Source organism: Streptomyces sp. R818 (assembly GCF_056172735.1).
The window spans coordinates 904334-1019676 of record NZ_JAOCNE010000006.1; the positions used below are offsets into that span (position 1 = coordinate 904334).

Here is a 115343-nt window from a genome sequence, read left to right on the forward strand (position 1 = left end):
GCCAACACGGACCGTCCTCCTGAGGTAGCGTCAGGTTTTATGTCGCGTTCGTCCCGTTTCTCCGTCGTTGTCCCCGCCTATCGCGTCCAGGGCTACCTCCGTGAGTGCCTGGACTCCGTCCTCGGCCAGTCCCACACCGACTGGCAGCTGATCGTCGTCGACGACGCCTCGCCGGACGCCTCCGGCGCGATCGCCGCCGAGTACGCGGCGCGCGACCCGCGCGTGCGGGCCCTCGCGCTGCCCGCCCGGGAGGGGGTCGGCGCCGCCCGAACGGCGGGCCTGCGCGAGGCCACCGGCGACTACCTCCTCTTCCTCGACGCCGACGACACCCTGCTGCCCGGCGCCCTCGCCGCCCTCGACGCGGCGCTCACCGAGGCGGGCGACCCCGACGTCCTGCTCCACGACCACGACCGCACCGACTGGTGGGACAGCGTGCGCGCCAGCGGCGACGACCTCGACCCGGACGCGGACCCCCTCGCCGTCACCCCCGCCGCCTGGAACCGCGCCGTGCGCCGCGACTTCTGGGACGGGCGCGGCCTCGCCTTCGCCCCCGAGGGCCCGTACGAGGATGTGGTCCCGGCGTATCGCGCCGTCCTGGAGGCGGCCACCCTGGCGACACTGGCGCGCCCGTGCGTGCGCTGGCGCCGCCGCCGCGCGGGCGGCCTCGCGGGCAGCCCGGGGCGGCGGCACTTCGCGATCGTCGACCGCTACGAGGAGCTCCTCACCGGAGCCGCCGACACGGGCCGCGTCTTCCCGTACGCCGTCGCCCACGTCCTGCGCGTCCTCGACGACGCCACCCGCACCACCCCCGACGACCGGCCCGAACTGTTCCGCCGCGCCGCCGGCCTGCACCGCGCCCACCGGCCCGCCGGACACGTCCCGGCCGACGCGCGCGAACAGGCCCTCGCCACCGGGTCCTGGCCCGCCTACCTGAAGCAGGAGAAGGCCAGGGGGCGGAAGAAATCGCTGAGTTCCTCGCTCAAGCGGCACAAGAAGAAGCTCCGCACCCGCGTCATGAAGGCCGCCTACCGCACCGACCTGCGCACCGCCCGCCTCGACCCCCAGCTCGCCGTCTACGGCGCGTACTGGAACCGGGGCGTCAGCTGCAACCCGGCCGCCGTCCACGCCGCCGCGCGCCGGATCGCCCCGCACGTCAAAGGCGTCTTCGTCGTCTCGTCGCGGCACGAGGAACGCGTCCCGAAGGGCGTTCCGTACGTCATCGAGGGCTCGCGCCGGTACTGGCAGGCCATGGCCACCGCGAAGTACCTCGTCAACAACTCCTCGTTCCCCGGCGGCTTCACCAAGCGCCCCGGCCAGGTCTACCTCCAGACCCACCACGGGACGCCGCTGAAGAAGATGGGGCTCGACCAGCGCCGCTACCCGGCGGGCACGCACGGCATCAGCTTCGCCAAGGTCCTCGCCCACACCGACCAGTGGGACTACAGCCTCTCCGCCAACCCGCACTCCACCCAGGTGTGGGAGCGGGTCTACCCGTCGTCGGCGTACGCGCCCCTCGAACTCGGCTACCCGCGCAACGACGTCTTCTTCACCACCAGCGACGAGGAAGTACGGGCGCTGCGCCGCGCGTTGGGCATCGCCGACGGGCAGCGGGCCGTCCTCTACGCCCCCACCCACCGCGACTACCAGAAGGGCTTCCTGCCCCGCCTCGACCTGGCCCGGTTCGCCGACGCGCTCGGCGACGGTCACGTCGTCCTCGTCCGCGCCCACTACTTCTACGGCGCCGAGGCGGGGCTGGTCGACGCCCATCCCCGCCTCGTCGACGTCACCGGCCACCCCCGCGTCGAGGACCTGTGCCTGGCCGCCGACGCCCTGGTCACCGACTACTCGTCCGTGATGTTCGACTACGCCTGCCTCGACCGGCCCCTCGTCGTCTACGCCCCCGACTGGCAGGCCTACCGGCTGGCCCGCGGCACCTACTTCGACCTCCTGTCCGGGGAGCCCGGCGACACCCCGGGCGCCGTCGCCACCACCGAGGACGAACTCGTCGCCCTCTTCCGGGACGGCGGCTTCGACACCGCCGCGACGACCCGGCTGCGCGCCGCGTTCCGAGAGCGGTTCTGCGCGTACGACGACGGGGGCGCCGCCGACCGCGTCGCACGGAAGCTGTTCCTCGCCGGGTGAGGGGCGCGGCCGTCACCCGGGCGGTCCAGTGCTCGTGACCCGTGCGGGCGCGCCGGTGTTGGTCCCTGGATGAAAATCCTGAACCGCCCCTCCGCGCCGCCCGGACCGGCCGTCCCCGGCGCCCGCCGCCCCGCTCTGCCGCCCGGCACCCGGCCCCGTACGTGGGCGGCGTGGGCCGTCCCCCTCGCCGTGCTCGGCGGTACCGCGCTCGTCGCGGTCCGCGCCGCCGCGCTCGGGCAGTGGATCGTCGACGACGCCGCCGTCACCTTCGCCTACGCCCGCAGCGTCGGCGAGGGGCTCGGCCCGGTGCAGCAGGCGGGCGCCGCGCCGGTCGAGGGGTACTCGAACCCGGCGTGGCTGGCTTTGCTACTGGTGGGACGGGGGCTCGGCCTGTTCGACCACGGCGCCTGGTTCGGGGTGAGCGACCTCGCGCTGTTCCCGAAGGCGCTGGCCCTGCTCTGCGTCGCGGGCACACTGGCGTGCGTCGGGGGAGCGGCGCGGGTCGCGCTGCCCGCGCGGGCGTGGCTCGTCGTGCTCGGCACGGGCGGGCTGCTCGCCGCGAACGAGTCGTACGTGGTCTGGTGCTTCTCCGGCCTGGAGAACTCCCTGTACGGGCTGCTCGCGGCGGCCCTGGCGCTGCTGCTCGTACGGGCCGTCGTCGCGCGGGGCGGCCCCGCGTCCGGCGTCGCCTGCGGCGCGGGGGCCGTCGCCCTCCTCGCCGCGCTGACCCGCCCCGACGGGGCCGTGCTCGCCGCCGCCTACCCGCTGACCGTGCTGCTGCTGCGGCGCCGGGGCGCCCTGCGGGCGGCGCTGCTGAGTGTCGCGGTGTTCGGTGCCGGGTACGGCGCGTTCCTGCTGTGGCGGCACGCGGTGTTCGGCCGGTGGGTGCCGAACACGGCGGTGGCGAAGTCGCAGGCGCCGCCGTCGCTCGCGGAGCTGTCGAAGGCCGGGGACCTGCTCTCGTACGCGGGCTGGTCCATGACGCTGCTTTGCGCGGCCTGCGCGGGGCTCGTCCTCGGGCGGCGCGGTCCGGCCCGCCGGGTCGTCGCCGTCCTGGCCGTCCCGCTCGCCCTTACCCTCCTCGCGTACGGGGCGCTCGCGCGCGACTGGATGCCGCTGCACCGCTTCGCCACCCCCGTGTGGGTGCTCGGCTCGGCCGCCGCCGCGCTCGCCGTCACCGCCGTGGCGCACGGAGCGCGGCCCCGCACCCGCGCCCTGCTCTGCTGCGCCGTCGCGGGCGCGCTCGCGCTCTCCCTCGCCGGGCAGGCCGCGCGCGGCGCCGGGTTCCGGCGCGAGCCGACACTCTCCCTGTGCTGGGTCGCCGACCGCTACGGCCGCACGTTCGATGCCTACGCGGGCCGGCTCGCCCTGCGCCCCGGCGCCACGGCCGCCCTGCCGGACCTCGGCGGCACGCTGCTCACCAGCCGCCTGCGCGTCCTCGACCTGGCGGGCCTGACCGACCGGGCGATCGCCGACGCGTACGCGGCCCACGACAAGGCGGCGCTGACCCGGCACGTCCTGGACGAGGTCCGCCCCGCGCTGATCCACACCCACGGGCCCTGGACACCCAGGACGGGGCTGACGCGGGCCCGGCTCACGGCGGCGGGTTACGCGCCGCTGTACCGGGAGGGCAACGGCGGCGACTACGTCCTGGTCTCCGCTGTCCCGGCGGGCGCGAAGCGTGTCGCGGAGGTCCGTGCGTGGGCGGGCCCGCGCCTTGACCGGATGAACCGCGAGAAGCACGAGCGGCACGGCCACCTGGGCGACTGCGGGGCCAGACTGGTCCCGCCCGGCTCCACGGGCCGGCGTGCGACCACCGGCCGCCGGTCCGCCCCGCCCTCAGCGATCAGCCGACCCGCCCCGGCACCGGCCACCGGCCGCCGGTCCGCCCCGCCTGCGTCGACCAGTCGGCCCGCCCCGGCACCGGCACCGGCCACCGGCCGCCGGTCCGCCCCGCCTGCGTCGACCAGTCGGCCCGCCCCGGCACCGGCACCGGCCACCGGTCGTCACCCCGCGCCGGATGCCCTCCCGGCCCCGTCCCCGCCCACTCCTGATCCCACCCCCGGGCCCGGCCCCGGCCCCTCCCACGCCCACCCCATCCCCCTCGCCACCCCGCGCCCCGCCGCCCCCGTCGTGCCCGTCCTCGTCCGAGGAGCCCGTTCATGACCACCGCGCTGCTCCCCGCCCAGCCCTCCGCCTCGCCGAAGCGGCAGCGTCCCGCGCCGGACGGGCGGCTCGACTCGCTCACGGGGCTGCGGTTCCTCGCCGCGTTCGCCGTGTTCGCGCACCACTTCACCGGGGCGGGTCCGGGCGGCGGTGTCGCGCAGGCGCCCGCGCTGTTCCCGTACACGACGATGGGCGTCAACGGCGTCGGGTTCTTCTTCGTCCTGTCCGGTTTCCTGCTCGCCTGGGGACACCGGTCGGGGACCAGGGCCAGGGACTTCTACTCCCGGCGCGCGGGCCGCATCCTGCCGCTGCACCTGGCCGCGACCGTGCCGTGCCTCTGGGTGTTCCACGTGTGGGGCGGCGTCCCGTTCGACCTGCCGAGCTTCGTGGCGTCACTGGTGCTCCTGCAGACCTGGTTCCCCGGCGTCGTCCCGATGTTCCCGGGCAACGGCGTCTCCTGGACGCTCAGCGTCGAGGCGTTCTTCTACCTCCTGTTCCCCTTCGTCGTCCGGGGCGCCTACCGGCTCCGCACCCGCACCCTGCTCGCCCTCGCCGGGTCCGGCCTCGTCGCGATGTGGGCCGTCAACTGGTGGGCCGCGCTGCACCTTTCGCCGTCCCGGTGCGAGTGGCTGATGCGGCTGCCCGTGACCCGGCTCCCCGAGTTCGCGCTCGGCCTCGCGCTCGCCCTCGCCGTGGGCCGGGGCCTGCGGATCCCGCTGCGGCCCGGCGTCCTCGCCGCGCTCTTCGCCGTGTACACCGCCGGGTACGTGCACCGCGGCGCCTGGTGCCCCGCGTCCGTCGCCGCCCAACTGCAGTGGACCGTACGGCCGGTGGTCGCCCTGTTCTCGGTCCTCGTCATCGTCGCCTACGTGCAGCGCGAGCGCGCCGGGCGGCGCTCCTGGCTCCGCACCCCCGTCATGGTGCGGCTCGGCGCCTGGTCGTACGCCTTCTACCTGCTGCACCAGACCGTCAACCGGCTGATCCTCGACCACTGGGGCCGCACCCCGCCCACCAACCTGTCGGTGTTCACGCTGCTCGGCGTCGCGGGCGTCGTCACCGCCCTGTCCTGGGCGGCGTACACCTGCGTCGAGGAGCCCGCCCGGCGATGGTGGGCGCGGCGCCAAACCGCGCGGGGTGACCGGCCCTTGACCTAGCGTGACTTTTGCGGTGATATGCGCGTATTGTCCCGGGCCATGGCATGGAAGAAAGCTGTCAACGACGCCCTCCGGACGCTGACCGGATACCAGTTGACCCGGCCGCGGCTCCCCGCCCCGCGCGCCGAGGCCCCCAGGCCCCCGCGGCCCGCGCCGCTCGCACCCCGGGGACCGAAGGAGCTGAACCTGCCCGTCGACTACGACGACGAGGCCAAGGAGACGATCCGCGCCGTCAAGCCGTGGACCATGACGTCCCCGGAGCGGCTCAACGCGTTCATCCTCGCCACCCGCCACGTCGTGCGGCACGACATCCCCGGCGCCGTCGTCGAGTGCGGCGTGTGGCGCGGCGGCTCGATGCAGGCCTGCGCGAAGACACTGCTCGGCAGCGGCGTCACCGACCGCGACCTGTACCTCTTCGACACCTTCGAGGGCATGACCCCGCCCACCGACGAGGACCTGCGCCGCGACGGCACCCCCGCCGCCGACCTCCTCGCCCGGCACGACAAGTCCAAGGCGATCTGGGCGTACGCCACCCTTGACGACGTCAAGTCCGGCTTCGAAACGGTGCCTTACCCCGCCGAGCGCGTCCACTACGTCCAGGGCAAGGTCGAGGAGACCGTGCCCGGCGAGGCGCCCGAGAGCATCGCGATCCTGCGCCTGGACACCGACTGGTACGCCTCCACCAAGCACGAACTCGACCACCTCTACGACCGGTTGGTCCCGGGCGGCGTCCTCCTCATCGACGACTACGGCTACTGGCAGGGCAGCCGCCAGGCCGTCGACGAGTTCCTGGAGCGCACCGGCGAGCGCCTGCTCCTGCTGCGCATGGACGAGGGGCGCATCGCGGTCAAGCCGTGACCGCCGCCGCGACCACCCGTATGGCCCAGGCCGGGTGACCGGGAACGGCGGCACCGGTTGTCAGACGAGCAGGCCCCCCGCCGCCGCCGGAAGGAACGTGCGCAGCGCATGACACCCCGTCTCACCGTCGTCGTCCCCGTCCACAACGTCGAGGACTACCTCGGCGCCTGCCTGGAGTCGCTGTCGGCACAGACCATGCCGGACCTGGAGGTCGTCCTCGTCGACGACGGCTCCACGGACGGCAGCGGCGGGATCGCGCGCGCCCACGCCGCCCGGGACCCCCGCTTCCGCCTGGTCGAGCAGGCCAACGCGGGCCTCGGCGCCGCCCGCAACACCGGCGTCCGCCACGCCCGCGGCACCCACCTCGCCTTCGTCGACAGCGACGACGTGATCCCGCCCGGCGCGTACGAGCTGATGCTCGCCACCCTGGACGGGACCGGCTCCGACTTCGTCACCGGCAACGTGCACCGGCTGCGCGCCGACGGCACCACCGAGCAGTCGCCCATGTTCCGCAAGGCGATGGCGGCCACGCGCGAAGCCACCCACGTCACCCGCGACTGGGACCTGCTCGCCGACCGCATCGCCTGCAACAAGGTCTTCCGGCGCGCCTTCTGGGACGAGCACGCCCTCGCCTTCCCCGAGGGCGTCCTGTTCGAGGACATCCCCGTCGTGCTGCCCGCCCACTTCCTGGCCCGCTCCGTCGACGTCCTTCGGGACACCGTCTACCTCTGGCGCGACCGCGAGGGATCGATCTCCAACCGGCGCGCCCTGCCCCGCGCCGTCCACGACCGCACCGCCTCCGTCACCCACGTCAGCCGGTTCCTGGCCGGACGCCCCGAGTGGCAGGAGGGCAAGCGGCGCTACGACGCCTCCGTGCTCGCCGGTGACCTGTGGATGTTCATGGAGGCGCTCCCGGACGGCGACACCGCCTACCACCAGGCGTTCCTCGACCGCGCGAACGCCTTCGCCGCCTCCGTCGACCCGGGCGTCCTCGACGAACTCCCGCTCGGCCTGCGCGTGCGCTGGCAGCTCATCCGCGAGCGCCGCCTGCCGGAACTCCTCACGTTCATGGCGTACGAGAAGGCGCACTCGGGGGCTTTCCGCACGCGCCGCACCCTGTTCGGGCGCCGTGCCGAGGTCCCTGATGCGACCCCGCCGCTGCCCCGCAAGACCGTCGGCCTGACCCGCGCCGAACTGCCCCTCGAAGCGCGCGTCACGCACGCCGCCTGGGGCGACGACGGCAGACTCCGGCTCAAGGGCTACGCCTACGTCCGCAACCTGCCCGCCGGGCGCCTCACCGCCCGGATCCGCCTCGCCTGGCTGCGCGCGGGCAGGCGCCGGGCCGTGCCGCTGCGGCTGCGCACCGTCCGCTCCCGCGAGGCGACGCTCTCCTCACGGCAGGGCCTGCACGACTACGACCGGGCCGGGTTCGAGACGGTCGTCGACCCGGCGAAGCTGGTCACAGGCCGCACGAGCACCACCTGGAACCTGGAGCTTGCCGCGTACGCGGGCGGCCTCCTGCCGCGCAGCGGCCCGGTCCGGATGAGCGGCGCCTGCCCGCTGCCCGTCCGCCACCTCGACGACTTCCTGCGCATCGCCCCGACCCTGCGCGGCGGACGCCTCCGGCTGCGCGTCGAGCGGCTGCCCGCACGCCTCGTCGCCCACGAGAGCGACGGGCGGCGGGTGCGCGTCAAGGGCGAGCTGGCGCCGGGGCGGCAGGACGCGCCGCTCGCCGTCCGCGTCGAGAACTGGCGCACGAAGGAGGCCCACGACCTGCCCGTCACCGTCGACGGCCGCACCTTCACCGCCGAGGTGCCGCTCGCCCTCTTCGGCGGCGCGGACGGCCCCGCTGACCCGTGGGGCGTCGGCCTGGTCCGCGCCGGTGGGGGCGGTGCGGAGGGCGCGGCGGGCGAGGACTGGATCTCGCTGCCCGTCCGGCCCGACATCGCCCCCGGCCGCTACGGGCTCGGCCGGGGCCGCGAGCTGATGGTCCTCGCCAACCCGTCCGGCAACACCGAACTGCGCGACCAGACCGTACGCCCCGTCGTCGACACCCTTCGCTGGGAGGAGGACGGCCGGCTGCTCCTCGCGGGCAGCCACCCCGACGCCGTACGGCGCGAACTGGTGCTCGTGCACAGCGGGCACGACGAGGAGAACACCGCCCCGCTCACCCTCGCCGACGGCCGCTTCGAGGCGAGCCTGTACCCGCACGCCCTGCCGGGCCCGGCGGGGACGCTGCCGCTCGCCGAGGGCAACTGGTACCTCTTCCTGCGCACGAGCGGCGACAGCGACCCGGAGCGCCACGCCCCCGTTCTCGTCGCCCCCGCCCGCCATCCGCACCTGCCGCTCACCCGCGTCCTCGGCGGCCGGGAGTTCACCGTCCAGCGCCGCCACCACGACCAGCTCCTGCTCACCTCCGGCACGGCCGTGGCCGAACAGGACCGGGGGCGGGGCGCCCAGGCGGCCCTGCGCGCCGCCTACGCGCGACAGCGGGAGCTGCCCCGCCGCGACGCCGTCCTCTACGTCAGCTTCGACGGCCGCCAGCACTCCGACTCCCCGCGCGCCGTCTTCGGCGAACTCCAGGCGCGCGGCGTCGAGTGGGAGCACCTGTGGGCCGTCCGCGACCAGCAGGTGGAGCTGCCGCCGGGCGCCACCCCCGTCGCCCTGTGGAGCGCCGCCTGGCACGAGGCGCTGGCCCGCAGCCGCTACGTCGTCACCAACACCCACCTGCCCGACTGGTTCCGGCGCGCCGAGGGCCAGTACGTCGTCCAGACCTGGCACGGCACCCCCCTCAAGCGGATCGGCCGCGACCTGCGCGGCACCGCCTCCGCCGACCAGCGCTACATCGACACCCTGCCCGCCCGCGCCGCCCAGTGGTCGCTGCTCGTCTCCCCGAACAGCTTCTCCACCCCGCTGCTGCGCGGCGCGTTCGGCTACGACGGGCCCGTGCTCGCCTCGGGCTACCCGCGCAACGACGTGCTGCACGCCCCCGACCGCGCCAAGCTCGCCACCGCCGTCCGGGAGCGCCTGCGCATCCCCGACGGCAAGCGCGTCATCCTCTACGCCCCCACCTGGCGCGAGAACCAGCCCCGCCGATCCCTCGGCCGCTACGGGCTCGACCTCCGCCTCGACCTGGCCGCCGCCGAGGCCGCGCTCGGCGACGACCACGTCCTCCTGGTCCGCCGCCACTACCTCGTCGGCGGCGCCGTCCCCGCCTCCGACTTCGTCCGCGACGTCTCCCGCCACCCGGACGCCGCCGACCTCCTCCTCATCGCCGACGTCCTCGTCACCGACTACTCCTCGATGATGTTCGACTTCGCCCAGACCGGCCGCCCCATGCTCTTCCACACCTACGACCTCGACCACTACCGGGACTCCCTGCGCGGCTTCTACTTCGACTTCACCGCCCAGGCCCCCGGCCCGCTCCTGCGCACCAGCGACGAGGTCATCGCCGCGCTCCTCGACCCCGACGCGGCGGTCGCCGGGCACCGGGACGCCTACGCCCGGTTCCGCGAGGCGTTCTGCGACCTCGACGACGGCACGGCGGCGGCCCAGGTCGCCGACGCGATGCTGGCCCACGGCGCGGACGGGGCCGGCAAGTGAGCGCGCCCGACATCAGCGTCCTGATCGACTGCCCCGCCGACACCGACCCCGCGCTGCTGCACGCCACGGTCCGCTCGGTCCGGGCCCAGACCCACCGCCGTACGGAGGCCGTCGTCGCCGGCGGGGACGCGCCCCGGGGCACGTACGTCCTGCCGCTGGCCGCCGGTGAACTCCTGGAGCGCGACGCCTGCCGCAACCTCTACGCGGCGGCCCACCGCACCGGCGCCGACCTCGTCGCGGGCCGCTGGACCCGGCTCAGCGCCGGAAAGGAGACGGCCCCCGCCTGGCAGAACGAGGTGTACGCCCGCTCGCGGGTCCTGGAGACGGTGACCGAGGCGCCCGAGCTGCTGATCCACCCGGCGCTGACGGCCGGGTACTGCGTACGCCGCGATCTCTACGAGTGCGGGTCCGGGTCGAGGCGGGCGCCCGAGTGCGCGCCGGAGCCCGGGCCCGGCGCCGAGCCCGGGCCCGGCTCCGGCTCCGGCTCCGGCTCCGGCTCCGGCTCCGGCTCCGGCTCCGGCTCCGGCTCCGGCTCCGGCTCCGGGTCCGGCTCTGGCTCCGGCTCCGAGTCCGGGTCCGGGTCCGGCTCTGGCTCTGGCTCCGGGTCCGGGTCCGGGTCCGGCTCCGGGGCCGGCTCCGGCTCCGGCTCCGGCTCTGAGCCTGGGTCCGGCTTCGCGCCGGATTCCGCATCCGCGTCCCAGGACTGGCGCTCCGGGCTCGATCTCGCCTTCTCTGCGCGCCGCATCGCCCTGATCCCCCAGCTCGTCACCTCCCGCCGCGCCGCCCCCGACCCGCTGCGCGACCTCCCGTCCGCCGTCGCCGACCACCGGCACGCCCTCGCCCTGATCACCGAGCCCGGGGTACGGGCCCGGCGGGCGCGCGCCTTCGTCGCCGAGCACGTCCTGCCGTACGCCCGCGCGTTCCTCGGGCTCGACGCGGTGCGCCGGGAGGAAGCGGCAGCCACCGCCGCCCGGGTCCTGGAAGGCCTGCTCGACACCGCCGCGCTCCGCGACCTCCCGGCCCTGGAGCGCGTCGCCGCCCGGCTGCTCGTCGACGGGGACGCGGACGGCGTGCACCGCGCCGCGTACGCGCTCCAGCACCCCGGCACCGTCGTCTCCGCCCTGGTCCGCGCCGACGACGGCGGCGTGCGGTGGAGCGCCGAGCACAGCGGCGCCGCGTACGACGTCACCGACCTCGGCCACCAGCACCGGGACTGGGGCGACCGCAGACTCCTCAACCGCGTCACCCGATGCGTCGCCCAGGGCGGGCGGCTCCTCGTCGAGGGCGAGATCGTCGTGCCGTTCGGCCTGTGCGACGCCGACAGCGTCCTCACCGCCACCCTCGACATCGGGGTGCGCGGGGCCGCGCGGAAGACGGTGACGGTGCCCGTCGACGCCGTACGCCTCCGCGACGACACCACGGTCAAGTGGCGCGCCGCCGTCCCCCTCACCCGGCTGCTGCGCCCGCGCGGCATCGGCGACCGCGTGTGGGACCCGCGCCTGCGCCTCGGCGTCGACGGCACGCTCCTGCCGCCGCTCGACCTGTTCGCGGCGCCGGACACCGTCCCGGGGCCGCACGCCGCGCTCCCGGCCCGGCCCCGCCTAACCAGGATCACCGCCGACACCTGGCAGCCGTACGTCAGCACCAAGCACCACCTCGCCGTCTGCCTGCTGCCGCGCCGCGCCCCCGCCCGCAAGGCCAACGCCCTCGCCCGCTACCTCACCCGCTTCCGCCCGGCGCGCGCCGTCCGGCAGTTCTCGCGCGGGCTCGGCAAGCGGTACGCGGCCCTGCACACGCAGCGCGTCAAGATCCGCGTCTACCACCGTTACCTGTGCCGCCTGCCCGTCAGCCGGGGCACCGTCGTCTTCGAGAGCCACATGGGCACGTGCTACGGCGACAGCCCCCGCGCCCTGCACGAGGAGCTGCGAGGGCAGGGCTTTCGCGCCGTGTGGTCCTACGCGACGTCCCGCGACGGGTTCCCGGCCGACGCCAGGCTCGTCCGCCGCTGGTCCTGGCGGTATCTGTGGGCGCTGGCCCGCGCCGAGTTCTGGGTCGACAACCAGGGTTTCCCGCACGCCCTCACCAAGCCGAGGGAGACCACGTACCTCCAGACCTGGCACGGCTCGGCGTACAAGCGGATGGGCCACGACGAGATCCGGCACCGGACGAGGAACGCGCCGGAACGCGCCCGGCTCGACCGCGCCGTCGCCCGGTTCGACCACTTCCTGGTCCGCTCCGAGCACGACGTCGACACCCTCGCCCGCGCCTACCGCATCCCCGAGGAGCGCCTCCTGCGCGTCGGCTACCCGCGCAACGACCGGCTCGTGGCCGCGAGGGAGCGCGACGAGCGCGAGGGGCGGCTCCCGCGCCCCGCCCCGGCCGCCGCGCTCGGCATCCCCGACCACCGCACGGTCGTCCTGTACGCCCCCACCTTCCGGGGCGACCCGAAGACCCGGACCGTGCGGCTGCCGCTCGACGTCCGCCGCTTCGCCGAGGAGTTCGGCGACACGCACGTCCTGCTCGTCCGCGCCCACTACCTGGAGGCCGCCGCCCTGCCGCCCACCCCGGCCGGAACGGTCATCGACGTCTCCGCCCACCACGACGTGAGCGAACTGCTGTGCCTGGCCGACGTGTTGATCACCGACTACTCGTCGATCATGTTCGACTACGCCCTCCTCGACCGGCCGATCCTGCATTTCGCCCCCGACCTCGACGCGTACGCCGCCGAGCGCGGCAGCTACTTCGACCTGCGCGAGCGCGCCGGCGGCCCGGTCGTCGAGACCCAGGACGAGCTGCACCGCACCCTCGCCGGGATCAAGAAGACCGACCGCGCGTGGGAGGAGCGGCGGCGGGCGTTCGCCGCCGAGTTCGGGACGTACGACGACGGGGGCGCGGCGCGCGCGGTCGTCGAGGCCCTCTTCACGCGGAAGGCAGGCTCATGAGCGAGGCCCGGGACCTGTTCCTCGTCACCAACTCCGCCGACGAGCTGGGCGGCGTCACCGCCTGGACCCATCAGATGGCCCGCCTGTTCACGGGCGCGGGGCATCGCGTGCACGTCGTCGGGGTGTACGAGTCCGACCTGAAGATGGCGGTGCCGGACGCGCCCGACTACCCCGTGACCAGCCTCTATCCGCAGCATCCGCCGACCCCGCGGCCGCTCGGCGGTGCCCGGCGGCTCAGCGTGCCCGCACGGCGCCGCGAGGCCCGGCGGCTCGCGGCCCGCGACGACGCCCTCGCCACGCTCGGCTCGGTCCTGGGACCGGCCCGGCCCGGCTCCGTCGTGGTCGTCACCCAGGTGTGGGCGATGGAGTGGCTGCGCGAGATCGACACCTCCGGCCTCACGGTCGTCGGCATGAGCCATGAGTCGTACGCGTACTCGCGCGCCTGCCACCGCTACCACTGGATCAAGCGGCACTACCCGCACGTCGACCGCTGGCTCGCGCTCACCCAGGAGGACGCCGACCTCTGGACCGCCGAGGGCCTGAACAACGTCGACTTCATGCCCAACGCCCTCGCCCACCTGCCCGCCGTGCCCTCGCCCCGTACGGAGAACGTCGTCTGCTCGATCGGCCGGCTCGCCGACCAGAAGGGCGTCGACATGCTCCTCGACACCTGGGCGAAGGTCGCGCCGCTCCGCCCGGAGTGGGAGCTGCACGTGTACGGGGCGGGCGGGGACGAGGCCGCGCTGCGTGCGCAGAGCACCGCGTTGGGGCTCGACCGGTCCGTGCGGTGGCGCGGGCGGACCGACGACGTGCCCGGCGCCCTCGCCGCCTCCTCCGTCTTCGTGCAGTCCTCGCGCGGCGAAGGGTTCCCGCTCGCGCTCATGGAGGCGATGGCCAGCGCCGTGCCGTGCGCCGCGTTCGACTGCGCGCCGGGCGTCCGCGAGATCGTCCGCGACGGTGAGGACGGCCTCCTCGCCCCCGTCGGCGACCTCGACGCGCTCGCCGACCGGCTCCTCCGCCTCACCGGCAACCCCCGGATGCGGGACACGATGGGGGAGCGGGCCCGGGTCAATGTGCGGCGGTTCTCGGAGGAGCGGGTGCTTGAGCGGTGGGAGGAGCTGTTCCGCTTGCTTGAGCGTTGAGAGCGGGGGTGGGCGCCGGGGGCCGCTTTGTGGGCGGCGCCCGGCACCCTGCCGGTCATTTCACCGCGCCCGCCATCACGCCGGACACGAACTGCCGCTGGAACGCGAAGAACACGGCCAACGGGATGACCATCGAGATGAACGCGCCCGGGCCGAGCACGTCCACGTTGTTGCCGAACTGCCGTACCTGTGTCTGCAGCGCGACCGTGATCGGCTGGCTGTCGGTGTCGGTGAAGATCAGCGCCACCAGCATGTCGTTCCACACCCACAGGAACTGGAAGATGCCGAGCGAGGCGATCGCCGGACCGCCGAGCGGCATCACGACGCGGACGAACAGGCGCAGCTCACCGGCGCCGTCCAAGCGCGCCGCCTCTAGGAGCTCCCGGGGGATCTCCGCGAAGAAGTTCCGCAGCAGGAACACCGCGAACGGCAGCCCGAAGCCGACATGGAAGAGGATCACGCCGAACAGCGAGCCGAAGATCCCGATCTCGCCGAAGAGCTTCGCGATCGGTACGAGCGCCAGTTGCACCGGCACCACGAGCAGCCCGACCACGATCAGGAACCACCAGTCCCGGCCCGGGAACTCCATCCACGCGAACGCGTACCCGGCCAGCGAACCGATGACGATCACGAGCAGCGTCGCGGGCACCGTGATCAGCGCCGTGTTGACCAGCGACTTCGTGACGTCCGCGTTCTCGAGCAGGCTGCTGTAGCTGTCGAACGTCAGCTGCGACGGCTTGCTGAACACCTCCCACCAGCCGCTCGCCGCCATGTCCTCGGGGCTGCGCAGCGAGGAGAGCAGCAGCCCCACGGTCGGCACCAGCCACAGCGCGCCGACCAGGATCAGGACGAACTGAAGGACTCCGCTGCCGACCTTGTCGACGACGCGGCCCGCGAACGAGCGCGGCTTGTGGACTGTCTCGTCGACGGTCGTCATCGTCGTGCCTCCCGTCGAAGCCGCCTCATGTTGAACCACATCACCGGGATCACGAGCAGCAGGAGCAGCACCGCGATCGCGCTCGCCAGCCCCTCGTTGCCCTCGCTGAACGCCGACCGGTACAGCTGGAGCGCCAGGACGTTGGCGTCGTCCTGCGAGGAGCCCGGCGCGATGATGAAGATCAGGTCGAAGATCTTGAGGACGTTGATCATCAGCGTCACCAGGACGACGGCCAGGACCGGCGCGAGCAGCGGCACCGTGACCCGGCGGAACACCTGCCACTCGGTGGCCCCGTCGACCCGCGCCGCCTCCAGGAGTTCCCTGGGGATGCTGGCGAGCCCGGCGCCGATCAGCACCATCGCGAACCCGGCCCACATCCATACGTACGACACCATGATCGATGTCGTCACGATGTTCAGGTAGAGGTCGGATCCGCCCAGGTGGATCGTGAAGAACTTCTTGTCGCCGAGCCAGTCGACGCCGTTGTACGCCTCCGCGAAGTTCGACGGCGGCAGGCGCAGCTTCGCGCCGTCCGCCTCGGCGGGGAGCGTGAACGTCCCGTCCGCCGCGGCCGTCGTCGACGCCACGACCTTGCCGCCCTTGACCGCCTCGATCTTCATGCCCGGATAGCCGAGCTCGGACGCGTCGATGCCGTTGACGCCGCCCGCGCCCTTGCCGAGCGTGAAGTCCTGCCAGACCGTGCCGGTGATCTCGTCCGACGCGCCGCCGGCCGGTGCCTTCGCCGGTTTCGCGTCCTTCGGCATCTGGTCGGCCGCCACGCCGACCAGCGCAAGCTTCACCGGCTGCCCGGCCCTGACCGGCTCCTTGGTGAGGTACGGGCCGCCGCTCTTGCCCGCCAGTTCCCCGTTCGGCCGCGGATGCGCCTTCGGGAACGCCGACGAGTCGACGAACGTGTCGTGGATGCCGACCCAGACCGCGTTCACCGCGCCCTTCTCCGGGTCCTGGTCGTACACCAGCCGGAAGATGATGCCCGCGGCCAGCATCGAGATCGCCATCGGCATGAAGACGACCAGCTTGAACGCGGTGCCCCAGCGGATCCGCTCCGTCAGCACGGCGAAGATCAGACCCAGCGCCGTGGCGACCGTCGGGGCGAGCACCACCCAGAAGATGTTGTTGTTGATCGCCGCCTTGGTGTCGGCGCGGGTGAACAGCGTCTCGTAGTTGTCGAAGCCGATGAACGAGCCGCCCTGCGCGTCGAAGAAGCTGCGCACGATCGAGTACCCGATCGGGTACACGACCAGCGCGCCCAGCAGGATCAGCGCGGGCAGCAGGAACAGGAACGCGACGGTCCGGCGGGTGCCGGTGACGCTTTTGAACCGCGAGGGGTTCTTGGGTGGTGCGCTCTTGTGCGGGGCGGGGCCGGACGACGGCTCCGCCAAGTCGCCTCTCTGTCCTGGCGACTTGGCGGTCTCGTCCGGGCCGCCGCCGTCGGCGGCCGAGGTCATCGCGGCGTCAGTCCTTGTACGCCTTGGCCGCTTCGGCCTCGAGCGTCGCCTGCGTCCCCGCGATGTCCTTCGGATTCACCAGGAAGTCCTGCAGCGCCTTCCACTCGCCCTTGCCGGGCGTGCCGCCGAACGCCTGCGGTGTCTGGTCCGACATGTCGAAGCGGAAGTCGTCGCCCGCGTCGATCAGCGCCTTGGCGATCGTGCGCTGCACCGCGTTCGGGTACGCCGACAGGTCCACGCTCTTGTTGGGGGAGAGGTAACCGCCCAGCTTCGCCTGGATCGTCGCCGCCTCCGGGGACGCCAGCCAGGTCACCAGCGCCTGCGACGCCTTCGAGTCCTTCAGCAGCACCGCCGCGTCGCCGCCGCTGACCACCGGGGCGTCCGCGCCCACCGCCGGGAACGGGAACACCTTCGCGTCCGTCCCGATCTCCGCCTTCGACTGCTCGATGTTGACCTGTGCGAAGTCGCCCTCGTAGACCATGCCCGCCTTCGGGGAGTCACCGCCCGTGAACGTCTGCTCCACCGACTTCGTGAACTCCGTCTGCACGGCGCCCTTGTTGCCGCCCGCGATGAAGTCGCTCTTGCCCCACAGCTGCGCCAGCGTCGTCAGCGCCTGCTTCACCGACGGGTCCGTCCACTTGATCTCGTGCTTCGCCAGCTGGTCGTACTTCTCCGGGCCCGCCTGCGACAGGTAGATGTTCTCGAACCAGTCCGTCAGCGGCCAGCCGTCGGCTCCGCCGATCGAGACCGGGGTCACGCCCGAGTCGTAGATCGTCTGGGCCGTCGCCAGGAACTCCTTCCAGGTCTTCGGCTCCTTCGCCGCCGCGTTCTCGAAGACGGCCGTGTTGTACCAGACCAGGGACTTGTTCGCGGCCTTGTAGTAGGCGGCGTACTGGGTTCCGTTCACCTTCCCGAGGTCCTGCCAGCCCTTGCTGTAGTTCTTGCTGAGCTGGGCCTGGGCCTCCTTGCCGAGCGGCTTGGCCCACTTCTTCTCCACCGCCTGCTTGATCGCGCCCGGCTGCGGCAGCATCGCCACGTCCGGCGGGGCGCCGCCCGCCACCTTCGAACCCAGGAAGTTGATGATCGGGTCCTGCGCCGGGACGAAGGTGACCTTCGCGCCCGTGCGCTTCTCGAACTCCGCGAGCACCTGCTTGAAGTTCTTCTGCTCGTCGCCGGTCCAGACCGCGGCGATCTCCAGCGACTCGCCCTTCAGCTGCGGGAGTTGGACCCCGGAGGCGGGGGACTTGCTCTCGCCCCCGTCGGCCTTGCCGTCCTTGTCGTCGTCACCGCACGAGGTGAGGCCGAGGGCCAGTGACCCCACGGCCACGGCCACGAGGGCTCGGCGGAATATGGGTGTACGAAGAGTGCTGCGCATCGCTGCCCCGTTCTCGTCCTGAACGCTGAAAACGCTGAACCTGAGCGGTGTCCCGTGCGCACTGGTCTACGCCCGACCAGGGACGACCGGCAAGGGTGCCTGTGCGGTCAGGGGGGTGATCGTGACGGGGTCGTGATGCGTCAACGCCATTGTCGGGGGCAGGAGTTGGGGGTGGGCACCCGGCCGGTATCTGGTCTTCGGGCGATTGCGAGGTGGACCGGGGCGGTGCTCGGCAGAGCGGTGGGGCGGGGCCGTGCGTTCCGTCGAGCGGCGGGGCGGGGCTGTGGATGGGTGCGTGTTCCGTCGAGCGGCGGGGCGGGGCTGTGGATGGGTGCGTGTTCCGTCGAGCGGCGGGGCGGGGCCGTGCAGGAGTGCGCGTTCCATCGAGCGGTGGGGTCGAGCCGTGTAGGGGGGCGCGTTCCGTCGAGCGGTGGGGCGGGGCCGTGCAGGAGTGCGCGTTCCGTCGAGTGGTGGGGCGGGGCCGTGCAGGAGTGCGCGTTCCCTCGAGCAGTGGGGCGGGGCCGCGCCGGGGTGCCTCCTCGGCCGGATAGGTCTCATCCCCCTCGGTCCGCCATAGGCGAGTCACCCGGCCCTGCATTGACCCGGAGTCCTGCGGGGGCACCCCGACACGTCCCCTCCGGCCGACACGCGAGTGCACCCCGGCGGGCCATCCCCCTTTCCCCACCCAGGGCGCCATGCGCCGCCCCGCCTAGGGCAACCGGCCGCTCCCGCAGTTCCCCGCCCCGGGCGCACCGCGCCCCGCCTAGGGCAACCGGCCGCTCCCCACACCTTCCCACCCAGGGCGCCATGCGCCCGCCTTGGATAACTGGCCGCTCCCCGCACTTTCCCGCCCCGGGCGGAGCCGCCCCGCCTTGGGCAACCGGCCGCTCCCCGCACCTTCCCACCCAGGGCGCCATGCGCCCGCCTTGGGCAATCTGCCGCCTGGGGCGGCAGGGTGGGCAAGGCGGCACCCCAGCGCCGGGGGACCGGGTGAAGGGGCCTCCGTAAGAGCCCGCCCAAGTCGGCGGCAGCCCAGCGTCGGGGGCTACAGGAGTGAGGGGACCTCTTGGGCTGAGACTGAGCGGGCCGCTCGTTCCAGCGCGGAGGCCAGCAGGGCCAAATCCGTCGGGCCGTTGCCCAGCTCCCGTACAGGGCGCCGGTCCGGCGGATCACCCATCCGGGCCCAGTCCAGGGCAACGACGGTCGGCCGCTGAGTAGCCGTGCGGGGGATACGGCCGGTGACCCGGCCCGCCTGCAGCCCGGTGTCCCGCCCGTCGGACCCGAGCAGACGGCCCCGCCCCGGCACGGGATCCTCCGGCCCGGACCCGACCGGGTCGAGAACGACCCGGGGCCGAGCCGCCCCCCACACAGGCCCCGCCCCCACCCCGAACCCGGCCACCAGATGAACCCCGAGCCGCTCCCCGTCCCGCGCAACCGCCTCCAGGGCCCGTACGACAGACCCCGCGGCAGGCCGCCCCGGCGACCCCAACGGCGGCGCCAGCAACGCGTCCAGGTCGTCGACGATCACCACGAGCCGCGGCAACGGAACCATCACCACCGCCTCCGCTTTGTCCCGCGCCCCACCTGGCCGCAGCCGGATCGTCGAACTCGGCGCCGCCTCAAGATCCCCCGCCCCGCCGGAGGCGGCCGGCGCGACCCGCTGGGCCACCATCCGCCCGGCGACGGCCCGCTGCGTGTGCCACTCCGTGAAGTGCGTACGCCCTATGAGTTCGGCCCGCCGCTTCAGCTCCGTAGACAGGGACTGAGCGAATTCGCGCATGCGGACCGGGTCGTTCGCGGCCAAGTGCGTGGTGACGTGCGGCAGGTCCGTACAGACCCGCAGGCCCTCGACCCGTTCCCCGGCGGTACCGCCCGTACCGCCACCCTGCCCGTCCACCAGGACGATCCCGAGCCGGTCGGGCCGCTCCGCCGCAGCGAGCGACGCGGCCACCGAGCGCAGCAGCTCCGTACGGCCACTGCCCGCGGGCCCCTCGATCAGGAGATGCGGGCCGTCGGCCGCCAGGTCCACGGCGACGGGCCCGCGCGGCCCCGCCCCGAGCACCGCCCACACCCGGCCCCCGAGCGACCCCGCGTCATCGGCCGCCGCCGCCCAGCGCGCCATCAACGACGCGGGAGTCGCCCGAGCGAGCCCCAGCTCGTCGAGGAGCCGCGCCGACGGCGGCAACGGCGCGGACACCCGCGCCTGCCGCGCCCCGGCCCCGCCGGACGTGTCCGTGCGCAACGGCGCGAGCGCCCGCGCGAACCGCTCGGCCCACGGCAGCGACACCGCGTCGACCGCCGCGACCGTCCCGTGGCCGACGAGCTGCCCCTGCGCCGCCCGGTGCAGCCGCAGCGCCGTCGCCACGTCCCCGCTGAGCAGCGCCACCGCCCCGCACGCCCGGAACGCCGGACTCTGCGCGCACGCCGCCTCGTACGAGTCGTCGACAGGTGAGGCGGGGGACGTGGCCGGTGCCTCCGCCAGGCACAGGACGTGGATTCCCGCCGGGGAGCCTTCCGCGGCCAGGCGGGCCGCGGCCTCGCGCAGCGTCGCCGAACCCGGGTCGCCGTCGATGATCACGACGGTCGGCACCACGGCCGCCTCGTCCCCGGCCGACGACTCCTCCCGGCCGGGGCGCAGCCCGGCCGCATGGTCCTCCAGGCGCCGCAGCAGCTCACCCGTGCGCGCCGCCGCCTGCTCCCGGTCGTAGGCGAGCAGCAGCCGGCAGTCCTGCCCGTGCGCCGGGCGTACGTGCGGCAGCCAGCCGAGCCAGGACCACTCCGCGACGCGCTCCGCCTCGCTCCGCGCGCGGTCCGTGGCGATCAGGACGATCTCCAGGCGGTCCGGCGCGTGCAGCGCGGCGAGCTGGGCGAGGACGCAGCGGGCCAGCCCCGCGAGGCGCGCCCGCGGCCCGGCCAGGCCCAGCGCGCCCGCCTCGGCCAGCCCCACGGTCACCGGGACCGCGGGCAGCAGCCCACCGCCGCCGGGGCCCGTCCTGTCCACCGTGCCGAGCCGCACCGCCAGCTCCTCCGGGTGTCCGGGCCCGCGCTCCCACAGCCGGGGTCCGGGGCCCAGCGCGGTGAGCAGCAGGGCGGCGGCGTCCGGCCACGTCTCGGTGGCCGAGGGAGGCGCGGGCAGCGGCGCCGGGTCCGGTCCGTCCTCGTACGGCTCGGGCGTGTGGGGTGTGCGCAGGGTGTACGGCTGGTGGATCTCGTGCTGCTGGTCCTGGTCCTGGCCGTCCCGCCCGCGCCGCAGCAGCCGGCCGAGACCGCCCCGGCGGCGCTGCGTGCGGGGCAGTGCCGTGCCGCGCGGCGGAGTGGAGAGCGGGGCCTGCTCCAGGTCGGGGGCGCCGCCCTGGCCGGGGACGACGGGCCGGGCGCCGGGGGCCGGGCTCTCGCCCGCGGCGCCCCAGGAGGCGTCCCCGTAGGCGTGCCGGGTCTCCTCGGGCGGGGTGGTGGCGGTCGCCGGGCTGTGGGCGTCGGGCGGCGCGCCGGTTCCGGTGCCGCACGCGACCCGTACGTGGCCCTCCCCGTCCGGCGCCGTGGGCACCGCCGCCGGGCGGGCCGCGTCGCCCGTCGTCACGACCCGCAGCGCCGATTCGCCGAGGCGGAGGAGCGCGCCGGGGGACAGGCGGACGGGGCGTTCGTCCAGCGGGCGGCCGTCGAGCGTCGTGCCGTTCGTCGAGTCCAGGTCGACGACCGTGATCCGGCCGTCCGCCGCCAGCGTCACCGCGCAGTGCAGGCGGGAGACGTCCGGGTCGTCCAGCGGTACGTCCGCGTCGGCGGAGCGGCCGATGCGGACCTGGCCGCCGTGGAGGAGATGGACCCCGCCCGCGTCGGGCCCGGCCACCACGTGCAGCTGCGCCGCGCCGTCGGCCGGGTCGGGGCCCGGGTCGGTGGGCGCGCCGAGGGAGAGCACCGCGCCGTCGGTCAGCGGCGGCTCGCCGAGCAGGCAGCGCTGCGCGTCGAGCCGCTCGGCGCCCGCGTACAGGACGGAGGACGGCGCGTCCCCGCCCGCCACGGCGGCGGCGAGGCCGGAGGCGACGGCGGCGAGCGCGGTGCCGCCGGGCGCGGTGACGAGCACGTCCACCGCGGCGCCCTCGCGCGTGGCCGAGTCGGGGCGCGTGCCCAGGGGGTCTACGACGGTAAGGCGGATCTGCATCGCCGTCTGCGGTCCCTTCTGCGCGGGCGCCCGCGACGGGTCGGCCCGCGGTTCCCCCGACCGCGCTTCCCCCTCGCCACGGGCACATCAGCCAGTGCTGCAGGCATCCTCGCACCTGCCACTGACAACACGCCCGCCGCCCACCTGTAAGTGATCTTGATTGGTCGGCTCTGCCCGCAAAAGTGCCTGCTGCGGGCCGCCTCGGTGCCGGTTGAGATCACTCACGTCGCCCTCCGGCAACCAAGGGCCGGGTACAGGCGTCTTCACGTCGAACACAGGTTTGTCGCGGGTCTGTTCTCACCAGGACCCCAGAAGCCGCCACTAGAGTGGGTCCGGCACCCGGGACCGGGGCAGATCACGCAAGTACCGATGCAGGGAGCGCATGACGTGCGGCCGGTAGGCAGCAAGTACCTGCTCGAGGAGCCGCTCGGACGCGGCGCCACGGGCACCGTCTGGCGAGCCCGCCAGCGCGAGACCGCGGGCGCCGAGGCGGCCGTCGCCGGGCAGCCCGGCGAGACCGTCGCCATCAAGGTCCTCAAGGAGGAGCTGGCCAACGACGCGGACGTGGTGATGCGCTTCCTGCGCGAGCGCTCCGTCCTGCTCCGCCTCACCCACCCCAACATCGTGCGCACCCGCGACCTGGTCGTCGAGGGCGAGCTGCTCGCCCTCGTGATGGACCTCATCGACGGTCCCGACCTGCACCGCTACCTGCGCGAGAACGGCCCGTTCTCGCCGGTCGCCGCCGCGCTGCTCACCGCCCAGATCGCCGACGCGCTCGCCGCCAGCCACGCCGACGGCGTCGTGCACCGGGACCTGAAACCGGCCAACGTGCTGCTGAAGCAGGATGACGGCGGCATGCACCCCATGCTCACCGACTTCGGCATCGCGCGCCTCGCCGACTCCCCGGGCCTCACCCGCACCCACGAGTTCGTCGGCACGCCCGCGTACGTGGCCCCGGAGTCCGCCGAGGGCCGCCCGCAGACCAGCGCCGTCGACATCTACGGCGCCGGCATCCTGCTGTACGAGCTGGTCACCGGGCGCCCGCCGTTCTCCGGCGGCTCCGCGCTCGAAGTCCTGCACCAGCACCTCAGCGCCGAGCCGCGCCGCCCCTCGACCGTTCCCGACCCGCTCTGGACGGTCATCGAGCGCTGCCTGCGCAAGGACCCGGACGACCGGCCGAGCGCGGAGAACCTCGCGCGTGCGCTGCGCACCGTCGCCGAGGGCATCGGCGTGCACGCGAGCAGCGCGCAGATCGCCGCCGCCGAGGGCGTGGGCGCCCTTCTGACGCCCGACCCGGACCCGGCGCAGGTCCCCGGCGTCCCGGGCGCCGCCGACCCGACCCAGGTGCTGCCGAGCAACGCGGCGACGTACGACCCGAACGCCGCGACCAGCGTCATGCAGCAGCAGGGCAATCAGGCCAATCAGGCCAACCAGTATTCCGACGCCGATCCGACGTCCGTGCTGCCCCACCGGGGCGCCGCCGACCCGACCGCCGTCATGCCGCCCGTCCCGCCGCACCAGCCGGGGCAGCAGCCGCCGGGCGGCGACCCCGACGACCCGCACCCCTGGCAGAACCAGATGCGCGCGGCCCGCGACCGCAACGAGCAGACGCAGGTCCAGTACCTCGACCCGAACGAGGACCCCCTGCGCCGCCGCCCGCAGCGCCAGGTCGCCCGCCCCGAGCAGCAGCCCAGGCCGCAGCAGTACGCCCCGCAGCAGCCGCGCGGAAACCGGCAGCGCCCGCCGCAGCAGCAGCCCGAGCAGTACGCCCCGCAGCGTCAGCAGCCGCGCCCGCAGCCGCAGCAGTACGCGCCGCCCGCGCCGCCGCCCCGCCAGGCACCGCCCGCGCGCGAGCCGCGGGAACCGCGCGAGCCGCGCCGCCGCAGCGCCAACCCGATGAAGATCCCCGGCCTCGGCTGCCTCAAGGGCTGCCTGTTCATGGTCGTCATCCTGTTCGTGGTGTCCTGGCTGGTCTGGGAGTTCACCCCGCTGCAGGACTGGATCGGCACCGGCAAGGGGTACTGGGCCCAGCTCTCCGACTGGTTCTCGACGGTCACCGACTGGATCGGCAATCTGAGCAACTAGCCGGCCCGGTCGGCCGACCGTGACAGGTGATGTTGGAGATTTGTCGACACCCAGCGGGTGATTTCGCCTCCTGATGCGTTGGTTGGCGTCCGAGCCGCGTAGCTTGGGCGCCAACACGCGTCTGTAGGAGCAGCCTTGGCACGGAAGATCGGCAGCCGGTACACCGCCCACCAGATCCTGGGGCGCGGCAGTGCGGGCACGGTGTGGCTGGGCGAGGGACCGGACGGTCCCGTCGCCATCAAAATGCTGCGCGAGGACCTCGCCTCCGACCAGGAGCTGGTCGGCCGCTTCGTCCAGGAGCGCACCGCCTTGCTGAGCCTCGACCACCCGCGCGTGGTCGGCGTCCACGACCTCGTCGTCGACGGCAACGACCTGGCGCTCGTCATGGACCTGGTCCGCGGCACCGACCTGCGCACCCGCCTGGACCGCGAGAAGCGCCTGGCGCCCGAGGCCGCCGTCGCCATCGCCGCGGACATCGCCGACGCGCTGGCCGCCGCGCACGCCGCCGGCATCGTCCACCGCGACGTGAAGCCGGAGAACGTCCTCCTCGACATGGAGGGCCCCCTCGGCCCCGGCGGCGCCCACCCCGCCCTCCTCACCGACTTCGGCATCGCCAAGCTGATCGACACCCCGCGCCGCACCCGCGCCACGAAGATCATCGGCACCCCGGACTACCTGGCGCCCGAGATCATCGAGGGCCTCCCGCCACGCGCCGCCGTCGACATCTACGCCCTCGCGACCGTCCTGTACGAGCTGCTCGCCGGGTTCACCCCGTTCGGCGGCGGCCACCCCGGCGCCATCCTGCGCCGCCACGTCACCGAGACGGTCGTCCCGCTCCCCGGCATCCCCGACGAGCTCTGGCAGCTCCTCATCCAGTGCCTGGCCAAGGCCCCGGCCTCCCGCCTGCGCGCCTCCGAGCTGGGCGCCCGCCTGCGCGAGCTGGCCCCGATGCTGGCGGGCATGGCCCCGCTCGACGTCCACGACCCCGACGACCCCGAAGACACCGGCGCGCCCGGCGAGGGTGACGGGACCGGCGCCGAGCAGGATGCCGAGCAGGCCCGCTCCGCCGCCCCGGAGTCCGCCGCGGGCACCGCCTCGCCCCGCCGCGGCGCGGTCTCCCTGGTCCCCGGCGCCGCCTCCGCCGACTCCAACCGCGACACCCACACCTCCATGCGCGTCCCCGCCCCGGACGAGCTGGCGGGGGGCGCTCGCGGCACCGCCCGCGCGCCGCGCGCCACCGGCGCCCGCCGCCCCGGCTCCGCCCGCAACCGGCACCCCGCGCGGCGCCGCCGCATCACCCTGGGCGTCGTCGGCCTCGTCGCGGCGGCGGCCATCGGCGGCGGTGTCTGGGCGGTCACCTCCTCCGGCTCCGACGAGACCCCGCCGACCGACAGCAACAACTCCGCCCCGGAGATCCCGTAGGGCGAGCCCTGGGGCCCGGCCCGCCGGACCACCGGGAACAGATCACTTGCACCAGCCGTTAGGCTGGTCTTGTGGCAGTCGTCGATGTTTCCGAAGAGCTGAAGTCCCTCTCCTCGACCATGGAGTCGATCGAGGCCGTCCTGGACCTCGACAAGATGAGGGCAGATATCGCCGTGCTCGAGGAGCAGGCGGCCGCGCCGTCCCTGTGGGACGACCCGGAGGCGGCGCAGAAGATCACGAGCAAGCTGAGCCACCTCCAGGCGGAGGTCCGCAAGGCCGAGGCGCTGCGCGGCCGGATCGACGACCTCTCCGTCCTCTTCGAGATGGCCGAGGAGGAGGACGATCCGGACACCCGCGCGGAGGCCGAGTCCGAGCTGGCCTCGGTCAAGAAGGCGCTGGACGAGATGGAGGTCCGTACGCTCCTCTCCGGCGAGTACGACGCCCGTGAGGCGCTGGTCAACATCCGCGCCGAGGCCGGCGGCGTCGACGCCGCGGACTTCGCCGAGCAGCTCCAGCGCATGTACCTGCGGTGGGCCGAGCGCCACGGCTACAAGACCGAGATCTACGAGACGTCGTACGCGGAAGAGGCCGGCATCAAGTCGACCACCTTCGCCGTGCAGGCGCCCTACGCCTACGGCACCCTCTCCGTCGAGCAGGGCACGCACCGCCTGGTGCGCATCTCCCCGTTCGACAACCAGGGGCGCCGCCAGACCTCGTTCGCCGGTGTCGAGGTGCTCCCCGTCGTCGAGCAGACCGACCACGTCGAGATCGACGAGTCGGACCTGCGCGTCGACGTCTACCGCTCGTCGGGACCCGGTGGCCAGGGCGTCAACACGACCGACTCCGCGGTCCGCCTGACCCACCTCCCCACCGGCATCGTCGTCTCCTGCCAGAACGAGCGCTCGCAGATCCAGAACAAGGCCACGGCCATGAACGTCCTCCAGGCCAAGCTCCTCGAGCGCCAGCGCCAGGAGGAGCGGGCCAAGATGGACGCCCTCAAGGACGGCGGCAGCTCCTGGGGCAACCAGATGCGCTCCTACGTCCTGCACCCGTACCAGATGGTCAAGGACCTGCGCACCGAGTTCGAGGTCGGCAACCCGCAGTCCGTGCTCGACGGTGAGATCGACGGCTTCATCGAGGCCGGAATTCGCTGGCGCAAGCAGCAGGAGAAGTGACCCGCGCGTAGCGCTCCGCGATTTGTCGACAAGGTAACTGCCGCTTGCTGAGCGGCAGTTGCTTTGTTTTCGGGGGGCCTTTCCCCAACTGTGAAGGTCCTTCGGCGTTTTACGTCACAGTCACATGACCGTACGGCGGTCAAGTCGCCCTATTTCGGGTCATCGCGTACGCAACGACCTTGACGTTGATCTGAAAACTGGGAAGGCTGGCGCGCGGCATGCGTATCAGTGGGACGCGTGTGAACGGGGGCCGGGTCGAAATCGATGCCTGCTGCACCCCGGTTGAACGTGGTCCCGGGCGCTGCTCCAATGACAATTGGCTACTGGGGGTAGCAGACATATGACCAAGAAGACGCGGATCCGCGTAGCGCGGATAGCGGCCGGAGCGGTGATCGCCGCCGGTGCGTCGCTGACCGCAGCGGGTGCCGCCTCCGCCCTTGAGCTTGATGTTCCCGGCCTGGCGCACATCGACACGAACGACGGGCTGAACGTCGGCCTCGGCGGCTCCACCGAGGGTGGCACCGAGGGCGGTACTGAAGGTGGCACCGAGGGCACCACCGAGGGTGCCGCTCAGGGCACTTCGACCGGTGTGACCCAGGGCACCAGCACGGGCACGTCGGCCGGTACTTCCACGGGCACCTCGACTGGTACCTCCACGGGCACCTCGACCGGTACCTCCACGGGCACCTCGACCGGTACGTCCACGGGCACCTCCGAGGGCACCAGCACCGGCACCTCGACGGGTACGTCCACGGGCACCTCCGAGGGCACCTCGACGGGCACGTCGACCGGCACCTCCACGGGTACCTCGACCGGCACCTCCGAGGGCACCTCGAGCGGTAACGGCAACGGTGGCAACAACGGTGGCGGCGGCAACAACGGCGGCGGCAACGGCGGCGGCGGGAACAACGGCGGCGGCAACGGCGGCGGTGGCAACAACGGCGGCGGCAACAACGGCGGCGGCGGCAACGGTGGCGGGTCCGTCACCGGTGGCGGTTCCGGTACCGGCGGCAGCGGCACCGGTGGTGTCGGGCCCGACGGGAACAACAACCCCGTCGAGCAGGGCCAGGGCAAGGACGGCCTGCAGGAGACCGGTACGGCGCCCGCGCAGCAGACCGGCGCTCAGGGCAAGAACGACGGCGAGCTGGCCGAGACCGGTGCCGACGGCACCACCGTCCTGCTCATCGGCGCCGCGACGATGATCGCGGGCGGTGTGGGCTTCCGGTTCCTGCCGCGCCTCGCCGGCAACCGCGGCGCCGCCGCGTAACACCGGTGCGCGACAGCGGTGCGTGACACCTCTGCGTGACAACTGAACAACGCGGCGCACACGCCAGTGCGCGCGGAAGGGCCCGGAGCCACAGCTCCGGGCCCTTCTCACATGCCGAGCGAGCTAGACGGTCTGGTGCGCGAGCAGTGCCATCGCCGCGATGAGTACGGCGACCAGCGCGATCAGCGCCATCGGGTTCAGCCCGGCGAACGGGCTCTGCTGAAGGCGCTCGCGGTTGGCCCGGCACACCGGGCAGCGGCCCTCGCTCACGGGCGCCGCGCAGTTCGCGCACACCAAGCGGTCATAGGTCATGCGCCTGTCCTCCTCCCGCGCGGCGGAGCCGGCTGCGACGTCTGCCAGGTTCCCACTGGTTCTCTCCGCTCAACGCTCCGGGAAACGCAACCGTTCCCACCCCTCCACTGTGCCAGTTTCCCGCGGATTCGGCGCGGCCCCCTCCGATGACCCTGGTGAGGGCGCTCCGTCGACCGCCCTGACCAGGCGCGGGACGGACAAAAACGGCACCCTCCGTGACCGCGCACCGGGACAAACCGCACAAGCAGGGACGGCGCCTGCGCTGCGTGTGCCGGTTCGCGTATGGTCACGCACACCGAGGGGGTGCCCCGCAGGCCCCGCACCGCACCCCCGCCCCCGACGCAACCCGACGCTCCGAGGCGCTCCGTGATCCGATTCGACAACGTCTCCAAGGTCTATCCGAAGCAGACCCGGCCCGCCCTCAGGGATGTCTCCCTCGAGGTCGAGCGCGGGGAGTTCGTCTTCCTGGTCGGCTCGTCCGGCTCCGGCAAGTCGACGTTCCTGCGGCTCATCCTGCGCGAGGAGCGGTGCAGCCACGGCCAGGTGCACGTGCTCGGCAAGGACCTCGCCCGCGTCTCCAACTGGAAGGTCCCGCAGATCCGCCGTCAGCTCGGCACGGTCTTCCAGGACTTCCGGCTGCTGCCCAACAAGACCGTCGGGGAGAACGTGGCGTTCGCCCAGGAGGTCATCGGCAAGGGTCGCGGCGAGATCCGCAAGGCCGTGCCGCAGGTGCTCGACCTCGTCGGCCTCGGCGGCAAGGAGGAGCGGATGCCGGGCGAGTTGTCCGGTGGTGAGCAGCAACGCGTCGCCATCGCGCGGGCGTTCGTGAACCGGCCCAAGCTCCTCATCGCGGACGAGCCCACCGGCAACCTGGACCCGCAGACGTCGGTCGGCATCATGAAGCTGCTCGACCGCATCAACCGCACGGGCACCACCGTCGTGATGGCCACCCACGACCAGAACATCGTGGACCAGATGCGCAAGCGCGTCATCGAGCTGGAGAAGGGCCGCCTCGTCCGCGACCAGGCGCGCGGCGTCTACGGCTACCAGCACTGAGAAGTCAAGAAGTACCGAGAGAGAAGCTGCGAAAGGCTCAGTAAGCGCTATGCGTGCCCAATTCGTCCTGTCGGAGATCGGTGTCGGTCTCCGCCGCAATCTCACGATGACCTTCGCCGTCATCATCTCGGTGGCCCTCTCGCTCGCCCTGTTCGGCGGCTCGTTGCTCATGAGCGACCAGGTCAACCAGATGAAGGGTTTCTGGTACGACAAGGTCAACGTCTCGATCTTCCTGTGCAACAAGGGAGACGCCGAGTCCGACCCGAACTGCGCCAAGGGCCCGGTCACCGCCGAGCAGAAGAAGCAGATCCAGGACGACCTCGCCAAGATGGACGTCGTCCAGAAGGTCACGTACGAGTCCCAGGACGAGGCGTACAAGCACTACAAGGAGCAGTTCGGCGACTCCCCGCTGGCCAGTTCGCTCACCCCGGACCAGCTGCAGGAGTCGTACCGGATCAAGCTCAAGGACCCGGAGAAGTACGAGGTCATCGCGACCGCGTTCAACGGCCGGGCCGGTGTGCAGTCCGTGCAGGACCAGAAGGGCGTCCTCGACAACCTCTTCCGGCTGCTCGGCTACCTCAACGTGGCGGCCGGGGCCGTCATGCTCGTGATGCTCGTCGTGGCGCTGCTGCTGATCGTGAACACCGTGCGGGTGTCCGCGTTCTCCCGGCGCCGCGAGACCGGCATCATGCGGCTCGTCGGCGCGTCCGGCTTCTACATCCAGGCGCCGTTCATCATGGAGGCGGCGGTCGCCGGGCTCATCGGCGGCGGCATCGCCTGCGTCTTCCTGGCGGCCGGCCAGTACTTCGTGATCGACAACGGCGTCGCGCTCTCCGACAAGCTGCAGCTCATCAACTTCATCGGCTGGGACGCGGTGCTGACCAAGCTGCCGCTCATCCTCGCCGTGAGCGTGCTGATGCCCGCGCTGGCCGCGTTCGTCGCGTTGCGCAAGTACCTGAAGGTGTGACGAGAGTCCCCCGTGCCACGGGGCGCCGGGCGGGTCAACCTCCCGTACGGCGCCCCACGTTGTCCTAGACTCACCGACATGTCAGGCCGCCGGGATCTGTTCCACGCGCTCTCCGCGCACCCTGGGCCCCGCCGTATCGGCCGCGGGGCCGCCCTGACATTCGTCTTCGCGAGCGTGCTCGCCGCGGGCGCCGCGACCGGTTCCTGGCCCGACGACGCACAGGATTCCGCCACCGAGCCGGGCCGTTCGGTCGCCGCCGCGCCGCAGCGGCACATCGACGACCATGCGGCCCCGGCGGCTTCGACCGACCCCACCGAAGCCGCCGCCGAGGCCGTCGAGGACGGCAAGTCCCCGACGCTCGCCGCCGAGGAGGCCGTCAGCCGCAGCGGCGACCGCTGGGGCGCCGTCTACTCGCAGGGCGAGTTCGAGGAGTTCGAGCAGGCCCTGGACGGCGAGTACACCGGCGTCGGCCTGCGGGCCCGCCGCGCCGCCGACGGCGACGTCCAGATCACCAAGGTCCGCGCCGGCTCGCCCGCGCAGCTCGCCGGGGTCCGCGAGGGCGACCGCATCTCCGCCGTCGACGGCAAGCCCGTCACCGGGCGCCCCGTCACCGAGGTCCTCCGCCTGCTGCGCGGCGAGCACGCGGGCACGCCCGTCCGCGTCGGGCTGCGGCGCGGCACGCGCGCGTGGAGCGAGACGCTGCACCGCGCCAACCTGACCACCGACAACGTCACGACGACCCGCCTCCCCTCCGGCGCCGAACTGATCAAGGTCAGCGCCTTCACCAAGGGCACCGGCGCCCAGGTGCGCCGGGCGGTGCGCGAGGCGCCCGCGCGCGCGGGCGTCGTCCTGGACCTCCAGGGCAACTCCGGCGGCCTGGTCACCGAGGCCGTCAGCGCGGCCTCCGCGTTCCTGGACGGCGGGCTCGTGGCCACGTACGACGTACGGGGCGAGCAGCGCGCCCTGCACGCCGAGCGCGGCGGGGACACCACCAGACCGGTGGTCGTGCTCGTCGACAGCGGGACGATGAGCGCGGCCGAACTGCTCACCGGCGCCCTCCAGGACCGCGGCCGCGCGGTCGTCGTGGGCACCAGGACCTTCGGCAAGGGCTCCGTGCAGATGCCGAGCCGGCTGCCCGGCGGCTCCGTCGCGGAGCTGACCGTCGGCCACTACCGCACCCCCGGCGGCCGGAGCGTCGACGGCCACGGCATCACGCCCGACCTGGAGGCCGAGAACGGCGCCCGGCAGCGGGCCGAGACAGTATTGAGTGGCCTCGGCACCCCCTCGTAGTGCGAAAATGGCCAGCACTATGGCCAAGTCAATGTTCGTACCGAAGGAGTCCCAGCCCAAGCAGGGCAAGGGGGACGCGTCCGGCAAGAAGGACGGCAAGCGCAAGATCGTCGCGCAGAACAAGAAGGCGCGCCACGACTACGCCATCATCGACACCTACGAGGCCGGCCTCGTGCTGACCGGCACGGAGGTCAAGTCGCTGCGCCAGGGACGGGCCTCCCTGGTCGACGGCTTCGTGCAGATCGACGGCGGTGAGGCGTGGCTGCACAACGCCCACATCCCGGAGTACAGCCAGGGCACGTGGACCAACCACTCCGTGCGCCGCAAGCGCAAGCTGCTCCTGCACCGCGAGGAGATCGACAAGCTGGAGTCGAAGTCGCAGGAGACCGGGCACACGATCGTGCCGCTGGTCCTCTACTTCAAGGACGGCCGCGCCAAGGCCGAGATCGCGCTCGCCCGGGGCAAGCGCGAGTACGACAAGCGCCAGACGCTGCGCGAGCAGCAGGACCGGCGGGAGTCGGACCGCGCCATCGCGGCGGCGAAGCGGCGCCAGCGGGCGCAGCAGGGCTGAGGCGGCGCCGGGGAATAAGCTGGCACGCCCGCCCGTTGGTCACGTACGATGGGACTGCTCCTCACGGCAGGGGCACCGGACCGCGAGGTCCACGGGCCGTAAGGTCCATTTGAAAAAACAACATGGGGATGATCGGTTTCGACAGCGGCTGTCGAAGCAGGGGAAGCGAGCCGAGGAAGCGGCAATGATCTCGTAAACCATATGTCGCAACCAATAATCGCCAATTCCAAGAGCGATTCCCAGTCCTTCGCCCTCGCTGCCTAATAAGCAGTGAGTGAAGGACCCTAAATGGGTGTCAGCCCGGGGATGTTCCCGACCCGGACCCTGGCATAATCTAGGGGACTAAACCATCGAGCCCGGTCACGGGGTTCGATGGGAAACCAAACAGTGACTGGGCCCGTCGGAGACTTGTTCGCGTGATCTCCGGGGCCGAGAAAATCGCAGCGAACTGCGCTCGGAGAAGCCCTGCTGCTGCACCGTTGGACGCGGGTTCGATTCCCGCCATCTCCACCACCCCATGCGCTGAGGCCCGGCTGTTCACACAGCCGGGCCTTTGTCGTTGTGTGGCCCGGCCCCATGTCCGGGAACCGGAGGCGGTCCTACTTTCGCTTGCCATGACACACACCAGAGCCGCAACCGTTCTCCTGGCCGTCCTCGCCTTCTTCCTCCCGGCGGTTCCCCAGGCCTCCGCCGCCGCGTCCGGCGTCCAGGAAGTCACCGGGTTCGGGTCCAACCCCGGGGCGCTCAAGATGTTCCGTTACGTTCCCGAGGGGCTGCCGGGTGGGCGGCCCGTGGTGGTCGTTCTGCATGGCTGTACGCAGAACGCCGCCGGGTACGGGGCCGGCAGCGGGTGGACCGAGCTGGCCGAGCGGTGGGGGTTCTCCGTCGTGCTGCCGCAGCAGACCTCGGGCAACAACCTCCAGTCCTGCTTCAACTGGTTCCAGGCCGGGGACATCGCGCGCGGGCAGGGCGAGGCCGCCTCGGTCGCGCAGATGGTCGACAGGCAGGTCGCCGACGCGGGCGCGGACCCGTCCCGGGTGTACGTGACCGGGCTCAGCGCCGGGGGCGCCATGACGGCCGTGATGATGGCCGCCTACCCGGAGAAGTTCGCGGCCGGGGGCGTCGTCGCCGGGCTGCCCTACGGGTGCGCGCAGGCCGCCGGATCCCCGTACGTCTGCATGTATGTCGGGGCCACGCAGAGCGCCGGGCAGTGGGGTGACCGGGTGCGGGCCGCGCGGCCCGGGTACGCGGGGCCCTGGCCCCGTCTCACCGTGTTCCAGGGCAGCGCCGACTACACCGTGAAGCCCGTGAACATGGCCGATCTGGCCAAGCAGTGGACCAATGTGCGCGGCGCCGATCAGGTCGCCGATGCGAGCGACAGCGTCGCCGGGTATCCGCACCAGGTCTTCCGTGACGCCTCCGGGGCCACCGCCGTCGAGACGTACAGCATCACCGGCATGGGGCACGGGCAGCCCGTCGACCCGGGGAGCGGGGCCGCGCAGTGCGGAACCGCCGGGGCGTACATCCTCGACGTGAACCTGTGCGCCGCCCAGGTGCTCGGGCACTCCTGGGGCCTCGGCTGATCGCTGGGGCCTGGCCGGTCCGCGGGTCTTGGCGGCCCGTCGGGTCTCCGGGATGCTCCTGTGGCATGAGCAGAGCTGACAGCGAACCTCGTACGGCGTACCGAAGCAAGGCGTACCGGAGCAAGGCGTACCGGAGAGGGGTCTGGCCCGTCGTCCTCGGTGTGGCCGCCGCCACCCTGTCGTGGGGCGGCGGGAGCGCCGGGGCCGACGCCGACCCCAGCGGGCTGCCCGAGGCCATCGACACCATCCTGGGCGATCCGCGCATGGAGGGCGGCGCGGCCAGTGTCGTGGTGGCCGACGCCGCCACCGGCGAGACCCTGTACCAGCACAACCCGACCGGGCGGCTGATGCCCGCGTCCAACACCAAGCTCGCCACGTCGGCCGCGGCGATGGGGCTCCTGGGCCCCGGCTACCGGTTCACGACCGATGTCCTCGCCGCCGGGCGCGTGCGCGGCGGGGTGCTCCACGGCGACCTGTACCTGCGCGGGACCGGCGACCCGACCACGCTCGCCGCCGACTACGACAAGCTGGCCGCCGACGTCGCCGCCGCCGGGGTGCGGCGGGTCGACGGGCGGCTGGTCGCCGACGACACCCGGTTCGACGACCGCCGCCAGGGCGACACCTGGGGCGCCGACGACGAGTCCTCGTACTACGCCGCCCAGATCTCGGCGCTCAGCGTCGCGCCCGACACCGACTACGACACCGGGACCGTCATCGTCGAGGTCGAGCCGGGAAGCAAGGCCGGGGACAGGCCGCGCGTGCGCGTCACGCCCAGGACGGACTACGTGCGCTTCGACGTGCGGGCGCGCACCGTGGCCGCCGGGGGAGCGGACAGCATCGCCGTCGAGCGGCAGCACGGCACCAACACGATCACCGTCAGCGGGACCGTGCCGGCCGGCGGCGACACCACCAAGGAGTGGGTCACCGTGTGGGAGCCGACGGGGTACGCCGCCGCCGTCTTCCGCGACGCGCTCGCCGCCCACGGGGTGAAGGTCGGAGGCGCCACCGAGCCGGGCCGCGCCACCCCGCCCGGTGCGAAGGTGCTCGCCACGCACGACTCGATGGCGCTGAAGGACCTGCTCGTCCCGTTCATGAAGCTCTCCAACAACATGCACGCCGAGTCGCTCACCAAGGCCATGGGGTACGAGGCGACGGGCCGCCCCGGCAACTGGGGCGACGGGATCGCCGCCATCGCCTCCTACCTGAAGGCCGCCGGGGTCGACGCGGGCAAGATCCGGCAGGTCGACGGTTCGGGCCTGTCGCGCAAGGACAACTTCGCCGCCCGGCAGATCGCCGACCTGCTGCTCTCCGTACGGGACGAGCCCTGGTACGCCGACTGGTACACGTCGCTGCCCGTCGCCTGCGACCCGGACCGGTTCGTCGGCGGGACGCTGCGGACGCGGATGTGTGACACCCCGGCCGCGCTCAACGCCCGCGGCAAGACCGGCTCGTTGACCGGGGCGAGCGCGCTGTCCGGCTACGTGAAGGACGCCGACGGGCGCGAGCTCGTCTACAGCGTCGTCCAGAACAACTACCTCGCCGCCTCGGTGAAGCCGCTGGAGGACGCGATCGTGGTGACCCTCGCCGAATCGACCGCGCGGAAGGCGGCGGCGGGTGTCGCGCCGAAGGCGGGGAAGGCCGTGCCGGACGCGGACGCGGGCGGGCTGGAGTGCTCGTGGCGCAAGCCCGTCACCTGCTGACGCCCCGCACATCCCGCGCGCGTACGTATCCGTAGAGCGCGAGCAGCAGCGCCGTCACCGCCGCCACGACCGGAACGGTGTACGCCGTGGTGGGGCCCCAGTGCTCCACCACGGCGCCGCCCGTCGCGGAACCGCACGCGATGCCGCCGAGCAGGCCGGTCACGGCGAGGGTCATGCCCTCGTTCAACTGGGCCGCTGGTGTGCGTTGTTGGACGAGGGTCATGCCGGTCACCATCGTCGGCGCCGTCGCCATGCCCGCGATCAGGAGCGCGCCGCCGAGCGCGAGGAGCGAGCCGGTGACGGCCGCCGCGAGCAGCGGCAGCGTCATGAGGGCGGCCATCGCGGCGACGCACACCGGGTGCCGCCGGTCGGCCGGGCCCGCCGGTTTCCGCGCCCCGTAGACGAGGCCCGCCGCGCACGACCCCGCCGCCTGGAGCGCCAGGATGCCGCCCGCCCACGTCTTGTGCCCCTGCGCGTCCGCGAAGGCGACCGTGACGACTTCGAGGGAGCCGAAGATCGCGCCCGTCGCGAGGAAGGCGATGAGGAGCGGCGGCATGCCACGCGCGCGTAGGGGCGTCTTCGTCGCCTCTGTACGGGCGTGGGGCGGGGGTTCCGTGGCGCGTTGCGCGGCGAAGATCAGCACGCCGGTCACCATGAGCACGACGCTGACCAGCGTGCCCGCCTCCGGGAACAAGGTGCCGCACAGGAAGGCGGCCACGACCGGGCCGAGCATGTAGCACAGCTCGTCGGCCGCCTGCTCGAAGGAGTTCGCGGTGTGCAGCGCGTCCGCGTCGCCCTTGAGGAGGTGCGCCCAGCGGGCCCGGGACATGCCGCCCGTGTTGGGCGTGGCCGCCGATGCCAGGTAGGCGGCGAACAGGGTCCAGTCCGCCGCCCCGAGGTGCACGCACAGGAGCAGGGCGAGCGAACCGCACGCGGAGATCACCGTCGCGGGGACGGCGACGCGGGCCTGCCCGTACCGGTCGACGAGGCGCGCGGTCCAGGGGCCGACGACCGCGTTGGCGACCAGGCCCGTCGCGGTGACGGCACCGGCGAGCGCGTACGAGCCGCGCGTCCCGGAGATCATGATGACCGCGCTGATGCTGAACATGCCCTGCGGGAAGCGGGCGATGAGGTTGCCGAGCGTGAAGGCGCGGGCGCCGGGGACGGCGAAGAGGCGGGCGTAGGTCATCTTCCGGGCGGCCGGGGCGGCGGCCACTGGGGCGGACGTGGTTGTCTCTGGCATGCCAAGAGCGTCGCCGCAGGTCGTGTGCCCGGTCCAACACCTACTCCGCACCGATTGACGCACCTGTGTTGTAAGTCGGTGATGTAAGTCGGTGTGGTGAGTCGATGTTGTGAGTCGGTGTGGTGAGTCGTTGTAGGTTCCCCGGATGGCCGCCACCATCGAGCCGCGCCTCCTGCGCGCCTTCCTCGCCGTCGCCGACGAACTGCACTTCACGCGCGCCGCCGCCCGGCTCTACGTGGCCCAGCAGGCGCTCAGCCGGGACATCCGGCGGCTCGAACGGGAGCTGGGCGCCGAGCTGTTCGGGCGCACCACGCGGCAGGTCACGCTCACCGCCGAGGGCGCCCGGCTGCTGCCGTACGCGCGGCGCGTGATGGAGGCGCAGGACGAGCTGCTCGCCGCGTTCACGGGCCCCGCGTCCGAGGGACGGCCGCTGCTCGTGGACGTCAACAGCCCCGGGCTCGTGCACGAGCTGGTCCTCGCGCGGGCCCGCGCACTCGCCCCCGGGCACGAGCTGATGGCGCGCTACGAGAGCGGCCTGACGTACGCCGCCGCCGAACTCCTCGCGGGGCGTATCGACGTCTCCTTCGGCCGGTTCGCGGGGCTCGACCCGGCGGTGCGGGAGCGTCTCGCCCAGCAGCCCCTGCGGTACGAGCCGATGGCGGTCCTGCTGCCCGAGGAGCACCCCCTCGCCGGGCTCGACGCCGTACCGCTCGACCGGCTCGCCGGGGAGACGATCTACGCGGGCGCCGGCAATCCGCGGACACCCGAGTGGACCGATCTCGCCCGGCGGCTGTTCGACGGGCGCGGCATCAGGGTCGCGCCGCCCGCGCCGCTCGCCGTCGGCGAGGAGGAGTTCCGGCGGATCATGGCGAAGTACGGCCATCCGGTCCTGGCCGGGATCGGCTTTCCGCCCATGCCCGGATCGGTGCTCCGGCCCCTCGTGGACCCCGTCCCGCTGTCGCCCGTGTCGCTCGTGTGGCGAAAAGGCCAGAAGCACCCCGGGATCGACGCGCTGCGGGCCGCCGCGACCGCGCTCGCCGAGGAGGAGGGGTGGCTCGACCGGCCCGAGGGCGCCTGGATACCGGCCGAGGACGCGCTCGTCATGCAGGGGCGCGGGTGAGCCTCACGGCCCTCACGGCCCGCATGGCCCTCACGGCCCTCACGGCCCGCATGGCCCGCACGGCCCTCATGGTCCTCATGGTCCTCACGGCCCGCATGGCCCTCACGGCCCGCCCCCGGCCGGGGTGAGCCTCACCGCCCGCCGCCGGCCCGGGTGAGAGCAACGTTCCCCGCCGGTCATCGCGCGCCACAGGCCGGAAATCACGGCTTCCTACCGTCAGGAGCGGCAGGCAGGAACCGTGACCCTGGAGGCGTGAGATGGCAGGCCGGAACGGGACCCGTGAGTGGGTCGAGCGGTGGGATCCCGAGGACGAGGCGTTCTGGGCGGAGACGGGCGCCAAGGTGGCCCGGCGCAACCTCGTCTTCTCCGTCCTCTCCGAACACATCGGGTTCTCGATCTGGTCCCTGTGGTCGGTCATGGTCCTGTTCATGGGGCCCGAGTACGGGATCGACCCCGCGGGCAAGTTCTTCCTCGTCTCCATGGCCACGCTGGTCGGCGCCTTCGCGCGCGTGCCCTACACGTTCGCCGTGGCCGTCTTCGGCGGGCGGACCTGGACGGTCATCTCGGCGACCATGCTGCTCGTGCCGGCCGCCCTCGCGTTCGCCGTCATGGAGCCGGGGACGTCGTACAGCACGTTCCTGCTGTGCGCGGCGCTCACCGGTGTCGGCGGCGGCAACTTCGCCTCCTCCATGACGAACATCAACAGCTTCTTCCCGATGAGGAAGAAGGGGTGGGCGCTCGGTCTGAACGCGGGCGGCGGCAACATCGGCGTCCCCGTCATCCAGCTCGTCGCGCTCGCCGTCATCGGCGCGGGCGGCGGCCCGCGCGTCCTGCTCGGCGTCTACCTGCCGCTGATCGTCGTCTCGGCGGTCTGCGCGGCGCTGTACATGGACAACCTGGCGTCGGTGAAGAACGACACCGGGGCCGCGCGCGACGCGGCCAAGGACCCGCACACCTGGATCATGGCGTTCCTCTACGTCGGCACGTTCGGCTCGTTCATCGGCTACTCGTTCGCCTTCGGCCTCGTCCTGCAGACCCAGTTCGGCCGTACGCCGCTCCAGGCGGCCGGGGTCACCTTCATCGGGCCGCTGCTCGGCTCACTGATCAGGCCGGTCGGCGGGCGGCTCGCGGACAGGTTCGGCGGGGCCCGCATCACGCTGGGGAACTTCGTGGCGATGGGCGCCGCGACCGCCGTCGTCATCCTCGCCTCGGTACGCGAGTCCCTGGCCCTGTTCACCGTCGCGTTCATCGTCGTCTTCGTGCTGAGCGGGCTCGGCAACGGGTCCACGTACAAGATGATCCCCGGCATCTTCCACGCCAAGGCGCTCGGCCTCGGCCTCACCGGCGAGGAGGCCGCCGCGTACGGGCGTCGCCTCTCCGGCGCCTCCATGGGGCTGATCGGCGCGGTCGGGGCGCTCGGCGGGCTCGGCATCAACCTCGCGTTCCGCCAGTCCTTCCAGACGGCGGGCACCGGCACCGGCGCCTTCGTCTCCTTCCTCGTCTTCTACGCGGTGTGCTTCGCGGTGACCTGGGCCGTATACCTTCGAAGCTCGGCGGCGCGTTCCGCGTCCGCGCCGAACCCCGAGGCGAAGCCGCAGCTCAGCTACGCCGAGGTGTGAGCGCCGGGCACGTAACACGTACGCAATCACGCTGATCCGGGCCTGTCACGCCGAGTTGACAGGCTCGGACGTCGGCGCGACCGCACCGAGCACCACAGCACCGACACGACCGTCGAGCGGGACGAGAACCAGCATGGACGACGCACAGCAGGCCCCCGGGGCGGAACAGGCGCACGGCCCGCTCGCCGGGTTCACCGTGGGCGTGACCGCCGCACGCCGCGCCGACGAACTCGGCGCGCTCCTCCAGCGCCGCGGCGCCACCGTGCTGCACGCGCCCGCGCTGCGCATCGTGCCGCTCGCCGACGACAGCGAACTCCTCTCCGCGACCAAGGAGCTCCTCGACAACGCTCCCGACATCGTCGTCGCGACCACCGCGATCGGCTTCCGCGGCTGGGTCGAGGCCGCCGACGGCTGGGGCCTCGGGGAAGCCCTGCTCGCCCGCCTGCGCGGCGTGGAGGTCCTCGCGCGCGGCCCGAAGGTGAAGGGCGCGATCCGCGCGGCGGGCCTCACCGAGGAGTGGTCGCCGTCGTCGGAGTCGATGGCGGAGGTGCTCGAACGGCTCCTGGCCGAAGGCGTCCAGGACCGGCGCGTCGCCGTCCAGCTGCACGGCGAGCCGCTGCCCGGTTTCGTGGAGGCGCTGCGCGAGGCCGGCGCCGAGGTGGTGGGCGTGCCGGTGTACCGGTGGATGCCGCCGGAGGACATCGGCCCCCTCGACCGCCTCCTGGACGCGACGCTGACCCGGGGCGTCGACGCGCTGACCTTCACCTCGGCCCCGGCGGCGGTCTCCTTCCTCAACCGGGCCGAGGAGCGCGGCCGCCTCCCCGACCTCCTCGCGGCCCTCGGGCACGACGTGGTCCCGGCCTGCGTCGGCCCGGTCACGGCGCTGCCACTGCAGGACCGCGGGGTGCCCACGGTGCAGCCCGAGCGCTTCCGGCTCGGGCCGCTGGTGCAGCTGCTCTGCACCGAGCTGCCCGCACGCGCGCGTACGCTGCCGGTCGCCGGGCACCGCCTGGAGATCCGCGGCCACGCCGTCATGGTCGACGGCGGACTGCGTCCGGTGCCGCCCGCCGGCATGGCGCTCCTGCGGTGCCTCGCGCGGCGGCCCGGCTGGGTGGTGTCCCGCGCGGAACTGCTGCGCGCGCTGCCCGGCGCGGGCAGCGACGAGCACGCGGTGGAGACGGCGATGACCCGCCTCAGGTCGTCCCTCGGAACGCCGAAGCTGATCCAGACGGTGGTGAAGCGCGGGTACCGACTCGCGCTCGACCCGGCGTCGGCGGACGCGAAGTACGCGGACGAGTAGCGGCCCGGCCACGCGCGCAGCGGCCCGGCCGCCCACTTCGACCGGCCCGACCCGGGTCTTTCGCACGTACCGTACGTACATGCTGATCACCGACACCGTCGACCTGCGCCCCGCCGCCCCCGGTGACGCGCAGGCCCTCGCCGACGCCTACCTGCGCAACCGGGAGCACCTGAGCGCGACCGAGCCGCCGCGTGAACCCGAGTTCTACACGGCGGCAGGGCAGGCCGAGCGGCTCGCGCAGCCGAACAGTGCGTCCTGGCTGCTGTTCGACGGTGAGCGCGTCGTCGGCCGCCTCATGCTGACCGGCATCGTGCGCGGCCCGCTGTGCAGCGCCAGCCTGGGCTACTGGATCGACGCCGCGTACACGGGCCGCGGCCTGACCCCGGCCGCCGTCGAGGAGGTCTGCCGCGCCGCCCGCGACGAACTCGGCCTGCACCGCGTCGAGGCGGGCACGCTCCTCGACAACCAGGCGTCGCAGCGCGTCCTCGCCAAGTGCGGCTTCGTGGAGTACGGCAGGGCCCCGGCGTACCTGTACATCGCGGGGGAGTGGCGCGACCACATCCTCTTCCAGCGGCTGCTGCACGAGGGGCCGCCCGCGCACCTCCGCAAGTAGACCGCCGTTACCGGGGGTTCCGGCGGGGCGGCGCGGCGGGCACTGTAGAGGGCATGGCAGCAGTACCCACAGGGCCCTCCCTCCCCCCTCTCCCTGAGTTGCGGTTCGACTCCGGACGCCTCTGCCTGGACCTGGTCGCCACCGCACACCCCGACGAACGCCTCACCTCCACCGACCGTCTGCGCGCCTGGCTCGTCGGCGCGGGGCTCGTGCCCGATCCCGCCGCGCTCGCCGCGTGCACCCCGGCCTGCCTCGCCGCCTTCCGTGAACTACGCCTCCACATAGGCCAGTTGGTTCGCGGCGAGCTGGCGGGGCGCCCCGCCTCCGCCGCCCTCGAACGCGTCAACCTGCTCGCCCGCGCCGCCCCGCCCGCGCCCCGCGCCGTCCGCACCGCCGACGGCGCGCTCGTCCGCGCGCTGCACGAGGCGCCCGGCTGCCCGGCGCTGCTCGCGGCCGTCGCCAGGGACGTCGTCGAGCTGCTCACCGACCCCGCCGTCCGCGGCTGCCTGCGCCAGTGCGAGGGCGACAGCTGCCCGATCATCTACCTCGACACCTCCCGGGGCCGCAGACGCCGCTGGTGCTCCAGCGAGGTGTGCGGCAACCGGGAGCGCGTGGCCCGGCACCGCCGCAGGGCGGCCCTCGCGCGCGCCTGACACCGGAAAATCCCGAACTGCCGTTGAACAGCGGCACGTTCGTCTACGTATCCCTCCCCGAACCCAGCCGAAAAAAGACGGCCGGATCGTCGAACCGGGGACACCGGAGGTAGGCGTGCGCAAGGATTCCGCCGTGGCCGATGAACGCCCTCCCCGGGCCCGACATCGTGCGCCCCGGCCGCCGGAGCCGGACGAGGAGCTGATGCGCGCGCTCTACGCCGAGCACGCGCGGCCCCTCCTCGCCTATGTGCTGCGGCTGGTCGCGGGGGACCGGCAGCGCGCCGAGGATGTCGTGCAGGAGACGCTCATCCGCGCCTGGAAGAACGCCGGTCAGCTCAACCGTGCGACCGGCTCGGTACGCCCCTGGCTGGTGACGGTCGCGCGACGCATCGTCATCGACGGCCACCGCAGCCGGCAGGCCCGGCCGCAGGAGGTCGACGCGTCACCGCTGGAGGTCATCCCCGCGGAGGACGAGATCGACAAGGCGCTGTGGCTGATGACACTCTCCGACGCCCTGGAGGACCTGACCCCCGCGCACCGCGAAGTGCTCGTGGAGACGTACTTCAAGGGGCGTACGGTCAATGAGGCGGCCGAGACGCTCGGCATCCCCAGCGGCACGGTGCGCTCCCGCGTGTTCTACGCGCTGCGCTCGATGAAGCTGGCGCTTGAGGAGCGGGGGGTGACGGCATGACGTCGGCGTACGGGGGGAACGGTCCGGCCGGGCACGGTCCGGCGGGCGACGTGCACGAGGCGGTCGGCGCCTACGTCCTGGGCGTGCTCGACGACGCCGAGGCGAGCGCCTTCGAGGCCCATCTGGCGGGGTGCGAGGTGTGCGCCGCGCGCCTGGAGGAGTTCGCGGGGATGGAGCCGATGCTCGCCGCCCTCGCCGATCTGCCGCCCCGGCGCGACGCGCCCGCCGTCCGGCACATCGGGGAGTCGCTGGCCGCCGCGCCCAGCCACCGGCTCGCGGAGTCGCTGGCCGGCGAGGTCGCGCGCAGGCGCGGGCGCAGGCGGCGCCGCTCCCTGTACCTGGTGGCGGCCGCGGCGGCGCTGATCATCGGCGGCCCGCTCACCGTCATGGCGGTCTCCGACGGCGGCGGTTCCGGGGTCCTCGCGGAGCCGCACCCGACGAGCCCCGCCGAGGACGCCTTCTTCCACCACATGGACGAGAAGGTGTCGGCGACCGACGCGGCGACGAAGGTCAGCGCGACCGTCGGCATGGAGGACAAGGCGTGGGGGACCCACACCGTCCTCCAGCTGAAGAACGTCAAAGGCCCGCTGAAGTGCAGCCTCGTCGCGGTCGGCAAGAACGGCTCGCGCGAGACGGTCACCACCTGGTCCGTCCCGAAGTGGGGCTACGGCATCAAGGACAGCCCGCACGAGGACGCGACGTACCCGCTGTACGTGCACGGCGGAGCCGCCTTCGACCGGGACCAGATCGACCGCTTCGAGGTCGAGACGCTCGACGGTGAACGACTGGTGGAGGTACACGCGTGACCCCGATGCCGGGCGAACCGCCCCGGACGTAGCCGCCCGGCCCCCTTTCGCGTACCTTTGACGGCTGCCCAGCACGTCAGAAGGGGGCCCGGTGGCCGCTCAGGCTCAGCAGGATCCAGCCGTGGATCCGGCGGTGGAATCGGATACGGACTCCGTTCGTGACCGCGAGATCGGCGTCGAACAGCAGCATCTCGACGCCGTCTACCGCCGACTGGAAGAGAAGATCCACGAGGCGGAGTTCCTGATGGACGACGCCGCCAAGCGCGGCCAGGTCGGCACGCCGGGGGCGCTCGCCGAGCGGGACGCCCAGGTCTTCCGCGCCGGCATCCACCTCAGCCGGCTCAACAACGAGTTCGAGGACTTCCTCTTCGGCCGTATCGACCTGCTCCCGGGCAAGGACGGCAAGAAGGGCCCGGACGGCGCGTACACGGCGGTCGAACCGGCCGAGGGCGCGGTCCGCCCGGACAGCACGGCCGACATCGCCGAGACGCTGCACATCGGCCGCATCGGTGTCCTGGACGCGGACTACTCGCCGCTCGTCATCGACTGGCGGGCGCCCGCCGCCGCCCCGTTCTACCGCTCCACGCCGGTCGACCCGGGCCGCGTCGTGCGCCGCCGCGTCATCCGCTCCAAGGGCCGCAGGGTGCTCGGCGTCGAGGACGACCTCATGCGCCCCGAGCTGACCGCGTTCCTGGACGGCGAGCGGCTCCCCGCCATCGGCGACGGCGCCCTGATGGCCGCGCTCGGCCAGGCCCGCTCCCACTCGATGCGCGACATCGTCGCCTCCATCCAGGCCGAGCAGGACCAGGTGATCCGCGCACCCGCCGCGTCGGTCACGTACGTCGAGGGCGGTCCCGGCACCGGCAAGACGGCGGTGGCGCTGCACCGCGCCGCCTACCTCCTCTACCAGGACCGCCGCCGGTACGCGGGCGGCATCCTCATCGTCTCGCCCACGCCTCTCCTGGTCGCCTACACCGAGGGCGTCCTGCCCTCCCTCGGCGAGGAGGGCCAGGTCGCGATCCGCGCGGTCGGCTCCCTGGTCGACGGCGCCGAGGCCGGCGAGTACGACTCCCCGGCCGTCGCCCGCGTCAAGGGCTCCTCGCGGATGCTGAAGGTGCTGCGCAAGGCGGCGCGCGGCGCCCTGGAGTCGGGCCGCCCGGCCCCCACGGAACAGCTCGCCTTCGGCGAGGAGGACGACGAGGCCCCGGCCGCGACGGGCACCCCCACCCGCCTGCGCGTCGTCGCCTTCGGCCGCCGCCTGGAGCTGGAGGCCGACCAGCTGAACCGGATCCGCCAGGCCGCCCTCAGCGGCACGGCCCCCGTCAACCACCTGCGCCCGCGCGCCCGCAAGCTCCTCCTGGACGCCCTGTGGGAGCAGTCCGGCGCGGGCAGCCGCCACACGGACCCCGAACTCGCCGCCGAGCTGCGCTCCTCCTTCGACGACGACATCACGGGCGAGGACGACTTCGTACGGTTCCTGAACGCCTGGTGGCCGGAGCTGACGCCCCGCGCCGTCCTCACCGCCATGTCCGACGAGCGGCGCCTGGGCCGGTGGGCGCGGCGCGTCCTGAACCCGGGCGAGATCCGCAAGGTCGCCAAGTCCCTGCGGCGCGACGCCCTCTCCGTGCACGACGTCGCGCTCCTGGACGAGCTGAACGCCATTCTCGGCACCCCGTCGCGCCCGAAGAAGAAGCGCGAGTACGACCCGCTCGACCAGCTCACCGGGCTTGAGGAGCTGATGCCGCAGCGCGAGGAGTCCCAGCGCGAGCGCGCCGAGCGCCTGGCCCAGGAACGTACCGAGTACGCCCACGTCATCGTCGACGAGGCGCAGGACCTCACGCCGATGCAGTGGCGCATGGTCGGCCGCCGTGGCCGTCACGCCACCTGGACCGTGGTCGGCGACCCGGCGCAGTCCTCCTGGTCCGACCCGGACGAGGCGGCAGCCGCCCGCGACGAGGCGCTCGGCAGCCGCCCGCGCCGCCGCTTCACCCTCACCGTGAACTACCGCAACCCCTCCGAGATCGCTGAGCTTGCGGCGAAGGTCCTGGCGCTCGCGATGCCGGGCTCCCCGTCCCCGTCGGCGGTCCGCTCCACCGGCGTCGAACCGCGCTTCGCGGTCGTACGGGACCGGCTCGGCAGCGCCGTCCGGGAGGAGGCGGCGCGGCTGCTCGACCGGGTCGACGGCACGGTCGGCGTCGTCGTCGCGATGAACCGCCGGGCGGAGGCGGCCCGTTGGCTGGACGGGCTCGGCGAGCGGGTGGTCGCGCTCGGCTCCCTGGAGGCCAAGGGCCTGGAGTACGACGCCACGGTCGTGGTCTCCCCGGCCGAGATCGCGGACGAGTCCCCGGCGGGTCTGCGCGTCCTGTACGTGGCGCTGACCCGCGCCACGCAGCAGCTCACCGTGGTCTCGGCCGACCGCGACGAACCCGACGCGGACGGGGTGCCGGATCTGCTGCGCGACTGACCCTCCGCCCGACCTTGGACGGACTCTTGCGACGGACTCTTGTGTCGGGAGCAGCCGGTGTTACCGTTGAAGTGGCACCGGCTCGATCCAAGCCCCCGGGCCCAACCATCGTCCCTTTGAGGGACCACTTGCCGCGAGGCGAGCATGGCGGGTCGGTGTCATGAACGGAGAGCGAGAGGCCCACGTCACTCAGTGACGTGGGCCTCTCGTCGTTTCGCGGGGAGACCGGGCGCCCCTTCCTCTCGGGCGCAACTTCTCGTATGGTGGAAACTCATTTCCGAAAACACGGTGAACGTAAGGTTCACAATCCGATGCGGCTACCACGTACTCGGCGGTAGGTGCGACCATCGGACGGCAACAGCTACACGGTGAAAGCAGAGGAAGTCGGCCATGGCAACGGCGCCCAGCGTCTCCTACTCGATGACGGTCCGGTTGGAGGTGCCCGCGAGCGGTACGGCTGTCTCGCAGCTCACCACCGCCGTGGAGTCCTCCGGCGGCTCGGTGACCGGCCTCGACGTCACCGCCTCCGGCCACGAGAAGCTCCGGATCGACGTCACGATCGCGGCCAGCTCCACGTCCCACGCGGACGAGATCGTCACGGAGCTGCGCAAGATCGAGGGCGTGACGCTCGGGAAGGTCTCCGACCGTACGTTCCTGATGCACCTCGGTGGCAAGATCGAGATGCAGTCCAAGCACCCCATCCGCAACCGTGACGACCTCTCCATGGTCTACACGCCGGGTGTGGCCCGCGTCTGCATGGCGATCGCCGAGAACCCCGAGGACGCCCGGCGCCTGACCATCAAGCGCAACACCGTTGCGGTGGTGACGGACGGCTCCGCCGTGCTCGGCCTCGGCAACATCGGCCCGATGGCCGCCATGCCGGTCATGGAGGGCAAGGCCGCCCTCTTCAAGCGCTTCGCCGACATCGACGCCTGGCCGATCTGCCTGGACACCCAGGACACCGACGCCATCGTCGAGATCGTCAAGGCGATCGCCCCCGGCTTCGCGGGCATCAACCTGGAGGACATCTCCGCGCCCCGCTGCTTCGAGATCGAGGCCCGCCTGCGCGAGGCCCTCGACATCCCCGTTTTCCACGACGACCAGCACGGCACCGCCATCGTCGTCCTCGCGGCCCTCACCAACGCCCTGCGCGTTGCCAACAAGGGCATGGGCGACATCCGCGTCGTCATGTCGGGCGCGGGCGCGGCCGGCACCGCCATCCTCAAGCTGCTGCTCGCGGCGGGCGTGAAGAACGCGGTCGTCGCCGACATCCACGGCGTCGTGCACGCCGACCGCGAGGACCTCAAGGACGCCGACAAGGACTCGCCGCTGCGCTGGATCGCCGACAACACCAACCCCGAGGGCCTCACCGGCACCCTCAAGGAGGCCGTGGTCGGCGCCGACGTCTTCATCGGCGTCTCCGCCCCGAACGTCCTGGACGGCGACGACGTCTCCGCCATGGCCGAGGGCGCCATCGTGTTCGCGCTCGCGAACCCGGACCCCGAGGTCGACCCGGCGGTCGCCCGCCAGACGGCCGCCGTCGTGGCCACCGGCCGCTCGGACTTCCCCAACCAGATCAACAACGTCCTGGTCTTCCCCGGCGTCTTCCGCGGCCTGCTCGACGCCCAGTCGCGCACGGTCAACACGGAGATGATGCTGGCCGCCGCGACGGCCCTGGCCGACGTGGTGAGCGAGGACGAGCTCAACCCGAACTACATCATCCCGTCCGTCTTCAACGACAAGGTCGCGGGCGCCGTCGCCGGTGCCGTGCGCGACGCCGCGAAGGCCGCCGGGACGGTTGTGACGGGCACCACGACCGCCTGAGACCCGGCGCGTCGCGGATCACGGGCCTCGCCGGGCCCTCTAGGGTGGCCGGGAAGCAGGCCCCGACCCGCCCCCGGCCCCTGGGTGGTAAGGCTTTCCAGGTGATGCCCACAGTGCCGGATTGGCTTTACCGCCGCTGGTGGGGGCAGGATGCTTCCCCAAGGACGTGGTCCAGGGGGCGCCCCCAGCGGGCGCGAGGGTCCTGCGATACGGACCCCGGGTCCCGGGCCTGACCGAGACCCTGGCAGCATCGGCTTCGCTGTTGCCCCACATACGGCTCCGGCCGTATGGCACGCCTCAACGGCAAGAAGAACACGGGAGTACAAACATGAACCGCAGTGAGCTGGTGGCCGCGCTGGCCGACCGCGCCGAGGTGACCCGCAAGGACGCCGACGCCGTGCTGGCCGCGTTCGCCGAGACCGTCGGCGAGATCGTTGCCAAGGGCGACGAGAAGGTCACCATCCCCGGCTTCCTGACCTTCGAGCGCACCCACCGTGCCGCTCGCACCGCTCGTAACCCGCAGACCGGCGACCCGATCAACATCCCGGCCGGTTACAGCGTGAAGGTCTCCGCGGGCTCGAAGCTCAAGGAAGCCGCCAAGGGTAAGTAGCCTTCGGCGATTTTGCGGCGGGCGGTCACCCGGGATTCCCGGGTGGCCGCCCGCCGGGCTTTTCCGGGGGAGCGTCTGCCGGGTCGGCGTGTCGTTGCCGGGTGCGACCCGGTGGGGCTTCTCGCGCAGTTCCCCGCGCCCCTGAAGGCATGCGCTGGCGCGCAGCCTTCCCCTGGGGCGAGCGGAGCTCGCCGTCCAGGGGCGCGGGGAACTGCGCGACCAGCCACGACGTGCCCGCGGACGGCCGCGAACGCCCTGGGGCAGTCTCCGGGCCGCCGCGGACGGCCGCGAACGCCCTGGGGCAGCCTCCGGGCCGCCGCAGACGGCCAGGAACGCCCTGGGGCGCCTCTCGGCCGCCGGAACGGCGATGGGGCCCACCCGGATCATCCGGGTGGGCCCCATCGCCGTAGAGCCAGGGAACGCGGCGGTTAGCCGAGCGCCTTGCCCGGCAGCTCGACCTTGGCGCCGAGCTCGATGAGCTTGTCCATGAAGTTCTCGTAGCCACGGTTGATCAGATCGATCCCGTGCACCCGGGACGTGCCCTGGGCGGCGAGCGCCGCGATCAGGTACGAGAAGCCACCGCGCAGGTCGGGGATGACCAGGTCGGCACCCTCCAGCTTGGTCGGTCCCGAGACGACCGCCGAGTGCAGGAAGTTGCGCTGGCCGAAGCGGCAGTCGGACCCGCCCAGGCACTCGCGGTAGAGCTGGATGTGCGCGCCCATCTGGTTCAGCGCCGAGGTGAACCCGAGCCGGGACTCGTACACCGTCTCGTGGACGATCGACAGGCCGGTGGCCTGCGTGAGCGCCACGACGAGCGGCTGCTGCCAGTCGGTCTGGAAGCCGGGGTGGACGTCCGTCTCCAGGGCGATGGACTTCAGCTGGCCGCCCGGGTGCCAGAAGCGGATGCCCTCGTCGTCGATCTCGAAGGCGCCGCCGACCTTGCGGTAGGTGTTGAGGAAGGTCATCATCGACCGCTGCTGGGCGCCGCGGACGTAGATGTTGCCGTGCGTGGCGAGCGCGGCGGAGGCCCAGGACGCCGCCTCCAGGCGGTCGGAGAGCGCGCGGTGCGTGTAGCCGCCGAGCTTGTCCACACCGGTGATGCGGATGGTGCGGTCGGTGTCCATCGCGATGATCGCGCCCATTTTCTGCAGGACGCAGATCAGGTCCTCGATCTCCGGCTCGACGGCCGCGTTCGAGAGCTCCGTCACACCCTCGGCGAGCACGGCCGTGAGCAGCACCTGCTCGGTGGCGCCGACCGACGGGTAGGGGAGGCGGATCTTCGTGCCGCGCAGCCGCTGCGGGGCCTCCAGGTACTGGCCGTCGGCGCGCTTCTCGATCGTCGCGCCGAACTGGCGGAGCACCTCGAAGTGGAAGTCGATCGGCCGGCCGCCGATGTCGCAGCCGCCGAGGCCGGGGATGAAGGCGTGGCCGAGGCGGTGCAGGAGCGGGCCGCAGAGCAGGATCGGGATACGGGAGGAACCCGCGTGCGCGTCGATGTCCGCGACGTTCGCCGACTCCACGTGCGAGGGGTCCATCACCAGCTCGCCCGGCTCCTCACCGGGGCGGACCGTCACGCCGTGCAGCTGCAGCAGACCGCGTACGACCCGGACGTCACGGATGTCGGGGACATTGCGCAGCCGGCTCGGAGCGCTGCCGAGCAGCGCGGCCACCATGGCCTTGGGCACCAGGTTCTTGGCGCCGCGGACCCGGATCTCGCCCTCCAGCGGGGTTCCGCCGTGGACAAGCAGTACGTCGTCAATGCCGGTGACGGTCATGTATCTCGCGTTCCGAAGAGGGTGGGCAGGGGGCCAAGGGACAAGGGTAAGGGCCGCTTGCCCCTGTTCCGTATGCCCGCGGACGCGCTGGACCGTCATGAGTTCGCTACAACACGAACCGTTACTAATAGGGCGCAAAGGGTGACCGGCCCGCCCGCTCGCGCCCTCCGCGGTCGCGTCCGCGCTGAGCTGCCGGTCTGTCGTTCTCGCGCTTGTCTCCCCCCGCGCCGGGAAAGTGCGGGATCATGTCTGGCATGACCGAGGTGTCCTCGCTCACAGGGCGGTTGCTCGTGGCCACTCCCGCCCTCGCGGACCCGAATTTCGACCGTGCGGTGGTGCTGCTCCTCGACCACGACAAGGAGGGCTCGGTCGGCGTCGTCCTCAACCGGCCCACCCCCGTGGACGTCGGCGACATCCTGGAGGGCTGGGGCGACCTGGCCGGCGAGCCCGGCGTCGTCTTCCAGGGCGGGCCCGTCTCCCTCGACTCGGCGCTCGGCGTCGCCGTCATCCCCGGCGAGGACGGCCCGCTCGGCTGGCGCCGGGTGCACGGCGCGATCGGCCTCGTCGACCTGGAGGCGCCGCCCGAACTGCTCGCGGCGGCGCTCGGCTCGCTGCGGATCTTCGCCGGTTACGCGGGCTGGGGGCCGGGCCAGCTGCAGAGCGAGCTGTCGGACGGGGCCTGGTACGTCGTCGAGTCGGAGCCCGGTGACGTGTCGGCGACGCGGCCCGAGGGGCTGTGGCGCGCGGTCCTGCGCCGCCAGCGCAGCGAGCTGGCGATGGTGGCGACCTATCCGGACGATCCCTCGCTCAACTGACCGGGTCCGGGACCGTCCCCGGCGGCCCTTCGTCCTGCGCGCGGCCTTCAGTACCCTTGGCTGCTATGAGCACTCTTGAGCCCGAGCGCGGGACAGGTACGGGGACCCTCGTAGAGCCGACGCCGCAGACGTCGCACGGCGACGGCGATCACGAGCGCTTCGCCCACTATGTCCAGAAGGACAAGATCATGGCGAGCGCCCTCGACGGCACTCCTGTCGTCGCGCTCTGCGGCAAGGTGTGGGTACCGGGCCGCGACCCGAAGAAGTACCCCGTGTGTCCCATGTGCAAGGAGATCTACGAGTCCATGGGCGCGGGCGGCGACAAGGACGGCGGCAAGGACGGCGGTAAGTAGCCCGCTCTCTGATCCTTGCCCTCAGGCCCCTGGTGTGCGGTGACGCACACCAGGGGCCTTTGTGTCTTCCCTCACGTAAACCATTGCGCTCACTGGTCCAGTCCTTCTAGCCTCCTCCCTGTTGTGCACAGCGAAACAACCATTGCGTATGTTGCAACGACAGCTCGGAGGCGTTCCGTTGAAGCTCCCCGTGAAGTTCCCGCTCAGAAGTGCCGTGCCAGTGACGGCACTTGGCGCACTCGTCCTGGCCGCCGCCACCGCCTGCGCGCCCGGCACCTCCGACAACAGCGGCTCCGCCGAGGACGACAAGAGCGGCACGCTGCGCGTCTGGCTCTTCCAGGAGGTCAACAACGGGCCCAAGCAGAAGTCCGTCGACGCCGCCGTCGACGCCTTCGAGCAGGCCCATGACGGGGCGAAGGTCAAGGTCGAGTACATCCCCGTCGACACCCGCGCCGAGAAGATCAAGGCCGCCTTCAACGACCCGAAGAGCGCGCCCGACGTCATCGAGTACGGCAACACCGACACCGCCGGGTACGTGAAGGACGGCGGACTCGCCGACGTGAGCGCCGAGTTCGGCTCCTGGTCCGAGGCGAAGGACACCGACCCGACCGCCAAGGAGTCCGTGACGGTCGGCGGAAAGGTCTACGGCGCCCCGTACTTCGTCGGCGTCCGCGCCCTCTACTACCGCACCGACGTCTTCAAGGACCTCGGCATATCCGTCCCCAAGACCCAGGACGAGCTCGCCGCCACCGCGAAGAAGATCCACAAGCAGCGGCCCGAGCTGTACGGGCTCGCCGTCGGCGGCGCCTACACCTACGGCGCGATGCCCTTCATCTGGGCCAACGGCGGCGACCTCGCCGAGAAGAAGGGCGACTCCTACACCAGCGCCCTGGACTCGCCCGCCGCCCAGAAGGGCATCAAGGCGTACACCTCGCTGTTCGGCGACGCCAACTGTCCGGCCGCCAAGTGCGCGGGCATGGGCGGCAACGACACCGTCACCGCCTTCGCCTCCGGCAAGGCCGCCATGGCCATCGGTGGCGACTTCAGCCACCAGGCGATGGAGGACGGCAAGGTCAAGGGCAAGTACGCGGTCGTGCCGCTGCCCGGCACCAAGGCCGGGGAGATCGCGCCCGCGTTCGCCGGCGGCAACAACATCGGCGTCCTCAAGAGCACCTCGCACCGCACGCTCGCCGTCGACCTCATGAAGCGCCTCGCCGGGAAGGACGCCCAGCGCGCCCTCTTCGACGGCATGGGCTTCCTGCCGACCTTCACCGACGTCCGCGACGAGGTCGCCGAGAAGGAGCCGTTCGTCGCGCCCTTCGTCAAGACGCTGGGCGCGGGCACGAAGTTCGTCCCCGCCTCGCCCGCCTGGGCGAAGATCGACGCCTCGCTCGTCCTGCCGACCATGTTCCAGGAGGTCGTCAGCGGCCGTAAGGATGTGGAGGCCGCCTCCGGCGACGCCGCGAAGAAGATGGACGAGGCGTTCGGGGCCGCCGGGTGAACTCCGTCCGGCTGCGGGGCGGATCCCCGGGCGAGTCCCCGGATGGGGCCGAGGGCGGGTCCTCGGGCGGGACCAAGGCCGGGGCCTGTGGTGGGACCAAGGGCGGGACCAAGGCCGGGAGCAAGGCCGGGATCCCGGGCCAACCCAAGGCCGGGGCCCGTGGTGGGGTCCGGGGCCGGATCGGAGCCGGGACTACGGGCGGGACCCGGGGCGGGCGCCCCGGCGGCATCCGGGGCGGGGGATGGACCCCCTGGCTCTACCTCGCCCCCGCCCTCGTCCTCCTGGGCGGCCTCCTCGTCTACCCGATCTACCAGCTCGGCCTGATCTCCTTCCTGGAGTACACCCAGGCCCAGGTCAGCGGCGGCGAACCGGCCACCTTCCAGGGCCTCGGCAACTACCAGCGCCTGTTCTCCGACAGCCAGTTCTGGCAGGTCCTGCTCGCCACCGTGCTCTTCGCGGCGGCCTGCGTCGTCTCGACCCTGCTCGTCGGCTGCGCGCTCGCCGTCCTGCTGACCCGGGTCCGGGCCGTGCCCCGCCTCGCCCTGATGCTGGCCGCACTCGGCGCCTGGGCCACCCCGGCGATCACCGGCTCCACCGTGTGGGTGTTCCTCTTCGACCCGGATTTCGGCCCCGTCAACAAGGTGCTCGGACTCGGCGACCACTCATGGACGTACGGCAGGTACAGCGCCTTCGCGCTCGTCCTGCTCGAAGTGGTGTGGTGCAGCTTCCCGTTCGTCATGGTCACGGTGTACGCGGGCATCCGCGCGATCCCGGCCGAGGTCCTGGAGGCGGCGTCGCTCGACGGCGCCTCGCAGTGGCGGACCTGGGCGTCCGTCACGGCGCCGATGCTCCGCCCGATCCTCGTCGTCGTCACCATCCAGTCGATCATCTGGGACTTCAAGGTCTTCACGCAGATCTACGTCATGACGAACGGCGGCGGCATCGCGGGCCAGAATCTCGTCCTGAACGTCTACGCCTACCAGAAGGCGTTCTCCGGCAGCGAGTACAGCCTCGGCTCCGCGATCGGCGTCGTGATGCTCGTCATCCTGCTCGCCGTCACGCTCGTCTATCTCAGGATCATGCGCAGAGAAGGGCGGGAATTGTGAGCCTTTCCGGTGTCAGGGCCGTACGCGCCCTGCGCGTCCCCCGGTTCTGCAGGCCCTGGCGGCTCGCCGCCGAGGTCTCCGCGCTCCTCATCGCGGTCGCCGTCGCTTTCCCGCTCTATTGGATGGTGCTCAGCGCCTTCAAACCGGCGGGCGAGATCGAATCGACGGAACCGCGCCCCTGGACGCTCTCGCCCTCGCTCGATTCCTTCCAGCGCGTCTTCCAACAGGAGGAATTCGGGCGGTATTTCGTCAACAGCCTCATCGTCGCGGGCACGGTCGTCATCGTCTCCGCCCTCGTCGCATTCCTCGCAGCGACCGCGGTGACCCGCTTCCATTTCAGGTTCCGTACGACGCTGCTCATCATGTTCCTCGTCGCACAGATGGTGCCGGTCGAGGCCCTGACCATTCCTCTCTTCTTCCTGATGCGGGACTTCGGGCAGCTCAACACGCTCGGCTCGCTGATCCTGCCGCACCTCGCGTTCTCCCTGCCGTTCGCGATCTGGATGCTGCGCGGCTTCGTCAAGGCGGTGCCGGAAGCCCTTGAGGAAGCGGCGTATCTGGACGGCGCGAGCCGCTCCCGCTTCCTGTGGCAGATCCTCTTCCCGCTCGTCTTCCCCGGCCTCGTGGCGACGAGCGTCTTCTCCTTCATCTCCACCTGGAACGACTTCCTCTTCGCGAAGTCCTTCATCATCAGCGACACGTCCCAGTCGACGCTGCCGATGGCCCTGCTCGTCTTCTTCAAACCCGACGAGAACGACTGGGGCGGAATCATGGCAGCCTCGACCGTGATGACCATTCCGGTACTGGTTTTCTTCGTACTCGTACAGCGGCGCCTGGTGTCCGGGCTCGGCGGCGCGGTCAAGGACTGAGAGGTCTGCACTCCATGGATCTGTTGGATCTGATTCCGGCACCCCGGCACGTCTCCTCGGGCGGTGACGGCTCCTACGTCCTCGACAGCGGTACGGGCATCAGCGCGGGGGAGGGCACCGAGTCCACCGCGCGCTGGCTGCGCTCCGCCCTAGGCGCCGTCACCGAACTCGCCCTGCCCCCGCAGGACGAGAGCGCCGCCGCCATACGCCTGTCGATCGACCCGGCCCTGGCCGCGGAGAGCTACCGGCTGCGCGTCACGGCAACCGGCGTCGACCTCGCGGGCGGCGCCCCGGCCGGCGTCTTCTGGGGCGCCCAGACGCTGCGTCAGCTCCTCGGCCCGGACGCCTTCCGGCGCGCACCGCTCACCGCCGGGCGGCAGTGGGCCGTCCCGTACGTCACCGTCGAGGACAGCCCGCGCTTCGGCTGGCGCGGCGCCATGCTCGACGTCGCCCGGCACTTCATTCCCAAGGACGGCGTCCTGCGCTTCATCGACCTGCTCGCCGCGCACAAGCTGAACGTCTTCCACTTCCACCTCAGCGACGACCAGGGCTGGCGCGTGGAGATCAAGCGGTACCCGAAGCTGACGCAGGACGCCTCCTGGCGCACGCGCACCAAGTGGGGCCACCGCGCCTCCGAACTCTGGGACGACAAGCCCCACGGCGGCTTCTACACCCAGGACGACATCCGCGAGATCGTCGCCTACGCGCACGCCCGCCATATCGCGGTCGTCCCCGAGATCGACCTGCCGGGCCACTCGCAGGCCGCCATCCACGCGTATCCGGAACTCGGCAACACCGACGTCATCGACACGTCCTCCCTCCCCGTCTGGGACACCTGGGGCATCAACCCGAACGTACTCGCCCCCACTGACACCACCCTCCGCTTCTACGAAGGCGTCTTCGAGGAGGTGCTCGACCTCTTCCCGTCGACCTTCATCCATGTGGGCGGCGACGAGTGCCCCAAGGACCAGTGGAAGCAGTCCCCGACGGCCCAGGCCCGCATCAAGGAGCTCGGCCTCAAGGACGAGGACGAGCTGCAGTCCTGGTTCATCCGCCACTTCGACACCTGGCTGAGCGAGCGCGGCCGGCGCCTCATCGGCTGGGACGAGATCCTGGAGGGCGGCCTGGCCCCCGGCGCCGCCGTCTCCTCCTGGCGCGGCTACCGCGGCGGCATCACCGCCGCCAAGGCGGGCCACGACGTCGTCATGTGCCCCGAGCAGCAGGTCTACCTCGACCACCGGCAGGCACCCGGCGACGACGAGCCGGTCCCCATCGGCTTCGTGCGCACCCTGGAGGACGTCTACCGCTTCGAGCCGGTTCCGCCGCAGTTGACGCAGGACGAGGCGCGCCACGTCCTCGGCACCCAGGCCAACCTGTGGACCGAGGTGATGGAGAACCGGCAGCGCGTCGACTACCAGGCGTTCCCGCGCCTCTCCGCGTTCTGCGAGGTGGCGTGGAGCGAGCTGCCCGCGCCCGCCGAGCGCGACTACGCCGGCTTCGAGCGCCGGATGAGCGCACACTTCCGGCGACTTGACGCGCTCGGCGTCGACTACCGGCCGCCGGGCGGCCCGTTGCCGTGGCAGCGTCGCCCCGGGGTGCTCGGACGCCCGATCGAGGGGGCGCCGCCGAACGTGTGAGGCGGGTGCGTGGTGGCGGGCCCGGTGCTTCGCGGGGTCCCGCCACCGGGCCCTTGTCGCCCGGCGCGCAGCCCAAAGGTCACCGAAGAGTGTCAATCCGCGCCCACCGGGGATCACTCCACATAACGGTCATCTCCCAGGTGGAAGGGGCGAATGCCTCCTACCGGACCCCAACTCCGGGCCCCCGCGAAGATGTGCCAGAGTTGCCACGTCCGGCCTGTCAGCACGTACCGTACGGCGGAACAGGCGTAACGGCGGGAACGGCGGTCACGCGAGCGGCGTCAGCCCACGTGAGCACCACCGTGGCCGCCGGGCGCGCGGCCGGGCATCGGGAAGGGGCAGCCGGTTTTGACCACGCACGCACCGCAGGCGACACAGGCCGCGGTACTTCCGACCTCGCTCGACGAGGCGGTCGCCGCGCTCGCGGCCATGCCCGCCGCCGTGCCCGTCGCCGGTGGCACCGACCTCATGGCCCAGGTCAACGCGGGTCAACTCCGCCCCGCCGCCCTCGTCGGACTGAACCGGATCAGCGAGATCCGCGGCTGGCAGTACCAGGACGGCCACGCCCTCCTCGGCGCGGGCCTCACCCACGCCCGTATCGGCCGCCCCGACTTCGCCGCCCTCATCCCCGCCCTCGCCGCCTCCGCGCGCGCGGCGGGCCCGCCGCAGATCCGCAACGCGGGCACCCTCGGCGGCAACATCGCCTCCGCCGCGCCGACCAACGACTCGCTGCCCGTACTCGCCGCCCTCGAAGCCACGTTGATCATCGCCGGGCCGCAGGGCGCCCGGCGCGAAGTGCCCGTCTCCCACCTGCTCGCGGGGATGGAGATGCTGCGCCCCGGCGAGCTGATCGGCTTCGTCCGCGTGCCGCTGCTGCACGCCCCGCAGGTCTTCCTCAAGGCGACCGGACGCACCGGACCCGGGCGCGCCACCGCCTCCGTCGCCCTCGTCCTCGACCCCGCCCGGCGCGGGGTGCGCTGCGCCGTCGGAGCCATCGCGCCGATGCCGCTGCGCCCCCTGGAGGCCGAGCAGTGGGTGGCCTCGCTCATCGACTGGGACGGCGACCGCGGGGCGCTCGTGCCCGAGGCCGTGCAGGCGTTCGGCGAGTACGTCGCCGCGGCCTGCATCCCCGACCAGCCCCCGGCCCCGGACGGCACCCAGGAGGCGCTGCCGCCCGCCGTGATCCATCTGCGGCGCACCGTCGCCGCGCTGGCCCGACGTGCACTTGGGAGGGCGCTGTCGTGACGAACGAGTACCACGGACCCGATCCGGACCCCGCACCGGACGCGGACGGCTGGCAGCCGCTGCCCCAGGGCGACTACGACTCCGACGCCACGGCCTTCGTCCAACTGCCCCCCGACGGCTTCCCGGACGCGCCGCTCGCCGCGCCCGGCCACGGTTACGTGCCCCCGCAGATAACGGTGAGCCCGGCCACGGGCGCGGCGGCGACCGATCCGGCGGCCACGGGCGTGTGGGTGCTCCCGCCGGAACTGACCGGGGTCGCGGCGGCGCCGTACGGGGCCGAACCCGAGCCCCGGCCCGAGCCCGATCCCGAGCCGTACGGGTTTCCGCAGGGCGGTGACACGGGGCAGTGGTCGATCCCCGTCGCCGACGGTGAACTGCCGGACGAGTCCGGCGAGTACACGACCTCCGCGCTGGCCTCCCACTGGGGCGACCGCACGCCTCCCGCGACGCTGCCGGGGGGTGCGCCGGCGCCCTGGGCCTCGGAGCCTTGGGCGCAGGCGGGTGCGCCGGTCGCGCCGGGTGTGCCGGTTGGGCCGGTCGCGCCGGTCGCCGAGGAGGTTGTGGCGGGGCCGGGGCGTGAGTTCGAGGCGCGGCCTGAGCCGGGGGCCGAGCCGGTGGGTCGGGTCGAGGCGGCGGTGACCGGAGAGGTCGCTCAGGGCGGGCCCGAGGGTGAGTACGAGGGGGCCCAGGGCGGGCCCGAGGCCGAGTACGAGAAGCCCCGGGGCGGGCCCGAGGTCGAGTACGAGGGGCTCCAGGGCGAGGCTGAGGCGATGGCTGGGGCCGGGCCCCTGGCCAGGGGCGAGACGGAGGCTGGGTCCGAGCCTCTGACTGGGGTCGAGACGGGGGCCGCCGAGTCCGGGCCTCTGACCGGGATCGAGGCCGAGGCCGGGGCCGAGCCCCGGACCGGCGTCGAGACGATGGCGGCGGCCGAGACGGGCGCCGGGACCGAGACGGTTGCCAGGACCGAGATGGCGGCCGGGGACGAGGTCGCGGCGGAGGAGGTCGCGAGGGAGGCCCCCGGCGAACCCGACCCGGACCCCGCGTCGGACGCCGCTCCGGACGCCGCTTCGCGCCCCGACCCGGAACCCGACCCGGCTCCCACCCCGGTGCCGCTCCACGACAACCACCCCATGACCAGCTACGTCCTCCGGGTCAACGGCACCGACCGCCCCGTCACGGACGCCTGGATCGGCGAATCGCTGCTCTACGTGCTGCGCGAACGCCTCGGCCTGGCGGGCGCCAAGGACGGCTGCTCGCAGGGCGAGTGCGGTGCGTGCAACGTGCAGGTGGACGGCCGCCTCGTAGCCTCCTGCCTGGTCCCCGCCGCGACGACCGCCGGCAGCGAGGTCCGTACGGTCGAGGGCCTCGCCGAGGACGGCCGGGGCTCGGACGTGCAGCGCGCGCTCGCCGCGTGCGGCGCCGTCCAGTGCGGCTTCTGCGTGCCCGGCATGGCGATGACGGTCCACGACCTCCTCGAGGGCAACCCGAACCCCACCGACCTCGAGGCCCGCCAGGCGCTCTGCGGAAACCTGTGCCGCTGCTCGGGGTACCGCGGGGTGCTCGACGCGGTGCGCCAGGTCGCGGACGCGCGGCAGGCATCACAGCACGCGGCGGCGGAGAGCGCCGAGGCGGCGGAGCAGGAAGCGGAGGACGGACCCCCGCTCATCCCGCACCAGGCCGGCCCCGTGTCGACCGAGGACATCCAGACCGGGGGGAACGTCCGGACCGGCGGGAACGTCCAGAACAGCGAGAACTTCCGCGACGGCGGTAACGTCCAGAACAGCGAGGACTTCCGCGACGGCGGGAGCGTCCAGGACAGCGAAAACTTCCGGGACAGCGAGAACTTCCGCGGCAGCGGGAACTTCCGGGACAGCCGGGACGGAGGCCGAGCGTGATCAGCGAGACGACCGAGACCCCTGCCGCCCCCGCGGCCCCCGCCGCCGAGGAGATCCCGCACGGACTCGGCACGAGCCTGCCCTCGACGGAGGCCGACGCCAAGGCGGCGGGCACCTTCCCCTACGCCGCCGACCTGTGGGCCGAGGGGCTCCTGTGGGCATCGGTCCTGCGCTCCCCGCACGCGCACGCGCGCGTGGTCTCCATCGACACCACCCACGCGCGTGAGATGCCCGGCGTCCGCGCGGTCGTCACGCACGAGGACGTCCCCGGCGGCCCGCTCGCCGGGCACCGCACGGCGGACCGCCCGGTCTTCGCCTCCGAGGTGGTGCGCCACCACGGCGAGGCCCTCGCCGCCGTCGCCGCAGACCACCCGGACACGGCCCGGATGGCGGCCGCCGCGATCATCGTCGAGTACGAGGTCCTCGAACCGGTCACCGACCCGGAGAAGGCGTTCGCCGCCGAGCCGCTGCACCCCGACGGCAACCTCGTACGCCACATCCCGCTGCGCCACGGCGACCTCGACGCGACCGGCGAGGTGATCGTCGAGGGCCTCTACCGGATCGGCCGCCAGGACCCGGCCCCGATCGGCGCGGAGGCGGGCCTCGCCGTGCCCCGCCCCGACGGCGGCGTCGAGCTGTACATCGCCTCGACCGACCCGCACGGCGACCGCGACGCGGCGGCGGCCCGGTACGGCCTGTCGCCGGACCAGGTGAAGGTCGTCGTCACGGGCGTCCCGGGCGCGACCGCGGACCGCGAGGACCAGAGCTTCCACCTCCCGCTCGGCCTGCTCGCCCTGCACACCGGCTGCCCGGTGAAGCTGACGGCGAGCCGCGAGGAGTCCTTCCTCGGCCACCCGCACCGCCACCCGACCCTGCTCCGCTACCGCCACCACGCGGACGCGGACGGCAGGCTCGTCAAGGTCGAGGCGCAGATCCTCCTCGACGCGGGCGCCTACGCGGACACGTCGTCGGAGGCGCTCGCGGCGGCCGTCGCCTTCGCCTGCGGCCCGTACGTCATCCCGAACGCCTCCATCGAGGGCTGGGCGGTCCGCACCAACAACCCGCCCTCCGGCCACGTACGCGGGGAAGGCGCGCTCCAGGTCTGCGCCGCCTACGAGGCCCAGATGGACAAGCTCGCCAAGAAACTCGGCGTAGACCCGGCCGAGCTGCGCATGCGCAACGTCCTCGCGACCGGCGACGTACTCCCCACGGGACAGACGGTGACCTGCCCGGCCCCGGTGGCCGAACTCCTCACCGCCGTACGGGACTTCCCCCTCCCCGCGCTGCCCAAGGACACCCCGGAGGACGGCTGGCTGCTGCCCGGCGGCCCCGAGGGCGCGGGCGAGCCGGACGCGGTCCGGCGCGGCGTCGGCTACGGCATCGGCATGGTGCACGTCCTGGGCGCGGAGGGCGCGGACGAGGTCTCCACGGCCACGGTCAAGGTCCAGAACGGCGTAGCGACCGTGATCTGCGCGGCCGTGGAGACGGGCCAGGGCTTCACGACGCTGGCCCGCCAGATCGTCCAGGAGACCCTGGGCATCGACGAGGTCCACGTGGCACCGGTCGACACGGACCAGCCACCGGCGGGCCCCGGCTGCCGTGGACGCCACACCTGGGTCTCGGGCGGAGCGGTCGAACGCGCGGCCAAAATGGTCCGCACCCAGCTCCTCCAGCCCCTGGCGCACAAGTTCGGCATGTCCACGGAGCTGCTCCAGATCGCCGACGGCAAGATCACGTCGTACGACGGCGTCCTGTCGACGACGGTCGAGGAGGCCATGGACGGCAAGGAACTCTGGGCCACCGCCCAGTGCCGCCCGCACCCGACGGAGCCGTTGGACGCGGCGGGCCAGGGCGACGCCTTCGTGGGCATGGCGTTCTGCGCGATCCGCGCGGTCGTGGACGTCGATATCGAGATCGGCTCCGTACGGGTCGTGGAGCTGGCGGTCGCGCAGGACGTCGGCCGTGTCCTCAACCCCCGCCAGCTCGCCGCCCGTATCGAGGCCGGTGTCACGCAGGGCGTCGGCGCGGCCCTCACGGAGAACCTCCGCACCCCGAAGGGCGTGATCCGCCGCCCCGACCTCACCGGTTACGCCCTGCCCACAGCCCTGGACGCCCCCGACATCCGCATCGTCAGCCTCGTCGAGGAGCGCGACGTGGTGGCCCCCTTCGGCGCCAAGGCAGCCAGCACGGTCCCGGTCGTCGCCTCCCCGGCCGCGATCGCCTCAGCGGTCCGCGCGGCAACGGGCCGCCCGGTCAACCGCCTGCCGATCCGCCCCCAGGCAGCGGTGGCGAACGTCTCCGAAACCGCCTGACCCGGACGAGGCTTCCGGTCAACACCGCGCCGTCGAACCGCCGTTGTGCTGTGACTCCTGTGAACTGTCAGTGCAGCCGACTAAAGTTGGTACCAGACCAACTGGTTGTAAAGGTGCGGCGCGCCCGATGCGTTCGACGACTTCGACGCGCTCGGCGTGCTCACGGGGGAACGGGGAGGGCGGACGCGATGGCGGACGACAAGGGCGGGGGTTCGACCGGGCTGGGCGGCTGGCCGTTCAGCGTGGTCGAGGCGGCCAAGGACGCGGTTGGGGACATCGTTACGGAGCTGGAGTCGTTCACCGAGTTCCAGCGGCGGGTCGACCAGCTGGTCAAGGACTTGAAGGGTTCGCCGGCGGGTTCCAAGAAGGTGAGCGCGGAACAGCTCACGCGCGGGAAGTTCGGCGGGGGAGACAAGGGCTGGTACGAGGCGGACGACCTGTATGGCCAGTACGGCGCGGTGATCCGGGAGTTGGAGACTCTCTCGGAGATCCTCTCCGGGTCCATCGAGTCCATGGGCTTCGCGGTCATGGCGTCGCACAAGGGCTTCGAGAACATCGATTCGGACGTCCGGGACCGGATGGCGGCCATCAACGCCGAGACGACCAGTCACTACGGGGGCGACTATGTGCCGCCGTCACCCGATGAGAAGACGAACGAGAAGTCGGCGGCGGGCGCAGGGGACAGCAGTGCGGGCACGCCCGACAAGGCGCCCGACAAGACGCCTGAGAGCGGCGAAGAGGAGACGAATCTCTGATGGCCGGCAAAGGCAGGAAGACCCCGTTCGACGGTATGACCCACGAGCAGATGCTGGCCTGGCTCGACGCCGCTGACGCCGAATCCGTCCAAGGAGCGGCGGACAGACTCACCGCGGCGGCCAAGGAGATCAACAGCATCGCGGCGGAACTGCAGATCCGCCCGCAGTGGGTGAAATGGAAGGGCGAGAGCGCCGACGCGTTCCGTACCTGGGCCGCGGAGCTCGCCAAGTCCACGGTGTCGCTGGCCGAGTACAGCGAGCATCAGTCGCACTGGCTGGGCCAGGCGGCCCAAGCCATCGGACGGGCCAAGACATCGGTTCCGCGCGACGAGGGCGTGGACGCCAACATCGACGCGGCGAAGTCGGCTCACAACGACCCCGACGCGCAGGGCGTCCTGTCGAAGAACATGGCCCTTCGGCAGCAGACGGCGGACGAACTGGAGAAGCTCGGGCAGGCGTACGCGCTGTCCAAGACGCAGATGGCAGCGTCCAAGCCGCGCAAGTTCCCGCCCCCGCCGCTGGAGATCCAGGATCCGGAAGCAGACGCTCGCGACCGGCGCAGCAGGGACCTGCCGGTCGGGCAGGGAAGCGGCGGAGGCCCCGCCACGACCGGCGCCGCTTCGGCGGGTACCCCTTCGGCCGGTACTCCTTCAGTCGGTACGTCTCCAGCCGGTACCCCGTCGGCCGATGGTGCCGTGGCCGGGCATGCGGGGAGCCGGGAGTCCGTGAGTACGGGCACCGGCGTCTCACCCAGCGGGTTCGCGGACCGCCCTGTGGTCCATGAAACGGGAAAGACTGTGCCGGTGGTCCCGGAGGCACCAGCGCGGATGGATGTCGACTCGGTCGACGTGCTGCCGCAGAGCCCGCAGACGCAGGCGCCCGCCACACCACCCGGCATTCCGGGCCCTTCCGGACCAACAGCCGGCCAGCCGGTGGTGCCGGGGCCAGTGCCACCGGCTTACGGCATCACCGGCGGTACTCCGCCGAGCGCTCGCGGTCTGACCAGTCCGCCCGGCGGCCGAGTGACGCCGACATCGCCAGGCGGTGCGTACGGGCGGCCCGGCCCGTCCACGCCCAGTGCGTTCGGTCGTCCGGCCGTCAACGCGCCGTCGGCGCAGGGAACCACGGGCACCGGCGGGACGGGAGGCTCCTCGACGGGGCGAGGTCCTGCGCAGAGCGGCGTCACCGGAGGCCGTGCGCAGCCGACGGACAAGACCGGCAGAGGTATGCCGCGCGGCACCGTCATGGGCAGCGAGGGAGCGAACAACGGGCGGGGGACTTCCGGAAGCCGTGGGCCGCAGGCTCAGGGAGCCGGTGGGCAACGGCAGGCCGGAGGCAGGCCCGGCGTGTTCGGCGCGGACCAGCACGGTGCCTCCACCGGCCGCGTCGCCCCTGGTGCCGCCGGGCAGAAGGGGGGCGTCGTCGGGGGCCGTCAAAGTCAGCAGCAGCGCGCGGCCGGCCGGTCCTTCAGCCAGGGAGGCTCCGGGCTGGTGCGCGGACAGGGCGGGCCGGGTGGCTCGGCCGACGACCGGCACGGAGCGGGCACGGCAGGCCGTGGCGGGGCGCCGTCCAGCGCCCGTCCGGGGGAGCGTCGCGAGGAAGAGCAGAGCGAGCGACCCGACTACGTCACCGAGGACGAGGCCACCTGGCAGCCGGACGCGCGACGTAATGTGCCTCCTGTGGTCGCTGACGATCCGAAGACCGACGAGAGGTAGTCCATGCCCATCACCAGCGGTCCCAGCCGCGGACGCCTCTGCGCGGCGGCTTCGGTGGTCCTCGGCACGCTCCTGGTGGGCACCGCGACTGCGGCACCGGCATACGCGGAGTCGTTCCGTGCTCAGCAGTGGCACCTGGACGCCATGAAGGCCGACCAGATGTGGCAGACGGCCACGGGCGAGGGCGTCACCGTGGCCGTTCTCGACACCGGCGTCGACGCGAACCACCCCGATCTGCGGGGCCAGGTGCTACCGGGCAAGGATCTGGCACCGGCGGAGCCCGGTGACGAACGCACGGATTACGACGGTCACGGCACGGGCATGGCCGGGATCATCGCCGGAACGGGCAGGGGCAACGGGAACCAGGGGGCGTACGGCCTCGCTCCAGGAGCGAAGGTGCTGCCGATCCGTCTGCCCGACGGCGCGAAGGGCGCCAATGAGGCCGCCACGAATGCGCGGTTCTTCCGCCTCGCAGCCGAGGGCATCAGATACGCGGCCGACCACGGCGCCAAGGTCATCAACGTCTCGCAGGGAGCGACGAGAGGCGCCCCGGAGTTGACGTCCGCGGTCGACTACGCCCTGAAGAAGGGATCGTTGATCTTCGCCGCGGTGGGCAATACAGGCGACAAGGCCAACCAGGTCGAATACCCCGCCGCCACCCCCGGAGTGGTGGGCGTGACGGCCATCGACAAGAACGGCCGTCGGACCAGCGCGTCACAACACGGTCCGCAGGTCGACCTCGCCGCGCCCGGCATGGACATCGTCCACGCGTGCGGCGGCAAGACGGGCTACTGCGAGAGCGAGGGAACCAGCGACGCCACCGCCCTCGCCTCCGCCGGCGCGGCCCTGATCTGGTCCAAGCACCCCGACTGGACCAACAACCAGGTTCTCAAGGTCATCCTCAACACGATCGGCGGCGTCAAGAGCGAGAGCGGGAGCGGGAAACGCAGCGACTACGTCGGTTACGGGGCAGTCCGCCCGCGAATCGCCCTGACGGCCCCGGGCGACCCGGGCCGGGCCGACACGTTCCCGATGTCGGACTACCCGGTGGACGCCAGTGCACCGCCCGCCGAGGCCTCGACGGGCGCCGGTGCCCCGGCATCGAAGGGTGACGAGGCCACGGAGAAGACCGCGCAGGCTGACGACAGCAATACCGGGCTGTGGATCGGCATGGGCGTTGCCGCAGTCGTGCTGGTAGGCGCCGTAGTCGCGTTGAGCCTGGCTCGCCGGCGCCGCCGCGACGACCAGCGGCTTCCACCACTGGGCGCGCCGGTGCACCAGCCCTACACCGGAGGCCACCCCGGCGCCCCTGACAACCCGTACCGCGGTTCCTGAGTTCGGCCACGAACGAAAAGGCGCACCTGACCATCGGCACGCGTTACCTCGCGCGACGCACAGCCGCTGTCACCCAGCCGTAGGCGACGCACCCCGTCGCACTGCTGTGGAGGCGAAGGGAGAAGCGGCACGGCTCGCGGTGCGTCGTCCGGGCGCAGGGCCGTCACGCCAGGCTCAGAGCGGGATGCGCGGTTGGCCAGCACGGCGGGTTCCACGGCGGGGCGGGCCGTGCCGTAGCGGCATCTGTTAGTGCGCGGCCCGGCGGCCGTGGAGGGGGCCGGGCGAGTGAGCGCCCGGACTACGTCACCGAGGACGAAGCCACCTGGCGACCCGGCGCGGACCGTAATGTGCCTCCCGTCGTGACGGACGAGACAGAGAAGGACGCGAGGTAACCCATGTCCACCAGCAGCAACCGCGGCCGAGCCTTCGGCGCGGCAGCCTCGGCAGCTCTCGGCCTGCTGCTGGTGGGCACGGCCGCCGCGGGGCCCGCGTACGCCGATGCGTTCCGTGCGCAGCAGTGGCATCTGGACGCGATGAAGGCGGACCAGATGTGGCGGACGAGCACCGGCGAAGGCATCACGGTCGCCGTGATCGACAGCGGCGTCAAAGCCGACCACCCGGACCTGCGGGGCCAAGTGCTGCCCGGCAAGGACCTGTCGACCGGGCTCAGCGGTGACGAGCACACCGACTACGACGGCCACGGCACCGGCATCGCCGGCATGATCGCCGGAACGGGGTCGGGCAACGGGGGCCAGGGAGCCTACGGGCTCGCGCCCGGCGTCAAGGTGCTCCCGATCCGGCTGCCCAACGCGGAGAAGGCCAACAACCAGGCCTCCGCGGACGCCCAGTTGTTCGACGCCATCGCCAACGGCATCACGTACGCCGCCGGCCAAGGTGCGCAGGTCATCAACATCTCCCAGGCGGCACCGGAAGGTGCGCCGGAGCTGACGACCGCCGTGCGCTACGCACTGGAGAAGGGGTCGCTGATCTTCGCCGGTGTGGGCAACGACGGCGACGGGACCAACCGGGTCCAGTACCCCGCGGCGACCCCCGGCGTCGTAGGAGTGGCGGCCATCGACAAGAACGGACGGCGCACGAGCGAGTCCGAGTATGGCCCGCAGGTCGACATCGCGGCCCCCGGCATGGACATCGTCCACGCCTGCGGTGGCTCGACCGGTTACTGCAAGAGCCACGGCACCAGTGACGCCACCGCCCTGGCCTCGGCGAGCGCGGCCCTGATCTGGTCCAAGCACCCGGACTGGACGAACAACCAGGTCCTCCGGGTCATCCTCAACACCATCGGCGGCGTCAAGGACGACAACGACAAACGCAGCGACTACATCGGCTACGGCGCCGTCCGCTCCCGCATCGCCCTGACCGACCCGGGCGATCCGGGACCTGCCGACAAATTCCCGATGGCCGACTACTTGATGACGGCACGAACACCGTCCGCCGAAGCTCCGAAGGGCGCCGACGCCCAGGCGGCGGACGGCTCCCAGACCGCGAAGACTGAAGACGACAACACGTGGCTGTGGATCGGCGTGGGCGTTGCCGCCTTCGTGCTGATTGACGCCGCAGTGGCGTTCGGTGTGGCTCGTCGCCGCCGCGAGGGCCAATAAACTTCACTGCCCGGCGCACCGATACAGCAGACGTACCCCGAAGTCGGCCCGCCCGACACCCCGTACGGTGCGCGAAGCCCGTATGGGGACCACAATTCCTGAACCAGCAACCCGTCGGTTCGTCGGCGCTGAGTAGCGACCCGGACGACCACTGTCACCGTTTCTGACCTCGGCCGTAGAACGAGAGGCATCAAGGCGATCCGCGATCAACACTGGCATCTCACGGCGACGAAGGCATCCATCATGTGGCAGACCAGCGGAGCCGATGGGCTGACCCTCGCCGTCACGGGAGGGCAGGCCCAGGTGCCGGACATATGTCACGAGGCCGCGGCTTCGTGACATGTACGCCTGAGCAGAGGCGCCGAAAGAGTGGGCTGTCGAGGAGGACGGTGCGGGGACCGTCTGCGGCGCGGCCGACGTACCTCATCGGCAGCTTGACGGGTCTCTGGGAGGGCAGGGTCGGAGCATGATGTTCGGCTTCCCTTGCGACCAGAGCCCGACCCGGTCGTGGAAGGCGTGCGGATTCTCCCTGCCCCAGCGCTGAACGGGCGCAGTTGCTACGGTACGTGGAGCGTAATCATCAGAGGAAAGCGCTGTGTACGGGGGAGTTGTCAGCCATGGCATGGGATGAGTGGGAAGAACTCAAGACGAAACACGCTTCGGCCGGAATGCAGCTGAATGGCATCCCGGCGGACGGCACGACCACGCCGTCGACAGGTGACTTGAAGGTCGACCACGGAGATCTGACCAAGCTCGGCAAGAGTGCGCACGAGCTGTACAACCAGCTTTGGGACCGTGCGCGTGTCAACGTCGCGAGCAGTGACTCAGCCGCCGGGAACCTGTCGAAGCAGGGGTTCGAACTTGGCTCGGGGCTGCAGCATGTATCCAATCGCTGGGACGAGCAGTTGAAGTCCCTCATGGACGCCTGCGCCCAAATCACCAACCACATGCAGACCACGAAGCGGGTGCATGACGGCGACGAGAACTACATCCGTCGGCAGATGAGCAGCATCGATGCCCTGGATTCCGGCTTCGACGAGCGAGTCGGAAAGCCGGGAGACGAGAACCCCGCCTACTACGGCAAGCCGGACAAGGGTGAGAAGAAGGATGAGTAGCGACGCCGTGCTCGTCACACATCGTCCGTGCTTCGCAATCGCTCGCTTTGAAAGGTGCCGCCGTGGACCTCGATGATCTGCGCTTCGCCAACTTCGCCTCAGTGGACGAGGCTGTCAAAGACTGGTCGACGCTGGTCGGGAACCTTGATGATCTGCAGGAACAGGCTGAGAAGGGCCTGCATCAAGCAGCCAACAAAGCCAATTGGTCCGGCGTTAACTCCCAGGTCACCAAGGAGTTCATCGGTAAGACCGCTGGTGAGTTCGCCGACGCCCACATCCAGGCGAAGACGATTCACAGGATTCTGAGTGACACCGTCGGAGAATTGAAGCAGTTCCAGAAAGATCTCAAGGCGGCGATCGACCGGGGACTGAAGAAGAATCTGACCGTGCAGGACACCGGTGGCGGGGGCTTCACGGTTACCATGAACATACACCCGGACCGCGCCGCGGAGGGCGTCAAGGTCCCGGAGCACAGCGAGAGCGACGTCTCTGCCCTGCGTGATGAGGTGCAGGACATCATGCGTAAGGCCACAGAGAGCGACCAATCGGCCAAGACGGTCCTTACCGCCATTGCGGACCAGGACGAAATGGGCTTCTCTGACGCCGCCTACAAGGACCGGGACGAGGCTGCAGCCGCCGTCAAGGAAGCCGATGACTTGGCCAGACTGGCGAAGAAGGATCCGGATGACCTGACGGTCAAGGAGTTCGACCAGCTGAACGCGGGCTTGAAGAAGTATCGCGACGATCCGTTGTTCTCGGAGCGGTTCGCTGCGAACCTCGGTCCGAAGCAAACGATGGAGTTCTGGGCGGGCGTCACCGACCCCTATGAGAACCGCGATCTCTACTTGGCGCGGCGTGACCAACTTGACGACCTGCAGCAAAACTTGAGTATGACCCTTGCCCGCGCTTCACAGAGCGACTCGGCTGCCATGGTTGATTGGAAGCAGGGCATGATCGCCGCTGGCGACAAGCATCTCGGTCCCCATGGCGCTGGTCCGATGGGCTTCCAGGTGATGAGCAACCTGATGCGCGTCGGCGACTACGACGACAGCTTCATGAAGCAATACGGAAAGCAACTCATGAAGTCAGAGCGAAACCTCACGGTCAACGGTGAGGAGCGCAATATCGCTTGGCAGCACATGGGGATGGACCAGCGGCTCAACTTCATCGGTGAAGAAGGCGGCGACACCGGCGACGATCCGCTGACGGGTTACCTCAAGGGCTTGTCCAACAGTCCTGCGGCGGCGACGGAATTCTTCAATGACGAGTTCCTCCCCAAGGACGACGACCACAAGCATGCGGTCAGCAACTTCAAATATCTCTTCGAGCAGCGGGAATGGCCGGACGAGATGAATATGAAGGGCGACGGCGTCGACACCGGCCGGAACAATCTGGCATTGGCGCTCGAGGCCGCCACAACGGGGCACCCTGCCGGAGAGTTGCCGACGTTGGACACTCCGGCTCACGATGCGGGCCAGGCCAGGCTTTTCCAGTCCCTGGTCTCGTCCATCTCGGATGACAGTGGCAGGCTGACGGACCACAGCTACATGTCGGACAGCATGGGGCAGATCGCCTCGGAGTATCTGCCTGACATCAACCGGTCCATGGCGGATGACGGCGACGGAGACGTGAATCGACTGTTCCCGATCGCGGGGGCCGCAGCCACGGTCGATCACCGTGACGCCACTCGGTTCCTTATGACGGTGGGTCAGAACCCTGAAGGCTACGCGGCTGTCGAGGTGGGCCAGAAGAAGTACATGGGGCAGCTCATGGAGTACCACCTCAACCCGGACCTCCCTGCTGATCAGCGCTACTCGGCCGACCCGAAGTTCACCGTGGAACAGATCGCCTATGGCTCCGGTGAAGTCTCCGGCACGCTGGCCATTGGTCGCCAGGAAGCCGTTGCGGGCCCTGCGGATGTGGCCGACAAAGAATATGACCACGCCGTCACGCAATGGAAGAACGTCGCCTCCGGCGGATTGGGAACAGTAACCGGTGTCGGAGCGTCACTCATCGCCAGCCCAGTCGCCGGCGCGGCAGTGGGTGGCGCCGTCGGAACGGCCAGCAGCGTGATTCTCGAAGAGCTGTTCCAGGACGTCGAGGGTGATGCCAAGGCGGACGCGGGGCAGGAGATGGGGAGGTACTGGGAGAACGGGGTGGACAGGAACCTCAAGTACACGGAGCACGCGGCAGAGGAAGCGGCCAAGGCGAACCGCCGCGATCTGCCGGATGTCGGGGAGTGGGCGAGGACGTCTGCGCGGGACGGGTACAAGAGCGCCGAGACGGATGTTCGGGCGACAGGTGCGGATCTCCAGACAGACATCTAGTAAGCGGAACTTGGCGACCGCGTCCGGTGGTCGTTTCCCTCGTCGTACAACTGTAGAAAGGCCTAGGAACTTGCGTCGAGTGCGACAAGGAATTCCGGGTGTGCGCTCATGTTTCCTTTCCGTGGGCGCTGCTGTTGCGGCCCTCACGCTTGTCGGGTGCTCCGGTGGTGGCAGTGACGAGAAGGAATACACAGTCCCGCGTTCGCTGTGTGGTATCCCTGCGAAGGAGAAGGAATGGTCCTCCTTCTTGCCGGGCGGTGAAGAGGTGAAGGTACGCCAGACGGAACCGAATGGTGGCACTAAACGCTGTCAGGTCCTGGTCGACGGTGAAGTCTCTTTGGTCGCGAGCCGCATCTGGGCTTCGGAGCGGGACAGCGTTACCGATATGGCGAACTCGAATTCCGGTACGGACGACGGAACACTGTCGAAAGACGGTCGCTACATGTACTCAGACTCGGGTGGGGTAGGGCGCACCGAGGCCTGCACCGATGGGGCGCATCCCGATCAGGTTCTATTCGCCGTCATTCAAGTAATGGCATCTGATGTCGACGGTGATGCATCGGCCATGAAGCGCTTGATCCCCGCGTACACGAGTAGCGTCAATAGCTCCACAGATTGCAAGGGCTCCTGATCCCCGGACCGGGTGTGTTGCTGCCTGCACGCACGTAGTGTCCGCGATGCGGGCGTCGATGGTCGGCGCTTGCATCGCGGTCTGTTCCGGCCTCTTGCCGCGGAAGCGAGTGACCATGCCGAAGGGGTGTCCCGCGTGTGCGGAACACCCCTTCGGCAACGTGCAGCCCAGCGCCGTTGGGCTGCCGGAGGCCGTGACCGGGATCGAACCGGTGTGCTTCGCTTTGCAGGCGAATCCCTAAACCACTCGGGCACACGGCCAGGTTGTGCTTGGTGTTGTCATGACCGTAGGGCGGTCTCCGGGGTGCCTCAAGGGTTCGGGCCCGGCTGCAATGGGACTGCCATACGGCGTTCATAGTTCGGCGGGGCGGGAGTTTGGTCGTACGACCAAGGGACCAGGTGGGTTCCGGCTGGGGACAGGGGTCAGTGTGGGGTATGGGCCTTACTCTGAGCCGTATGGCCGCCCTTGAAGATGACGTTGCCGTCGCTGCTGCTTCGGATCTTGCCGATCTTGCCGATGTCGCTGAGAGCGGAGGGGTGCTCGGGCGTGCCTATCGGGCGTTGAGCGTCGGGATCGTCACCGTCGTGCTGCTCATTGCCTTTGAGGCGACCGCGGTGGGGACCGCTATGCCGGTGGCCGCTCGGGAGCTGGACGGGGTGTCCTTGTACGCCTTCGCGTTCTCCGGGTACTTCACCACCAGCCTCTTCGGAATGGTGCTCGCCGGGCAGTGGGCCGACCGGCGGGGGCCGCTCGGGCCGCTGGCGGTGGGGATCGGGGCGTTCGCGGCGGGGCTCGTCGTCGCGGGGGCCGCCGGGAGCATGTGGATGTTCGTCGGCGGGCGGGCCGTGCAGGGGCTCGGGGGCGGGCTGGTCATCGTCGCGCTGTACGTCGTTGTCAGCCGGGCCTATCCGGAGCGGTTGCGGCCCGCGATCATGGCCGCGTTCGCGGCGAGCTGGGTCGTGCCGTCCATTGTCGGGCCGTTGGCTGCCGGGGCCGTCACCGAGCACCTCGGGTGGCGGTGGGTGTTCCTCGGGATTCCGGTGCTCGTGCTGCTGCCGCTCGGGCTTGCGCTGCCGCAGATCCGGCGGCGGGCGGGTGGGGCGGCTCCCGGCGCCGGGGGCGGGGCGTTCGACCGGCGGCGGATTCGGCTTGCGTTCGGGATCTCGGCCGGGGCGGGGTTGCTTCAGTACGCCGCTCAGGATTTGCGGCCGCTTGCGGTGGTGCCCGGTGTTGTCGGGGCCGCGTTGCTCGTGCCGTCCGTGCTCGGGTTGTTGCCGCGCGGTACGTATCGGGCTCGGCGCGGGCTGCCGTCGGTGGTGCTGTTGCGCGGGGTCGCGGCGGGGGCGTTCGTCGCGGCCGAGTCGTTCGTGCCGCTGATGCTCGTGACCCAGCGGGGGCTGTCGCCGACGCTCGCCGGGTTCTCGCTCGCCGCGGGCGGGGCGACGTGGGCGCTGGGGTCGTGGGTCCAGGCGCGTTCCCGGTTCGAGCCGTATCGGGAAAGGCTCGTCGCCGGGGGCATGGTGCTCGTCGCGGCCGCCATCGCTGCCGCGCCGAGTGTGTTGATCGCGGCCGTGCCGGTGTGGGTGGTCGCCGTCGCGTGGGGGTTCGGGTGCCTCGGGATGGGGCTCGTCATCTCCTCGACGAGTGTGCTGCTGCTCCAGCTTTCCGCGCCTGAGGAGGCCGGGGCGAACTCTGCGGCTCTGCAGATCTCGGACGGGCTGGCGAATGTGGTGCTGCTGGCCGCGGGGGGCGCCGCGTTTGCTGCGCTGGGCGGGGGTGCTGTGGGGCGGGGGCATGAGGTGGTGGATGGTGCGGGTGGGGCCCATCCGGGGGCCTTTGTCGCCGTGTTTCTGCCGATGGCGGGGGTTGCGTTGGTGGGGGCTTGGGTGGGGACGCGGTTGCGTGAGCGGGATTAGGGGGGTCTGGGGGTGTAGCTCGGGGTTCGCAGGGGTCCGTCGCCGGGTGTGGGTGTGGGTGTGGGTGTGGGTGAGGGTGCGGGTGTTCGGGTGTCGGCGGCTGACGGGCGCGTCGTGGCTGGTCGCGCAGTTCCCCGCGCCCCTGAGATGCGCACTGCGTGCGCCATCTCCGCCCCTCCGCCCCTCCGTGGCGTACGCCGTGCGTTCGGGAGGCGGCTCGCCCTTACTGTGAGCCGTGTCCCACCCCGGCCCCGCGCGGCCTCGTCCGTCCGTTGGTGCTGCTTGTGCACCGGTAGGGTGGCCCGGTTGTCATACGTAGCCGCCGTGTACGCACGCCAGCCGTGCCGTCGAATCTCGAGTAATCGGAGACCGTGACTACCACCGCCGCCACCAACTCCGCGTCCCACCACCTGTCGCCCGCCTTCCCCGGGCGCGCCCCGTGGGGCACCGCCAACAAGCTGCGTGCCTGGCAGCAGGCGGCGATGGACAGGTACATCCAGGAGCAGCCGCGCGACTTCCTCGCCGTCGCCACCCCGGGGGCCGGCAAGACGACGTTCGCGCTGACGCTCGCGTCGTGGCTGCTGCACCACCACGTCGTGCAGCAGGTGACCGTCGTCGCGCCGACCGAGCACCTGAAGAAGCAGTGGGCGGAGGCGGCCGCGCGCATAGGGATCAAGCTGGATCCGGAGTACAGCGCGGGGCCGCTCAGCAAGGAGTACCAGGGCGTCGCCGTGACGTACGCGGGTGTCGGCGTGCGGCCCATGCTGCACCGCAATCGCAGCGAGCAGCGCAAGACGCTCGTCATTCTCGACGAGATCCACCACGCCGGTGACAGCAAATCGTGGGGCGAGGCCTGTCTGGAGGCGTTCGAGCCTGCCACGCGGCGGCTCGCGCTCACCGGTACGCCTTTCCGGTCCGACACCAATCCCATTCCCTTTGTGCAGTATGAAGAAGGGAATGACGGGATTCGGCGGTCCTCCGCCGATTACACGTACGGATACGGGAGCGCCCTCGGGGACGGTGTCGTCCGGCCCGTTATTTTCCTTTCCTACAGCGGCAATATGCGGTGGCGCACCAAGGCCGGGGACGAGATCGCCGCCCGGCTCGGTGAGCCCATGACCAAGGACGCCGTCAGCCAGGCGTGGCGCACCGCCCTCGATCCGCGCGGTGAGTGGATGCCGAGCGTGCTGCGTGCCGCCGATGCGCGGCTCACCGAGGTCAGGAAGGGTATTCCGGACGCCGGCGCCCTCGTCATCGCCTCCGACCAGGAGTCGGCGCGGGCGTACGCGAAGCTCATCCGGGACATCACCGGGAGCAGAGCCACTCTTGTGCTGTCCGATGACACCGGGGCTTCCAAGCGCATCGACGACTTCGCCGCCAGTGATGACCGGTGGATGGTTGCCGTGCGCATGGTGTCCGAAGGCGTCGACGTTCCCCGGCTTGCCGTCGGGGTTTATGCGACCACTATTTCCACCCCCTTGTTCTTCGCTCAGGCCGTCGGGCGTTTCGTGCGGTCCCGGCGGCGCGGCGAGACCGCGTCCGTGTTTCTTCCCACCGTTCCTGATCTGCTCGGCTTCGCCAATGAGATGGAGGTCGAGCGCGACCACGTACTCGACAAGCCGAAGAAGGACGGGGAGGAGGACCCCTACGCCGAATCCGAGAAGGAGATGGAGGAGGCGAACAAGGAGCAGGACGAGGACACCGGGGAGCAGGAGCAGTTCTCCTTCGAGGCCCTGGAGTCCGAGGCCGTCTTCGACCGGGTGCTGTACGACGGGGCCGAATTCGGTATGCAGGCCCACCCCGGGAGCGAGGAGGAACAGGACTATCTCGGGATTCCGGGGCTCCTCGAACCCGATCAGGTGCAGTTGCTGCTGCAGAAGCGGCAGGCCCGGCAGATCGCCCACAGTCGGAAGAAGCCCGACACCGAGGCCGACCTGCTCGAACTGCCCGCCGAGCGGCGGCCCGTCGTCTCCCACAAGGAGATGATGGAATTGCGGAAGCAGCTCAATACGCTGGTTGGTGCGTACGTCCACCAGAGCGGTAAGCCGCACGGGGTGCTCCACACCGAACTGCGGCGCGTCTGCGGTGGGCCGCCGAGCGCCGAGGCCACCGCGGGGCAGCTGCGGCAGCGCATCGCCAAGGTGCAGGAGTGGGCCACCCGCATGAAGTGACACGGGTCGCAACTGCGGGCATTCAGCAATAACTCAGGCCCTGGACTGACCGGATTCTGGACGGAGTCTTCCGCTCAGCGGGACGACCTCGCTACATTCCCGGCAACGCACACGCCCCGTGGCAGCGCCGCCGCGGAGCGCAGCCGGTACGCACGAAGACAGTCGTCTGCAGCCGTAGAGCCGTATGCAGCATGCAGCCCAGCGCCTGATCACCGACCGGCGGCTCTCACGCGCGTCGCCCAAGGGACAGGTGGCGCAACCGCCGCGTAGGAGACCGCCGGCCCTCACCTAAGGAGTGGGCGTCGTGACCGCGGAGACCTCCCAGACGCTCGACAGAGGACTGCGCGTCCTCAAACTGCTCGCCGACACCGACCACGGCCTGACCGTGACCGAGCTGTCCAACAAGCTCGGCGTCAACCGGACCGTCGTCTACCGTCTGCTCGCCACGCTTGAGCAGCACGCCCTCGTCCGACGTGACCTGGGTGGCCGCGCCCGGGTCGGGCTCGGGGTGCTGCGGCTCGGACGGCAGGTCCATCCGCTGGTACGGGAGGCGGCGCTGCCCGCGCTCCGGTCGCTGGCCGAGGACATCGGGGCGACGGCGCATCTGACGCTGGTCGACGGGTCGGAGGCGCTCGCCGTCGCCGTCGTCGAGCCGACCTGGACGGACTATCACGTCGCCTACCGGACCGGGTTCCGGCATCCGCTGGACCGGGGGGCCGCCGGGCGGGCCATCCTCGCTTCGCGGCGGGGGGTGCTGCCCGAGCCCGGGTACACGCTGACGCACGGGGAGCTTGAGGCCGGGGCGAGTGGGGCGGCCGCGCCCTTGTTGGGCGTCACCGGGCTCGAGGGGTCCGTCGGGGTCGTCATGCTTGCGGATGCGGTGCCTGAGCGGGTGGGGCCTCGGGTGATGGATGCGGCTCGGGAGGTTTCCGACGCGTTGCGCTGACCGCGGGGGGCCAGGGTTGTTGCGGGGGTGACTATTCGCCGTTGGGAGTGGCGGGGGGTCGGCGGCTGACGGGTGCGTCGTGGTTGCTCGCGCAGTTCCCCGCGCCCCTGAGATGCGCACTGCGTGCGCCATCTCAGCGCCCCTGGGGCTGCGGCGAAGCCGCATGCCTCAGGGGCGCGGGGAACTGCGCGACCAGCCACGGCGCACCCGCACCTGCCGCACCCGCACCTGCCGCACCCGTACCTGGCGCACCCGTACCTGCCGCACCCGCACCTGGCGCACCCGCACCTCGCGCACCCGCACCTGCCGCACCCGCACCCGGCGCATCCCCGAGCCACCCCCGGACGCCCGGGCCTGCGAAGGAAACCCCGGCCGCGTTAGATTGGGCCCGTGCTCACCCGCCTCAGCCGACCCGCTGCCCTCATCCTCTGCGCGCTCCCGGTGATCGCGCTGCTCGCGGTGGCGGTGTTCGCGCCGTTGCCGTTCTCGGTGGCGCAGCCGGGGCCGACGACGAACGTGCTCGGCAAGGACGACGGCAAGCCCGTCATCGAGATCATCGGCGCCCCGACCCGCAAGCCGAGCGGAGCGCTCCGCGCGGTGACCATCGTGGCGACCGGGCCGGAGGCCACCGTCCACCTGAGTGACGTGCTCGACGGCTGGTTCGCCGAGAACCGGGCGATCATGCCGCGCGACTCCGTCTACCCGGAGGGCGACTCCACCAAGGAGATCGAGCAGCACAACAGGCGCGAGATGAAGGGCTCCCAGGACGCCGCCACCGAGGCCGCCTTCAACTACCTGGAGGCCGAGGGGACGACCACCTCGGACATCAAGGTCAGCCTGCAGCTCGGGGACGTCGGCGGGCCCAGCGCCGGGCTGCTCTTCTCGCTCGGCATCATCGACCTCCTCGACGGCGACGGCAGCGGCGCCGATCTGACCGGCGGCAAGTCGATCGCGGGCACCGGCACCATCACCGACGACGGCAAGGTCGGCGCGGTCGGCGGGGTCTCGCTCAAGGTGCAGGCCGCCGACCGGGACGGCGCCACCGTCTTCCTCGTACCGAAGGCGGAGTGCGGGGACGCCAAGGCGTCGGCGCCCGACTCGATGCGGCTGATCCCGGTGAGCAACCTCAAGGGCGCGGTCGACGCACTGACGAACCTGCGGAAGGGCTCCGGGTCCGTGCCGAAGTGCTGACGAACCTGAGGAAGGGTTCCGGGTCCGTGCCGAAGTGCTGACGAACCTGAGGAAGGGTTCCGGGTCCGTGCCGAAGTGCTGAAGCACAAGCAGGCCAGGCGGCACGTCAGTCCGCCGACGCCTGTTCCACCAGCGGGATGACCCGCAACGGCACCGGGTTCTCCATCACGATCGCCGTCGACGCCCGCACGATGCCGTCGAAGCCCACGACCAGGTCGATCACCCGCTGCAGATCGGCGTTCGAACGGGCCACGAGCCGGCACAGCATGTCCCCGCTGCCCGTCGTCGTGTGCAGCTCCAGGACCTCGGGGACGTTCGCCAGATGCGCCCGGACGTCCGCGCCCTTGCCCTGCCGGATCTGCAGCGTGGCGAACGCGGTGACCGGGTAGCCGAGCGCCGCCGGGTCCACCTGGGGGCCGAATCCGCGGATGACCCCGCTCGATGTCAGCCGGTCGAGACGGGCCTGCACAGTGCCGCGCGCCACCCCGAGGCGGCGCGACATCTCCAGGACCCCGATCCGCGGCTCCCGCGCGAGCAGCACGATCAGCCGCCCGTCCAGTCGATCGATCGCCATGCATGCCTCCAGCAGTGAGCCGCGGATGGTCATCCTGTACAGAAACGCCCTGGAACCCGGTCCTCCACTGGACAGATTGTGCAGCGGAAACGCGAACTATTGCGCACTCTGCGGAACAGCGGGAGCCTCCCACACATGACGCAGACCACACACTCGTCCTCCGCAGACGCTCCCGACACCGCCCGGAAGGCCGACCCCTTCCCGGTGAAGGGCATGGACGCGGTCGTCTTCGCCGTGGGCAACGCCAAGCAGGCCGCGCACTTCTACTCGACCGCCTTCGGCATGCAGCTCGTCGCCTACTCCGGACCGGAGAACGGCAGCCGCGAGACCGCCTCGTACGTCCTGAAGAACGGCTCCGCCCGTTTCGTGTTCACCTCCGTCATCAAGGCCTCCACCGACTGGGGCCACTTCCTGGACGAGCACGTCGCCGCCCATGGCGACGGCGTCGTCGACCTCGCCATCGAGGTGCCGGACGCGCGCGCCGCGTACGCCTACGCGGTCGAGCACGGCGCGCGCGGGATCCAGGAGCCGTACGAGCTGAAGGACGAGCACGGCACCGTCGTGCTCGCCGCCATCGCCACGTACGGCAAGACCCGCCACACGCTCGTCGACCGCTCCGGCTACAGCGGCCCCTACCTGCCCGGGTTCGTGAGTGCCGAGCCGATCGTCGAGCCGCCCTCGCACCGCTTCTTCCAGGCCATCGACCACTGCGTGGGCAACGTCGAGCTGGGCCGGATGAACGAGTGGGTGCAGTTCTACAACAAGGTCATGGGCTTCACGAACATGAAGGAGTTCGTGGGCGACGACATCGCGACCGAGTACAGCGCGCTGATGTCGAAGGTCGTCGCGGACGGCACGCTCAAGGTCAAGTTCCCGATCAACGAGCCCGCGATCGCCAAGAAGAAGTCCCAGATCGACGAGTACCTGGAGTTCTACGGCGAGGCCGGCGTCCAGCACATCGCGCTCGCCACGAACGACATCGTCGCCTCCGTACGGGCCATGCGCGCGGCCGGCGTCCAGTTCCTCGACACCCCCGACTCCTACTACGACACGCTCGGCGAGTGGGCGGGCGAGACCCGCGTCCCCGTCGAGACCCTGCGCGAGCTGAAGATCCTCGTCGACCGCGACGAGGACGGCTACCTGCTCCAGATCTTCACCAAGCCGGTCCAGGACAAGCCGACCGTCTTCTTCGAGATGATCGAGCGGCACGGCTCCATGGGCTTCGGCAAGGGCAACTTCAAGGCCCTCTTCGAGGCGATCGAGCGCGAGCAGGAGAAGCGCGGCAACCTCTAGGCCCCGCGCCGGGGGCGGCCTACTGTGACCCCCATGGCCAGGATGAACGACGTGGGCGGCATGACAGGGTTCGGCGCCATCGACACCACCGATGACGCCGAACCCTTCCACGCGGACTGGGAGGCCCGCGTCTTCGCGCTCCAGCGCGCCCTGATCGTCAAGAAGGTCTTCAACCTCGACGAGTTCCGCGACGCCGTCGAGACGATGCCGCCGCGCGAGTACCTCGCCGCCTCCTACTACGAGCGCTGGTTCCACGCGATCCGTACGCTCCTCGAACGCAAGGGCGTCCTCGCGGAAGGGGCGCTTGACGAAGGAGCGCTTGACGAAGGAGCGCTCGATGACGCGTGAACTCGTGTACGTGCCCGGGGACCTGGTCCGTACGTACCTCCACGACCCGCCGCACCACACACGCCTCCCGCGCTACGCCCGCGGCAAGCTCGGTGTCGTCGTCGAGCCGGAGGGACCCGCGCCCCTCGCCGACGTCCGCGCGAGCGGTGCCGACGACGCGCCCGTCACCATGATCTACGCCGTGCGGTTCGCGGCGCGGGAGTTGTGGGGCGAGGGCGACCACGATGTCGTCCTCGACCTGTCGGAGAGCTACCTGCGGAAGGCGGACGGCACCGATGCCGATGTCCGGTGACCATCACGACGACGCGCTGCTCTCGCGGCAGGTGCGGCGGCTGGAGACCTTGCTGGAGGAGAAGGGGCTCGTCGGGCGAGACACCATCGACGAGGTCATCGACGGGTTCCTCGCCGGGGCCTCGCCGGTCAACGGGGCCAAGGTCGTCGCCCGTGCCTGGACCGATCCCGGCTTCAAGGCGCGGCTCCTCGAGGACGGCGCCGCCGCTGTCGCCGAGCTCGGGTTCGACTCGGGCGGGGTGCAGCCGCAGCGGCTCCGGGTCGTGGAGAACACCGAGTCCGTCCACAACGTCGTCGTGTGCACCCTGTGCTCCTGCTACCCGCTGCGGCTGCTCGGGCCCTCGCCGGGCTGGTACAAGAGCGAGGCGTACCGCTCGCGCGTGGTGCGGGATCCCTGCGGGGTGCTCGCGGAGTTCGGGGTGACCCTGGGCGAGGGGGTGCGGTTCACCGTGTGGGACTCCAGTGCGGAGACCCGGTACATGGTGCTGCCGCGGCGTCCTGCGGGGACCCGGTCTCTGGGGGAGGCGGAGCTGGCGGGGCTGGTGTCGCGGAACGGGTTGATCGGGACGGCGCTTGTGTGAAGGGCCGGTGTCGCGTCTGCCATGTGCGGTTTGCTCACCGGTGCGCCGCCGTCGTGGCTGGTCGCGCAGTTCCCCGCGCCCCCGAAATGCGCACTTCGTGCGCCATTTCAGAGAGGCGCGTCCTCTCGGGCGCCCATGGGGCTGCGGCGGAGCCGCATGCTCCAGGGGCGCGGGGAACTGCGCGACCAGCCACGACGTACCCGCAGCCGCCCGTACCCGCCAACCTCAGCGGCGCGTAAGCGCAGCCAGGTCCAGGCGCGCCTGCGGAGCCAGCAGAGGGGAGAACCCGGGGTTAATCCGGAGCGCCTCCTCGATGTGGCGTCGGGCCGGGCCGGTCAGGCCGAGCGCCCGTTCGACGACCCCCCGGTGATAGGAGAACGTCGCGTCCCGCACCGTGCCGTCCTTCTGCCGGTCCGTGGCCCGCCGGAGCAACTCGACCGCCTCGGTGTCCCGCCCGACCCGGTGCAACGCCCAGCCCAGCGCATCGGCCGTACGAACCGACGGCGCCCGGACCCACTCCTCCCGCAACCGCGCGACAGCGGCAGCCGCATCACCGTGGTCCGCCTCGAACCGGCCGAGGACGAGCGCGTCGTCCACCCCGTTCGCCCCGCGCGCCGCCGCCCGGATCCGCAGCGCTTCGTACTGCGCGGCGGCCGGTTCCGCCAGGTGCAGGGACTCGTACAACTCGCCGAGTTCGAGCGCGTACTCGGGGGACGGCCGCTGCGTCAGCGCCCGTCGATACGCCGTCACCGCCTCGACCGTACGGCCGAGGGACGCGAGCGCCCGGGCCTCCCCGGCGTACGCGGCGGGATAGCGCGGGTCCGCCGCGCTCGCCGCGCGGAAGCGACGCAGGGCGTCCTGCGGTTCGCCGCGCTCCCAGGCGAGTTCGCCGCCGCGGGTGGAGAGCGCGGCGGCTTCGGTGGGGGTCGCGGCGCGGGCCGCCGCGTCGCTCAGAACGGCGGCGGCGTCCTCGCGCCAGCCGCGGTCGCGGTAGACGGCGGCGGTGCGCAGGGTCACGGCCGTGCCCTTCGCGAGCTTGGACAGTTTGTCGAGGCTCTTCCCGGCGGCCTTGTAGTCGCCGAGGCCCTCGTAGGCGTCGACGAGGACGGCGTGCGCGGGCCAGCGGTCCGGCGCCGCTCTCACCGAGGCCGCGCCCCACTTGAGGGCCCCGCTCCAGTCGCCCCGCGCGGCGGCGAGCGCGGCGAGGCCGTCGAGGGCGTCCGCGTTTCCGCGCGGCCGGACGGAGAGCGAACTGCGCAGCGCCCGTTCGGCCTTGGGGTAGAACGCCGAGTCGGCCGTGCGCGTCCCGCGCTCGACGTAGGCGGCCCCGAGCGCCGCCCACGTCCGGTCGTTCCTCGGGTTCTCGTGGACCTGCGCCTCGCGCTCGCGGATCAGCGCGGTGAGGTCCGGCAGGGCCGCGGGCGCCCCCGCCGAGGCGGCGATCACCGCCCGTCCGGCCGGCCCCGGCAGGGCGGACGGACGCGGCGCGCTCTCGTGCTGCCGCGTCAACAGGAGTACCGCGCCGACCACCACGCACCCGGCGACGCCGCACGCGCGGAGCACGCGCTGCCGCCCCGGCCACGTACGGCCCCGGGCCCGCGGATCGACGGACGCCGCGTCCACGGGCGCCGCGTCCACGGGTGCCGCGTCCGCCACAGCCATGGAGTTCTCCATGCCGCACACTGTGCGTCAATACGACGAGCACACCCGGCCGCCATCCCGGCACACGACGCACCCCGCAGACGGGTTCACACCGATGGCCCCGAGTGCCAGGCTGTGATCATGAGCCGCACCCTCATCGAACTGCTCGGCGACGGGCTGCCCGCCGAAGCGCTCGTCACCGACCCCGACATCACCGCCACGTACGCCCACGACATGGCGAGCTTCTGCGCCGCGGGCACCCCGGCCGTCGTCGTCCTGCCGCGCACGGTCGAACAGGTCCAGCACGTCATGCGCACCGCCACCGAGCTGCGCGTCCCCGTCGTCCCCCAGGGCGCCCGCACCGGCCTGTCGGGCGCGGCCAACGCCTCCGACGGCTGCGTCGTCCTCTCGCTCGTCAAGATGGACCGCATCCTGGAGATCAACCCGGTCGACCGGATCGCCGTCGTCGAGCCGGGCGTCATCAACGCGACGCTCTCCCGGGAGGTGGCCGCGCACGGCCTCTCCTATCCGCCGGACCCCTCCAGCTGGGAGATGTGCACCATCGGCGGCAACATCGGCACCGCCTCCGGCGGCCTGTGCTGTGTGAAGTACGGGGTCACCGCGGAGTACGTGCTCGGGCTCGACGTCGTCCTCGCCGACGGCCGCCTCCTCTCCACCGGGCGGCGCACCGCGAAGGGCGTCGCGGGCTACGACCTCACCCGCCTCTTCGTCGGCTCCGAGGGCAGCCTCGGCATCGTCGTCCGGGCGACCCTCGCGCTGAAGCCGCAGCCGCCGCAACAGCTCGTCCTGGTGGCGGAGTTCGCGTCAGCGACCGCCGCGTGCGACGCCGTCTGCCGGATCATGGAGGGCGGCCACGTCCCGTCACTCCTCGAACTCATGGACCGTACGACCATCCAGGCCGTCAACGCCATGGCGCACATGGGCCTCCCCGAGACCACCGAGGCGCTGCTCCTCGCCGCCTTCGACACCCCCGACCCGGCGAAGGACCTCGCCGCGGTCGGCGCGCTCTGCGAGGCCGCGGGCGCCACCCAGGTCGTGCCCGCCGAGGACGCCGCCGAGTCCGAACTGCTGCTCCAAGCGCGGCGGTTGTCCCTCACCGCCCTCGAAGCGGTCAAGGGCACGACGATGATCGACGACGTGTGCGTGCCGCGCTCCCGGCTCGGCGAACTCCTCGAAGGTGTCGAGCGCATCGCCGAGAAGTACGCCCTCACCATCGGCGTCTGCGCCCACGCGGGCGACGGCAACACCCACCCCACCGTCTGCTTCGACGCGCAGGACGCCGACGAGGGGCGCCGGGCCCGCGAGTCCTTCGACGAGATCATGGCGCTCGGCCTCGGCCTCGGCGGCACCATCACCGGCGAGCACGGCGTCGGCGTCCTCAAGAAGGAGTGGCTGGCGCGCGAACTCGGCCCCGTCGGCGTCGACGTACAACGCGCCGTCAAAGCGACGTTCGACCCGCTCGGCATCCTCAACCCGGGCAAATTGTTCTGAGGGCTGTTCTGACGGCTGTTCTGAGGGCTGTACGGAAGGTCCGTCCGCGTGGCTCACCGCTCGTCGGACGGCGACGACTCGTCCGACGGCCACGGGTCGCGCAGATACAGATCGTCGGCCAAGGTCGTGGCCAGCAGCTCGGCGAGGCCGTCGTCGATCCCGAGCTGCCCGGCCTCAGAGCCCGGAGGGACCACCCGCAGCGTCCGCTCCAGCCACGCCGACACCGGCACGGTCGGCGCCTCAAGGAGCGCGTCGCCCTCCGGCGAGGTCAGCGCCATCAGGACGACGCTGCGCCCGTCCACCTTCGTCGGCCAGACCCGCACGTCGCCGTGGCCGCACGGCCTGAACACCCCCTCCACGAGCAGCTCGCGGGCGAACGTCCAGTTCACGGGGTGTTCCGAGCCGAGATGGAACGTGACGTGGACGGCGTACGGATCGTCTGTGCGGTAGGTGAGGCGAGCCGGTACGGGGATGCTCCGCTCGGGCGACAACACCAGTTTCAGCTCTAGTTCGCGTTCCACCACGGTGTGCATGTCGTGCGTTTCCCTTCCTCCTGTACGAGGCCCAGGGCGGACCCGTGCAAGGAGAGAGCGCGATGTGGCTCCGCCATTACGCGAGTTCGGCGGAGATTTTTCGCGCCGTGCCTTCCTCACCGTCTCCATACCGCTTGTTGCCCGGAAAGTGGGGCGTACCGGCGGACCGGCGCGAGCGGGGGCGGCCGTCTGATAGATGTGGAGGCCACAACAAAACCCCCGAGCAGATACGGGACGACGGACATGAGCGCCCCAACCCCGGCCCCCGGCGACGACAGGCCCCGCGAAGGCTACTACCCCGACCCGTCCATTCCCGGATATGTCCGGTACTGGAACGGAGCCGCCTGGGTCCCCGGCACCAGCCGCCCCGCCCCGTCCGAAGGGGAGACCCTGCCGACCCCGGCGGGCGCCGCGCCCCCGCCCGCCTCCGTGGAGGAGACCGGCCCCGTCTTCCTCGACGAGGAGCCCTCCGTCCGCACGGAGACGGGCCCCGACGACCCGTCCCCCGAACCGTCCTCCGCGTGGACCGCCGCGACGGCACACCAGTCGGGCTTCGGCGGGGAGCAGGATCGCCGGGTTTCGTGGGGGTCCCCCGAACCGGGTGCCTCCGGCGCTCCGGCGGGCTTCGGCGCGGCGCCGGAATCCTTCGACGCGGAGGCCCGTCCGGGCGCCGGTGGGTCGAGCGGTTCGGGTGCGCCGGGCAGCGCGGGCGGTTTCGGCGGCCCCGGGGCCGCGCCGGAACCCGGCTCGCCGGGCGCCTATGCGGGCTCACCCGCCCAGGGCGCTGCCGCCGCCCCGGGTACTCCTGCCGCCCAGGCTTCAGGGGGCCCCGCCGGTCCGGGCACACCGGGCAACTCGGCTGCCCCGGGCGCGTCCGGTACCTCCGGTACCCCGGCTGCGTCCGGTACCCCGGGTGTCCCCACTGGCCCAGGCGCCTCAGCCAACTCGGACCCTTTGACCGGTCCGGCCGCTTCCGGTGCCCCGGCGGGTCCGGGCGCCTCGGGTACCCCGGCGGGCTCGGCCACCCCCGGCACCCCGGCGGGGCCGGCCACCCCCAGCGCCCCAAACGCCCCCGGCACCCCCACCCGCTCCGACGGCACCGTCACCATCCGTGCCGTCCGGCCCGGCGGCTCGGCGGCGCCGCGTACCGACGGCACCATGACGATCCGGCCGGTGCCCGCGCAGGGGACATCGCCGCATCAGCAGGGCCCCGTGCAGGCACCGGCGGCCTCGGCGAAGCAAGCCGCCAAGCCCGCCGGGACCACCCCCTCCGGGACCACCCCGGCCGACCCGCGCGCCGCCGCCGCACCGGCACCGGCATCCACACCCAGCCCGGGCTACGGCTACCCGCAACAGGCCAAGTCCGCGCCAGCCCCCGCCCCGGGCTACGGCTACCCCCAACAGGCCAAGCCCGCCCCGGCACCCGCCCCGGGCTACGGCTACCCCCAACAAGCCCAGCCCGCCCCCGCGCAGAACCCGGGGTACGGATACCCCCGGCCCGCCGCCGCCCAGGCTCGCCCCGGGTACGGGTATCCGCCGGAGTCCCCCGTCACCCAGGGCCCGGGTGGCGGCTCCGCGTCGTGGGCGCAGCAGGTGCATCAGCTCGCCGAGCCGGACGGGCCCGTGACCCCGTTCAAGCCGGTGAACAACGACCCCTTCCTCGCCGCCGCACAGGCACAGGCGTCGGCGCGCCCCGCGGGCTTGGGCAAGCGGTTCGTGGCCCGGCTCATCGACACCCTGGTCCTGGGCGCGATCACCGCGGCGGCAGCCGTCCCGCTCGGCATCCGCGCCGCCGACCACATCGACGGCAAGATCGACGCGGCGAAGGCCTCGGGCCGCCAGGTCACGGTCTGGCTCCTCGACGGGACGACCTCCACCTACCTGGGCATCGTCCTCGCCGTGCTGCTGCTCGTCGGCGTCCTCTACGAGGCGCTGCCCACCGCCAAGTGGGGCCGCACGCTCGGCAAGAAGCTCATGGGCCTGACCGTGCGGGAGATCGAGGGCGCCGACTCCCCGCCGTTCGGCAAGGCGCTGCTGCGCTGGTTCGTCTTTGTCGTCCCGTGCCTGCTCGGCATCGGGCTCCTCGGCGTGCTGTGGGGCCTGGTCGACCGCCCGTGGCGCCAGTGCCTGCACGACAAGGCGGCCCGCACGTTCGTCGCACGGTAGGGATCCGAGCCCGGAGACCACGGCCGACCATGGCCGGATAGCGCCGTCCGGGTCATCCGGACGGCGGCCCGCCGGGTGCGTGCACCCGGCGTTCGCGGTCCACTCGGGCCATGAGTAGCGAACCGCCGCCCAACGGATCCGGCCAGCCGCCGGACGACGACCCGTTCCGCAAGCCGCCCCCGGCCTCCCCGGGCGGCGGCTCCCCGTACGACTCCCCGCAGAACCCCTACGGTTCGGCGCCCCCTCCGGGCGACGGGCCCCCACCCCCGTACGGCAACACGCCCCCGCCGGGCGGCGGCACCCCGCCCCCGTACGGCGGTGGCGGCACACCCCCGCCGTACGGCGGTGACCCGTACGGTTCGGGGGGCGGGTACGGCGCCCAGGACCCCCTCGCCGGGATGCCCCCGCTCGCCGACAGCGGCAAACGCGTCCTGGCCCGGATCATCGACCTGATCCTCGTCGGGATCGTCGTGGGCCTGCTGTCGTGGGCGTTCGGCACGTCGGAGTACGAGACCGACCCGGACAAGATCCAGTACGGCAGGCAGTTCGGGCAGTCACTGCTCGCGGCCGTGCTCTACATCGGCTACGACACGTTCATGATGGCGAAGACCGGCCAGACCCTGGGCAAGAAGCTGATGAAGCTGCGCGTGGCCAACCTCGGCGACGGGGCGACGCCCAGCGTGCAGACGCACTTGATCCGCGCCGTCGTGCTCTGGATTCCGGCCGTCTTCTGCTGCGCCTGCATCTGGACGGCGATCTGCGGCGGCTGGAGCTTCTTCGACAAGCCCTACAAGCAGGGCCTGCACGACAAGGCCGCGAAGACGGTGGTGGTCAGCACCGCCTGACGCGGCACGGCTGTCGGTGCCCGGCGGGTCCGTACCTCACGGGCCCGCCGGTTCGCGCTCCCGTACGGACCGGGACGAGGTGTGCGCGCGGACGGGCCGGGCGACGCGCTGCGCGGGCACCCGCTCGGCGGCCCGGGTCTCCGCCGCGGCGGGCTCGGGCGCGGCCGCCTGCTTGCGGGCCGGCACGGACAGGGCGACGAGCAGCCCGAGGGCGAGCGCCGACACGGCGATGACCGCGACTCCGGGGCCCGAACTCGTCCGGGACAGCAGCAGCATGGCGAGGGTGGAACAGATGACGGTGGCCGAACCATAGAGGAGCTGGGGGACAGTCGGGCGAGGCATGGCGGTATCCGTCCTCGTGACATCGGGGGAGCGCGAGCATGTCCGTCCGGTGGGTCGCACCGTCGGGCCAGACTCTAATCCGACGTGTGCCCGAGCGGAACCGCCAGTAAGCATGACCTAACCCACAGTACCGATGCATGGGGGGCGCACGGAATCATCCGGTCCGCCACGGCGGTCGTCCGGCGCACCGCGAGTATCTACGGGCTTGTCCGGATAACGGATCCGCCCCACTGCATAGTGCAACGCAAACGTCATCGTCAAGGTCTGTTATTTCTCCTCTACCTCCGGTCAAATGGCGTCACTTGTGACACGTGGCCAGCGCGCCACGGAGGAGGAGATCACTCAAGTGACCACCAAGAGACGGGCGTTGCGATCCGCCGCGGTCCTCGTGACCCTGGCCGCCACCGCCGCCACGGGTGCGGTCGCGGCGACGACGGCCCAGGCCGACACGCCGGCCGCGACGAGCACCACCTCCGGCAAGACGTACGGGGGCAAGGGCCATGTCATGGACGGCCCGTTCAGCAAGCAGCAGGAGCAGCAGCGCCAGACCGCGCTGCAGAACGTGCTGCAGGGCAAGTCGAAGGTCCAGGAGCGGCACGGCTCCAAGGTCGTCGACCTCGGCAAGGGCAAGTACGTCGAGCTGGGCCGCGAGCGCACGGACAAGATCTTCACGATCCTGACCGAGTTCGGCGACAAGGTCGACAACACCACTCTGGTGGACCGCGCGGACGACGACACCGACGAGCTGAAGCCGAAGTACGGCGGCACGCCGGGACCGCTGCACAACCAGATAGCCGAGCCGGACCGTTCCGCGGACAACAGCACGGCCTGGCAGAAGGACTACAACGCGAAGCACTACCAGGACCTGTACTTCGGTTCCGGCAAGGGCGTCGACTCCCTCAAGACCTACTACGAGAAGACGTCGTCGGGCCGTTACTCGGTCGACGGCGAGGTCTCGGACTGGGTCAAGGTCCCGTACAACGAGGCCCGTTACGGCTCCAACTACTGCGGCGCCGACAACTGCCCGAACGTCGAGGACCTGGTCCGCGACGGCGTCACCGCGTGGGTCGAGCAGCAGAAGGCGGCCGGCAAGTCCGACGCCGACATCAAGGCCGACCTCGCCCAGTACGACCAGTGGGACCGCACGGACCACGACAACGACGGTAACTTCAACGAGCCCGACGGCTACATCGACCACTTCCAGATCGTCCACGCGGGCGAGGACGGGTCGGCCGGCGGCGGCGCGCAGGGCGGCGACTCCCTGTGGGCGCACCGCGGTTACGCCTACAGCCGCGACGACGGCGACACCGGCCCCGAGGGCTTCAAGGCGGGCGGCACCCCGGTCGGCGACACCGGCATCTGGGTCGGCGACTACACGATGCAGCCGGAGAACGGCGGCCTCGGCGTCTTCGCCCACGAGTACGCCCACGACCTGGGCCTGCCCGACCTGTACGACACCTCGTACGCGGGCGAGAACTCGGTCGGTTTCTGGTCGCTGATGTCGGCCGGTTCCTGGCTCGGCACCGGCGAGGAGTCGATCGGTGACATGCCGGGCGACATGACCGCCTGGGACAAGCTGCAGCTCGGCTGGCTCAACTACGACACGGCGAAGGCGGCGACCAGGTCGACGCACAAGCTGGGCGTCGCGGAGTACAACACGAAGCTGAAGCAGGCGCTCGTCGTCGAGCTGCCGAAGAAGAACGTCACCACGGACATCGTGAAGCCCGCCGAGGGCTCCAAGCAGTGGTGGTCGGACTACGGCGACGACCTCGACAACACCCTGTCGCGCACGGTCGACCTGAGCGGCAAGGCGAAGGCCGCCCTGGAGCTCGACGGCTGGTGGAACATCGAGAAGGACTACGACTACCTGTACACGCAGGTCTCCACCGACGGCGGCGCGAGCTGGAAGGCGATCGACGGCACCGCCGACGGCGTCACCATCCCGCGCGACGGCGGCGACAAGCCGGCCCTCACCGGTGACTCCACCAAGTTCCAGCACCTGGTCTTCCCGCTCGACGAGTTCGCGGGCCAGAAGATCGACATCCGCTTCCGCTACAAGACGGACGGCGGCGCGGGCGGCATGGGCTTCACCGCCGACAACCTCAAGGTCGTGGCGGACGGTTCGGCCCTCTTCACCGACAACGCCGAGGGCGACGACAACGGCTGGACCGCGCGCGGCTTCTCCCGCGTCGGCGCCTCGATCTCCGGCGACTTCCCGCAGTTCTACATCGCCGAGAACCGCCAGTACGTGAGTTACGACAAGACCCTCAAGGTCGGCCCGTACAACTTCGGCTGGCGCGACGGCGGCGCGAAGAACGACTGGGTCGAGCACTACTCCTACCGGCCCGGCCTGATGATCTGGCAGTGGGACACCTCGCAGCGCAACAACAACGTCGGCCAGCACCCCGGCAAGGGGCTGATCCTTCCCGTCGACGCGCACGCGAAGCCGCTGAAGTGGGCGGACGGCAAGCTGATCACCAACAAGATCACGCCGTACGACGCCGCCTTCGGCTGGTACCCGGTCCCCGGCATGAAGCTCCACAAGCTGGGCGTCGAGACGAAGATCCCGGCGCAGCTCGGCAACCCGGTCTTCGACGACCACAAGGGCACCTACTGGTACAAGGAGAACCCGACCGGCAGCGTGCAGACAACTGACACCAACACCCGGATCGCGATCGTGAGCCAGCCGCTCACCGGCTCGTCGATCACGGTGCAGGTCGGCCCCTCGACGAAGTAGCGAGCAAAGCCGCAGGTCAGAAACGTATCGGCCGCGACCCCCTGGCGGGTCGCGGCCGATCGTGTTTGAGTGCGTCCTGTGAGTTCTTTATTGACACCATGTCTCAGAGGGGTGTGACCGCCGTGTCCGCAGGTGGGTTCTGCAAGCTGCCCGGAGGCAGCGTCGTGGTCGCACTGACGCTGCCCGCACCGGGCCCCGGCGAGCGCGCGGTCCGCGTCCTCGTGCACGCCGTGAACCGCCCCCGGGCCCTGACCCGCCTGCGCAACCTCGGCCTGCGCGCGGTCTACCTCCGGGGCAACACCCACCCGCCGACCCCGGACGAGATCACCGCGGTCCTGCACCACCCGGACGGCCTGGTCTGGCGCGAGGCCCCACTGTCCTCGACGAGCGAACTGTGGCACCCGATAAGAACGCTTTTGAGACCGGGCACGATCAGCCCCGCCAAAATCAGCCCCTCCGGCGTTTGAGGAGCGGGGTCCGGGGCGGAGCCCCGTGACCTAAGCGACAGCGGGCTTCCCGGTGAGTTCGATCCCGTTCAGCCGCATCTCCTCGATAGCCGCCTCGGTCGATTCGGCGGCCACCCCAGCGGTCAGGTCGAGCAAAACCTGCGTACGGAACCCCGCCTCGGCCGCGTCCAGCGCCGTCGCCCGCACACAGTGATCCGTGGCGATCCCGACGACGTCCACCTCGGTGATCCCCCGCGCACGCAGCCACACCGCGAGAGACACCCCGTTCTCGTCGGCCCCCTCGAACCCGCTGTAGGCGGCCGCGTACGCCCCCTTGTCGAAGACCGCGTCGACGGCCCCCGAGGCGACCGCGGGCGCGAAGTTCGGGTGGAAGCCGACGCCCTCGGTCCCGGCGACGCAGTGCGCGGGCCACGAGTGCCGGTAGTCCGGCGCCTCGGCGAAGTGGTCGCCGGGGTCGATGTGGTGGTCCCGGGTGGCGACGACGTGCTGGTACCCGACACCGCCGCCCGTCTGTCCGATGAGATCGGTGACCGCGGCAGCGACATCGGCACCCCCCGCCACCGCGAGGCTGCCGCCCTCGCAGAAGTCGTTCTGCACGTCAACGACGATCAGGGCGCGGCGCATGGTCGGTGTCCTTCGGCTTGGAGACTACGAGCGTAGAAGTTTCCTCTGCGGAGCGGGAGGGGGCACCAGGGGCGCTCCGCCGCTCGCCCGGCTCACACGTACTCGGTGGGGATCACGGCCTCGCCGCGCGACAGCTGCGTCGCCGACAGCGGAAGGCCGTCGCGCGCGGCGATGTGCCGCTCGCGCACGGCGTCCAGCGGCTCCCGCGACAGCACCTCGCCGCCCTTGACGAGCTGGACGAGGAGCTGGCGGTCGACGAGGTCGGCGGGCACCTCTCCCGTACCGATGACCTCGGCCTCCGCGACACCGTCCCGGTCGAGGCGGCGCGCGGCCCACTTGCGCCCGCCGACGGACGTCTTGCCGCCCGCGGACTTCTTCGCGACGGGCGTCAGCGGCGCCTTCGGATCGGCCGACTCCGCACGCGCGACGAGCTTGTAGACCATGGAGCAGGTCGGGTGCCCCGAGCCCGTGACCAGCTGCGTACCGACGCCGTACGCATCGACGGGGGCGGCGCGCAGCGAGGCGATGGCGTACTCGTCGAGGTCGGAGGTGACCACGATCCTGGTGTCCTTGGCGCCCAGCTCGTCCAGCTCCTTGCGCACCCGGTGCGCGACGAGCAGCAGGTCGCCGGAGTCGATGCGGACGGCGCCGAGCTTCGGCCCCGCGATCTCGACGGCGGTGCGGACCGCCTCGGCCACGTCGTAGGTGTCGACGAGCAGCGTCGTGCCCTCGCCGAGCGAGTCGACCTGGGCGCGGAAGGCGTCCCGCTCGGTGTCGTGGAGGAGGGTGAAGGCGTGCGCGGAGGTGCCGACGGTCGGGATGCCGTACCGGAATCCGGCCGCGAGGTCGGAGGTGGTCGCGAAGCCGCCGACGTACGCGGCGCGGGAGGCGGCGACGGCCGCCAGCTCGTGTGTGCGCCGGGCGCCCATCTCGATGAGCGGGCGGTCCCCGGCGGCCGAGGACATGCGCGAGGCCGCGGCGGCGATGGCCGAGTCGTGGTTGAGGATGGAGAGGATCACCGTCTCCAGGAGCACGCACTCGGCGAAGGAGCCCTCGACGCGCAGGACGGGCGATCCCGGGAAGTAGACCTCGCCCTCGGGGTAGCCCCAGATGTCGCCGGAGAAACGGTACTGCGCGAGCCATTCGAGGGTCGGCTCGTCCACGACGCCCCGCTCGCGCAGGAAGCCGAGGACGCCCGCGTCGAAGCGGAAGTTCTCCACGGCGTCCAGGACGCGCCCGGTGCCCGCGACGACGCCGTAGCGGCGGCCCTCGGGGAGCCGGCGGGTGAAGACCTCGAAGACCGAGTGGCGGTCGGCCGCGCCCCCGTGCAGGGCGGCCTGGAGCATCGTCAGCTCGTAGTGATCGGTGAAGAGGGCTGTCGACGGAACGTCCACCGGCAGGCCAAGGTCCGCTGTGTTCATAGGCTGGATGCTACCCCCTATTAGCGTCAAGGTGACGATTTCTAGCGCCCATTTGTGCGAACACCCGACGACAGGCCCTCAGCGGCCCGTTTGTGCGGTTGCGGCTCGGTGGTGGCAGCATGGGCCGTGTGACGGCTCCAGCACCCCTTGAGATCGAAAGCCCCGAGACGACGGAGGATGTCTCCGTGGTCCCCGAGCCGGACGTCCCCTGGATCACGCTCGTCCACAACGACCCGGTCAACCTCATGAGCTACGTGACGTACGTCTTCCAGAGCTACTTCGGCTACTCCAAGGAGAAGGCCACGAAGCTGATGATGGACGTGCACCACAAGGGGCGCGCGGTGGTCTCCACCGGCAGCCGCGAGGAGATGGAGCGGGACGTCCAGGCCATGCACGGATACGGCCTGTGGGCCACGCTGCAACAGGATCGGAAGTAAATGCCCGGCCACTTCGAGCCGATCCCGGGCGGCGGCGCGGCCGTCGCCCTCGACGACGTCGAGATCTCCATCATCCGCTCGCTCGCCGTCCAGCTCCTTGAGCTGATCGGTCCCGGGCCCGGCGGTGAGCTCTCCGACGACCCGCTCGCCGAACTCTTCGCCGACGGCCCCACCGAGCCGCCGACCGATGCGGTCCTGCGCCGCCTCCTCCCGGACGCGTACGGCGGCCCGGCCGCCGAGGGCGCCATGTCCACCGCCGACGCGGACGAGCTGCGCGCCTACTCCTCGGAATTCCGCCGCTTCACCGAGAACGACCTGCGGGCCGGCAAGCGCGAGGACGCCCTCGCGGTGGTCCGCTCCCTCGACTCGCTCGCCTCCTCCGCGGGCGACGGCGGCGCGGTCCTCAAGCTGTCGCCGGACGAGTCGGTCCAGTGGATGCGCGCCCTGAACGACCTGCGCCTCGCCATCGGCACCCGCCTCGACATCACCGACGAGGAGGACACCGACATCCTCTACCGGCTCCCCGACGAGGACCCGCGCAAGCCGATGGTGATGGCCTACCTGTGGCTCGGCGGGCTGCAGGAGACCCTGGTCGACACGCTGCTGCCGTAAAACCCCGCACGAGCGCCTCCGGATGATCGCCGAACTCCAGGTGTTCGCTCAGCGGTGTCTCAAATCCGCATAACGATCGCGTCACCGAGGCGACCCCCATTGCGGTTGCGAACCCCTTTTGTCCCCTTTTTCCAGTGGTCCGCGTCACACGCGCCTCGTCCGCGCACCGTGAACGGCGTGATAAATCTTCACGACCGCCCGACGGACGCCACCCCTGTCCGCCGGGGGCGCCCTTACCGGCCGACCGCCGGTAGGCACAGCTCCATCCATCCAGGGCCCAGGCCCCAAGGATCGTCACAGTCGATCCGAGCCGCGCACGGCACGGATCGGCATGGAGAAAGGCGCACCATCATGACCTCAGTGCAGGTCGACAAGCACAACGACGGCAATGAGGCCGTGAGCGACCCGGCCGAGGGCAGCGAGGGCTACCACCGCGGTCTCGGCTCCCGGCAGATCCAGATGATCGCCATCGGCGGCGCCATCGGGACCGGCCTCTTCCTCGGCGCGGGCAAGGGCATCTCCAAGGCGGGCCCGAGCCTCATCCTCGCGTACGCCATCGCGGGCCTCGTCATCTTCTTCATCATGCGGGCGCTCGGCGAGCTGCTCATGTACCGGCCCGTCTCCGGCTCCTTCTCGGAGTACGCGCGCGAGTTCATCGGCCCCTTCGCGGGCTTCGTCACCGGCTGGACCTACTGGCTGTTCTGGGTCATCACCGGCATGACCGAGGTGACCGCCGCCGCCACCTACATGACGTACTGGTGGGACATCCCGCAATGGGTGTCCGCCCTCGTCTTCACGATCATCCTCTACGGCGCCAACCTGATCTCCGTGAAGCTCTTCGGTGAGCTGGAGTTCTGGTTCTCCATGGTCAAGGTCACCGCCATCGTCGGCATGATCCTGATCTGCGCCGGCATCCTCACCCTCGGCTTCTCGGACGCCGGTGACACCGCGTCCGTCACCCACCTGTGGGACGAGGGCGGCTTCTTCCCGCACGGCATCGGCAACACCCTCATGACCCTCCAGATGGTCATGTTCGCCTTCCTCGCCGTCGAGCTGGTCGGCGTCACCGCCGGTGAGTCCAAGGACCCGAAGAAGGTCCTGCCCAAGGCCATCAACACCGTGCCGTGGCGCATCGCCGTCTTCTACGTCGGCGCCCTGATCATGATCCTGTCGGTCGTGCCGTGGACCAACTTCCAGCCCGGCGTCAGCCCCTTCGTCGCCGCGTTCGAGAAGATGGGCCTGGCCGCGGGCGCGGGCATCGTCAACTTCGTCGTGCTGACCGCCGCCCTGTCGTCCTGCAACTCGGGCATGTACTCCACCGGCCGCATGCTGCGCGACCTCGCGCTCAACGGCCAGGGCCCGTCCTTCTTCACCAAGCTGACCAAGAACGGCCTGCCGCTCATCGGCACGTCCGTCTCCGCCGCGATGATGCTGGTCGGCGTCTGGATCAACTACCAGTGGCCCGGCGAGGCGTTCAACTACGTCGTCTCCTTCGCCACCATCTCCGGCATGTGGGCCTGGATCGTCATCCTGATCTGCCAGATCCGCTACCGCCTGAAGTCCGACCGCGGGGAGCTGCCGAAGTCCGAGTTCCGCGCCCCGGGCGGCATCTGGGCGAGCGCCTTCTCGCTCGCGTTCATCGCGATGGTCATCGTCATGATGGGCATCGACAAGGACGCCCGGGTCTCCCTCTACGCGGCCCCGGTCTGGGGCGTCATCCTCGGCGTCTCCTACTTCTTCCTGCGCAAGCGCAACCCGCAGAGCGCGGCGTTCGCCAAGCGGGCCTGATCGCGTCCGATCACCCGGGTCTCACCAGGTGGGCCGTCGCGTACCGCACTCCGGTACGCGACGGCCCACCTGCTTATCCTGGCCGCATGCTGACGATTTCGAAGGACCTGTTCGACCGGATCGTGGAACACGCCCGCGCCGACCACCCCGACGAGGCGTGCGGCGTCGTCGCGGGACCGGTCGGCGAAGGCCGCCCCGAGCGCTTCATCCCGATGCTGAACGCGGCCCGCTCGCCCACGTTCTACGAGTTCGACTCCGGCGACCTCCTCAAGCTCTACCGCGAGATGGACGACCGCGACGAGGAGCCGGTGATCATCTACCACTCGCACACCGCCACCGAGGCGTACCCCTCGCGCACCGACATCACCTACGCCAACGAACCCGGCGCCCACTACGTCCTCGTCTCCACCGCAGACACCGACGACGCGGGCCCCTTCCAGTTCCGCTCCTTCCGCATCGTCGAGGGCGAAGTGACGGAGGAAGACGTCGAGGTCACGGCGTAAAGCACGGGCTGTCCCGACCCCCGGACGGAATCCGACCGCATGCTGAGATCACACTCGGGGATCCCGACCGGGAATCGTTACGATGAGCGCATGGTTTCCCACGACGTGAGCGAAAAGACGCCGGGCATGCTGCTCGTGGCGCGGCTGCACGTCGACCTGTGCCGCCTCGCCAGCGCCATCTGTCCGCGCTGAACCGCGACCCCGCGACCCCCGCGTACGGCCGGCCCGCCGGTACCGGGCGCCGCCGCGCGCCCACCCACACGACTTCCGACTCCTGACAGGAGCACCAGCATGGCCATCGAGGTCCGCATCCCGACCATCCTCCGCACCTACACCGACGGCGCCAAGGCCGTCGAGGGCAGCGGGGACAACCTCGCCGAGCTGTTCGCCGACCTGGACACCCGGCACGCCGGGATCGCCGCCCGCATCGTGGACGGGGGCCAGCTGCGCCGCTTCGTGAACGTCTACCTGAACGACGAGGACGTCCGCTTCCTCGACGGCATCAAGACCAAGCTCACCGACGGCGACAACGTCACGATCCTGCCGGCCGTGGCCGGCGGCGCGCGCTGAGCCGGACGTAGCGACTTATGCGTTACGACAGTCCGCTGGCCGCGGTGGGCAACACCCCTCTGGTGCGCCTGCCGCGGCTCTCGCCCTCCGAGGACGTACGGATCTGGGCGAAGCTGGAGGACCGCAACCCCACCGGCTCCGTCAAGGACCGCCCCGCGCTCCACATGATCGAGCAGGCCGAGAAGGACGGGCGGCTCACGCCCGGCTGCACCATCCTCGAACCCACCTCGGGCAACACCGGCATCTCCCTCGCCATGGCCGCCCGCCTCAAGGGCTACCGCATCGTCTGCGTCATGCCCGAGAACACCTCCCAGGAGCGGCGCGACCTGCTCGCCATGTGGGGCGCCGAGATCATCCCCTCACCGGCCGCGGGCGGCTCCAACACGGCCGTGCGCATCGCCAAGGAACTGGCCGGGTCGAACCCCGACTGGGTGATGCTCTACCAGTACGGCAACCCGGACAACGCGGGCGCGCACTACGCCACGACCGGCCCCGAGATCCTCGCGGACCTCCCCTCGGTCACCCACTTCGTGGCGGGCCTCGGCACCACCGGCACCCTCATGGGCGTCGGCCGCTACCTGCGCGAGCAGAAGCCCGACATCAAGATCGTCGCAGCCGAGCCGCGCTACGACGACCTCGTCTACGGCCTGCGCAACCTCGACGAGGGCTTCGTCCCCGAGCTGTACGACGCCTCCGTCCTCACCACCCGCTTCTCCGTCGGCTCCGCCGACGCGGTCACCCGCACCCGGGACCTTCTCCAGCAGGAGGGCATCTTCGCGGGCGTCTCCACGGGCGCGGCGCTCCATGCCGCGATCGGCGTCGGCAAGAAGGCGATCAAGGCGGGGGAGTCCGCCGACATCGTGTTCGTGGTCGCCGACGGTGGCTGGAAGTACCTGTCGACGGGCGTCTACACGGCGGCGACGACGGAAGAGGCGATCGAGGTCCTGCACGGCCAGCTCTGGGCGTGACCAGCACCAATATCAGCCCCTCCGGCGTTTGAGGAGCGGGGTCCGGGGCAGAGCCCCGTGGCCTCGGCTCCAGCCGGGCCGAGCTGGGCTATCCCAGATGCCGCACCCGGCGCCAGAGCGCCGAGTCCACCACACCGGCCCGCCGCCGAAAGTCCCGTACAGGAACTTCCCGCAGCTCATCGGTCTCAAGATAGCTGCGCCGCCCCCGGACGTCATCGACCGTGCCGGGCGGCAACGCGATCACCCCGGGCCGCTCCTCGTGATGCCGGCTGGTGATCTTCGCGACGAGCGCGGTGCGGCCGTGCAGGGACAGGACGAGGCAGGGCCGGTCCTTCTCCCCGGGCCCGTCCTCGTAGGGCACGAGCGCCCACCAGATCTCTCCCGGCCGGGGCCCTCCGGGCACCTCCGCGGACGGGGAGCGAAGCCGTCGCCGTCGCGAACCCCGGCCCCATCCGTCGACCAGTGTCGCGATCAGCGCGAGCAGCACGACGGCCGCCAGCGCGAGCCACCAGGACGTGTCCATGCAGACGACGGTACCGGTGGGGCGCGCGGGGCCGCGCACCGGGCGAACGCCGCCCGAACCGGTGACAGCGCAGGTGAGTTCGCCCACAACGGCCCGCGACGGAGGAGCGACCCGCCGTTTCGCGCCTTACGCTCGACGGACCCTCAGTCCCGTTCCCCACCCGCTTTCCGACCGCCAGCGCGGAGGTTCCGGCTCTTATGAAGCTCACCGTCGTCGGCTGCTCGGGGTCGTTCCCGTCCGCGGATTCGGCCTGCTCGAGCTACCTCGTCGAGGCCGACGGCTACCGGCTGCTTCTCGACATGGGCAACGGCGCCCTTGGCGAGCTGCAGCGCCACTGTGGTCTCTACGACCTCGACGCCATCTTCCTCAGTCATCTCCACGCGGACCACTGCATCGACATGTGCGCGTACTTCGTCGTCCGCTACTACCGCCACGACGGCGGCCGTTGCGACCCGATCCCGGTCTACGGTCCCGAGGGCACCGAGCACCGGCTGACCACCGCGCACGCGGACACGCCCTCGGCCTCCGCGTTCAGCGAGGTCTTCGACTTCCACACCGTGAAGCCGGGCTCGTACGAGATCGGGCCGTTCTCCGTACGGATGGAGAAGGTCTGCCACCCGGTGGAGTCGTACGCGATCCGTGTCGAGCACGGCGGGCGCTCCCTGACGTACTCGGGTGACACCGGGCCGTGCGCGGCGCTCGACGAACTGGCCGCGGACAGCGACCTGTTCCTGTGCGAGGCCGCGTTCACGCACGGCAAGGAGAACATCCCCGAGCTGCACCTCAACGGCCGCGAGGCGGGCGAGTCGGCCCAGCGCTCCGGCGCCCGCAAACTGGTCCTCACTCACATCCCCCCGTGGACGGACCCCCAGGTCAACCTGGTGGACGCGCGCGGCGTGTACGACGGTCCGGTGGAGCTGGCGGTGGCGGGGGCGACGTACGAGCTCTGACGCGGCGGCAGACACGAACGAAGGCCCGGAACCGAGACGGTTCCGGGCCTTCGTTCGTAAGCCTTTGTCAGGCAGGGGAGGTGCTCACGCCTTGGTGAGGTCCTCGATCTCCTCCTCGGGCTCGCGGCCCGGGGTCTTGAGGTCGAACTTGAGGATCGCGAAGCGGAACACCACGTAGTAGATGACCGCGAAGACCAGGCCGATCGGGATGATCAGCCATGGCTTGGTCGCCAGGTTCCAGTTCAGCGCGTAGTCGATGGCACCGGCCGAGAAGTTGAAGCCGTCGTGCACGCCGAGGCCCCAGGTGATGGCCATGGACGCCGCGGTGAGCAGCGCGTGGAGCACATAGAGGATCGGCGCGATGAACATGAACGAGAACTCGATCGGCTCGGTCACACCGGTCACGAAGGACGTCAGGGCGAGCGAGACCATCATGCCCATCACGGCCTTGCGGCGCTCCGGGCGGGCGCAGTGGGCCATCGCGATGGCGGCGGCGGGCAGACCGAACATCATGATCGGGAAGAAGCCGGCCTGGAACATACCGGCGGACGGGTCACCGGCGAGGAAGCGCGGGATGTCGCCGTGGATGACCTCGCCCGCGGAGTTGGTGAAGTCGCCGAGCTGGAACCAGGAGACGGTGTTCACGAACTGGTGCATGCCGACCGGGATCAGCGCGCGGTTGACGCCGCCGAAGAGGGCCGCGCCACCGGAGCCGAGATCGGTCATCCAGTTGCCGAAGTGCGTGATGCCGTTGCCGATGGGCTCCCAGACCAGGCCGAAGAAGACGCCGGCGACGATGCCGACGAAGGCCATGATGATCGGGACGAGGCGGCGGCCGTTGAAGAACCCGAGCCAGTCGACGAGCTTGGTGCGGTGGAACCGCTGCCAGAACACCGCGGCGAGCAGACCCATGATGATGCCGCCGAGGACACCCGGGTCGTTGTAGGTCGCGGCGACGTCGACACCCTTGTTGGCGGTCGTGTTGACGACGGCGTCGGTGACCGGGAAGGCCTGGAGGACCTTGCTGTAGACGAGGAAGCCGACGAGCGCGGCGAGCGCCGTCGAGCCATCGGCCTTCTTGGCGAAGCCGATGGCCACGCCTATGCAGAACAGGATCGGCAGGCTGCCGGTGATGGCGCCACCGGCGTTGTTGAAGACGGCGGCGACCTTGTCCCAGCCGAGGCCGTCCTCGCCGAAGATGTCGTTCTGGCCGAGGCGCACCATGATGCCGGCGGCCGGCAGGACCGCGATCGGCAGCTGCAGGCTGCGGCCCACCTTCTGGAGGCCCTGGAACAGGCCGGATCCCCGCTTCTTTGCGGGGGCCGCCGTAGCGCTGGCGGTGCTCATGAACTTCCTCCACGTGCTGGGGTGCTGCCGGGGACGGAAAGGAAAGAAGGGGGAGGGCAGCAGCCAGATGGTCTACACCACTCAGTGGTGTAGACCTGTTGTAACACGGTGAAGGCGAGATAAGGAACCCGCTCAAACTGTGGTGTGGAACATATGCGTCCGCTTCGGCTCAAACGTGCTCCGGGCCTGCGCCGGGCACCGGAAAAGGCCCCTGGACCAGTGGTCCGGGGGCCTCTCAGGCGGTGCGGCAGCGCCTACTTCGTGACGTCCTCGACCTCTTCCTCCGGCTCGCGGCCCGGTGTCTTCAGGTCGAACTTCGTGATCGCGAACCGGAAGACCACGTAGTAGACGACCGCGAAACACAGCCCGATCAGAATGATCAGCCACGGCTTCGTCGCGAGGCTCCAGTTGATCAGGTAGTCGATGAGCCCGGCGGAGAAGCTGAACCCGTCCTTCACCCCGAGCCCCCACGTCACCGCCATCGAGACACCGGTCAGCACCGCGTGGATCGCGTAAAGCACCGGCGCGATGAAGACGAACGAGTACTCGATCGGCTCGGTGATCCCCGTGACGAACGACGTCAGCGCCAGCGACAGCATCATGCCGCCGACCGCCTTGCGCCGCTCCGGCCGCGCACAGTGGTACATCGCGAGACACGCCGCCGGAAGCGCGAACATCATGATCGGGAAGAAGCCCGTCTGGTAGATGCCCGCGGACGGATCACCCGACAGGAACATGTTGATGTCACCGTGCACCGTCGTGCCGTCCGGCTTCGTGTACGAGCCGAACTGGAACCACAGCGGCACGTTCAGGAACTGATGCAGACCGATCACGAGCAGCGAACGGTTGGCGACGCCGAAGATGCCGGAGCCGACCGCGCCGAGGTCCTGCAGCCAGTTGGAGAAGCTCTCCAGGCCGTCACCGATCGGCGGCCAGATCCACAGGCAGAGCACCGCGAAGAGGATGCCGACGAACGCCATGATGATCGGGACGAGCCGGCGCCCGTTGAAGAAGCCGAGCCACGACACCAGCTTCGTACGGTGGTAGCGGACCCAGAAGAACGACGCCAGGAACCCCATGATGATGCCGCCGAACACCCCCGGGTTCTGGTACGTGAACGCGGCGACGACGCCGTCCGCGCCCTGACACCCCGTCGCCACCGACTTCGCGCCGTCCGGGCAGTCCTGCGGGAACTGGTGCAACACGCCCCGGTAGACGAGGAACCCCGCCACCGCCGCCAGCGCCGTCGAACCGTCCGCCTTGCGCGCCATGCCGATCGCGACACCGATGCAGAACAGCAGCGGCAGCCCGAGATCGGCGTCGAGCAGCGCGCCGCCCGCGCCCGCGAAGACCTTGGCCACGTTCGTCCAGCCGAGCCCGTCGTCGCCGAAGACGTCCGGCTGGCCGAGCCGGTTGACGATGCCGGCGGCCGGCAGCACCGCGATGGGCAGCTGCAGGCTGCGCCCCATCTTCTGGAGCCCCTGGAAGAAGTTCTGCCAGGGGCTCGGTCCGGACGCGGCGGCGGCGTTCGCACTCATGGGCGTCCTCTTCCTGGCATGGGCGTCCTCCCGGAACAAGCCACGTTTGGCGGCCGTTGGAAACTGGTGTAGACCAGTCGCGGAGCGGCTCGCTCCACCGGCTGGTCTTCGCTCGTCATCTTTCGGCACGAGCGGGACCAACGCCCGCGAAGATGGGCCAACCGTGGGTTACCGTGACATCGCGGCCCATACGGCGGGCCCGGTGTCAGGCTTGTGAACAACAGGGAGAACGAAATGGCCAGCAAGGCTGAGAAGATCGTTGCCGGGCTCGGCGGCATCGACAACATCGAAGAGGTCGAGGGCTGCATCACCCGCCTGCGCACCGAGGTCAAGGACGCGGACCTGGTCGACGACGCCGCGCTGAAGGCCGCCGGCGCCCACGGCGTCGTGCGGATGGGCACCGCCATCCAGGTCGTCATCGGCACGGACGCGGACCCGATCGCCGCGGACATCGAAGACATGATGTGACCCTCCCGTGAGGAGGCTCGCGCACGGGTCACCGCGAAGGCCGCCGCCCCACCGCACCAGGGGCAGGCGGCCTTCCGCGTCTCCGTGCCGGGCGGGCCCGACCGGCCCGATAGGCTCGCCCCATGTCTCGCATCGACGGCCGCACGCCCGAACAGCTCCGCCCGATCACCATCGAACGCGGCTGGAGCAAGCACGCCGAGGGCTCCGTCCTCGTCTCCTTCGGCGACACCAAGGTTCTCTGCACCGCCTCCTTCACCGAGGGCGTCCCCCGCTGGCGCAAGGGCAGCGGCGAAGGCTGGGTCACGGCCGAGTACTCGATGCTGCCCCGCGCCACCAACACCCGCGGCGACCGCGAGTCCGTCCGCGGCAAGATCGGTGGCCGCACCCACGAGATCAGCCGCCTCATCGGCCGCTCGCTGCGCGCCGTCATCGACTACAAGGCGCTCGGCGAGAACACCGTCGTCCTCGACTGCGACGTCCTCCAGGCCGACGGCGGCACCCGCACCGCCGCCATCACCGGTGCCTACGTCGCCCTCGCCGACGCCGTCTCCTGGGCCCAGGGCAAGAAGCTGATCAAGGCCGGGCGCAAGCCGCTCACCGGCACCGTCTCCGCCGTCTCCGTCGGCATCGTCGGCGGCGTCCCGCTCCTCGACCTCCGCTACGAGGAGGACGTCAAGGCCGACACCGACATGAACGTCGTCTGCACCGGCGACGGCCGCTTCGTCGAGGTCCAGGGCACCGCCGAGGCCGAGCCGTTCGACCGCGCCGAGCTCAACGCCCTCCTGGACCTGGCGGTCGCGGGCTGCGACGAGCTGGCGGAGGCCCAGCGCAAGGCGCTCGGCCTGTAAGGCGGGCCCTCCGCCCGATCCAGGTAAAGAAACCCCCAAGCGTGGCGGCAACCACCGCACCGCCAACCGCGTCACTACGTACGGGTGGACGGCACGCGACAGCGGCCGGCGCCGCGACAGCGACCGCCGTCCACCCGTCCGTACTTCAGGGGAGGACCGTTCCATGGCCGCGCGCCGCCACCGCCGTATCGCCGTAACCGTCGCCGCCGCGGCGCTGATCGCGGTCCCGGCCGCCGTCGGCTGCTCCGCCGTCGACAAGGCCCTCGACTGCGTCCAGACCGCCGACGCCATCGCCGACAGCGTCACCGACCTCCAGCAGGCCGTCGAGAACGCGGCGAACGACCCCGGCCAGGCGGACGAGGCCCTCGCCTCCATCGACACCAACCTCGACGAGATCGGCGACAAGACCGACAACGCCGACGTGTCCAAGGCGGTCGGCGACCTCAACAAGGCCGTGGACAACGTCCGTACGGCCATCAGGAACGGCGACGAGACCCCGGACGTCACCCCGGTCACGGACGCGGCGGGTGAACTGACGAAGGTCTGCACGCCGTAGCCCGCCGGGTCGCGACAGTGGTGGCGGCGATACTGGAGGGCATGACCCGCCTCATCCTCGCCACCCGCAACAACGGCAAGATCGTCGAACTCCGCTCCATCCTCGCCGACGCCGGGCTGCCCCACGACCTCGTCGGCGCGGACGCCTACCCCGACATCCCGGACGTCCGCGAGACCGGTGTCACCTTCGCCGAGAACGCCCTGCTCAAGGCGCACGCCCTCGCCAAGGCCACCGGCCTGCCCGCCGTCGCCGACGACTCCGGTCTCTGCGTCGACGTCCTCGGCGGCGCCCCCGGCATCTTCTCCGCCCGCTGGGCAGGACGCCACGGCGACGACAAGGCCAACCTCGACCTCCTCCTCGCCCAGCTCGGCGACATCGACGAGGACGACCACCGCGCGGCCCACTTCGCCTGCGCGGCGGCCCTCGCCCTGCCCGACGGCACCGAACGCGTCGTCGAGGGCCACCTCCGCGGCACCCTCCGCCACGCCCCCTCGGGCACGAACGGCTTCGGCTACGACCCGATCCTCCAGGTCGAGGGCGACACCCGTACGTGCGCGGAACTGACCCCGGACGAGAAGAACGCGATCTCCCACCGGGGGAAGGCGTTCCGGGCGCTGGTACCTGCGGTGCGGGAGCTGGTGGGCTGAGCGAGCCCCTAGGCATATGAAGAGGGGCGCTCCCGTACGGGAGCGCCCCTTCTGCGTGCGGTCGGAGGGACTCGAACCCTCACGGGATTTCTCCCACCGGGACCTAAACCCGACGTGACTGCCAATTCCACCACGACCGCGACTAAACGGACATTGCGCCTTCCCGGCACATGCCGCCTCGTCAGTGTACGGCGGCGCAGTCGCGGTACGGCCGAAAGGTCAGAACCTCGGTGCCGGAGCCTGGTTCTCCACCATTTCCGCTGCCTCCTCGTGGGTCTCCACCGAGGGCGGGGAGCCGTCCAGGGGCTTCTGGGCCGTTTCCTTCATGCAGGCGACCGCGATGACGCCGACCAGGGCCGCGGCCATCGCGTAGTACGCGGGCATCATGTCGGTGCCGGCCCAGGAGATGAGGGCCGTGATCACCAGCGGGGTCGTGCCGCCGAAGATCGAGGCGGAGAGGTTGTAGCCGACCGAGAGGGAGCCGTAGCGGACCTGGGTCGGGAAGAGCGCGGGGAGCGCCGCCGACATGGTGCCGAGCATGCAGACCAGGGAGAGGCCGAGCAGCAGCATGCCGATCGAGACGGCCCACAGGGCGCCGTTCTTGACCAGGAGGAACGCCGGGATCGAGGTGATGAGGAAGCCGAGCATGCCGGTCATGAGGAGCGGCTTGCGGCCGAAGCGGTCGGAGAGCTTGCCGACCTGGCTGATGATGCACATCAGGACGATCATCGTCGCGATGAGGATGAGGAGGCCGTGCGCCTCGGAGTAGCCCATCTCGTCCGACAGGTAGGTCGGCATGTAGGAGAGGAGCATGTAGTCGGTGATGTTGTACGCGCCGACGAGGCAGATGCAGAGGATGAGCGTCGGCCAGTAGTCGCGGAAGATCTTGGCGAGGTCGCCCTTGGCGGTGGTCTCGACCGTGGACGCCGCTTCCGTCGCCTTGTGCGCGGAGTTGTCCTCCAGCTTCTGGAAGGCCGGGGTCTCGTCCAGCCTCAGCCGCAGGTAGAGGCCGACGAGGCCGATCGGGCCCGCGACGAGGAACGGGACGCGCCAGCCCCAGGACTCCATGCCGTCGCTGCCGAGGATGGTGGTGAGGAGGGTGACCAGGCCCGCGGCGCCGACGTACCCCGCGAGCGTGCCGAACTCCAGGAAGCTGCCGAAGTAGCCGCGCCGCTTGTCGGGCGCGTACTCGGCGATGAACGTGGACGCGCCGCCGTACTCGCCGCCGGTGGAGAAGCCCTGGACCAGGCGGAAGAGGATCAGCAGGACCGGGGCCCAGAAGCCGATCGTGGCGTAGGACGGGATCAGGCCGATGGCGAAGGTGCCGATCGCCATCAGGATCATCGTCATCGCCAGAACCTTTTTGCGGCCGATCTTGTCACCCATCGGGCCGAACACCATGCCGCCGATCGGGCGGACGAGGAACGACACGGCGAAGGTCGCGAACGACGAGATCAGCTGGACCGTGTCGTTCCCGGAAGGGAAGAAGACGTGGCCGATGGTGACCGCGAGGTAGGAGTAGATCCCGAAGTCGAACCACTCCATGGCGTTGCCGAGCGAGGCCGCCTTGACCGCCCGCTTCACCGCCGCGTCGTCGGTGACGGTGATGTCGGTGCGGCGCAGGGGCGGGTTCTTGCGCCGTCTGACAGCGCGGAACAGCGCCCGGTGACGCTTGACCGCCTCCGGGTCGGGCAGTGTCTGCCCTTCCTCGGTGTCGCTGGACATGGCGGTTGGTCCCTTCTCTGGACTTCAAACACTTCCGAAGGGATCACTTGCTCGATGGTGACGATCGCAAACGGAAGTCCCCGGTGAGGGGACTTTCGTCACAGCGCCGGCCGCCCGCTTACCCGGGTGCGGTGCCCGGAACCCGTCAGATGCCCAGGTCCTTGATGATCTTCGCCACGTGGCCGGTCGCCTTCACGTTGTAGAAGGCGTGCTCGACCTTGCCGTCCTCGTCCACGACGACCGTCGAGCGGATGACCCCGGTGACGACCTTCCCGTACAGCTTCTTCTCCCCGAAGGCCCCGTACGCCTCGAGGACCTTCTTCTCCGGGTCGCCGACCAGCGTGACCTTGAGGTTCTCCTGCTCGCGGAACTTGGCGAGCTTCTCCGGCTTGTCGGGCGACACGCCGATGACGTCGTAGCCCGCCCCGGCGAGCAGGTCGAGGTTGTCGGTGAAGTCGCAGGCCTGCTTGGTGCAGCCGGGGGTGAGCGCGGCCGGGTAGAAGTAGACGATGGTCTTGCGGCCCTTGTGGTCGGCGAGGGAGACCTCGTTGCCGTCGGCGTCGGGCAGGGTGAAGGCGGGCGCGGTGTCGCCGGGCTGCAGTCGCTCACTCATGTCGCTCGTGATCTCCTCACGGGTGGGGTTTGGCACGAGGGTAATAGGGGTGCCGTGGGGTGGTGTCGGCGCTTAGCTGACAGACTGTCCCCCAGCCGTAACCCAGGACAGCAAGCGGATGCACAGCGACCACGGAGGCAGCGCGGTGTCGGACACGTCAGAGACGTCGGATACGCCGGACACGCGGACGTCGGCGCAGATCGAGGCGGACATCAAGCGCCGCCGCGAGACCTTGGCCGAGACGCTCGACGAGATCGGGGTGCGGGTGCACCCGAAGACGATCGTCGGCGACGCGAAGGCCAGGCTGGCGTCGAACGTCGATCACACCCTCGGACGGGCGTACGTCGGTGCCAACCGGCTCGTCTCGGACGTGAAGAGCCAGTTCGTGGCCGAGGACGGCGCGCCGCGCCTGGGCCGGATCGTGCCCGCCGCGCTCGTCGTGGTCGGGCTCGTCGGGCTCGTCACGGTGACCACGAAGCGCCGCAAGGGCTGATCGGCGGGCGGCGGCGGACGACCGGGGCCGACCCGGAGGCGTACAAGGGGCCGTGAGGCAGGTAGGTTCGTCGCCGTGAGCGCCAAGAAGGATTTGCCCAGCACCCCACACGACGACAAGCTGCCGATCCGCATGCTGCACGACCGCGTGCTCGTCCGCCAGGACACCTCGGAGGGCGAGCGGCGCAGCGGCGGCGGCATCCTGATCCCCGCGACGGCGGCGGTCGGCAAGCGCCTCGCCTGGGCCGAGGTGGTCGCGGTCGGGCAGAACGTGCGGACGGTGGAGGCCGGTGACCGGGTGCTTTACGACCCGGAGGACCGGGCGGAGGTCGAGGTGCGCGGGACCGCGTACGTGCTGATGCGCGAGCGGGACCTGCACGCGGTGGCCGCCGACCGCTTCGAGGGCTCGGAGGACTCGACGGGGCTGTACCTGTAGCCCCACCTCCTCCCAAGTAGCCCGTTTGGGCGTTTTGTCCGTTCCCGTTCGTGCTTTGCTATCGTGGATCAGACCCGACGAGACGCGCCGTACCGGGCTACGCAAAGACGACGCACCCCTGTTGAGAACCACTGACGGAGGTGCCAGTCATGGCCTGGATCCTGATCGTGATCGCCGGACTTCTCGAGGTCGCCTGGTCGATCGGCATGAAGTACACGGACGGCTTCACCCGGCTGTGGCCGAGCCTGTTCACCGGCGCCGGGATCGTCGCCAGCATGATGCTGCTGTCCTACGCGGCGAAGACCCTGCCCATCGGTACCGCGTACGGCGTGTGGGTGGGCATCGGCGCGGCGGGCGCGGCCATCGTCGGGATGCTGATCCTCGGCGAACCGGCCACGGCCGCCCGCGTCTTCTTCATCGCGCTGCTCATTGTGGCCATCGTCGGCTTGAAGGCGACGTCAGGTCACTGAGCGGCCCGGCGCCGCCGTCACCGTCGGGGGCGCCGCCCTCGCCGGTGACGCCGCCCAGGTCGGCGCCGTCCATGCCCGGCGCGTTGTCGAAGGCGCCGCCGCCGTCCTCGGGGCCGCCGTCGTCCGCCGTGCCGTCCGTCCGGCCCTGCGTCGGGTTCCCGGTCTCGCCTTGCGAGGCGCCCCGGTCCTCGGCGCCGTCCGTACTGTCCGCGCTGTCCGTGCCGCTGGGGCTCGACGTCCCGGTGTCGGACTCGCCGGGGGAGGAGGCGGGCGCGGAGCCGGTGGCCGAGGGGGCGGTCGCGGACGGGGCGGTGGTGCGCTCCGGGTCGTCGTCCACGCCTTCGAGGTCGAAGTCGGCCGGCGCGCTGCCCGCCAGGGCCTTCTTCGTGAACTGGGCCCAGATCTGCGCGGGGAAGCCGCCGCCGTTGACGCGCGGCTGGCCCCCGACCCCGTAGAGCGGGGTGTGTGCGCCGGTGTCCGGGTTCTGGCCCATGACCGAGACGACGGTCGCCAGGTCCGGGGTGTACCCCGCGAACCAGGCGGCCTGGTCCTCCTCGGCGGTGCCCGTCTTTCCGGCGGCGGGCCGTCCGGCGGCGCGGGCGGCGGTGCCGGTGCCGCCCTCGACGACGGAGCGCAGCACCGAGGTGGTGGCGTCGGCGGCCGCCCGGTCGACGACCTGCCGGGTGCTCGCCTTCGGCAGTTCGACGGCGGTGCCGTCCTTCGTGATGGAGCCGAGCAGCGTGTACGTGGTCCGCCTGCCGTGGTTGGCGAGCGTGGCGTACGCCTTGGTCATGTCGAGGACGCTGGCGGTGGCCGTGCCGAGCGCGATCGAGGGGTACGGGTTGAGGTCGGGCGTGTTCCGCGGCAGGCCGAGGGCGATCGCCGTCCGCCTGACCGCCGCCGGGCCGACGTCGACGGCCATCTGCGCGTACACGGCGTTCACCGACTTGTCGGTGGCGGTGCCGACGGTGATGCGGCCGTAGCTGCGCCCGTCCTCGTTCTCGGGCGCGTACGGGCCGCCCTTCCAGCCCTGCACGGGCCGCTTGTTGGTGCCGTCGTACTCGGTGTCCGGATCGATGGCGCGGCCGTCCTGCGTGGTCGCGCCGTTCTGCGCGGCGGACGCGAACACGAACGGCTTGAACGTGGAACCGACCTGGTAGTCGCGGCGTGTCGCGTTGTTCACGTACTGCTTCGTGTAGTCGATGCCGCCGTACATCGCGAGGACCTTGCCGGTGGCGGGGTCGATGGCGGCGCCGCCCGCGCGCACGTTGCGGTCGGCCTTGCGGCCCTTTCTGTCGACCTTCGCCATCAGCTGGTCGTCGACGGCGGCCACGAACGCGTCCTGCTTCTTCCTCTGCAGGGTGGTCGTGATGCGGTAGCCGCCGGACGCGAGCGTGTCCTCGTCGAGGATGCCCTGGCCGGTGATCGCGTCCTTCACGGCCTGGACGACGTAACCGCGCTGCCCGGACAGGCCCGCGGCGCCCTTCTCCTCGTCCGGGACCGGGAACTCCAGCGCGGAGCGCTCCGTGGTGGACAGCCACCGCTCCTTGACCATGCCGTCCAGGACGTAGTTCCAGCGGGCGACGGCGCGCGCCTTGTTCTCCGGGTGCGTGACCACGTCGTAGGAGCTGGGAGCGTTCAGGAGGGCGGCCAGGTAGGCGCTCTGGGCGACCGTCAGCTTCTCCACGTCGACGCCGTAGTACGCCTGGGCCGCGGCCTGGATGCCGTACGCGTTGCGCCCGAAGTAGCTCGTGTTGAGGTAGCCCTCCAGGATGTCGTCCTTGGACTGCTCGCGGTCGAGCTTGATGGAGATGAAGAACTCCTTCACCTTGCGCGTGACCGTCTGCTCCTGCGCCAGGTAGTAGTTCTTCACGTACTGCTGCGTGATCGTCGAGCCGGACTGCTTGCCCTTGCCGGTGACCGTGTTCCAGGCCGCGCGCAGCATCGCCTGCGGGTCGACGGCGGACTCGCTGTAGAAGTCGCGGTCCTCGGCGGCGAGCGCGGCGCGCTGGGTCCGCTTCGGGATCTGGGCGAGCCGTACGTTCTCGCGGTTGATCTCGCCGTCGCGGGCGATCTGGGTGCCGTCGGCGTACAGGTACACGTTCGACTGGGCCGTCGCGGTCGAGTTGGCGGCCGGGATGTGCACGAGGTGGTAGCCGAGCGCGAACAGGCCCACGCACAGCAGGACGGCGAGGACCAGCCCGCCGAGCAGCATCCGCCACGTGGGGATCAGCCGCCGCCAGCCGGTGCGCCGGGGCCGCCCGCGCTTGGCCCCCGCGTCCTTCTCGTTCTCCCGGTGCTCCTCGCTCTCCCCGTGCTCCTCGCTCTCCCCGTGCTCCTCGCTCTGCTCGTTCTCCTCGTCCTTCGTGCCCTCCGGCGGGGACGCGTCGCTGCTCATGCCCTGGGGAACTCCTGATTCGCGTCGTACGTCACGTTCGCCTCGTATGACACATAAGCCTCCTACATCCCACCGAAAATGCGTGGCAGGCGGAGCCCGCACTGGACTAAGCTCCTGCGCTTCGGCCGAGAACAGGGGACGGGATGCACGCAGTACGGCTGTACGCCGCCGTCGCCGCCGGGGCCTTCCGGCGCTACGCCACCTATCGCGGAGCGACCTTCGCCGGGGTCTTCACCAACACCGTCTTCGGGCTGATCATCGCCTGCACCTACATCGCGCTGTGGGACGAGCGCCCCCACCTCGGCGGCTACGACCAGGCGCAGGCGCTCACCTTCGTCTGGGTCGGCCAGGCCATGTTCTCCGTAATGATGCTCGGCGTGCCCTCCGGGTTCGAGGCCGAGCTGGCGGCGCGGATCCGCACCGGTGACATCGCCGTCGACCTCTACCGCCCGGCCGACCTGCAGTGCTGGTGGCTGGCGCAGGACCTGGGGCGGGCGGTGTTCCAGCTGCTCGGGCGCGGCGTCGTGCCCATGGCGATCGGCGCCCTCGTCTTCGACCTCGCGCTGCCCGCGGACGCGTCGACCTGGCTCGCCTTCCTCGTCTCCGTCCTCCTCGGGATGCTGGTCAGCTTCGCGCTGCGCTACCTCGTCGCGATGTCGGCGTTCTGGCTGATGGACGTGAGCGGAGTCGCCCAGATGTACGGCGTCACCGCCACGTTCTTCTGCGGGATGCTGCTCCCGCTCAACGTCTTCCCCGGTGCCATCGGCGACATCGCCCGCCTCCTGCCCTGGTCGGCGCTGCTCCAGGTGCCCGCCGACGTCCTGATGGGCACGCACGGCGGGCGCGGGGTGCTCGGCAGCTGGCTGTTCCAGGCGGCGTGGGCCGCGGCGCTGCTCGGCGTGGGACGCCTGCTGCAGGCGACGGCCACACGGAGGGTGGTGGTCCAGGGTGGTTGAACCGCTCGTCCGGATCCGCACCGGAGTACGGGCCTACCGCCTGATCAGCGCCATGTGGATCCGCTCCACGATGGCCTACCGCGCCTCCTTCCTCATGACGGCCTTCGGCAACTTCGCCCTGAACGGCCTGGAGTTCGTCGGCATTCTGCTGATGTTCTCCCAGGTGGACCGGCTCGGCGGCTACACCCTGCCCGAGATCGCCTTCCTGTACGGGACCGCGGGCGCCGCCTTCGGCCTCGCTGACCTGCTCGCCGGCTCCCTCGGCCGGCTCGGCGACCGCGTCAGGGACGGCACCCTCGACGCGTTCCTGGTCCGGCCCGCGCCCGTGCTCGCCCAGCTCGGCGCCGACCGGTTCGCGCTGCGCCGCCTCGGCCGGATCACCCAGAGCCTCGTCGTCATGGTGGGGTCGCTGATCGTCCTGGACGTCGCCTGGACTCCGCTGAAGGCGCTCCTCGTCCCCGTCCTCGTGGTCAGCGGCGCCGGGATCTTCTCCGCCGTGTTCATGGCGGGCGCGGCCTTCCAGATCGTGGCGCAGGACGCGGCCGAGGTGCAGAACGCGGCGACGTTCGGCGGCAACGCCATGCTGTCCTACCCGCCGACCGTCTTCGGCGACAACCTGCTGCGCGGCGTCACCTTCATCCTGCCGCTCGCCTTCGTGAACTGGCTGCCCGCGCTCTACATCCTCGGCCGCCCCTACCCGCTCGACCTGCCGCGGTGGCTCGCGTTCGCGCCGCCGCTCGTCGCCGCGGCGTGCCTGGGCGCGGCCGGGCTCGCGTGGCGGGGGGCGCTGCGCGCGTACCGCAGTACCGGAAGCTGAACTCGAAGGGTGGCAGGGTGGCAGGGGTGACGGACAAGGCGTTCATCGAGGTGGACGGCGTCGAGAAGGTCTTCGACGTACGCCGCAAAGCGGGCTTCATGCGGCGCGAGCGGCGCACCGTACGGGCCGTCGACTCGCTGAGCTTCACCGTGCCGCGCGGCGAGATGGTCGGCTACATCGGGCCGAACGGGGCCGGGAAGTCGACCACGATCAAGATGCTGACCGGCATCCTGACGCCGAGCGCGGGCCGGCTGCGGGTCGCCGGCATCGACCCCTCGCGCGAGCGCAGCCGCCTCGCGCACCGCATAGGGGTCGTGTTCGGGCAGCGCACGACGCTCTGGTGGGACCTGCCGCTGATCGACTCCTACCGGCTGATGCGCCGCATGTACCGGATCCCGGACAAGCGGTACGAGGAGAACCTGGCGCGCTGCGTCGAACTCCTCGAACTGGCCGACCTGTTGGAGGTCCCCGTACGTCAGCTGTCGCTCGGGCAGCGGATGCGCGGGGACATCGCGGCGGCGCTCCTGCACGACCCCGAGGTGCTGTACCTGGACGAGCCGACCATCGGCCTCGACGTCGTCTCGAAGGTCAAAGTGCGCGGCTTCCTGCGGGACCTGAACGCGGAGAAGGGCACCACGGTGCTCCTGACCACCCACGACCTCACCGACATCGAGCAGTTGTGCCGCCGCGTCATGGTCATCGACCACGGCAGGCTCATGTACGACGGCGAGCTGGAAGGGCTGCACCAGGCGGGCGGCGGCGGCGCGGTCGAGCGGACCCTCATCGTCGACCTGGAGCGCGAACTGCCGCCGCTGGACATCGAGTTCGCTCGGGTCGTGAAGGTGGAGGGCGCCCGGCAGTGGCTGGCGTTCCCGGCGGACCGGTCGGCGGCGCCGCTCGTCGCGGCGGTCGCGGAGCGCTGCCCGCTGGTCGACCTCTCGGTGCGGGAGCCCGACATCGAGGCCGTGATCGCACGTATGTATGCCAGGGACGCTTCCGTCACGGGCCCGCGCCCGTAGGCTGAGACGTATGACGGACGAATCGCTGCCCGAGCGTTCGAACACGCCCTCTGCGTCTGATCCGCCCGATCTGCGGGCCTCCGACGCCGACCGCGAGCAGGTCGCCGAGCGGTTGCGGGACGCGCTCGCCGAGGGGCGGCTCGACATGGAGGAGTTCGGGGAGCGGCTGGAGGCGACGTACAAGGCGCGTACGTACCGCGAGCTGGAGCCGATCACCCACGATCTGCCCGGCGCCGGGGTCGCCGCCCCGGTCAGCCTCGTCAAGGAGCCGCTGCCCGAGGGCGTGGTGGACTGGTCCGCGCGGATCGGCGGCGAGGCGACCTCCACCTGGGGCGTCGGCGTCATGTCCGGTTTCCAGCGCAAGGGGCGCTGGACGGCACCGCGCCGCTTCACCGCCGTCGCCTTCTGGGGCGGCGGCGAGATCGACCTGCGCGAGGCGAACTTCGAGGCGGGCGAGATCGTCGTCAACTGCGTCGCGATCATGGGCGGGATCAATGTGATCGTGCCGCCCGGCGTCGAGGTCGTCGTCCGCGGCATCGGCATCATGGGCGGCTTCGACCACGGCCAGGAGGGGGTGCCCGGGGAGCCCGGCGCCCCGCGTGTGGTGCTGACCGGGTTCGCGTTCTGGGGCGGCGTCGGCGTGGACCGCAAGCTCACGCGAGCGGAGCAGCAGCGCCGCAAGGAGGAGCGCCGCCGCGAGAAGCTGGAGCGCAAGGCGGAGCGCCGCGAGGAGCTGGAGGCCCGCCGCGACGACCATTTCGGCGACCCCTTCGAGGGTCACCTCGACCGCCGTCACGATCTGCACGCCGACCGCATGGAGCGGCACCGCCGGCGCATCGAGGACCGTATGGACCGCCTGGACGAGCGCCGGGACCGGATGGACGAGCGCCGGGACCGCCGTCAGGAGCGGGACTGAACCCTCCGGAATCCGCCCCCGACGCCGGCGCCGCCGCGGGTCATAGCTCGGCGCCCGCCGCCCCCTTCAGTGCCGACAGATCCACCGTCTCCGCCATTCGGGCGTACCCCGCGTCGCTGGGGTGCAGGTGGTCGCCCGAGTCGTAGTGGGGGAGGAGCTTGCGCGGGTTGTAGGGGTCGCGCAGCGCCTTGTCGAAGTCGACGTAGCTGTCGAAGACCTTGCCCGCGCGGATCGAGGCGTTCACGCTCTGGCGGACGGCTTCGAGGTGCGGCTTGTACCCGCGGTGGCCCTGGAACGGCATGAGGGTCGCGCCGATGACGCGCAGCCCGCGCGCGTGGGCCTGGCGGACCAGTTCGCGGAGCCCGGTCGTGATCTCGTCGGGGTCGGTGACCTGCGGGTTGCGCTGGATGTCGTTGATCCCGAGGTCGATGACGACAACCCGCGCCCCGGCGCGGCCGAGCGCGTCGCGGCCGAAGCGGGAAAGGCCGCTCGGGTTGTTGGCGGGGCGGCCGAGCCCGTCGGCCAGGATGCGGTTGCCGCTGATGCCCTGGTTCACGACGCCGTAGCGCGGGGCACCCGGTTCGGTGCGCAGCCGGTCGGCGAGGACGTCCGGCCACCGCTTGTTGGCGCCCATCGTGGAGGTGATGCCGTCGGTGAGCGAGTCGCCGAGGACGACGACGGTGCCCTCGGCGTCGTTGCTGAGCACGTCGAGCGCGGTGACGTAACGCCAGTAGGGGCTCTGCACGGTGTACTGCGCGCCGCTCGGGTCCTCGGTGCGGTCGCCCTGGGCCACGTACGAGATCTGCCGGGCCTGCGGGTGGTAGGTG

At 71.4% G+C, this 115343-nt stretch carries 97 protein-coding genes, 2 tRNA genes, 1 other RNA gene and 1 riboswitch (1 of these 101 cut by a window edge); of the genes, 77 read left to right on the forward strand and 23 right to left on the reverse strand.

Features of this window, described 5'->3' with window-relative positions:
- The first annotated feature begins 39 nt into the window (after positions 1–39).
- The 7 genes from N5I75_RS20565 to N5I75_RS20595 all read left to right on the forward strand — a co-directional run bounded on the left by N5I75_RS20565 (position 40) and on the right by N5I75_RS20595 (position 14007).
- Positions 40–2142 carry a bifunctional glycosyltransferase/CDP-glycerol:glycerophosphate glycerophosphotransferase gene (locus N5I75_RS20565; protein ID WP_476679347.1) on the forward strand — a complete coding sequence of 701 codons (2103 nt, stop codon included), beginning with the start codon at positions 40–42 and terminating at the stop codon, positions 2140–2142.
- Positions 2143–2211: 69 nt separating this feature from the next.
- The gene (locus N5I75_RS20570) at positions 2212–4308 is read left to right on the forward strand and encodes a hypothetical protein (RefSeq protein ID WP_476679348.1); all 2097 of its coding nucleotides are present in this window, start codon (positions 2212–2214) and stop codon (positions 4306–4308) included.
- The gene (locus N5I75_RS20575; protein WP_476679349.1) at positions 4305–5462 is read left to right on the forward strand and encodes an acyltransferase family protein; all 1158 of its coding nucleotides are present in this window, start codon (positions 4305–4307) and stop codon (positions 5460–5462) included. The genes N5I75_RS20570 and N5I75_RS20575 overlap by 4 nt, the downstream gene beginning before the upstream one ends.
- A 39-nt stretch (positions 5463–5501) precedes the next feature.
- Positions 5502–6320, forward strand: coding sequence for a TylF/MycF/NovP-related O-methyltransferase (locus N5I75_RS20580; protein ID WP_476679350.1), 819 nt, complete (start codon positions 5502–5504; stop codon positions 6318–6320).
- A gap of 108 nt (positions 6321–6428) precedes the next feature.
- A complete protein-coding gene (locus N5I75_RS20585; RefSeq protein ID WP_476679351.1) occupies positions 6429–9923 on the forward strand; it encodes a bifunctional glycosyltransferase/CDP-glycerol:glycerophosphate glycerophosphotransferase in 3495 nt (1164 codons plus the stop codon).
- Entirely contained in the window at positions 9920–12865 is a 2946-nt protein-coding gene (locus N5I75_RS20590) for a CDP-glycerol glycerophosphotransferase family protein (protein ID WP_476679352.1), read from the forward strand. Before N5I75_RS20585 ends, N5I75_RS20590 begins: the two co-directional genes overlap by 4 nt.
- Positions 12862–14007, forward strand: a complete 1146-nt coding sequence (locus tag N5I75_RS20595; RefSeq protein ID WP_476679353.1) for a glycosyltransferase — start codon at positions 12862–12864, stop codon at positions 14005–14007. The genes N5I75_RS20590 and N5I75_RS20595 overlap by 4 nt, the downstream gene beginning before the upstream one ends.
- A gap of 55 nt (positions 14008–14062) precedes the next feature.
- Here N5I75_RS20595 and N5I75_RS20600 read toward each other — a convergent pair whose 3' ends face one another.
- From N5I75_RS20600 to N5I75_RS20615, 4 genes are all read right to left on the reverse strand, one after another.
- The gene (locus tag N5I75_RS20600) at positions 14063–14944 is read right to left on the reverse strand and encodes a carbohydrate ABC transporter permease (protein WP_476679354.1); all 882 of its coding nucleotides are present in this window, start codon (positions 14942–14944) and stop codon (positions 14063–14065) included.
- Positions 14941–16410, reverse strand: a complete 1470-nt coding sequence (locus tag N5I75_RS20605; RefSeq protein ID WP_476679355.1) for a carbohydrate ABC transporter permease — start codon at positions 16408–16410, stop codon at positions 14941–14943. The genes N5I75_RS20600 and N5I75_RS20605 overlap by 4 nt, the downstream gene beginning before the upstream one ends.
- Positions 16411–16417: 7 nt before the next feature.
- Entirely contained in the window at positions 16418–17785 is a 1368-nt protein-coding gene (locus N5I75_RS20610) for an ABC transporter substrate-binding protein (RefSeq protein ID WP_476679356.1), read from the reverse strand.
- A gap of 1045 nt (positions 17786–18830) precedes the next feature.
- Entirely contained in the window at positions 18831–21944 is a 3114-nt protein-coding gene (locus N5I75_RS20615) for an FHA domain-containing protein (RefSeq protein WP_476679357.1), read from the reverse strand.
- Between the two features lie 387 nt (positions 21945–22331).
- Between N5I75_RS20615 and N5I75_RS20620 the strand changes: the two genes are divergently transcribed.
- The 4 genes from N5I75_RS20620 (at position 22332) to N5I75_RS20635 (ending at position 27893) form a co-directional block, all read left to right on the forward strand.
- Complete coding sequence (locus tag N5I75_RS20620) at positions 22332–24029, forward strand: serine/threonine-protein kinase (protein WP_476679358.1); 1698 nt, start codon at positions 22332–22334, stop codon at positions 24027–24029.
- Between the two features lie 135 nt (positions 24030–24164).
- On the forward strand, positions 24165–25451 hold the full coding sequence (locus N5I75_RS20625) for a serine/threonine-protein kinase (protein WP_476679359.1): 1287 nt from the start codon (positions 24165–24167) through the stop codon (positions 25449–25451).
- 71 nt (positions 25452–25522) lie between these two features.
- On the forward strand, positions 25523–26626 hold the full coding sequence (prfB, locus tag N5I75_RS20630) for a peptide chain release factor 2 (protein WP_476679360.1): 1104 nt from the start codon (positions 25523–25525) through the stop codon (positions 26624–26626).
- 340 nt (positions 26627–26966) lie between these two features.
- On the forward strand, positions 26967–27893 hold the full coding sequence (locus N5I75_RS20635; protein ID WP_476679361.1) for a hypothetical protein: 927 nt from the start codon (positions 26967–26969) through the stop codon (positions 27891–27893).
- A 123-nt stretch (positions 27894–28016) separates the two neighbouring features.
- Here N5I75_RS20635 and N5I75_RS20640 read toward each other — a convergent pair whose 3' ends face one another.
- Positions 28017–28205, reverse strand: coding sequence for a hypothetical protein (locus N5I75_RS20640; protein WP_361070343.1), 189 nt, complete (start codon positions 28203–28205; stop codon positions 28017–28019).
- A gap of 366 nt (positions 28206–28571) precedes the next feature.
- Between N5I75_RS20640 and ftsE the strand changes: the two genes are divergently transcribed.
- The 7 genes from ftsE to dacB all read left to right on the forward strand — a co-directional run bounded on the left by ftsE (position 28572) and on the right by dacB (position 35372).
- Complete coding sequence (gene ftsE, locus N5I75_RS20645) at positions 28572–29261, forward strand: cell division ATP-binding protein FtsE (RefSeq protein WP_324767349.1); 690 nt, start codon at positions 28572–28574, stop codon at positions 29259–29261.
- Positions 29262–29310: 49 nt separating this feature from the next.
- Positions 29311–30228, forward strand: coding sequence for a permease-like cell division protein FtsX (ftsX, locus tag N5I75_RS20650; RefSeq protein WP_476679362.1), 918 nt, complete (start codon positions 29311–29313; stop codon positions 30226–30228).
- A 78-nt stretch (positions 30229–30306) separates the two neighbouring features.
- Positions 30307–31518, forward strand: coding sequence for a S41 family peptidase (locus N5I75_RS20655; protein WP_476679363.1), 1212 nt, complete (start codon positions 30307–30309; stop codon positions 31516–31518).
- 31 nt (positions 31519–31549) lie between these two features.
- On the forward strand, positions 31550–32089 hold the full coding sequence (smpB, locus tag N5I75_RS20660; protein ID WP_476679364.1) for an SsrA-binding protein SmpB: 540 nt from the start codon (positions 31550–31552) through the stop codon (positions 32087–32089).
- 124 nt (positions 32090–32213) lie between these two features.
- Positions 32214–32602: a transfer-messenger RNA gene (gene ssrA, locus N5I75_RS20665) on the forward strand.
- A 101-nt stretch (positions 32603–32703) separates the two neighbouring features.
- A complete protein-coding gene (locus N5I75_RS20670; protein WP_476679365.1) occupies positions 32704–33672 on the forward strand; it encodes an extracellular catalytic domain type 1 short-chain-length polyhydroxyalkanoate depolymerase in 969 nt (322 codons plus the stop codon).
- A 65-nt stretch (positions 33673–33737) separates the two neighbouring features.
- Positions 33738–35372, forward strand: coding sequence for a D-alanyl-D-alanine carboxypeptidase/D-alanyl-D-alanine endopeptidase (dacB, locus tag N5I75_RS20675; RefSeq protein WP_476679366.1), 1635 nt, complete (start codon positions 33738–33740; stop codon positions 35370–35372).
- Here the strand turns inward: dacB and N5I75_RS20680 are convergent.
- Entirely contained in the window at positions 35362–36615 is a 1254-nt protein-coding gene (locus tag N5I75_RS20680; RefSeq protein WP_476679367.1) for an MFS transporter, read from the reverse strand. The two genes, dacB and N5I75_RS20680, sit on opposite strands and share 11 nt — an antisense overlap.
- Before the next feature lie 145 nt (positions 36616–36760).
- Here N5I75_RS20680 and N5I75_RS20685 point away from each other — a divergent pair, with 145 nt between their 5' ends.
- The 11 genes from N5I75_RS20685 (at position 36761) to N5I75_RS20735 (ending at position 48315) form a co-directional block, all read left to right on the forward strand.
- The gene (locus tag N5I75_RS20685; protein ID WP_476679368.1) at positions 36761–37735 is read left to right on the forward strand and encodes a LysR family transcriptional regulator; all 975 of its coding nucleotides are present in this window, start codon (positions 36761–36763) and stop codon (positions 37733–37735) included.
- Entirely contained in the window at positions 37732–37863 is a 132-nt protein-coding gene (locus N5I75_RS20690; protein ID WP_476679369.1) for a hypothetical protein, read from the forward strand. Before N5I75_RS20685 ends, N5I75_RS20690 begins: the two co-directional genes overlap by 4 nt.
- A gap of 129 nt (positions 37864–37992) precedes the next feature.
- The gene (locus N5I75_RS20695) at positions 37993–39354 is read left to right on the forward strand and encodes a nitrate/nitrite transporter (protein ID WP_476679370.1); all 1362 of its coding nucleotides are present in this window, start codon (positions 37993–37995) and stop codon (positions 39352–39354) included.
- Positions 39355–39487: 133 nt separating this feature from the next.
- Positions 39488–40654: a uroporphyrinogen-III synthase gene (locus tag N5I75_RS20700; RefSeq protein ID WP_476679371.1), complete on the forward strand. Its 1167-nt coding sequence runs from the start codon at positions 39488–39490 to the stop codon at positions 40652–40654.
- A gap of 79 nt (positions 40655–40733) precedes the next feature.
- The gene (locus N5I75_RS20705) at positions 40734–41267 is read left to right on the forward strand and encodes a GNAT family N-acetyltransferase (RefSeq protein WP_476679372.1); all 534 of its coding nucleotides are present in this window, start codon (positions 40734–40736) and stop codon (positions 41265–41267) included.
- Positions 41268–41320: 53 nt separating this feature from the next.
- Positions 41321–41920 carry a CGNR zinc finger domain-containing protein gene (locus tag N5I75_RS20710; RefSeq protein ID WP_476679373.1) on the forward strand — a complete coding sequence of 200 codons (600 nt, stop codon included), beginning with the start codon at positions 41321–41323 and terminating at the stop codon, positions 41918–41920.
- A 115-nt stretch (positions 41921–42035) separates the two neighbouring features.
- Positions 42036–42611, forward strand: coding sequence for a sigma-70 family RNA polymerase sigma factor (locus N5I75_RS20715; protein WP_324774160.1), 576 nt, complete (start codon positions 42036–42038; stop codon positions 42609–42611).
- On the forward strand, positions 42608–43417 hold the full coding sequence (locus N5I75_RS20720) for an anti-sigma factor family protein (protein ID WP_476679374.1): 810 nt from the start codon (positions 42608–42610) through the stop codon (positions 43415–43417). The genes N5I75_RS20715 and N5I75_RS20720 overlap by 4 nt, the downstream gene beginning before the upstream one ends.
- A gap of 91 nt (positions 43418–43508) precedes the next feature.
- Complete coding sequence (locus N5I75_RS20725; protein ID WP_476679375.1) at positions 43509–45881, forward strand: HelD family protein; 2373 nt, start codon at positions 43509–43511, stop codon at positions 45879–45881.
- Positions 45882–46271: 390 nt separating this feature from the next.
- Positions 46272–47705 carry an NAD-dependent malic enzyme gene (locus N5I75_RS20730; RefSeq protein WP_476679376.1) on the forward strand — a complete coding sequence of 478 codons (1434 nt, stop codon included), beginning with the start codon at positions 46272–46274 and terminating at the stop codon, positions 47703–47705.
- A gap of 328 nt (positions 47706–48033) precedes the next feature.
- Positions 48034–48315: an HU family DNA-binding protein gene (locus tag N5I75_RS20735; RefSeq protein ID WP_105974351.1), complete on the forward strand. Its 282-nt coding sequence runs from the start codon at positions 48034–48036 to the stop codon at positions 48313–48315.
- A gap of 428 nt (positions 48316–48743) precedes the next feature.
- Here N5I75_RS20735 and murA read toward each other — a convergent pair whose 3' ends face one another.
- Positions 48744–50090: a UDP-N-acetylglucosamine 1-carboxyvinyltransferase gene (murA, locus tag N5I75_RS20740; protein ID WP_476679377.1), complete on the reverse strand. Its 1347-nt coding sequence runs from the start codon at positions 50088–50090 to the stop codon at positions 48744–48746.
- A 254-nt stretch (positions 50091–50344) separates the two neighbouring features.
- Between murA and N5I75_RS20745 the strand changes: the two genes are divergently transcribed.
- The 16 genes from N5I75_RS20745 to N5I75_RS20820 all read left to right on the forward strand — a co-directional run bounded on the left by N5I75_RS20745 (position 50345) and on the right by N5I75_RS20820 (position 71320).
- A complete protein-coding gene (locus tag N5I75_RS20745; RefSeq protein ID WP_476679378.1) occupies positions 50345–50905 on the forward strand; it encodes a YqgE/AlgH family protein in 561 nt (186 codons plus the stop codon).
- A gap of 65 nt (positions 50906–50970) precedes the next feature.
- Positions 50971–51258, forward strand: a complete 288-nt coding sequence (locus tag N5I75_RS20750; RefSeq protein ID WP_361070292.1) for a DUF3039 domain-containing protein — start codon at positions 50971–50973, stop codon at positions 51256–51258.
- A gap of 190 nt (positions 51259–51448) precedes the next feature.
- Positions 51449–52759, forward strand: coding sequence for an extracellular solute-binding protein (locus N5I75_RS20755; RefSeq protein ID WP_476679564.1), 1311 nt, complete (start codon positions 51449–51451; stop codon positions 52757–52759).
- Positions 52760–52938: 179 nt separating this feature from the next.
- Complete coding sequence (locus N5I75_RS20760) at positions 52939–53865, forward strand: carbohydrate ABC transporter permease (RefSeq protein WP_476679565.1); 927 nt, start codon at positions 52939–52941, stop codon at positions 53863–53865.
- Complete coding sequence (locus N5I75_RS20765) at positions 53862–54734, forward strand: carbohydrate ABC transporter permease (RefSeq protein WP_476679379.1); 873 nt, start codon at positions 53862–53864, stop codon at positions 54732–54734. Before N5I75_RS20760 ends, N5I75_RS20765 begins: the two co-directional genes overlap by 4 nt.
- A gap of 14 nt (positions 54735–54748) precedes the next feature.
- Positions 54749–56371, forward strand: coding sequence for a beta-N-acetylhexosaminidase (locus N5I75_RS20770; RefSeq protein ID WP_476679380.1), 1623 nt, complete (start codon positions 54749–54751; stop codon positions 56369–56371).
- A gap of 348 nt (positions 56372–56719) precedes the next feature.
- Complete coding sequence (locus tag N5I75_RS20775; RefSeq protein ID WP_476679381.1) at positions 56720–57616, forward strand: FAD binding domain-containing protein; 897 nt, start codon at positions 56720–56722, stop codon at positions 57614–57616.
- Positions 57613–59511 (forward strand): (2Fe-2S)-binding protein, encoded by a 1899-nt coding sequence (locus N5I75_RS20780; protein ID WP_476679382.1) that lies wholly within the window; start codon positions 57613–57615, stop codon positions 59509–59511. Before N5I75_RS20775 ends, N5I75_RS20780 begins: the two co-directional genes overlap by 4 nt.
- On the forward strand, positions 59508–61823 hold the full coding sequence (locus N5I75_RS20785) for a xanthine dehydrogenase family protein molybdopterin-binding subunit (protein WP_476679383.1): 2316 nt from the start codon (positions 59508–59510) through the stop codon (positions 61821–61823). Before N5I75_RS20780 ends, N5I75_RS20785 begins: the two co-directional genes overlap by 4 nt.
- Positions 61824–62011: 188 nt before the next feature.
- Positions 62012–62578, forward strand: coding sequence for a hypothetical protein (locus N5I75_RS20790; RefSeq protein WP_476679384.1), 567 nt, complete (start codon positions 62012–62014; stop codon positions 62576–62578).
- Entirely contained in the window at positions 62578–64293 is a 1716-nt protein-coding gene (locus N5I75_RS20795) for a WXG100 family type VII secretion target (protein WP_476679385.1), read from the forward strand. The genes N5I75_RS20790 and N5I75_RS20795 overlap by 1 nt, the downstream gene beginning before the upstream one ends.
- A gap of 3 nt (positions 64294–64296) precedes the next feature.
- Entirely contained in the window at positions 64297–65628 is a 1332-nt protein-coding gene (mycP, locus tag N5I75_RS20800) for a type VII secretion-associated serine protease mycosin (protein WP_476679386.1), read from the forward strand.
- A gap of 395 nt (positions 65629–66023) precedes the next feature.
- The gene (gene mycP / locus N5I75_RS20805; protein ID WP_476679387.1) at positions 66024–67247 is read left to right on the forward strand and encodes a type VII secretion-associated serine protease mycosin; all 1224 of its coding nucleotides are present in this window, start codon (positions 66024–66026) and stop codon (positions 67245–67247) included.
- A gap of 617 nt (positions 67248–67864) precedes the next feature.
- Positions 67865–68362 (forward strand): hypothetical protein, encoded by a 498-nt coding sequence (locus N5I75_RS20810; RefSeq protein ID WP_476679388.1) that lies wholly within the window; start codon positions 67865–67867, stop codon positions 68360–68362.
- A gap of 62 nt (positions 68363–68424) precedes the next feature.
- Positions 68425–70689, forward strand: coding sequence for a hypothetical protein (locus N5I75_RS20815; RefSeq protein WP_476679389.1), 2265 nt, complete (start codon positions 68425–68427; stop codon positions 70687–70689).
- A gap of 121 nt (positions 70690–70810) precedes the next feature.
- The gene (locus N5I75_RS20820; RefSeq protein WP_476679390.1) at positions 70811–71320 is read left to right on the forward strand and encodes a hypothetical protein; all 510 of its coding nucleotides are present in this window, start codon (positions 70811–70813) and stop codon (positions 71318–71320) included.
- A gap of 188 nt (positions 71321–71508) precedes the next feature.
- On the opposite strand, the gene N5I75_RS20825 is transcribed toward N5I75_RS20820, so the two are convergent.
- Positions 71509–71580: transfer RNA gene (locus tag N5I75_RS20825), tRNA-Cys, on the reverse strand.
- A 195-nt stretch (positions 71581–71775) separates the two neighbouring features.
- Here N5I75_RS20825 and N5I75_RS20830 point away from each other — a divergent pair.
- From N5I75_RS20830 to N5I75_RS20840, 3 genes are all read left to right on the forward strand, one after another.
- The gene (locus N5I75_RS20830) at positions 71776–73236 is read left to right on the forward strand and encodes an MFS transporter (RefSeq protein ID WP_476679391.1); all 1461 of its coding nucleotides are present in this window, start codon (positions 71776–71778) and stop codon (positions 73234–73236) included.
- Positions 73237–73607: 371 nt separating this feature from the next.
- Positions 73608–75407: a DEAD/DEAH box helicase gene (locus N5I75_RS20835; RefSeq protein ID WP_476679392.1), complete on the forward strand. Its 1800-nt coding sequence runs from the start codon at positions 73608–73610 to the stop codon at positions 75405–75407.
- A gap of 304 nt (positions 75408–75711) precedes the next feature.
- On the forward strand, positions 75712–76353 hold the full coding sequence (locus N5I75_RS20840; RefSeq protein WP_476679393.1) for an IclR family transcriptional regulator: 642 nt from the start codon (positions 75712–75714) through the stop codon (positions 76351–76353).
- 168 nt (positions 76354–76521) lie between these two features.
- Here the strand turns inward: N5I75_RS20840 and N5I75_RS20845 are convergent, their stop codons facing one another.
- On the reverse strand, positions 76522–76680 hold the full coding sequence (locus tag N5I75_RS20845; RefSeq protein WP_476679394.1) for a hypothetical protein: 159 nt from the start codon (positions 76678–76680) through the stop codon (positions 76522–76524).
- 63 nt (positions 76681–76743) lie between these two features.
- Between N5I75_RS20845 and N5I75_RS20850 the strand changes: the two genes are divergently transcribed.
- Positions 76744–77544, forward strand: a complete 801-nt coding sequence (locus N5I75_RS20850; RefSeq protein WP_476679395.1) for a S16 family serine protease — start codon at positions 76744–76746, stop codon at positions 77542–77544.
- A 106-nt stretch (positions 77545–77650) separates the two neighbouring features.
- Here N5I75_RS20850 and N5I75_RS20855 read toward each other — a convergent pair whose 3' ends face one another.
- Complete coding sequence (locus N5I75_RS20855) at positions 77651–78118, reverse strand: Lrp/AsnC family transcriptional regulator (RefSeq protein WP_476679396.1); 468 nt, start codon at positions 78116–78118, stop codon at positions 77651–77653.
- 135 nt (positions 78119–78253) lie between these two features.
- Here N5I75_RS20855 and hppD point away from each other — a divergent pair, with 135 nt between their 5' ends.
- The 4 genes from hppD to N5I75_RS20875 are packed head-to-tail and all read left to right on the forward strand — an operon-like array spanning position 78254 to position 80631.
- Complete coding sequence (hppD, locus tag N5I75_RS20860; protein ID WP_476679397.1) at positions 78254–79411, forward strand: 4-hydroxyphenylpyruvate dioxygenase; 1158 nt, start codon at positions 78254–78256, stop codon at positions 79409–79411.
- Positions 79412–79444: 33 nt separating this feature from the next.
- Positions 79445–79759: a hypothetical protein gene (locus N5I75_RS20865; protein WP_476679398.1), complete on the forward strand. Its 315-nt coding sequence runs from the start codon at positions 79445–79447 to the stop codon at positions 79757–79759.
- Positions 79749–80051, forward strand: coding sequence for an SH3-like domain-containing protein (locus N5I75_RS20870; RefSeq protein ID WP_476679399.1), 303 nt, complete (start codon positions 79749–79751; stop codon positions 80049–80051). Before N5I75_RS20865 ends, N5I75_RS20870 begins: the two co-directional genes overlap by 11 nt.
- Positions 80041–80631, forward strand: a complete 591-nt coding sequence (locus N5I75_RS20875; protein ID WP_476679566.1) for a nitrile hydratase subunit alpha — start codon at positions 80041–80043, stop codon at positions 80629–80631. Before N5I75_RS20870 ends, N5I75_RS20875 begins: the two co-directional genes overlap by 11 nt.
- A 225-nt stretch (positions 80632–80856) precedes the next feature.
- Here the strand turns inward: N5I75_RS20875 and N5I75_RS20880 are convergent, their stop codons facing one another.
- Positions 80857–82305, reverse strand: a complete 1449-nt coding sequence (locus tag N5I75_RS20880) for a tetratricopeptide repeat protein (protein ID WP_476679400.1) — start codon at positions 82303–82305, stop codon at positions 80857–80859.
- A 108-nt stretch (positions 82306–82413) separates the two neighbouring features.
- Here N5I75_RS20880 and N5I75_RS20885 point away from each other — a divergent pair, with 108 nt between their 5' ends.
- Positions 82414–83784 carry an FAD-binding oxidoreductase gene (locus tag N5I75_RS20885; protein ID WP_476679401.1) on the forward strand — a complete coding sequence of 457 codons (1371 nt, stop codon included), beginning with the start codon at positions 82414–82416 and terminating at the stop codon, positions 83782–83784.
- Between the two features lie 53 nt (positions 83785–83837).
- On the opposite strand, the gene N5I75_RS20890 is transcribed toward N5I75_RS20885, so the two are convergent.
- Positions 83838–84317: an SsgA family sporulation/cell division regulator gene (locus N5I75_RS20890; protein WP_476679402.1), complete on the reverse strand. Its 480-nt coding sequence runs from the start codon at positions 84315–84317 to the stop codon at positions 83838–83840.
- 243 nt (positions 84318–84560) lie between these two features.
- On the opposite strand from N5I75_RS20890, the gene N5I75_RS20895 reads away from it, so the two are divergent.
- Both N5I75_RS20895 and N5I75_RS20900 read left to right on the forward strand, forming a co-directional pair.
- Positions 84561–86483 (forward strand): RDD family protein, encoded by a 1923-nt coding sequence (locus N5I75_RS20895; RefSeq protein ID WP_476679403.1) that lies wholly within the window; start codon positions 84561–84563, stop codon positions 86481–86483.
- Between the two features lie 110 nt (positions 86484–86593).
- On the forward strand, positions 86594–87328 hold the full coding sequence (locus N5I75_RS20900; protein ID WP_476679404.1) for an RDD family protein: 735 nt from the start codon (positions 86594–86596) through the stop codon (positions 87326–87328).
- A 36-nt stretch (positions 87329–87364) separates the two neighbouring features.
- Here N5I75_RS20900 and N5I75_RS20905 read toward each other — a convergent pair whose 3' ends face one another.
- Entirely contained in the window at positions 87365–87670 is a 306-nt protein-coding gene (locus N5I75_RS20905) for a hypothetical protein (RefSeq protein ID WP_476679405.1), read from the reverse strand.
- Positions 87671–88016: 346 nt separating this feature from the next.
- Between N5I75_RS20905 and N5I75_RS20910 the strand changes: the two genes are divergently transcribed.
- Both N5I75_RS20910 and N5I75_RS20915 read left to right on the forward strand, forming a co-directional pair.
- Entirely contained in the window at positions 88017–90407 is a 2391-nt protein-coding gene (locus tag N5I75_RS20910) for an immune inhibitor A domain-containing protein (RefSeq protein WP_476679406.1), read from the forward strand.
- Positions 90408–90529: 122 nt separating this feature from the next.
- Positions 90530–90874, forward strand: coding sequence for a hypothetical protein (locus N5I75_RS20915; RefSeq protein ID WP_476679407.1), 345 nt, complete (start codon positions 90530–90532; stop codon positions 90872–90874).
- Positions 90875–90904: 30 nt separating this feature from the next.
- On the opposite strand, the gene N5I75_RS20920 is transcribed toward N5I75_RS20915, so the two are convergent.
- Together N5I75_RS20920 and N5I75_RS20925 are read right to left on the reverse strand one after the other, a co-directional pair.
- Positions 90905–91498 carry an isochorismatase family protein gene (locus N5I75_RS20920; RefSeq protein WP_476679408.1) on the reverse strand — a complete coding sequence of 198 codons (594 nt, stop codon included), beginning with the start codon at positions 91496–91498 and terminating at the stop codon, positions 90905–90907.
- 92 nt (positions 91499–91590) lie between these two features.
- Positions 91591–92919, reverse strand: coding sequence for a nicotinate phosphoribosyltransferase (locus N5I75_RS20925; RefSeq protein WP_476679409.1), 1329 nt, complete (start codon positions 92917–92919; stop codon positions 91591–91593).
- Positions 92920–93038: 119 nt separating this feature from the next.
- Between N5I75_RS20925 and clpS the strand changes: the two genes are divergently transcribed.
- The 7 genes from clpS (at position 93039) to N5I75_RS20960 (ending at position 97797) form a co-directional block, all read left to right on the forward strand.
- Entirely contained in the window at positions 93039–93356 is a 318-nt protein-coding gene (gene clpS / locus N5I75_RS20930; RefSeq protein WP_398202611.1) for an ATP-dependent Clp protease adapter ClpS, read from the forward strand.
- Positions 93357–93968 (forward strand): DUF2017 domain-containing protein, encoded by a 612-nt coding sequence (locus N5I75_RS20935; RefSeq protein ID WP_476679410.1) that lies wholly within the window; start codon positions 93357–93359, stop codon positions 93966–93968.
- Between the two features lie 351 nt (positions 93969–94319).
- Positions 94320–95756, forward strand: coding sequence for an amino acid permease (locus tag N5I75_RS20940; RefSeq protein WP_476679411.1), 1437 nt, complete (start codon positions 94320–94322; stop codon positions 95754–95756).
- An 86-nt stretch (positions 95757–95842) separates the two neighbouring features.
- On the forward strand, positions 95843–96259 hold the full coding sequence (locus N5I75_RS20945) for a M67 family metallopeptidase (protein WP_476679412.1): 417 nt from the start codon (positions 95843–95845) through the stop codon (positions 96257–96259).
- Between the two features lie 90 nt (positions 96260–96349).
- Positions 96350–96451, forward strand: coding sequence for a putative leader peptide (locus N5I75_RS20950; protein WP_323179532.1), 102 nt, complete (start codon positions 96350–96352; stop codon positions 96449–96451).
- A gap of 99 nt (positions 96452–96550) precedes the next feature.
- A complete protein-coding gene (locus tag N5I75_RS20955; protein ID WP_476679413.1) occupies positions 96551–96829 on the forward strand; it encodes a MoaD/ThiS family protein in 279 nt (92 codons plus the stop codon).
- A 17-nt stretch (positions 96830–96846) separates the two neighbouring features.
- Positions 96847–97797, forward strand: a complete 951-nt coding sequence (locus N5I75_RS20960; RefSeq protein ID WP_476679414.1) for a PLP-dependent cysteine synthase family protein — start codon at positions 96847–96849, stop codon at positions 97795–97797.
- Positions 97798–97885: 88 nt separating this feature from the next.
- On the opposite strand, the gene N5I75_RS20965 is transcribed toward N5I75_RS20960, so the two are convergent.
- Entirely contained in the window at positions 97886–98320 is a 435-nt protein-coding gene (locus N5I75_RS20965; protein WP_476679415.1) for a type II toxin-antitoxin system PemK/MazF family toxin, read from the reverse strand.
- A 197-nt stretch (positions 98321–98517) separates the two neighbouring features.
- Between N5I75_RS20965 and N5I75_RS20970 the strand changes: the two genes are divergently transcribed.
- Complete coding sequence (locus N5I75_RS20970) at positions 98518–99270, forward strand: MBL fold metallo-hydrolase (protein WP_476679416.1); 753 nt, start codon at positions 98518–98520, stop codon at positions 99268–99270.
- Positions 99271–99354: 84 nt separating this feature from the next.
- Here N5I75_RS20970 and N5I75_RS20975 read toward each other — a convergent pair whose 3' ends face one another.
- Both N5I75_RS20975 and N5I75_RS20980 read right to left on the reverse strand, forming a co-directional pair.
- A complete protein-coding gene (locus N5I75_RS20975) occupies positions 99355–100617 on the reverse strand; it encodes a PTS transporter subunit EIIC (protein WP_476679417.1) in 1263 nt (420 codons plus the stop codon).
- A gap of 254 nt (positions 100618–100871) precedes the next feature.
- On the reverse strand, positions 100872–102155 hold the full coding sequence (locus tag N5I75_RS20980) for a PTS transporter subunit EIIC (RefSeq protein ID WP_476679418.1): 1284 nt from the start codon (positions 102153–102155) through the stop codon (positions 100872–100874).
- Between the two features lie 234 nt (positions 102156–102389).
- Between N5I75_RS20980 and N5I75_RS20985 the strand changes: the two genes are divergently transcribed.
- The 4 genes from N5I75_RS20985 (at position 102390) to rdgB (ending at position 104674) form a co-directional block, all read left to right on the forward strand.
- Positions 102390–102623 (forward strand): PTS sugar transporter subunit IIB, encoded by a 234-nt coding sequence (locus N5I75_RS20985; protein WP_394433673.1) that lies wholly within the window; start codon positions 102390–102392, stop codon positions 102621–102623.
- A 122-nt stretch (positions 102624–102745) separates the two neighbouring features.
- Positions 102746–103471 carry a ribonuclease PH gene (gene rph, locus N5I75_RS20990; RefSeq protein WP_476679419.1) on the forward strand — a complete coding sequence of 242 codons (726 nt, stop codon included), beginning with the start codon at positions 102746–102748 and terminating at the stop codon, positions 103469–103471.
- 163 nt (positions 103472–103634) lie between these two features.
- The gene (locus tag N5I75_RS20995; protein WP_476679420.1) at positions 103635–104027 is read left to right on the forward strand and encodes a hypothetical protein; all 393 of its coding nucleotides are present in this window, start codon (positions 103635–103637) and stop codon (positions 104025–104027) included.
- A 41-nt stretch (positions 104028–104068) separates the two neighbouring features.
- Positions 104069–104674, forward strand: a complete 606-nt coding sequence (rdgB, locus tag N5I75_RS21000) for an RdgB/HAM1 family non-canonical purine NTP pyrophosphatase (protein WP_476679421.1) — start codon at positions 104069–104071, stop codon at positions 104672–104674.
- A 56-nt stretch (positions 104675–104730) separates the two neighbouring features.
- Here the strand turns inward: rdgB and N5I75_RS21005 are convergent.
- The 3 genes from N5I75_RS21005 to bcp form a co-directional block, all read right to left on the reverse strand.
- Positions 104731–104814, reverse strand: a tRNA-Leu gene (locus N5I75_RS21005).
- A gap of 79 nt (positions 104815–104893) precedes the next feature.
- Positions 104894–106399, reverse strand: a complete 1506-nt coding sequence (gene proP, locus N5I75_RS21010) for a glycine betaine/L-proline transporter ProP (protein WP_476679422.1) — start codon at positions 106397–106399, stop codon at positions 104894–104896.
- Between the two features lie 145 nt (positions 106400–106544).
- Complete coding sequence (gene bcp, locus N5I75_RS21015) at positions 106545–107012, reverse strand: thioredoxin-dependent thiol peroxidase (protein WP_398202654.1); 468 nt, start codon at positions 107010–107012, stop codon at positions 106545–106547.
- A gap of 145 nt (positions 107013–107157) precedes the next feature.
- On the opposite strand from bcp, the gene N5I75_RS21020 reads away from it, so the two are divergent.
- The 3 genes from N5I75_RS21020 (at position 107158) to sugE (ending at position 108410) form a co-directional block, all read left to right on the forward strand.
- A complete protein-coding gene (locus N5I75_RS21020; RefSeq protein ID WP_476679423.1) occupies positions 107158–107505 on the forward strand; it encodes a DUF3618 domain-containing protein in 348 nt (115 codons plus the stop codon).
- 132 nt (positions 107506–107637) lie between these two features.
- Positions 107638–107940, forward strand: coding sequence for a GroES family chaperonin (locus N5I75_RS21025; RefSeq protein ID WP_398202945.1), 303 nt, complete (start codon positions 107638–107640; stop codon positions 107938–107940).
- Between the two features lie 52 nt (positions 107941–107992).
- Positions 107993–108057, forward strand: a riboswitch (guanidine-III (ykkC-III) riboswitch).
- Between the two features lie 32 nt (positions 108058–108089).
- The gene (gene sugE, locus N5I75_RS21030; RefSeq protein WP_476679424.1) at positions 108090–108410 is read left to right on the forward strand and encodes a quaternary ammonium compound efflux SMR transporter SugE; all 321 of its coding nucleotides are present in this window, start codon (positions 108090–108092) and stop codon (positions 108408–108410) included.
- On the opposite strand, the gene N5I75_RS21035 is transcribed toward sugE, so the two are convergent.
- Positions 108367–110808: a transglycosylase domain-containing protein gene (locus N5I75_RS21035; protein WP_476679425.1), complete on the reverse strand. Its 2442-nt coding sequence runs from the start codon at positions 110806–110808 to the stop codon at positions 108367–108369. The two genes, sugE and N5I75_RS21035, sit on opposite strands and share 44 nt — an antisense overlap.
- A gap of 143 nt (positions 110809–110951) precedes the next feature.
- On the opposite strand from N5I75_RS21035, the gene N5I75_RS21040 reads away from it, so the two are divergent.
- Genes N5I75_RS21040 through N5I75_RS21055 form a run of 4 tightly spaced genes read left to right on the forward strand, consistent with a single transcriptional unit; the run spans position 110952 to position 114516 of the window.
- Positions 110952–111764, forward strand: a complete 813-nt coding sequence (locus N5I75_RS21040; RefSeq protein WP_476679426.1) for an ABC transporter permease — start codon at positions 110952–110954, stop codon at positions 111762–111764.
- Between the two features lie 52 nt (positions 111765–111816).
- Positions 111817–112581: an ABC transporter permease gene (locus N5I75_RS21045; protein ID WP_476679567.1), complete on the forward strand. Its 765-nt coding sequence runs from the start codon at positions 111817–111819 to the stop codon at positions 112579–112581.
- Between the two features lie 26 nt (positions 112582–112607).
- Positions 112608–113600 (forward strand): ABC transporter ATP-binding protein, encoded by a 993-nt coding sequence (locus N5I75_RS21050; protein ID WP_476679568.1) that lies wholly within the window; start codon positions 112608–112610, stop codon positions 113598–113600.
- A gap of 10 nt (positions 113601–113610) precedes the next feature.
- Positions 113611–114516, forward strand: a complete 906-nt coding sequence (locus N5I75_RS21055; protein ID WP_476679427.1) for a DUF1707 SHOCT-like domain-containing protein — start codon at positions 113611–113613, stop codon at positions 114514–114516.
- A gap of 40 nt (positions 114517–114556) precedes the next feature.
- Here the strand turns inward: N5I75_RS21055 and N5I75_RS21060 are convergent, their stop codons facing one another.
- Positions 114557–115343, reverse strand: partial view of an SGNH/GDSL hydrolase family protein gene (locus tag N5I75_RS21060; RefSeq protein WP_476679428.1) — the 3' portion only. Its footprint extends 536 nt past the window's final position; only the last 787 of its 1323 coding nucleotides appear in the window; its start codon lies off the right edge, out of view; the stop codon is at positions 114557–114559.

Coding starts and splice junctions, on each gene's coding strand:
- N5I75_RS20565 (WP_476679347.1), top strand. CDS start 40: ATGTCGCGTTCGTCCCGTTTCTCCGTCGTTGTCCCCGCCTATCGCGTC.
- N5I75_RS20570 (WP_476679348.1), top strand. CDS start 2,212: ATGAAAATCCTGAACCGCCCCTCCGCGCCGCCCGGACCGGCCGTCCCC.
- N5I75_RS20575 (WP_476679349.1), top strand. CDS start 4,305: ATGACCACCGCGCTGCTCCCCGCCCAGCCCTCCGCCTCGCCGAAGCGG.
- N5I75_RS20580 (WP_476679350.1), top strand. CDS start 5,502: ATGGCATGGAAGAAAGCTGTCAACGACGCCCTCCGGACGCTGACCGGA.
- N5I75_RS20585 (WP_476679351.1), top strand. CDS start 6,429: ATGACACCCCGTCTCACCGTCGTCGTCCCCGTCCACAACGTCGAGGAC.
- N5I75_RS20595 (WP_476679353.1), top strand. CDS start 12,862: ATGAGCGAGGCCCGGGACCTGTTCCTCGTCACCAACTCCGCCGACGAG.
- N5I75_RS20600 (WP_476679354.1), bottom strand. CDS start 14,944: ATGACGACCGTCGACGAGACAGTCCACAAGCCGCGCTCGTTCGCGGGC.
- N5I75_RS20605 (WP_476679355.1), bottom strand. CDS start 16,410: ATGACCTCGGCCGCCGACGGCGGCGGCCCGGACGAGACCGCCAAGTCG.
- N5I75_RS20610 (WP_476679356.1), bottom strand. CDS start 17,785: ATGCGCAGCACTCTTCGTACACCCATATTCCGCCGAGCCCTCGTGGCC.
- N5I75_RS20615 (WP_476679357.1), bottom strand. CDS start 21,944: ATGCAGATCCGCCTTACCGTCGTAGACCCCCTGGGCACGCGCCCCGAC.
- N5I75_RS20635 (WP_476679361.1), top strand. CDS start 26,967: ATGACCAAGAAGACGCGGATCCGCGTAGCGCGGATAGCGGCCGGAGCG.
- N5I75_RS20640 (WP_361070343.1), bottom strand. CDS start 28,205: ATGACCTATGACCGCTTGGTGTGCGCGAACTGCGCGGCGCCCGTGAGC.
- ftsX (WP_476679362.1), top strand. CDS start 29,311: ATGCGTGCCCAATTCGTCCTGTCGGAGATCGGTGTCGGTCTCCGCCGC.
- N5I75_RS20655 (WP_476679363.1), top strand. CDS start 30,307: ATGTCAGGCCGCCGGGATCTGTTCCACGCGCTCTCCGCGCACCCTGGG.
- smpB (WP_476679364.1), top strand. CDS start 31,550: ATGTTCGTACCGAAGGAGTCCCAGCCCAAGCAGGGCAAGGGGGACGCG.
- N5I75_RS20670 (WP_476679365.1), top strand. CDS start 32,704: ATGACACACACCAGAGCCGCAACCGTTCTCCTGGCCGTCCTCGCCTTC.
- dacB (WP_476679366.1), top strand. CDS start 33,738: ATGAGCAGAGCTGACAGCGAACCTCGTACGGCGTACCGAAGCAAGGCG.
- N5I75_RS20680 (WP_476679367.1), bottom strand. CDS start 36,615: ATGCCAGAGACAACCACGTCCGCCCCAGTGGCCGCCGCCCCGGCCGCC.
- N5I75_RS20685 (WP_476679368.1), top strand. CDS start 36,761: ATGGCCGCCACCATCGAGCCGCGCCTCCTGCGCGCCTTCCTCGCCGTC.
- N5I75_RS20695 (WP_476679370.1), top strand. CDS start 37,993: ATGGCAGGCCGGAACGGGACCCGTGAGTGGGTCGAGCGGTGGGATCCC.
- N5I75_RS20700 (WP_476679371.1), top strand. CDS start 39,488: ATGGACGACGCACAGCAGGCCCCCGGGGCGGAACAGGCGCACGGCCCG.
- N5I75_RS20705 (WP_476679372.1), top strand. CDS start 40,734: ATGCTGATCACCGACACCGTCGACCTGCGCCCCGCCGCCCCCGGTGAC.
- N5I75_RS20710 (WP_476679373.1), top strand. CDS start 41,321: ATGGCAGCAGTACCCACAGGGCCCTCCCTCCCCCCTCTCCCTGAGTTG.
- N5I75_RS20720 (WP_476679374.1), top strand. CDS start 42,608: ATGACGTCGGCGTACGGGGGGAACGGTCCGGCCGGGCACGGTCCGGCG.
- N5I75_RS20730 (WP_476679376.1), top strand. CDS start 46,272: ATGGCAACGGCGCCCAGCGTCTCCTACTCGATGACGGTCCGGTTGGAG.
- N5I75_RS20735 (WP_105974351.1), top strand. CDS start 48,034: ATGAACCGCAGTGAGCTGGTGGCCGCGCTGGCCGACCGCGCCGAGGTG.
- murA (WP_476679377.1), bottom strand. CDS start 50,090: ATGACCGTCACCGGCATTGACGACGTACTGCTTGTCCACGGCGGAACC.
- N5I75_RS20745 (WP_476679378.1), top strand. CDS start 50,345: ATGACCGAGGTGTCCTCGCTCACAGGGCGGTTGCTCGTGGCCACTCCC.
- N5I75_RS20750 (WP_361070292.1), top strand. CDS start 50,971: ATGAGCACTCTTGAGCCCGAGCGCGGGACAGGTACGGGGACCCTCGTA.
- N5I75_RS20770 (WP_476679380.1), top strand. CDS start 54,749: ATGGATCTGTTGGATCTGATTCCGGCACCCCGGCACGTCTCCTCGGGC.
- N5I75_RS20790 (WP_476679384.1), top strand. CDS start 62,012: ATGGCGGACGACAAGGGCGGGGGTTCGACCGGGCTGGGCGGCTGGCCG.
- N5I75_RS20795 (WP_476679385.1), top strand. CDS start 62,578: ATGGCCGGCAAAGGCAGGAAGACCCCGTTCGACGGTATGACCCACGAG.
- mycP (WP_476679386.1), top strand. CDS start 64,297: ATGCCCATCACCAGCGGTCCCAGCCGCGGACGCCTCTGCGCGGCGGCT.
- mycP (WP_476679387.1), top strand. CDS start 66,024: ATGTCCACCAGCAGCAACCGCGGCCGAGCCTTCGGCGCGGCAGCCTCG.
- N5I75_RS20810 (WP_476679388.1), top strand. CDS start 67,865: ATGGCATGGGATGAGTGGGAAGAACTCAAGACGAAACACGCTTCGGCC.
- N5I75_RS20830 (WP_476679391.1), top strand. CDS start 71,776: ATGGCCGCCCTTGAAGATGACGTTGCCGTCGCTGCTGCTTCGGATCTT.
- N5I75_RS20845 (WP_476679394.1), bottom strand. CDS start 76,680: ATGCGCCGGGTGCGGGTGCGGCAGGTGCGGGTGCGCGAGGTGCGGGTG.
- N5I75_RS20855 (WP_476679396.1), bottom strand. CDS start 78,118: ATGGCGATCGATCGACTGGACGGGCGGCTGATCGTGCTGCTCGCGCGG.
- hppD (WP_476679397.1), top strand. CDS start 78,254: ATGACGCAGACCACACACTCGTCCTCCGCAGACGCTCCCGACACCGCC.
- N5I75_RS20865 (WP_476679398.1), top strand. CDS start 79,445: ATGGCCAGGATGAACGACGTGGGCGGCATGACAGGGTTCGGCGCCATC.
- N5I75_RS20870 (WP_476679399.1), top strand. CDS start 79,749: ATGACGCGTGAACTCGTGTACGTGCCCGGGGACCTGGTCCGTACGTAC.
- N5I75_RS20875 (WP_476679566.1), top strand. CDS start 80,041: ATGTCCGGTGACCATCACGACGACGCGCTGCTCTCGCGGCAGGTGCGG.
- N5I75_RS20880 (WP_476679400.1), bottom strand. CDS start 82,305: ATGGAGAACTCCATGGCTGTGGCGGACGCGGCACCCGTGGACGCGGCG.
- N5I75_RS20885 (WP_476679401.1), top strand. CDS start 82,414: ATGAGCCGCACCCTCATCGAACTGCTCGGCGACGGGCTGCCCGCCGAA.
- N5I75_RS20890 (WP_476679402.1), bottom strand. CDS start 84,317: ATGCACACCGTGGTGGAACGCGAACTAGAGCTGAAACTGGTGTTGTCG.
- N5I75_RS20895 (WP_476679403.1), top strand. CDS start 84,561: ATGAGCGCCCCAACCCCGGCCCCCGGCGACGACAGGCCCCGCGAAGGC.
- N5I75_RS20900 (WP_476679404.1), top strand. CDS start 86,594: ATGAGTAGCGAACCGCCGCCCAACGGATCCGGCCAGCCGCCGGACGAC.
- N5I75_RS20905 (WP_476679405.1), bottom strand. CDS start 87,670: ATGCCTCGCCCGACTGTCCCCCAGCTCCTCTATGGTTCGGCCACCGTC.
- N5I75_RS20920 (WP_476679408.1), bottom strand. CDS start 91,498: ATGCGCCGCGCCCTGATCGTCGTTGACGTGCAGAACGACTTCTGCGAG.
- N5I75_RS20925 (WP_476679409.1), bottom strand. CDS start 92,919: ATGAACACAGCGGACCTTGGCCTGCCGGTGGACGTTCCGTCGACAGCC.
- clpS (WP_398202611.1), top strand. CDS start 93,039: ATGGGCCGTGTGACGGCTCCAGCACCCCTTGAGATCGAAAGCCCCGAG.
- N5I75_RS20935 (WP_476679410.1), top strand. CDS start 93,357: ATGCCCGGCCACTTCGAGCCGATCCCGGGCGGCGGCGCGGCCGTCGCC.
- N5I75_RS20940 (WP_476679411.1), top strand. CDS start 94,320: ATGACCTCAGTGCAGGTCGACAAGCACAACGACGGCAATGAGGCCGTG.
- N5I75_RS20945 (WP_476679412.1), top strand. CDS start 95,843: ATGCTGACGATTTCGAAGGACCTGTTCGACCGGATCGTGGAACACGCC.
- N5I75_RS20950 (WP_323179532.1), top strand. CDS start 96,350: ATGGTTTCCCACGACGTGAGCGAAAAGACGCCGGGCATGCTGCTCGTG.
- N5I75_RS20955 (WP_476679413.1), top strand. CDS start 96,551: ATGGCCATCGAGGTCCGCATCCCGACCATCCTCCGCACCTACACCGAC.
- N5I75_RS20960 (WP_476679414.1), top strand. CDS start 96,847: ATGCGTTACGACAGTCCGCTGGCCGCGGTGGGCAACACCCCTCTGGTG.
- N5I75_RS20965 (WP_476679415.1), bottom strand. CDS start 98,320: ATGGACACGTCCTGGTGGCTCGCGCTGGCGGCCGTCGTGCTGCTCGCG.
- N5I75_RS20970 (WP_476679416.1), top strand. CDS start 98,518: ATGAAGCTCACCGTCGTCGGCTGCTCGGGGTCGTTCCCGTCCGCGGAT.
- N5I75_RS20975 (WP_476679417.1), bottom strand. CDS start 100,617: ATGAGCACCGCCAGCGCTACGGCGGCCCCCGCAAAGAAGCGGGGATCC.
- N5I75_RS20980 (WP_476679418.1), bottom strand. CDS start 102,155: ATGAGTGCGAACGCCGCCGCCGCGTCCGGACCGAGCCCCTGGCAGAAC.
- N5I75_RS20985 (WP_394433673.1), top strand. CDS start 102,390: ATGGCCAGCAAGGCTGAGAAGATCGTTGCCGGGCTCGGCGGCATCGAC.
- rph (WP_476679419.1), top strand. CDS start 102,746: ATGTCTCGCATCGACGGCCGCACGCCCGAACAGCTCCGCCCGATCACC.
- N5I75_RS20995 (WP_476679420.1), top strand. CDS start 103,635: ATGGCCGCGCGCCGCCACCGCCGTATCGCCGTAACCGTCGCCGCCGCG.
- rdgB (WP_476679421.1), top strand. CDS start 104,069: ATGACCCGCCTCATCCTCGCCACCCGCAACAACGGCAAGATCGTCGAA.
- proP (WP_476679422.1), bottom strand. CDS start 106,399: ATGTCCAGCGACACCGAGGAAGGGCAGACACTGCCCGACCCGGAGGCG.
- bcp (WP_398202654.1), bottom strand. CDS start 107,012: ATGAGTGAGCGACTGCAGCCCGGCGACACCGCGCCCGCCTTCACCCTG.
- N5I75_RS21025 (WP_398202945.1), top strand. CDS start 107,638: ATGCTGCACGACCGCGTGCTCGTCCGCCAGGACACCTCGGAGGGCGAG.
- sugE (WP_476679424.1), top strand. CDS start 108,090: ATGGCCTGGATCCTGATCGTGATCGCCGGACTTCTCGAGGTCGCCTGG.
- N5I75_RS21035 (WP_476679425.1), bottom strand. CDS start 110,808: ATGAGCAGCGACGCGTCCCCGCCGGAGGGCACGAAGGACGAGGAGAAC.
- N5I75_RS21040 (WP_476679426.1), top strand. CDS start 110,952: ATGCACGCAGTACGGCTGTACGCCGCCGTCGCCGCCGGGGCCTTCCGG.
- N5I75_RS21045 (WP_476679567.1), top strand. CDS start 111,817: ATGTGGATCCGCTCCACGATGGCCTACCGCGCCTCCTTCCTCATGACG.
- N5I75_RS21055 (WP_476679427.1), top strand. CDS start 113,611: ATGACGGACGAATCGCTGCCCGAGCGTTCGAACACGCCCTCTGCGTCT.